Source organism: Synechococcus sp. H55.8 (assembly GCF_047462375.1).
In the GTDB taxonomy this organism is placed as follows: domain Bacteria; phylum Cyanobacteriota; class Cyanobacteriia; order Thermostichales; family Thermostichaceae; genus Thermostichus.
The window spans coordinates 56,435-170,227 of the sequence record NZ_JANSJC010000003.1 but is presented as its reverse complement, the minus strand read 5'-3'; the positions used below and the strand labels follow the sequence as shown (position 1 = coordinate 170,227).

Genomic DNA, 113,793 nt, shown 5'->3' with positions numbered 1-113,793 from the left:
TCCCTACCTGGCCAAGATGCGCAAGCTCTGGGAGAGCGCCCTCAAACAAGCCTTCGACCAAATGCCCCCCATCGAGTGGGACTACTCAGATTCAGCCGATCGAGAAGAAGAGCTGATCGACTGAGCGGGGGAGATTGGTAGGATAGGGTAGCTTTGCCCAGCCCTTGTCATGTCAGCCCACACCTTTCAGGACTTGATCTTTCGCCTGCAGCAGTTTTGGGGGGAACAAGGCTGCCTCATCCTGCAGCCCTACGACCTGGAAAAAGGCGCCGGCACCATGAGCCCCCACACGTTTTTGCGCGCCCTGGGGCCAGATCCCTGGCGGGTGGCCTATGTCGAACCTTGTCGCCGCCCCACCGATGGGCGCTACGGCCAAAACCCCAACCGCCTGCAGCATTATTTTCAATACCAAGTGCTGATCAAACCCTCCCCCGACAACATCCAAGATGTGTACCTAGATAGCCTACAAGCTCTGGGCATCAACCCGGCAGAGCACGACATTCGCTTTGTGGAAGATGATTGGGAATCTCCCACCTTGGGGGCTTGGGGTGTGGGCTGGGAAGTGTGGCTGGACGGCATGGAAGTTACCCAGTTCACCTACTTTCAACAGGTGGGCGGGCAGGATTGTCGCCCGGTTTCTGTAGAAATTACCTATGGGCTAGAGCGCCTGGCCATGTACCTGCAGGGGGTAGATTCGGTTTTCGATCTCTGCTGGAATGAGCACCCTTCCCTGGGCCGGATTACCTATGGACAAATCTATTTCCAAAACGAGGTGGAGCAGTCCTACTACAACTTCGAGTATTCCGACCCTGAAATGCTGCTGGAATTGTTCCGCCTCTACGAAGCCGAGGCTAAGCGCTTGATCGAAACCACACACCAGAAGCTGCAGAAACAACTGTTGCCGGATCGGTTGGCTGTGTCTCTGCTCCTGCCCGCCTACGACTATGTGCTCAAGTGCTCCCACACCTTTAACCTGCTCGATGCCCGCGGCGTCATTGCCGTAGCCGAGCGCACCCTCTACATTGGGCGCATCCGCAACCTGGCCCGACAATTGGCGGAGCTATATGTCAGCCAAGCGGATCGACCCGGCTCCAGCTATGCCCTAGGGCAGACGGAACCCACCCTGATCTCCAAAGGCGCCTGGGCTAATAGCTAGGGAAAAAGATCCCTGTTTTCGCTATGATGAGAGATTGGTATCAGCAGGCGCTGGCCTGCCATAGCCACCCCTTACCTTAGGATAATCGACACTCTCGTTTTCGCCCTCTTTTCCTGACCAGTCCACCTTATATTCCCGGAAAAATCTTTATGTTTCGCCATCCCGTCACGCGGGTTTCCATCTTTATCGATGGGAACAATATGTTTTATGCCCAACAAAAAAATGGCTGGTTTTTCGACCCGCGCCGAGTCTTGGATTATTTTGTTAGGTCACAGCCCAATGTCGAGCTAGTCAACGCATTTTGGTACACCGGCATCAAGGATCCCAACGATCAAAGGGCTTTTCGAGATGCTCTGATCAGCTTGGGCTTCACCGTACGCACCAAGATCCTCAAAGAGTATCGAGACGAAGACTCCGGCCGCTACTCCCAGAAGGCCAACCTGGATATCGAGATCGTTATCGATATGTTCAACACGGTTGGGCAATACGACAGGATCATCTTGTTTAGCGGCGATGGCGATTTTGAGCGGGCCGTCGAGCTGTTGCGCTCCAAAAACACCCTGATTACGGTCGTCTCCACCGAAGGGATGATCGCTCGCGAGCTGCGCAACGCCACCGACCGCTACATCGACCTCAACGACATTCGCCCCTACATCGAGAAGCTAGACAAGTAAGGCCGAGATTTTGGGCCGATCCCTCTGCTGTCGAGCCGGCCCCACAGCTCCCTGGCGGAGTTGCCACAACTCATCTGAGTTCCTTCTGGTTTCTCCACCTTGAGGGGAAGTCTGCTGAGTAAGATTGCTGCCACGCGAGCGACCCATCCGTTACGCCGACCATAGTCGGCGTTGCCGGGAAAAGCTGTCCCAGCCACTTTAAGTTGCTCTGGCAACCGTCAGAAGGGTTGTTATAGTCATTATCAAATAGCAATGAAACACTTCTCCACCTCGTTATTACTACGCAATGCTGTCGCTCTAACTCCCCTCTCCCTCTGGGAGAGGGGCCGGGGGTGAGGGCCGGGAGAGGGGCCGGGGGTGAGGGCGGGTCGGCGGCAAAGTGTCTTCGTCTTGTTTGAAACGACTCTATCTTCCTCCTTGCCGGTTAACTTCTGGACAACCTTGGCCTGGGCAGAGGGCCAAAGAGGCTAGCATTGTAAAAAATCTTTGCCCTGACAGGTTCTTATGACCGACGTTCCCGTCTCCCGCATTCGCAACTTTTCCATCATCGCCCACATCGACCACGGCAAATCCACCCTGGCCGACCGGCTCTTGCAAGAAACCGGCACCGTTTCAGCTCGCGAGATGAAGCCGCAACTGTTGGACAACATGGAACTGGAGCGGGAACGGGGCATCACCATCAAGCTGCAGGCGGCCCGCATGAACTACCGCGCCCAAGACGGCCAGAACTATGTGCTCAACCTCATCGACACGCCGGGGCATGTGGACTTTACCTACGAAGTCTCCCGCTCCCTGGCAGCCTGCGAAGGGGCGCTGCTGGTGGTGGATGCCTCTCAAGGTGTGGAAGCGCAGACCCTGGCCAACGTCTATCTGGCCCTAGAGAACAACCTAGAGATCATCCCGGTGATCAACAAAATTGACCTGCCGGGGGCGGAGCCGGAGCGGGTGATCGCTGAGATCGAGCAGGTAATCGGCCTCGATTGCAGCGGAGCGATCTTGGCTTCTGCCAAAATGGGCATCGGCATCCAAGAGATCCTAGAGGCTATTGTGCAGCGGGTGCCCCCGCCACGGGATACGGTGGCGGATCCCTTGCGGGCTTTGATTTTCGATAGCTACTACGACTCCTACCGCGGTGTGATCGTCTATGTGCGCATCATGGATGGGGAGGTGAAGACGGGAGACAAGATTTGCTTCATGGCCTCTGGCCGAGAATACGAGATTACCGAGCTGGGGGTGATGCGCCCCCATCAAGAGCCGGTCGAGGCCCTGCATGCGGGCGAGGTGGGCTACGTGGCCGCTGCCATCAAGAGCGTGGAACACGCCCGTGTTGGGGATACCATTACGCTTGTCCATCGCAAGGCCTCTGAACCTCTGCCCGGCTACAAAGAAGCCAAGCCGATGGTGTTTTGTGGCCTCTTCCCCAGCAGCTCCGATCAATACGCCGAACTCAAAGAAGCTCTGGAAAAACTCAAGCTCAACGATGCTGCTCTCTACTTTGAGCCGGAAGTTTCCCCTGCCATGGGCTTTGGCTTCCGCTGTGGTTTTCTGGGCCTGCTGCACATGGAGGTGGTTCAGGAGCGCCTAGAACGGGAGTACAACCTCGATTTGGTGATTACAGCTCCGACGGTGGTGTACCAAGTTACCCTCAACAACGGCTCTGTGATTCGGGTAGACAATCCCAGCAAGCTGCCTTCCCCCAACGAGCGCACCAGCATTGAGGAGCCGATTGTGAGGGTAGAGGTGATTCTTCCTGAGGAATTTGTCGGTACCGTGATGGAGCTGTGCGAGACCAAACGCGGCACCTTTAAGGACATGAAATATCTGGCGCAGGGTCGAACTACGCTTGTATATGAGCTACCGCTGGCAGAAGTGGTCACCGACTTTTTCGATCAATTGAAATCGCGCACCCGTGGCTACGCCAGCATGGACTACCAAATGGTGGGTTATCGTGCGGATGATCTGGTGCGCTTGGACATTTTGATTAACGGCGAGGTGGTGGATTCTTTATCCACTATTGTGCATCGGGACAAAGCTTTTTATGTAGGCCGTTCCCTGGTTGCCAAGTTGCGGGAGCTGATCCCCCGCCATCAATTTGAAGTGCCCATTCAGGCGGCGATCGGCTCCAAAGTGATTGCTCGTGAAACCATACCGGCCCTGCGCAAAAATGTCTTGGCCAAGTGCTACGGAGGAGATGTGACCCGCAAACGCAAGCTTTTGGAAAAGCAAAAAGAGGGGAAAAAACGCATGAAGGCAGTGGGAACGGTGGATGTGCCCCAAGAAGCATTTATGGCGGTGCTGAAGTTGCAAAATGACTAGGGTGAGCGGCGCTCAACTGCAGCGGGAGGAGGTGTTGGCCTGGCTACAGCGTCAGGTGCCGCCCCCTCGCCTTCGCCATATCTTGGGGGTAGAGGCAATGGCCCGGCAACTGGCGGCCCACTATGGGCTGGATGAGCAAAAAGCTGCTTGGGCAGGGTTGATGCACGACCTGGCCAAGTCCTTCCCGCCGGAGCAACTGTTGCAAAGGGTGGCTCAGGAACGGGAGCTGGACGAGATCGAGCGGGCCGAACCCCACATTCTCCACGCCGAGGTGGGATCCCTGCTGGCACGGGAGCAGTTTCAGGTACAGGATGCAGAGATTTTGGCGGCCATTGCCAACCACACCCTGGGGCGGCCCGGCATGGATCCGCTGAGTTGTGTGGTTTTTGTAGCCGATGCTCTGGAGCCGAATCGGGGCAGCAGCCCAGAATTGGAGCGGTTGCGGCAGATGGCTTTTGTAGATTTGTCTAAAACCGTGGTGGGAGTCTGTGACTTGAGCCTAAAATTTTTGCTAGATCGGAATCAGGTGATTCATCCGCGCACCCTCATGACTCGGAATCATTTTCTGTTGCATCCTTTAGATAGAAAGGATTTAGAGAAGGTTATGTTCCAAGGCAACTCAGTCGTTTCGGGAGGGTTTTAGTTGCTACAGCTTATGCCTGCCCCTGCCGGGGATCCCATCTATCGCATGGCGTTGAGCGCAGCTCGCGCGGCGGAAGAAAAAAAAGGTGGCGACATTGTTCTGCTGGATGTGTCCCAGATTTCCACACTGGCAGACTACTTCCTTTTGATCAGCGGCTATTCGCTTACACAGGTTCGCGCCATTGCCCGGGCAATTGAGGAAAATCTTTGGGAGAAGTGGCAACAAGCTCCGCGCCGCATCGAAGGCCAAGACTCAGGCTCCTGGATTCTGATCGACTATGCGGATCTCATCGTCCATGTGCTCTTGCAAGAGGAAAGAAACTACTATGACCTAGAATCTTTCTGGATCCAGGCCCAGCGAGTTGATTTACCATTGGCGGGCTAGCCTCATTGTTTCTGAGTTCAGATCCCTAAGCTGCAACGGCTTTGCGGAGCCCGTAGCTGGGGCCAGCAGTCACCTGTCTGGCCTCTCAGCACTTGTCTCAGCAGTATTCCAAGCCGGCTTTGGCGCGCTAAGTTAGCCAATTGTCAAAAAATATGTAAGTTCCTTGATATTCCCATAATTTTTCACATAGTCGTATGCTAGCGTGGTGGGCGAGGAGTGGTTGAGTGAGATCTTCTTTCTCACTGTGGCTGAGCTTCTATAGTCTTTGTTAAATACTGTACCCTGCTCTCCTCGGAAGCTCGATAATTTTTCGTTGGTGCCGGATGCCAGCGAAGCGATCTTCAAGGTTTCTGATGGTTCCTGTTGGCTGCTTTTAGCGGCAAGCGGGAAGACGAACGAGGTAAATAGAGATGGAAAGGCTTAGCCGCAGAAGAGATCTTACACACGCTTTGTTTAATACCTGTTTTAAGAGTGACAGGGATTTTTAGGAGGGACGTTGATCATGATGGAAAAGATGTTGGTTAATATCGTTGAGTATCTGGCCCTAGGAGAGCTGGAAAATTACCTCTGTACCGAGCATCCCCATCAGCAGGTGTTTCATGACGCCAAGGAGCGGGAAGCGATGATGCAGCAGATCCTAAACCGCGTTCCTGCTGTCTACATGTGGCTGGCTGCCGATGAGTGTCCCAGCCGCGATCAGCTCAACCCCTCTGAGCTGGAATTGCTCCGCTCAGTGGTGCGGGATGTGGTCAAGCAGAAGCTGCAACAAGCTTCTTTTGGCGTTGACCCCTATGCGGGATCCATGTCGGAAGCTTTTTACGGGTAGAGAAGCACGGGCTTAGGCTAAACTGCGAGAACATTGCCTCGCCCTGGTATGTTGCCCGTCTACTATTCGGAGACCTTTCTCCGCCACGACACTGGTCCCTTCCATCCTGAGCGCCCGGCTCGCCTGCAGGCCATTGTCAAGGCGCTGCGCAGCGCCTCTTTCGCCGAGCATCTGGAATGGCGGGATCCCCCCTTGGCCGATCTGGCCGAGTTGGAGCGGGTTCACCCGCGCTGGCACATTCAACGGGTGGCCGAGTTGGCCGCGAGGGGCGGGGGACGCATCGACGCAGATACTTCCGTTTCCGCAGCAAGCTTCGAGGCGGCGCGCTTGGCGGTGGGAGCCTGGCTTGCCGCTTCCGCTTCGGCTTTGGCCGCAGCTCAGCCGGCTTTGGTGCTGTGTCGCCCGCCGGGGCATCACGCGGAGCCAGAACGGGCGATGGGGTTTTGCCTCTTCAGCAACGCCGCCATTGCTGCCCTCTGGGCCCTGGAGCAGCCAGGGGTAAGGCGGGTGGCGATTTTCGATTGGGATGTCCATCACGGCAACGGCACGCAGGCGGTGGTGGAGCGCCACCCCCAACTGGCCTATGCCTCTATCCATCAGTTTCCCCTCTACCCCGGCACGGGCTTGGCCCAGGAAACCGGGATCCACGGCAACCTCTGCAATGTGCCTCTGCCTGCTGGGTCAGACTGGTCGGCCTATAAAAAGGCTCTCGATGAGAAGATTTTGCCCTTCTTGCGGGCCTTCCAGCCGGATTTGCTGCTGGTGAGCGCCGGCTTTGACTGTGCCAAAGGGGATCCCTTGGCCAGCATGCTGCTGGAGCAGGAAGACTTTGGCCGCCTGGCTCACCTCTGCCTGGAGCAGGTGACCCGCAAGACCGTCTTCGGCCTAGAAGGGGGCTATGACCTGGAGAATCTGGCCCGCGGCTGGCTGAGCCTGGCCCAAGCTTGCCTAGAGAGCTAGCCCTTCCACTTCACCTTGGGCAGGATCTGCCGCACATCCACCCGGTCTTTGTACTTGAGGGCGAAGTTGAGCAGCGAATCCAAAAGGGAGTCAGACAGATAGTGGGGCTGCAGGCCCAGATCTAGGAGCTTGGTATTTTTGGCGTTGTAGTAGTGCTCCTCTAGCTCGACGCGGGGGTTCTCCAGGTAGTTGATCTCCACCTTCAGACCCAGGGTGGCCCCCGCCTTTTGCACCAACAGCGCCAGTTGCTCCACGCTAAATTGCTCCGTGAACTGGTTCATCACCCGGAACTGACCCGGCTCGGCGGGATGGGCGATGGCCAGCTCCACACAGCGCACCGTGTCGCGGATATCCAGGAAGCCACGGGTTTGGCCCCCCTTGCCGTACACCGTCAGTGGGTGCCCCACCGCCGCCTGAATGCAAAAGCGGTTTAGAGCCGTGCCGAACACGCCGTCGTAGTCGAGGCGGTTGATCAGCACTTCGTCCATGCCGGTTTCTTCTGTTAACACGCCGTACACCACTCCTTGATTGAGGTCGGTGGCCCGCAGGCCCCAGACGCGGCAGGCGAAGTGGATGTTGTGGCTGTCGTGCACTTTGGAGAGGTGATACATGGATCCCGGCTGCTTGGGATAGGGCAGGGTATCCTTGCGGCCGTTGTGCTCGATGGTGATGTACCCCTCCTCGATGTCGATGTTGGGGGTGCCATACTCGCCCATGGTGCCCAACTTCACCAGGTGGCAATCGGGAAATTCCTCCTTGATGGCGTAGAGGATGTTCAGGGTGCCCACCACGTTGTTCACCTGGGTCATCACCGCATGTTCGCGGCTGATCATCGAGTAGGGGGCAGAGCGCTGCTCGCCAAAGTGGACGATGGCATCCGGCGGGAAGCGGCGCATGCAGGAGATCAAGGCTTCGTAGTTGGTGACGTCGCAAACGAAAATGGGAATATCTTTGCCGGTCAAGCCCTTCCAACGATCCACCCGCTGCTCGAGCTGGGCAATGGGCGTCAGGGTAGAAACCCCCAGTTGCAGATCCCAGAGGCGGCGCACGTAGGAATCGAGAATGGCCACCTCATAGCCCCTGTTAGACAGGTGCAGGGCTGTCGCCCAGCCGCAGTATCCGTCACCACCAATAACCAGGACTTTCATCAGGGAAGCAAAATTCGGCTGCTCACGAATCTACCAAGTTATGGCATCGAAGACAAATACCCTGGGATCCCATTTTTAATCGCGGATTGGGGCCGACAGGTTACTCGACCTGAGGAGGGTTATCCAGGGTGTAAACCGTGGTCTCGGCGGCAATGGCGCGGCGCAGGTGAGCCGGGACTTGGTAAAGCCCCAGCAGGGTGATGCCATCGAGAAAGCGCAGCGTCCCTCGAGCGGGATCCAACTGCTGGCTCAGAATCTGGTCGATCTGTTCCGGCTCCGGCCTGGAAGAGATGGGATCCTGGGCTGCCAGGGCAAACCCCAGTGGGCCGCCGTAGGTGGGAGCATAAATGGCGTAGGGCTGCACGGCAGCAAACACCGTTTTCAGGGTGTGAACGATGCGGGTGTGCTGCCACAAGTCCACCGGCCCCGTCGGCCCCGCCTGGAGGACAAAAGCCCCAGCGGGCTGCAACTTGGAGCGGATCTGGCGGAAAAACTCCTGGGTAAAGAGGCGGTAGGCAGGGCCAGCTTCAACAGGATCCGATAGGTCGGAGAGGATGACATCCCAAACCGGCTCTGTCCGGTGGAGAAAGTCGAAAGCATCGGCAATCACGACCTGCACACGCGGATCTTCAAAGGATCCCTGGTGCATTTCCGGCAGGTGCTCTCGACAGGCGGCCACTACCTCCCCATCGATGTCCACCATCACCACCTGCTCCACCGAGCGCCAACGCAGCACCTCCCGCAGCGTCGCCCCTTCGGCCCCTCCCAACACCAATACCCGCCGGGGGATCCCGCCTGCTTGGACGACCTGCACCAGGGCCGGGTGAACCAGAGCCTCGTGGTACAGAAACTCATCCACCGTGGTGGATTGCCAATGCCCATCCAGCATTAGACCCTTGCCGTAGGCCCCCGTCTCGGCGATGAGCATCTCCTGGAAAGGGGTTTTGCGGTAGGCCAGGATGCGCGTGACTGCACGGGCGGCGTAGTCCCAAGGGGTCAAGTACTCCTGAACCCAAAAGAAACTCCTCGGGCTGTCCATCGGCACACCTCGCCGTACCGTTGATAGGAACCGACCTCTGGGATACCCAGATCCCATGCCGGGATTTTCAGTGGTTGAATCTCGAGATCCCGTGAAGTCGGAAAAAGCTGCCACCGGCCATCTCAGCGCCTTCGTCCGGTCGCTTCGCAGGTAAGCACCTCAGCCGAGTCGGGGTCTTCTTCCAGGAGTGTCGGTTGCGTGGTGCGGCGGGGCACCTTGCGCAGGGAATATCGCCGCGCTTGAAACACGTCGATCAAATATTCGCAGGCCGCTTCCGGTCGGGTGTGGCGACCACAGGTAAAGACATCCACCGCCGCATAGCCCGTCTCAGGCCAGGTGTGGATGGAGATATGGGATTCTCCCAAAAGGGCCAGCGCCGTAATCCCCTGCGGCTCAAATGGATGGCACAGTTGTCCCAAAAAGGTGGAGTTGGAACGTCTGGCTGCCTCCCGCAAAGCCTGTTGCACGAGAGAGGCATCATCCAGAAGATTGGCCGGGCAGTCGTAAAGCTCCAGGATACAGTGGATCCCGATCAGAGCTGGAGACCTATCCCCTAATTGGCCAGATAGTGTGTGCAGCATACTATCCCCTAATTGGCCAGATAGAACTGATTAGAACCAGAGGCTGCGCAAAAAGCACAGCTTTACTATCATCTCACAAGCAAAGCCAAATCACACCCCCCAGCGGCTTTTTTCTTAACCGCCAGTTAACTCTAGAGGCGGTTTCGAGGCGCTGCAACCCAGACACCGGCTTTTGAGGGAAGGGTTGGAGAAGCTAAGACTGCTGCTCTCTCGAAGGGGGGGCGGGAGGATAGAGCAGGGCTTCCAGCTCTTGCAGAGCTCGCTCCAGGTTGTCGTTGACAATCACGTAGTCAAATTCGTCTTGGGCATCCAATTCCTTGCGGGCCTGTTCTAGGCGCCGCTCGATGCTTGCCTCTGAGTCTTGTCCGCGCTCACGAATGCGACGTTCTAGCTCTTCCAGAGAAGGGGGACAGAGAAAGATGCGAATGGCGTCTGGATACTGCTGCCTCACCTGGCGGGCCCCGGCCAGCTCAATTTCCAGCAGCACATCCTGACCCTGTCTGAGTTTTTGGCAGACGATCTCGCGGGGAGTGCCGTAAAAGTTGCCGGCATACTGTGCCCATTCCAACAGCTCATTGGCTTCGATCAAACTGAGAAATTCCTCGCGACTGCGAAAGTAGTAGTTGACGCCTTCCTGTTCGCCGGGGCGGGGCGGGCGGGTGGTGACCGAGACCGAAAAATACAGTTCGGGGTGGCGCTGGCGCAATTGGCTGACCAGCGTACCTTTGCCTACCCCGCTGGGCCCTGTCAACACCAGCAGGCGACCGCAAGTGGCAGGAGGTGGAAGGGATCCCTGCGGCTGCGTACACTCAGAGGAAACTGGGGCAGGAGAGGCTGGCATAGGCAGAGAGCGACGAGCTGGTTTGGGTTTGTTTTAGAATATCTCACTCTTGGTTCTTGCAGATGGCTTGCGGCGATGGGCTTTCACTCGGTTTCCTCTGACAAACCGGGCTTGGCCGTTAGGAAGCGGTTGGCAACGGTTTCGGGCTGGATAGCAGAGAGAATCACGTGCCCGGAATCGGTGATGATGACAGCGCGGGTGCGGCGACCGTAGGTAGCATCCACCAACTGGCCCCGCTCGCGGGCATCACTGATGATGCGTTTGATGGGCGCTGACTCGGGACTCACAATGGCGATCACACGTCCGGCGGCGACGATGTTGCCAAAGCCAATGTTGATTAGGCGGGTATCCATAGGGTGATTAGCAAACCTGACGATTGTCCGGCCAGCAACCTTCATTAAGGTAGCAAATAGGTCTCTTTCACAGGTTTGCTAGAACGACACCTGAGTTCGCGGTCAATTGGGCAGAGGGTTCTGACCGGCAAAAAGGCTGCGACTGTAGCAGGTTTAGTCGAAAAAAAGCTGCACAACCCGAACGGCTTACCCTACTTATTGAGGAGGGCAAATGCCCCAACGCCGACCAACTTCCATAGAACTTTAATTTTTCCTGGCCTATGCTTGACTTGACTTGGCTGGATCCCCTTGTCCAGCACTTTCAACTGGGGGATCCGGATCCACCCGAAGCCATCCGAGTGGGCCTCATTCACCAGACCTGGAAACTCAATACCTCTGAGGGATCCTTCATTGCCCAGCGTCTTCATCCCCGTTTGGATCCTGCTGCCACCGAAGACGGTCAAGCCGTCGGCCAATGGCTAAGGCAACAAGGCTTCCCCGTGCCCCAATTTCGCCGCGCTCGGGATGGATCCCTGCATTTGAGCTGGGCAGAAGGGCTGTGGCGGGTTATGGAGTGTCTGCCGGGATCCTCGCATTCAACCCCGCCCGATGGGAGTTACCTGGAAGAGGCAGGGGCAGCCGTTGGACGCTTGCACCGGCTCTTGGCCCAGTGGCAATATCGCTTTCGCTTCCAGATCCCGCATTTTCACGACACGGCCCACCTTTGGCAACAGCTCCGCCAGCGCGACCCGGCGCCAGAAGTGCGAGCAGAATGGCAATTTTTAATCGAAACTGTGCCGCACCTTTTGCTGCCCTCAGGGATCCCAACGCAGATCATCCATGGCGATCTCAAGTTCAACAACTTTTTGTTCGACGAGCAGGGGCGATTTGTGGGTCTGGTGGATCTGGACACCTTTATGTATCACAACCTCTACGTTGAACTGGGAGATGCTTTGCGCTCCTGGGGTAAACGAGGCAATACCTTTCAGCCCAAGGCGATCCTGGCGGGGTTGCGGGGCTATGCCCAAACCGGCAACCTGCACACCCTACAACCAGAACTCATCATCCAAGGGATCCAACTGATTACCCTGGAATTGGGGATCCGCTTTCTGCAGGATTGGTTCGAGGACTGCTACTGGAATTGGGATCCGCAGCGGTACCCAAGTCGCAAAGCCCATAACCTAGCCCGCTGCCAACAGCAAATTTGCCTGTATCAAGACCTCACCCAGATGGCGCCCCAACTGCTGGAGCCCATGCGCGCCCTCGTTGCAGCAGCAAGGGAATTGGCTTTCGGTTAATTTAAATTTATGTTAATTTAGAAGCAGCTTCCTCTTCGTTGCGCGATCCCTATGAGCAGCCTTCAACTTCCCCGCTGGTTGGAATTGGCACTGCCTTTTTTTCACCCTGTGCTGATGATTTTGGCCTTTGCCCTGGCTCTGTATGCCCTCTACCTGGGGCTACAGGCGCGGCGGGTGCGCACCGCCTCGGCAGAAGAACGCAAGGAGCTGATCAAAGGGAAGTTTGCTCAGCGGCACTTCCTGGCCGGATCCCTGTTTCTGGTGTTCATGGTGTTCGGAGCCCTGGGCGGCATGGGGGTCACCTACCTCAACAACGGCAAGCTGTTTGTCGGGCCTCACCTGCTGGCCGGCTTGGGCATTGTCGCCTTGGTGGCCAGCTCGGCGGCTTTGGCGCCGCTGATGAAGGATGGCCAGAAGGTTTGGGCCCGCAATGTTCACCTGATGCTTAACGCGGTGATTTTGGCGATCTTGGGTTGGCAGGCGGTGACCGGCTTTCAGATTGTGCAGCGCATCGTCAACCAGATGCTGACCGCCCCTCAGGTAGCCTGACCCGCTTTGGGCAGAGGCAGTTGCCAGAGAAGGCGTCCATGTCAAAATAGACGCTGTCTCCCTCTCCTTGGGTTGGAGAGGGACGCTTTCTCCAGGTACTTAGCCCCAGCCAACGGTTTTCTCATGTCTGTCAGCCCTCTTCCCAGTTGGGTCAAGCGTTCCATCGGCAAGGCCAGCGATATCTCGGCGGTGCAGCAGGTGGTCAAGCAGCGGGGCCTGCACACCATCTGCGAAGAGGGGCGCTGTCCCAATCGGGCGGAGTGCTACAGCCAAAAGACCGCCACCTTTCTGCTCATGGGCGGGATCTGCACCCGCGCCTGTTCGTTTTGTCAGGTGGCCGGTGGGCGGCCTGCACCGTTGGATCCCGCAGAGCCGGAAAAGGTGGCCGAGGCGGTTGAGCTGCTGGGTCTCCGCTATGTGGTGCTCACCTCGGTAGCCCGCGACGACCTGCCCGACCAGGGATCCGGTCGCTTCGTGGAGGTGATGCAGGCGATCCGGCGGCGCTGCCCTGGGATCCAGATCGAGGTGCTCACCCCCGACTTTCGCGGCGATCGCGACTGCATTGCCCGTGTGGTGGCCGCTCAGCCCGTCTGCTACAACCACAACATCGAAACCGTGCGGCGGCTGTCGCAGGCGGTGCGGCGCAGCTCCGGCTACGACCTATCCTTGCGGGTTTTGCGAACGGTGAAGGAGCTGGATCCCGGCCTGCCCACCAAGTCCGGCCTGATGCTGGGGCATGGGGAAACCCGCGCAGAAGTGCTGGAAACCTTCCGGGATCTGCTGGCGGTGGGGTGCGACCGGCTCACCCTGGGGCAATATTTGCAGCCTTCCTTGGCCCACCGCCCTGTGGAGCGCTACTGGACGCCGGAGGAGTTTGCCGAGCTGGGCCAGATCGCCCGTGAGATGGGGTTTCGCCAGGTGCGCTCCGGGCCATTGGTGCGCAGCTCCTACCACGCTGCTGAAATGGTGCAGAACTAGGCGAGAGAACTGGGCAAAGGCGGTGCGCCGTCTGTCGTAGCCGGCTTTTCCCGTCCGAGCAGGGCATGAAGACCTGCCCCTAGACCGAAGGCTTGGGCCGCAAACCGGCTGAGCGCCTGCGGCGCCAGGGATCCCAGGCGGTATAAACTTGCCCCCGCCACCAAACCCGGCAAAAGGCCGTTGCCCCAGTCTCCCCACAGCCAGGAGCTCATCCCTTCGGCGCACAGCAGCAGCGCCCCATTGAGCAGCAGCGGTCGCCCCAGCCCTTCGCGAAAAGAGACCAGCGCCTTCCATAGGGCTTCCCAGGGCAGATGCAAGCGTACCCCCAAGCCCAACAGCCACAGGCCATCCAGCAGCGGGGCCAGCAGCAAATCCCACCCCAGCGGCGCCAGGCCCACCGCGATCCCCTTGCCGAGGGCAACAACCTTGCCCCATTGCTCTACAAAGCGGGCGTGATGCTGCCATTGTTTTTCCAGAATCTGGGCCTGAACCCAATCCAGCCGCCTCAAGACGTTCAAGGCCAGGAGGGAGCCCGCCTCCGTTTGCAAAATCTCCACAATGCGCCCCCGCAGAGTCTCAATTTGGGGTGCGGGCCGTTCCCACTCCAGGGTGATGCGGCCATCCGGCCAGTGGGTGCGCACTTTCAGAGGTTTTGGGCAAGCGGCGACGGTCAGGATCTCCTGCGGCGACACCCAGCCCAGGTGGCGGCTGATCTGGGCGCGAATCGCCTGCAATTCGGCTTCTGAATAGAGATCGCACTTGTTCAACACCAGCAGGATGGGCTTGTGCAGGGTGCGCAGCTCCAACAGGGCTTGGTATTCCAACTGGGTTAGGTCGGTGGCGATGACAAACAAGATCAAATCTGCCGAGCGGGCCACGTCCCAGGCCAACTGTTCGCGGGCTGCGCCTTCTACTTCGTTCAAACCCGGAGTATCCACCAGCCTCACCCGCCAAGGGATCTCCGGATCCGGTTGCCACAGCAGAGATTGGGGCCGTTGGGTGACCCCATTCAGGGGCCCTACCTCCAGCCGCGCCTCGCCGATCAGGGCATTCAGAACGGCTGACTTGCCGCGGTTGACCAGCCCGAACACCGCAATGGCAAACAGGCGGGCGGTGAGGCGCTTGCGCAAAGCTGATAAAGCTCTCAACTCCGGCTGCACATCCTGACGCCTGGCCAGAGATTGCCAGTGATCCCAGCAACTGTGCAAAACCGTTTCGGCTTGGGCGAGAGGAGGGGTCATAGACAGGGGCAAAGGACTAACCCTCACTCTAGAGGGAATTGCACCCCAGGGCCAGCCGTTTCTCCCCCCCAGCGTGGGGAACCGCCTGGCTCACAGAATAGGGCATGATGGCTTTAGGCTTCTGCTGGCTTTCCTATGCTGTATCGCCTTTCCCCCTCTCTGAAATGGCTCCGCATCGGTGGATCCCATCGTTCTAAGCAAGAGCGCCAGATCGTGCGCAGCCTGCTGGCCTTTGCCGGGGCGCTGTTGGTTGCGGATGTTGTGCTCCTGAGCGCCCTTCATTAGTCGGATGGGCAGGTTGGTCGTTGCTAATTCCGAATAAGTCTGAGACACCTCCCTACCCCTCTGCGCTGCCACAAGCAAAGGGGAGGGGATTTAAGGGCTGGCGGGCGGTTACCTGCAGCTTTTTCCGGCGTTATCTGCTGCAGTCATGTGGATCGATCTCTTGCGTAGGTAAGGCTCCCGCTTGGCTACAGAGCTCCCATAAAGTTCGGAAAAAGCTATATCTCAAACCCAATGAAGACACATCAGGACAGCTTGGTAGCCCCGCACTTTAGCGCGGGGACGAGAAGCCCGTAGGCAAGTTTAGTTGCTCTACTACTAATAATGCTCGTCAACTTATCGTTCCCAAGCACCTACTACGGTGAAAAACCCGATCCGTGCATTGGGGAACGAGAAGGAACGAAAAGTAAGCAGAATCTTGAGGTTTTGCCTCAAGTGACTGTCTAGGGGCGTCTTGACAACGCCTTTGCGAGTCCGTTTGTGGACTGCGTAAGAATCCCCCGACTTCAGTCGGAGGGAGTGTCAATCCAAGCCGCTTCCCTCACCCCCAGCCCCTCTCCCTCTGGGAGAGGGGGGTTGGGGAGCGGCATGACGAAAGGCTGCACGGGATCCCTTGTGCTGCGGGGAGGGGGGTTGGATCGGGAATAATGGAAGCGGCCTAAGCCGGGAGGGTCAGGTTTTCCCGGAGCTGAGGCTGGTGTTCTTTTTCCCTTGAGGCCGGCTATGGTTTTGCAGGAGGCGGCGGGCGTGCCCCGCATCAACGCGCGCGAGTCGGATGCTTTCGACATTTTCAACCTGAAGCATTATCTCGGCCCCAACCCCTACCTGGATACAGCCGCTTTCACCTTCGACTTTGCCCTCACCCAGTGCCCCCAGCCGCTGCCTATTGAGGCCTACCTGTCCAAGGTCTGCTCCTATTTTCCCTCCTTGCAGGAGGGATCCTATCCTTCCTATGCCCATTTGTTTGCTCGGCTGGTGGCGGAGGTGAACCGGCTGCAGATGGATCTGCACTTGCAGCGGTGGAGCTGTCACCCGTTTCCAGAGTACGTGCGCATTGCGGTGCAGACCTTGCACGGGCGTACCACTCGTGCTGCGGTCTATTTTGCCTGGGATTGGCTGGAGGCCATCGCCCAGGGGGAGCCCTTCGACGTTGAGGGGGAGATGCGTCGCCTGCAGCAACTGTTTCGCGACTCGGTGTACGGCGGGCCGACGGTCTATGCCCTCTTGCGGGCTGCGCACGAACGCGGGATCCCTGCCTGCTACCTGTGGGATGAAGGGGTCATGCAGTATGGCTATGGGCGCAACCAAGTGCGAGGGGTGGCCACCACCTTTCACTGCGACAGCCATCTCGACTCTGACTTCACCACCCGCAAAGACGATTGCAAGGCCTTTCTGGCGGCGCAAGGGTTCCCCGTGCCCCAGGGGGAGGTGGTTACTTCTTTGGCAGAGGCTTTGCCATTGGCGCAGGAAATCGGCTATCCGGTGGTGCTCAAGCCGGTGGCCGGCCACAAGGGGATCGGGGTGACAGCAGGCATTCAAACCCCAGAAGAATTGGCCTTTGCCTACAGTGCAGCGGTGGCAGCCATTCCCCCTGAGCAGCCGATCCGGCTGATCCTGGAAAAGCATCTGCAGGGCAGCGATTTTCGCCTGTTGTGTGTGGGCGGGCGCTTTGTGGCGGCCACAGAACGACGCCCGGCCTCGGTAACCGGCGATGGCCACAGCAGCATTGGGCAACTGATCGAGCAGGCCAACCGGGATCCCGCCCGCTGGGATACCCCCACTTCTCCGCTGGGGCCGATCCAGTGGGACGAGGCGATGGAGCGCTTTCTGGCGGAGCAGGGCCTGACGGCGGACAGCGTGCTGGAACCGGGGCGGACGGTCTACCTGCGCAAGGTGTCCAATCTTTCGGCGGGGGGGGTGAGCCGCGATGTCACGGCCACCGTCCATCCCGACAACGTGGTTTTGGCCCAAACCATTGCCCAGCAGTTCTCGCTGGTGTGCTTGGGCATCGATGTCATCGCCACCAGCCTAGAGCGCTCCTGGAAAGAGGGATCCCTGGGCATTATCGAGATCAATGCCGCACCGGGTGTGCTCATGCACCAAAAGCCGGCGATGGGCACGGGCGTGGATGTGCCAGGGGCGATCCTCGACCACCTGTTCCCCAAGACGGCCCGCATCCCAATTTTGACCTTCAACCGCCTTACCTTGGCCGAGGCGCACACCCTGGTGGAGCACATTCTGTCCCACCGTCCCGGCAGATGGGTAGGATGCGTCTGTCGGGAGGGCGTGCTGCTGAACCACAGCTTTAGGCCCCTGAACGGCAGCCTCTTTCGCCAGGTGAAAACCCTGCTGCGCCATCCCCACCTGGATCTGCTGTTGGCAGAAGCCGACGAAGAGACCCTGGAGCGGGAGGGCTTGGCCTACGAAGGCAGCGACTTGGTGGTGCTGCGGGATCCCTCCGATAAAGAGCTGCAAACCCTGAAGCGGCAGCTCAACCCCGACGGTGCCCTGTTCTTGCAACGGGAGTCCACCCTAACGTTGACGGTGGCCGGCCAGGTGGAGCGGTTTGAGCTGCCAGGAACAGACCTGCAGATGGGGATCCTGCTGCGATCCATGACTCTGCGGATCATCTGCAGAACCCTCAGCCAGATGCTGAAGAACTGGTCTGGCTGAGGCGAGGGATCCCTGTTGGGAAAAAGGCTAACCCTGCACCCCTCGGCAAGAAACGCTATCATAGAAGTCCAATGAGTAGGCTACCTTGGTAAAACCGCAAGAGGCAGGTCGGATGGATTGGGTAGAAAAAGTCCTGGAAAAGCTCCGCGAATGGGTAGAACGGGTGATCGATACCCTGCTAGGCCATCCTCAGCCCCAACCGGCACCCATTCCGGTAGAAAATGGATCCCATCGTCGTCGTTAATCCGACTGCCATTGCCACCGGCGGCGAGACCCTGAGCCTGCTGGTGTTGCACGGCCCCAACCTCAACCTGCTGGGAGTGCGCGAGGTGGGCATTTACGGCTCGGTATCCTTGGAGCAGCTCGATCAGGCTCTGCATCAGCAGGCAGAAAGGCTGGGGGCAAGATTGGAAATTCTGCAGTCCAACCATGAAGGGGTGCTCATCGATGCCATTCACCACGCGCGCCAGCGCCATGCCGGTATTTTGATCAACCCCGGCGCCTACACCCACACCAGCATTGCCCTCCGAGATGCCATTGCCGCCGTGGGACTGCCCACCGTGGAAGTTCACCTGAGCAACATCCACCGCCGCGAGTCCTTCCGGCAGCACTCCTACATTGCCGCCGTAGCGGTTGGGCAAATCAGCGGTTTTGGGGCGCAAAGCTATCTGTTGGGATTACAAGCTCTGGTGCAGCACCTGCGCCTGCAATCGGCGTAGGTGCCCGCAACTGTCCGGCAACGCTTGCACGGCTGTGCCGATCCAGCAGGCCACACTGCTTAGCTCGGCCAGCTCTGGGGTTTGGGATCCCCCAGCTCCAACTCCTTGCCCGACATCTGGGTATAGCGGTGAGGCCATTTGTGATGTAGCCGCTTCAAACAAGATTAAGACACTTTGCCCTCACCCCCAACCCCTCTCCCTGAGGTCACCCTCACCCCCGGCCCCTCTCCCTGAGGGAGAGGGGAGTTAGAGCGGCGCGTTCGCGACAGCGTTGCGTAGGAATAGCGCCGACCGGGAAAACTAGAAACGGAGATCCCAAACGGGGAAAAACCCCACCAGCAGCTCCACGATCAACAGAGCCGGTAGCAGGTTGGCCACCCGCAGGCGGGCCAGGCCGAGCAGGTTCAGGCCAATGCTCAAGATCAGGATCCCACCGGTGGCCTCTAGGGCCGCCATCAGGTCTGGGCGCAACAGCGGCTGCAACTGCCGCGCCAACAAGGCCACTCCCCCCTGCACCAAGAGCACCGGCAGCGCCGAAAATAGGGTGCCCCAGCCCAGGCTGGCGGCGAAGGCGAGGGTGGCGATCCCATCCAACGCCGCTTTCACCAACAACAGCGAGGGATCCCCTAAGCCATCCCGGATGGATCCCAGCAACGTCATGGGGCCGACCACAAACAGAATGCTGGTGGCAACAAAGGCGCGGGTAATGGGGCTGGGACCCAGCCGGCGGCTTACCTGCTTCTCCAGGGCCTGGCCAACCCGCTCGAAGGCGGCCTCGATGTCGATCCACTCCCCCAGCACCGCTCCTGACACCAGGGCCACCAAAACCGTTAGCGTTTGGGCGGCACTGCTGAGGGTCAGAGCCATTTGGATCCCCAAGACCAACACCAGGGCTCCCATCGCTTGCAAGAGGGTTTGGCTCATGCGTTCGGGCAGGCGGCTGCCCATGCCCCAGCCGAGGCCGCTGCCCACCAGGATGGCCAGGGCATTGACGAGGGTGCCAGTGCCGGGAGGAGCCATAGGTTTGCCCAGACTTTCCATTCTCAGTCTCCAACAAAGGCTCGTCCCAAACCTGCGCGGAAGCACCTAGGCAGATCGGCCATTTTCGCTGCCGATCCTGGCTATACTGGGGACACGCTCACCCAAACCCAGCGGTGGGCTTTCACTCCGCAGCGATTCACATGAGCTTTTGGAAGGGCCTGTTCGGGTCAACAGGGGCTGCTACAACCAAAGAGCCGGCGCAAACAGCCAAGGCCGACCGTCGCCAGGAAACAGTAGTGGTCCGAGGGGAGACTATCCTCTTCAGCTTGGATCCCAACTTGGATCTGTACGAGCTGGAGGAACTCTGCGATGCAGTGGGTTGGTCGCGTCGCCCCATGCACAAAGTGAAAAAAGCCCTGCAGCACAGCTTCTTGGTGGTGTCGATGTGGCTGCAGCGGGGCAGCTATCGTCGCCTCATCGGCTTTGCCCGCGCGACATCTGACCATGCCTTCAATGCCACCATCTGGGATGTGGTGGTGCATCCCGATTTCCAGGGCAGGGGTCTGGGCAGGCGGCTGATGGAAAAGGTAATCCACGAGCTGCGCGCCCAAGACATCAGCAACATCACCCTTTTTGCCGATCAGGGGGTGGTCAGCTTTTACGAACGGCTGGGCTTTACCCCCGACCCCGAGGGGATCAAAGGCATGTTTTGGTATCCCCGCTAGCCCATGGCTCCCCTGGTGATCCTGCCCGGTTATCTGGCGGGCGCGGCGGAATACGAGCCTTTGCGCCAAGCGCTGGAGGCCCGCGGCTATGCGGCGCGGGTGGTGCCGTTGCAGGTGCGCAGTTGGTTTCCCACACTGGGGGGAAGGCCCGTCACGCCCATCTTACGGGCTCTGCAGGCCACCATTCGGCGCACCCAGGCCGAGTTTGGGGTTGAGCGGGTTAACCTGGTGGCCCACTCCGCCGGCGGCTGGATTGCCCGCATCTACCTGGGATCCGTGCCCTATGGGGGACAGGTGTGGCAGGGGCGGGAGCACGTCTCGACCTTGATCAGCCTCGGATCCCCTCACACCAGCCGCGAGCGCTGGACAAGGCGCAATTTGGACTTTGTCAACACCCACTATCCGGGGGCCTTTTGGCCGCAGATCAAATACGTGTGTGTGGCGGGCAAGGCCATCCAAGGGCAGAGGTTGAAGCTGGGATCCCTGTGGCGGCAAGAGCATTATCTGGCTTGGCTGGCCTACAACAGCTATTGGCTCACCGCCGGCCAAGGAGAGCTGTGGGGCGACGGCATTACCCCCATCCAGGCTGCCCACTTACAGGGGGCTGTCAACCTAACCCTGCCCAACTGTTACCATTCGGGTCGAGGTGGGCGGCGCTGGTACGGTTCCCCCGAGGTGGTGGAAGCCTGGGCTGGCTACTTGGCTTAGCTGCTGGGTTCTTTGGGATCGGCAACGGAAGTCTCGGGCAAAGAGGCGGTCGATTGGCGACGTTCCTGCTGGCGTCGGGCGGCTTTCACCATTTCTTCGACAATGGCCCGCGCCTGCTTCATGCGATCCAAGCTGCTGCGGTAGAGCTCCAGATCTTTTTTCACCCGCTCTGCCGAGAAGGGCAGCTTGCCCACCACATCCTCCAAAAAGCGACGGGTGCGCTCTTCCGGTTCTTTGAAAAGGGACTTGGCTACAACTTCATAGGCTGTGTAAAGGCCAACCGCCAAAACCCGGCTGTAGGCATAGGGAGGCTGGGTCATGCGCTCCAAAATGGCTTTCAACCCGCCCACATCTTCCGCCCCCGGTTTGAGACAAAGGAGATCCAGTCTTTGGCGTGGATCCCCGCTGCGCATCAACTCGAGCAGATCGCAGGCATTCTTGCGCAACACCTCCGGCTTGAGGTGGAGAGCCTTACAGAGGGCGTTGAAAATGGCCTCTCGCTGTTCAGGGGGGTGGTAAGCTTCCATCAGCCCGTCGTAGAGGGTGACCAGCCCCAAAGCAAAAAACGGGTCGTAGGTGAAGGCACTGTTGACGGTGGTCAGGTGCAGCTCCACCAGCAACTCTTCCACCACCCGCCGATAGACGGCGTTGATCGGGCGAGGGTAGGCGCTGAAAAAGGTCGCTTTGGTGGCGGCGAGGGTGCGAACAGGATTCACAGGCAGACAGAAAGATGAGCTTGAGGATGGCTTTCTCGACTGTTTTTATTCTCGCCTGTGGTGACTCTGAGGGCAAGCGATGGCCCTCCGCTATGGTGAGATAGGGATGGGTTGAGGAGGGGGATGGCAACAACAGACGTGACGGTGGTGGTGAAGATCGGCACCTCCAGCCTGACGGACACGCAAACCGGCCTGTTGCGCCTTTCGGTGCTGGGGCCGCTGGTGGAGGTACTAACCCACTTGCGCAGGCAGGGGTACGCGGTGATCTTGGTCTCCTCCGGAGCGGTGGGGGTAGGTTGTGCTCGCCTGGGCTGGCGGCAACGACCGACGGCCATTGCCGAAAAGCAGGCGGTGGCTGCGGTGGGGCAGGGACGGCTGATCCGCCTTTACGATGACCTCTTCTCGGCTCTCAACCAGCCGATTGCCCAAGTTTTGCTCACCCGCGGCGATCTGGTGGAGCGCAGCCGCTACGTGAACGCCAATCGCACGTTTGCCCAACTGCTGCAGATGGGGGTTATCCCCATCGTCAACGAAAACGACACCGTGGCAGTGGAGGAGCTGAAATTCGGCGACAACGACTCGCTTTCGGCGTTGGTGGCCAGCATGGTGCAGGCCAAGTGGCTCATCTTGCTCACCGATGTGGACAAGCTCTATTCGGCTGACCCCAACCGGGATCCGTCTGCTGAGCCCATCGAGCGGGTGTTGCCCGGGATCCCTCTCCAGGTGAAGGCCGAAGCCCAGGGAAAAAGCGGCTGGGGCACCGGCGGCATGGCCACCAAGCTAACCGCTGCTCAAATTGCTACAGCCGCAGGCGTCACGGTGGTGATCACCAACGGCAAACGGCCTGAGCAGATCCCGGCCATTCTGGCCGGCGAGGCCATCGGCACCCGCTTTGATCCGGCTCCCCAGCCCGCCAGCGCCCGCAAGCGATGGATTGCCTATGGCCTCATCCCCGAGGGATCTTTGACTTTGGATGAGGGGGCGGTACGGGCGGTGTGCCAGCAAGGACGTTCGCTGCTGCCGGCAGGGATCACGGCCGTTTCTGGGGAATTTGAGGCGGGGGCCGCCGTGCGCCTGTGCGATCCCAGCGGTCAGGAGGTGGCACGGGGTCTGGTGAACTACAGCGCCGCAGAACTGCGGCAGATCAAGGGCAAAAAAACTGCCGAGATCCCTCACATTCTGGGCTACGAGGGGGTCGATACCGCTGTGCATCGGGATAACTTGGCTCTGCTCAACTAGGCCACTGCGATGGCCTATTCTTCCAACTGCCAGGGATCCTGAGCCAGCTCCTCATCGAAAACCCGCGGTGGGCGCACGGCCAGCAGCACCTGGCCCAACAGGGGAGAGGAGGGTGAATCCTCAATCCACTCCACTGCCACCAGTCCAGCCCGATCCAGCAGGAAAAATCCCGCCGTTCCTTCCCAAACCCGAACAGCGCGATCCACCACCAGCAAGACCGGATCCCGTTCTTCCTCAGGGGCCACCGGCAAGCCCAACAGGGATCCCAGCAGCCCGTTTTCTACTGGTAGGACGACCGGATCCCCGGCCTTTTGCATCACCGGCCAAGCGGGCAAGGCCATCCAAGTCTGCTCCGCCGGGCTGGTGACCCAGCCAAAAGGCCCTTGGGGCTCGCCGGCAGGGATCTGTTCCCAGATGTCGGTCGCCAGGGGCAGGGATCCGGCCACCGGCAGCAGGCGCGGCAGATCTTCTTCCAGGCGAAACACAGACAGCTTGGGCAAAACGCTGCGTTGGGGTCGGGAGCTGGCAGCAACCGTGGATAGGAGCTGCTCCACCTGCTGGCGGGCTGTATCGCTATGGACATACCGAAACGCTCGACCGATAGCCCGAGTGCGCTCCTGCAGATCGCGGGTTTGCTGGGCCGTTCTCCAGGCTTGATAGGCCACCGCATCGCCGGGGTGATCCGTAAACCCGTCCGGAAGCCGTTGCAGTTGGGCGTAATTTTTCACGGCACGGGCGATCTCATGAGCTTCATCGACATTCAAATGGCGGTTGAGGACGAATTCCGCCACCCGAACCCGATCCTGTGGCGAGAGGATGCGCAGCTCGTAGAGGATATCGCTGCCTCGGTGGGCAAAATGCTCCAGAACCGCCGGGCTGGCGCCGGCTTTGGCCATCCCCTCGTAAACCTGGGCGGCGACGATGATCTGATTTTGCTGGGCGGGCTCAAGCCCAGTCGCCTCAAAGATGGCCTGGGGAGTCATTTTCTGTTGCTGCAAGCTTTGGCAGGCCTTGGCCCAATCCAGCCAACGGCCCTCTTTGCGTCGCAGCCGCTCCACCAACAAGCTGGGATCCTCCCCCAGGGCAGAGGGTTCTGGCAGATGTTGACCCATGGCAAGACGTCCTCCACAACAACATCAACACGATCAGCGCAATACAAAACTCACTACCGTCGGGAGTTGGGCAGGCCGAGGCCAAAATACGATCTAAAAGACGACCTCAAGAATTTTTTTAAGAATTTTCCTTGTGCCGGGTTGGCTGTCCTGTCTTTAGCTTAATCGGCGGGAAGCCCGGCACTGTATTGGTGAATTGTGTTTACTCAACGAAGATGAGTGTCGGGAGTCGTTCACTCCAAGGGGATCACCTCGGCAGTATGGCCATCCACAGGCAACTGGTTGAGATCCAATTGCCAAAGCTGGAAGCGCTGTGACTGCCCGGCTGTCAGCACCTGCAGCCAGACCAGCCCCTTTTGCCCCACCTGCAACACTTCAGATCCGACGGGCACGGCCACCTGGGCCAAGGGATCCCCCCCTTCGCCGTACAGCCAGAGGGACGAGAACTCTTCTCCCTCCCGACACAGCAGCAGCAGACCCCAAGGGGCTTGGACCATCTGGACAGGCCACCCTCTCAAAAACCAGCGGCGCACCCGCAGCGGATTCACCTGTACCGAGTCGAGGTAGGGGCAGCAACCCTGCTGGGCCGCAAAGAGCAGCCGTTCCCCCAGGCTGACCGCCATCCCTTGGGGATCCAGGGGTAGGCGATAGCGCAGCGGCTGGGATCCCGGCTGCAAAGGCAAGCCGGTGGGATAAGGCACAAGGCTCATCTGCACCCACTGCCGCCCCGCACCGGTCAGCAAAACCAGATAATCCGAGAGGGCCAGCAAGCGGGGCAGGGATCCCGTCCCAGCCGGCTGCGGGCCAGGCCAACGAAAGTAGCGATGGGAATCGGGGAAAGGCTGGGGCCCGGTCGGCTGCCACTGCACAGCCCCCAGCTCTTGGGCGGTGGCCCAGACCAACTCCTGCCGCTTTGCCAGCCAGGTGGCCTGCCAATCCTCCGCAAAACTCAGCAGGGTACGGATGCGCGCGGGACTCAGGTGCAAAAGGCTGCTTTTGGAAAAAGCCAAAGCCTCCGGGAAGCTCGGCAAAGGCAGCACTTGCCGCAACGGTTCGGCCAAGGAGAAACAGGCCAGAGGCGGCGCTCCTGAGGCAAGGGTCTGCAGCTCCAGCCACTCCAGCTTCTGGGAGGTCACTCGCAACAGCAGCGGGGAACGGCAGCCACTGGGATCCTCGCAGATGTAGAACTTTTGCTCAGGCGGGGACTCCATCCCGCCACCGCCCACAAAACCCGGATCCGGCAGATCCCAGACCTGCAGGCCGGGGGGGGATCGCCTGGACAGGTGCGGGCCAACCCAACAACTGGCCGGCTCCTGCCACTCCTGAGCAAACACCGCCAGAGCTGAGCGCATCTGCGCCGCCGTGCGAAACCGCCGCAAGGGCAATTTGCGCAACGTGATCTCCAGCAGTTCCTGCAGCGGGGCCGGGATCCCTTCTGGGCAGACAAACGGCTGGTTGAGGTGGGCGTGCATCAACTGGCTGGGGGAGCCGGAAAAGGGCCGCTGACCCGTCAACAGCTCCAGGAGGATGATCCCCACCGCGTAGAGGTCAGAAGCGGGGCCAAACTGGCCGTAGAACCGCTCTGGCGCCATGTAGGCCGGCGAGCCGGTGGCGGCGATCTCGCCGGGGGCAGGTTGGGGGTGGCGGGCGATGCCAAAGTCCGTCAGCTTCAGTTGCCAGCCCTGGGGTGTGGGCTTGAGCAAAATGTTCTCCGGCTTCACATCGCAGTGGATCACCCCCTGGCGATGGGCATGATCCAGCCCGGCCAAGATCTGATCCACAAAGCCCAAAACCTGCTTGACCGGCAGCCACAGCCCCCGCTCCACCTGGTCGATCAGCTCCCGCAGGGTGCCCCCCTCGCAGTACTCCAACACCAAATACCGCCCCTCGCGGGCATGTTCGAGGGCGTAGCAGCGGGTGATATTGGGATGGTTCAACGTCAGCAAGTAGCGCAGCTCCCGCAGCAGGTTGGGGGTGGGGAAACGCTCCGCCGGCAGCTCCTTGAGGGCCACCAGCTCCCCCCCTTGGCGGGGCCGGGCGCAAAACACGCGCCCATACTGACCTTGGCCAGCCAGACCCAAAATTTGGTAGCTCTCGTGAATGGACTTGGTGGTACGGGTGCGTCGGGACACGGCCCCAGGGGAATCCATACCGGCACTTTGTATCGTTATATCCCCTGCCCGCTCTCTTCTTGTCCTAATCTCGGCACCTTTGCCGACAGGGCTGCTCCCCCTGCACCCACCAACGGAGAGACTAGGAGCCGGTCAACTGCTGGAGCAGCTCCGCCGCGTGGGTCTCCACTTTGACCTTGGTGATGACGGCCTCGATCTTCCCCTCCGGATCGATGACAAAGGTGGTGCGGTGGATGCCGTTATAGACTTTGCCCATGAACTTTTTCGGGCCATAGACGCCGTAGGCGGTGGCCACCTTGGCCCCCTCGTCCACCAACAGCGGAAAAGGCAGTTGCAGCTTTTGGGCAAATTTTTGGTGGGAACGGGCATCGTCGGCGCTCACCCCCAAGATGTGGATCCCCTGGGCCTGATACTCGGCGTAGGCATCCCGAAAGCCACAGGCTTCTTGGGTGCAGCCGGGGGTGTTGTCCCGCGGGTAAAAATAGAGCACCACCCGCCGGCCCCGCAACTGGCTCAAGCTGATCAAGTTGCCCTCGGCATCGGGCAAGGTGAACTCCGGCGCGGGATCCCCAACAGCAAGAGGCATGGCGGGATCCCTCCTCAGGTGGATTTTTTCGGGGAGAGGATCATCGTGATGTTGCGCCCTTCCTTTTGGGGAGGCTGCTGCATTTCCGCTACGCCTTCTAGGTCTTTGAACAAGCGCTGCAGCAGTTCTTCCCCCAACTCGGCGTGCTGGGCCTCGCGACCGCGAAACATCACCGTGGCTTTCACCTTGTCTCCATCCCCCAAGAACTGTTGGGCGCTGCGCAGGCGCACGTGGTAGTCGTGCTCGCCGATGTTGTAGCGAAACTTCACTTCCTTGATCTCGGCAGTGTGTTGTTTTTTGCGGGCCTCCCGCTCTTTTTTCTCCTTCTCAAACTTGAACTTGCCGTAGTCCATGATGCGGCAGACGGGGGGATCCGCTTTGTCGCTCACCAAGACCAGGTCTAGGTCTTTTTCTTCGGCCAGGCGCAGGGCTTCGCGCGGGCTCATGATCCCCAACTGGGTGCCGTCGGTATCGATGAGGCGGATTTTGGGGAAGCGGATGCGCTCGTTGATGGCCGGCAGCTCTGCACGCTGCTTGCGGGGAAAGCGGTCAAGTGGACGCTCTACGGACAAGTTTTCCTCTCTGAACGGAACGCAGGACAAAGACAAATGCCAAAAGAAGCAGACGCCTTTTGGGCGGCGCCGACCCACAGACTTGAACTCTCCAAGCGGCTGTCGGCCCGCCGGCCAAGGCATGCTGCACCTATACTAGCTGGCATTTTCTATCTCCTTCTAGAGCTGTCAAGAGTTGTCAAGGCTCGCTCACCTGGGATCCGGTCAGGTTCCGCGGTAGGATAACCAAAGCAGCGATCCGGACGGGATCGAGGGTTGTTTGTCGGCCAGCAGGGAGGGCAAAAGCGGTGCAACTGGGTTTAACGGAACGGGAACTAAAAGACCTGGCCCAGAAGTCGGTTCAGCTCATCTTGAGCCCGCGGGAGGGGGATAGCGAGGCGCTGATCCAGTACAAGTCTTCGGCGGAATTTCGGGCCGGAGTCCATCTGGCCTGCGCGGCCATGGTACTGGTTTTGGCGGAAAACAACGAGCGCATCGGCCAACAGTTGGCCGCCCTCCAGGAAAAGGGATCCCTGCAGGAGCCTTCCCCAAAAGCTGCCGGCTGAAGCGGCGGCCCCCAAACATCATCCGGCCATGGTTCCAGAGACTACTCCGCCGCAAGTGCGCAGCGAACGAGACTCGATGGGGGAGCGACAACTGCCCCAATCGGTTTACTACGGCATCCAAACCGCCCGCGCCCTGGAGAACTTTCCCATCAGCGGCCTCAGGCCTCTGCCAGAGTACGTGGAAGCCTGTGTGCTGATCAAAAAGGCGGCGGCTGAAGTCAACGGCGAGCTGGGCTGCATTCCGGCAGAGGTGGCCAAGGCGATTGTCCAAGCAGCAGACGAGATCCTCCAGGGATCTCTGCGGGATCAATTTGTGGTGGATGTGTACCAGGCGGGGGCGGGCACCTCTCACCACATGAATGTGAACGAGGTGCTGGCCAACCGGGCTTTGGAGATCCTGGGGGAGCCCAAGGGACGCTACGAGCGGGTCAGCCCCAACGACCACGTCAACTACGGCCAGTCCACCAACGACGTGATCCCCACCGCCATCCGCCTGGCCGCCCTGTCGCGGGTGCGGCGGGATCTGTTGGTCACACTGGACAACCTGGTGGCGGCACTGGAGCAGAAGGCCCAAGAGTTTCGCGGCATCCTCAAAGCCGGTCGCACCCATTTACAGGATGCTGTCCCTGTAAGGCTGGGGGACAGCTTTGGGGCCTATGCGGCCATCTTTGCCCAGCACCGCCGCTGGATCGAGGAGGCCAGCCAGGCTCTGTGCAGCTTAGGGTTGGGGGGCAGCGCGGTCGGCACCGGCCTCAACACCCCCCCCCAGTACCGACAACAGGTGGTGCAGCGGCTGGCGGATTACACCCAGTTGCCCCTCACCCCGGCTCCCCATCCCATGGCAGCGATGCAGAGCATGGCCCCCTTTGTGCACCTGTCGGGATCCCTGCGCAACCTGGCCCAGGACGGCATCAAACTGGCCAATGACCTGCGGCTGATGGATTCCGGCCCCAAGACCGGCCTCAAGGAGATTCAACTGCCGCCGGTGCAGCCCGGCTCCTCCATCATGCCCGGCAAGTACAACCCGGTGCTGGCCGAGATGCTGAACATGGTCTGCTTCCAGGTGATCGGGCTGGACACCGCCATCACCCTCTGTGCTCAGGCGGGGCAATTTGAGCTGAACGTGATGATGCCCCTCATCGCCTACGACCTTCTGCACAGCCTGCAGATCTTGAACAACAGCCTGCGGGTCTTCGCCGAGCGCTGCATTCAAGGCATCATCCCCTACCCGGAGCGGTGCCGCAGCTATGCGGAAGGAACTCTCGCTCTGGTGACCGCCCTCAACCCCTACATTGGCTATTTGCAGGCGGCAGAGATAGCCAAGCTCTCCCTGGAAACCGGCAAACCCATCCGCCAAATCCTGTTGGAGCGCAACTTGATGAGCCCGGAACAGGTGGCCAAAGTGTTGGACCTAGAGGCGATGAGCCAAATGCAGTCCTAGCCCATTCACTGCAGAGAGGGAATACTGCTCCCAGAACCGTTACCCCCCGCCCAGCATCATTTGCCCAACACCTCAGGTTTTGTAGTCAATGAAACGTTTCTCTACGTCGTTATTGCTACGCAACGCCGCCGCGAACGCACTGGCGAGGCGGAGCGCTACCCCTAACTCCCCTCTCCCTCCGGGAGAGGGGCCGGGGGTGAGGGCTGACCCCCTCCGGGAGAGGGGCCGGGGGTGAGGGCGCTAGCAGCGCGGAGCACTTAGAAGGTAAAAAAGTAAACACCAATGAACGGCCAGATACCTTCCTACCCTTGTCCGCCCGTTCACGGCCTCAGCCCGAGCAAAGGCGGGGCTTTGCGTTGGGAAGAACGCGGGAGTCCAAACCCCGCCCCGGCAGCACCAGCCGTTCGAGCGCGTCCCTTCCTAAAATGGGCAGGGGGGAAAGGGCAACTGCTCAGCCAATACGAACCCTTTTTCCCGCGCAACTGGAACACCTATCACGAGCCCTTTTTGGGGGGTGGAGCGGTCTTTTTTCATCTGGCCCAAGGGATCCCGCGGCGCTTTGTGTTGTCGGATATCAACCCTGAGCTGGTGAATGTATATTGCTGCCTGCGGGATCGGGTGGAGGAGATCATTGCTCTGCTCAGCCACCACCAAGCCCACCACAGCCGGGAGCACTACTACACGATCCGCGCAACTCGTTTTGCGGATCCGGTGCAACGGGCGGCACGGCTGATTTACCTAAACAAAACCTGTTTCAACGGCCTCTACCGGGAAAACTCGCGGGGAGAGTTTAATGTCCCTCTGGGCCGTTACCGTCATCCCCGCATTTGCGACGCGGAGAACCTGCGGGCCGTGGCACGAGTTTTACAGGGCGTAGAGATCGCGGTGCAGCCGTTTTGGCAGGTGCTGGAACGGGCCGAACCCGGAGATTTTGTCTATCTGGATCCTCCTTACCATCCGCTGTCTGCCAGCAGCAGCTTCACCGCCTACAGCCGGTTTGCGTTTGGCGAAACCGAACAAATCCGCCTGCGAGAGGTATTTGGGACGTTGGCCGACCGAGGGGTGCAGGTGCTGCTCTCCAATTCCGATTGCCCCTTTGTGCGGGAGCTGTACCGGGATTACCCCATCCAAACCATCGTTGCCAGCCGTGCCATCAACTGCCAGGGCCACAAACGCGGTCCCATCACCGAGGTTCTGGTTCTGAGCCATCCCACCTGCAGAGCAGAGGAAGGGATCCCGTTTTACCCCAGAAGCGTCTAGGGTGATGGATGAGCAGGTTGAGATCCGAAACGGGATCTTGAGCTCCGGCACACATTTGAACAGACCATGGGGACAACAGCGCATGGATCCACGAGAAATCGAGGCGTTGCTACAGGCTGCCCTGCCCGGCGCAAGGGTGCAGGTGGAAGACACTGTCGGCGATGGCAGCCACTTTCAGGCCATTGTAGTGGCCGAGCAATTTCAGGGCCTGCCCCTGATCAAGCAGCATCGGCTGGTGAATGAGGCCTTGAAAACCTATTTACAGGATGGCCGCCTCCATGCTTTGGCTCTGCGCACCTTTACCCCCGCTCAGTGGGAGCAGTTCCGCGGGCTAGATTCGGGTTCACCGGCTGATTGAGCCAAGAGACTCATTCTCCGATGCGTTGCCCCTGCGCCTTGGGCTACACAGAGCATGCGACTGGTAGGACGCCCAAGCGCTTCCCTCTCTCTTGGGGAGAGGGGCCGGGGTGAAGCAGGAAGTGAGTGTCTGAATCGGGTTGGAAAGAGCCATCGAGCAGACACCAAACTTAACCGAAATGGTCTGGGATCCGCTTCTAAACTGGCAGATGAGCCACCCCAGGAGGATATATGCCCACTCCATCCCCGCCCGGCATTACCCCCAAGCAAATGAATCTGCTGCGAGCTGTCACCGCGATGGCCTGGTCTGATGGCGCGCTGGAGGTTGCGGAAGTGGAGCTCATCGCCCAGCAACTCTCGCGGCATTTTGCTTCGCATCCCGGCCAGCAGGCCAGCTTAGCGCAGGAGATCCGCCAGTATTTGGTGCAGCAAGTCCCGTTGGCAGAGGTGCTGTCCAAAGTCAACGATGAGGCCGAGAAGCGTCTCATCCTCAAGTTGGGCTACCTGGTGATTGCGGCCAGCGCCCGCAGCCCGGAAGAACCCGTGGTGAATCTGGAAGAGCTGGACGCCTTTCGGCAGTTGGTGGATAGGCTGCAGTTGCCCCCAGAAGTGGTACGACAGGTCTCTCAAGAAGCAGAGGCCGAACTCGGGGATCCCAGCATTGCGCCGATTGAAGCCTTGGTGCAGGGGTTTACCCGCCACTGCCGCTAGAGACCTGGGTGGGCGGCTGGTGGTTGCGAATGGCCCGCCTGACCAAATTGAGAAAAGCAAAGGCTCGTTGATCGGTGGGATCCAAGCGCATCACCGCTTGAAAGGCTGCTTCCGCCTGCTGCAGAACGGATAGCTCGATTTGGCCATCCTCATCTGCTTCCAGTTGGGCCTTTTGCAACAGGAGGGCCCCTCGATTGTAATGGGCTGCCACATGGTTGGGATCTGCCGCCAAAACGGCTTCCAGCTCTGCCAAGGCCGGATCCAGGTAGCCGCTCATACCCAGCACCCAGGCCAGCTTGTACCGAGCTTCGGTGTGGGTTGGGTCGGCAGCAACTGCTTGCCGAAACGCCCGCATGGCCGACTGGAAATCTCCCGCTTGTACCGCCGCGATGCCCTCTTGGTAGCTGTCGTGAGCCATAAGCCGGTTGGGGGTTGACTTGGAATCTGGCGCGAGGAAGGGATCCCTTATTTGCAGCTTAGCCCTTCTCAGCTACGTTCCTCCAGATGCCGAGAAGGGAGCCGTGCCCTCGCCGCTGCAGCGTTTTTTTCCCCTCGGTGATGCCATCTGCAGTAGGAGAAACTGCCGCGGCAGGAGATTGGAGATTGCGCAAAGCCTGAGCCGCTCCACCTGGGCCCGTTCCTAGGATGAACATAACCCTTGATCCGGTGTTGAACAATGAACGCCAAACTGCTTTTCCTACCCTTGGCTCTGGGGTTGTCTGTAGCTCCGGCCACCGCTGTTTTTCCGCAAACCTTGGGCATTTACCCCCCCTTGCAAAGGCTGCAACTGGCCGACACTGCTCAGTTGGAGATTGGCACCCGCTCCATCATCGTCAACCCCGTTCCTTCTGACTTGCAGGTCAATTTGGAGCTGGATCGGCGCGGGTCGAACCCCATCTACCGGCCTGGAGAACCGATTGCCATTACCCTGAGCACCAACCGCGATGCCTACGTCTATCTGTTCAGCATCCAAGCCGATGGCCGCACCCATCTGATTTTGCCCAACCGCTTTTCCGGCGGGAACGAGTTTCTGCGGGCCGGAGAAGTGCGTACCTTTCCACCGCCGGGGGCCAGCTACCGGTTGACCATCGCTCCACCTTTCGGCCAAGCCCAGGTGTTGGCCGTAGCCTCTCCCCGTCCGCTGAACTTCCAGGAGATCGCCTCTTTTGAGCAGAGTGGCTCCTTTGCCGATGTGCGGGTGCGGGGATCCCAATTGGGCAGTGCCATCGCCCGCGCCATTGTCGTCGAAGGGATCCCTTCCGACCAGTGGGTGACGACCACACGATTTTATCGAGTGGCCCCCCGCTAGCCCAAGACAGGATCCATCCGCCAGGACCGAGGTTGTCCAAAAAGCAGCTTCATCTGTCACAATGAAGGCAGGCAAACGTAGCCTCGGCTACGTTTCTCTCTTGCGGTCTTGGGTCAGCCGTTCTATGCTTCCTTCCTCCACGCCCCTGAGCGAGCAGATGCGCAGCCTTGACGACCATCTCTCCCGCCGGCCCTTGGAGCTGGATCCGGCGGGTTACTTTGTCATCTACCTGGATCGGGAGCAGAACCTGATTTGCGCCAAGTACTACCGCACTGTAATTAACGAGCGGGGGCTGGCCACCGATCCGGAAACAGGAGCAGTGATCCCGGCCAGGGGCTCCGTCAATCGCTCCCCTGAACGGGTGTATGTTGGACGCACGGCCAAAGAACTGTGTGTGCAGATCTTCGAAAAAGAGCAGGAGAGGGTTGTCTCTCAGCTCAGCCATGCGGCCTACCTGGGACGGGAGTTTCAGAAGGCCGAAGCTGCCCTGCTCTCCGGCGCGGAGTACATCCAAGACTAAGCCGCCTCTCCCAGGGCCGGAGCGTACGTTTGAGGGGCTACATCATACCCATGCCCCCGGAGCCAGCCGTCGGGGCTGCCGGTTTGGGCTCAGGTTTTTCCACCACAATCGCTTCGGTCGTGAGATACATTCCGGCTATGGAAGCCGCGTTTTGCAACGCCGAGCGCACCACCTTGGCCGGATCCACGATCCCCTGAGCAAACATGTCCACATAGGTTCCGGTCAGGGCATCGAAGCCAAAAGGCATCTCCTTCTCCAGAACTTTTTCCACCACCACCGACCCTTCCAGACCGGCATTGTGGGCAATCTGATAGAGCGGAGCCTGCAAAGCCCGGTAGACAATCTCTGCCCCCACCTGCTCTTCCGACTTCAAGGTTGCCTTGAAAGCCGGGATCCCTTTGGCCAGATGCAAAAGCGTCGCCCCACCGCCGGGAACGATCCCTTCTTCCACCGCCGCTCGAGTGGCATTCAGGGCATCCTCAATGCGCAGCTTGCGGTCTTTGAGCTCTGTTTCGGTGGCAGCCCCCACTTTGATCACCGCCACCCCACCGGCCAACTTGGCAATCCGCTCCTGCAGCTTCTCGCGGTCGTACTCGGAATCGGTGGTTTCCAGTTGCTTGCGAATTTGGGCCACCCGCTTCTCCACCGCCGCTTTGGTGCTGCCATCGGTGACGATTGTCGTTTTATCTTTGGTGACGGTGATCTTGCGGGCCACCCCCATCATGTTCAGGGTGACGTTCTCCAACTTGATGCCCAGATCCTCGGAGATGAGCTGCCCGCCGGTGAGAATGGCAATGTCTTCCAGCATGGCCTTGCGCCGATCCCCAAAAGCCGGAGCCTTGACCGCCACCGCGTTGAGCACCCCCCGCAGCTTGTTGACCACCAGAGTGGCCAGCGCTTCTCCCTCCACATCTTCTGCGATGACCAAAAGAGGCCGACCTTCACGGGCCACCCGCTCCAGGATGGGCAGCAAATCTTGCAGGCTGGAGATCTTGTTGCTGGTGATGAGCAGATAGGCATTTTCGTATTCGGCCACCATCCGCTCGGTGTCGGTAACAAAATAGGGGGAAATGTAGCCGCGGTCGAACTGCATCCCTTCTACAACTTCCAATTCCGTCTCCAAGGACTTGGATTCCTCGACGGTGATCACCCCCTCTCGCCCCACGGCATCCATGGCCTTGGCAATCATCTCCCCCACCTCGCTGTCATTGCCGGCAGAGATGGTGGCTACTTCCGCAATGGTTTTGCGGCCTTCCACAGGCTTGGCATGGGCGGCAATTTGCTCCACTAAGTAGGCGGTGGTCTTTTCAATGCCGCGCCGCAAGGCCACAGGGTTGGCACCCGCTGAAATGTTTTTCAGCCCTTCCCGCACCATGCTCTGGGCCAAGATGGTGGCAGTGGTGGTACCATCCCCGGCCACATCGTTGGTCTTGGAGGCCACTTCCCGCATCAACTGGGCACCGGTGTTCTCCAAGGGATCCGCCAACTCGATTTCTTTGGCAATCGTGACCCCATCGTTGACGATCTGGGGGGCACCAAACTTCTTCTCCAAGACCACGTTGCGCCCTTTGGGGCCAACCGTAACCTTGATCGCATCCGCCAGTTGATTGATGCCCTGCTCCAGCGCCTTGCGGGCCTCTTCTCTAAACAGAATCCGTTTTGCCATAAAATCCGCGATCCTCGTAATTTCGACTGGGCTACCTGTGCCGAGTGCTGCCGGGCGGAGTGGAAGAATCCATCGGCTCAGCCAACAGAAAGTTAGCACTCTAAACTCCTGAGTGCCAATCTAGCCCAAAACTGGGAGACTCAGCAAGGTGGGACAGATCCGGGGTCAGGTTGTGGCCGAGAGGCTTAGGAGTTGCCGCCGATCAGGATGTCGGGAAACTGGGCCTGGGCTTCGCTGATGGGGCGGTTGCGTCCGCCGTTTTGCCAGTAGTTGATGAGTTCGGTGGCTTGGTTGAGCAGAGTGATGCGATCTTCCTCGCTGATCCAAGTTTTGCTCTCCAGCTCAGCTTTAAGCTGCTCCCAAGCGTCATCCCGAGGCCAGAAAAAGTAGTGGGTGAGGGGGCTGCGGTTTTTGGCCACCACCTGATCCACAGCAATAGCCAAGTCGTTTTCTAGCCACAGGGCTTTTAGGGCGAACTTCGGCAAGGCTCTCTTCTCCTTTGCAGGACTCGACAGGTCACACGCTGGCCCGGCCTGAGCCGGGCAGCCTTCTATTCTGACATAAGTCCGCCTCCCTCAGGGGATAGGCCCGCTCAGCCCTGTTTAGGTCTTGGGGCAAAAGCGCTTAGATCGCAGAGGGCTGTTTTCCCTTTCAGCACCAAATCTCTCAGGACGGCGGCGCTAATCGGGGCCAGCAACACTCCATTGCGGTAGTGGCCAGTGGCAACAAAAAGATTGACATAGCCGGGAGCCGGCCCCAGGATGGGGGCGCGCTGCCCCACCGGTCGAGGGCGGTGGCCGGCCCAGTGCTCCAACAAAGTCGCTTCGGCCAAAGCCGGGCAGAGCCGGATGGCGCGGGCCAGCAGATCTTGCAGCGCCAGCAGCGTCGGCTGGGGATGGGGGGCCTGAAACTCCACGGTTGCCCCCACCCACAGGGATCCATCGCCCAGGGGGACCAGATGCAGATCCTCGTCGCTGACCACCGGCCCCAGGGGGATCCCAGCGGCTTTGATCCGCAGGGCCTGGCCCTTGACGGCCTGCAACGGCATCTGCAACCCCAGCTCTTTGGCCAGAGGAGAGCTGCCCAGCCCTGCCGCCAGAATGACGTGCCCCGCCGAGAAGGTGAGGGCGGGCGTATCAATTGCCTGCAGGCGAAAGGGGGGATCCGGGCTGCGCTGGATCTTCTGAACCGGCTGATGGAAGAAAAAGCGGGATCCCTTGCGCTGGGCTGCTTCCAAGAGGGCCTGAGTGAGGAGCTTGGGTTGGACTTGGCGATCCTGGGGCGAGTAGAGGGCCCCCGCCAGGTCGCTGCGCAAACCCGGCTGCAGGGATCCCACTTCGCCGGGGCTAAGCAGCTCCAGGCGGTAACCTGCTTGCCGCCGAGCCGCCAGGGTTGCTTGCCAAGCGTCCACTTCCTCCTCCCGAAGGAGCTTGAGGATGCCGTGCCGATTGACGGGCAAATTCCGACCCAAGTCCGCTTCCAGCCGGGCAATCAAGGGATCAAACTGCTCCAGGCTTTTCAGGCGCAACTGCACCACCTCCCCATCCGGCTGGCGGCTGCAGATCCCCATCAACACCCCCAGTGACGCGCCCGTGGCGCCTGAGGCCGGATCCTTGGCGTCGATCCCAACCACTGATAGCCCTGCGGAAGACAGCTCGTAGGCGATGGCACAGCCCACCACGCCACAGCCAATCACCAAAACGTCACAGTTCAAGGTTCTTCCTCAAAGAGATCCCTTTTGCCGTGATACCCCATTCTCCGGGCGGGATCCCTTCTGGAGAGCGGCCAGCTTTGCCGCCCTTGTCCTCTGCGGCAAAAAGTAGGGGAAACGGCTAAGATGTCGACATCCCCGACTGCCTTCGCCCATGGATACTGAACTGCTGCTGCCCGACATCGCTGATCTGGTCACTGAGGACGATACCCCGGTGGATAACTTTGCCTCTGAAAAGCAGCAGCGTCTCCTGACGGGGGCACTCTACAGCTCTCTGCCCCACAAAACCTTCCTGGCAGCAGCCAATGTGGGCATCTACACCACCCCTAACCGACCTCCCATCGTGCCGGATGTTTTTCTCAGCCTGGATGTCACGGTGCCGGAACAATGGTGGGAGAAGCAGAACCGGTGCTATCTGCTCTGGCAATTTGACAAGCCGCCGGATGTGGTGATTGAGATTGTCTCCAACCGCGAAGGCGACGAGCTAGGGGGCAAGCTCAGTCGCTACGAGCAGATGCGGGTCAGCTACTACGCGGTTTTTGATCCCAACCACGAGCTGGGGCCAGAGGAGCTGCGCATTTTCGAGCTGCGAGGCCGCCACTATGCGGAAATGACCGAGACCTGGCTGGAACAGGTGGAGCTGGGCCTGAGGCTGTGGGACGGAGTTTTCGAGGGGAAACAAGCCCGCTGGCTGCGCTGGTGCGACGCCCAAGGGCAGTTGCTGTTGACGGGAGATGAGCGGGCCGAGCGGGAGCGCCAGCGGGCTGAGCTGGAGCGCCAACGAGCCGAACAGGAGCGCCAACGGGCTGAGCGTCTGGCGGAAAGGTTGCGGGCTTTGGGCGAGGATCCTGATCTGGAGAGGTGACATACTCCTGGCCCTCACCGCATCCCACCCTAAGTGAAGGTCTCAGGAAAACCTATCTCCAAAGTCGCTGGGGATCCCCCGCTTTCCCCTACACTCAAAGAGGGAGCTACCCCTAAGTTGGGAAATCGTCCAGATGGGCTATCGCCGCCAGGATTGGTTGGCCTACTGGCTGCTCAAGTGGCTGGTGGTCAATCCGCTGTTTCGGGGACTGTATTTTGGCCGCACCTATGGCCAGGAAAACGTGCCTCGCCAGGGATCCCTGATCATTGTCAGCAACCATGCCAGCCACTTGGATCCGCCGCTGGTGGCCAATGCAGTGCGCCGCCCTGTAGCCTTCATGGCCAAGGAAGAGCTGTTTCGGGTGCCAGCGCTGAAGCAGGTGATCCGGCTCTACGGGGCCTACCCGGTCAAGAGAGGCGGCTCTGACCGCGCTGCCTTGCGAGCCACGGAAGCAGCCCTGGCGCGGGGATGGGCGGTGGGGATCTTTCTCAACGGCACCCGCACCCCCGATGGCCGCATTCCCCAGCCTCACCTGGGGGCTGCCTTGGTGGCAGCGCGCACCCAGACACCTCTGCTCCCCGTGGCCCTCTGGGGTACCGAGAAGGTGCTGCCCAAGGGATCCCGCTGGCCGCGGCTGTTCTGCCCCATCACGGTGCGCATCGGCAAGGTGATCCCCCCCCCTGCTTCCAGTGATAAGGCTGATTTGCAACAGGCGACGGCAGAGTACGTGCAGGCTATCCACGCTCTTTTGGATCAGGGGCGCTGAGGGTATCTTGGGCTACCAGATACTCGGCCACCGGGATCCCGCCCAGGATATGCTCTTGCAGCACCCGCTCTATCACCGGGGGCGTGGCCGAGTGGTACCAAAACCCACCGGGATACACCAGCAACACCGGGCCGGGAACGCCATAGTCACACCCGCGCAGGCAGTTGGCCTTGGTGCGGTGTACTCTCAGGGAGCTGCCGCCTTGGATTTCCAGGTTCAATTCCCTGATCCGCGATCTCAAATAGTCCCAGGCTTCCAATCCGACGGCTTTTTCACAGCACTTGGGCTTGGTCTGGTCGGCGCAGAGAAAGAGATGCCAATGGTAAGACGGAAGCGGAGCCGGCTGAGGTTCTGAAGATGCGGTTGCCGGCGTGGGAACGGGAGCGGAAAGCTGGGTCATAGAGGATCCCTCTAGCCTACTGCCACTAGATAATCGCTAGATAATTATATGAGAATATGAGTGGCTAAAGAAGATGCCGGGCATCCCGACAAACCCTCTGACCCTTAGGGAATGGGGTAGAGGTCTGGGGCTGGGCTGTCCTAGCCTGGATAATACAGGTCCCTCACCTGTCCAGCAATGGTGAACGACGCTCCCCAACAGCGGCTGTTTCTCGCCCTCCTACCCCCGGCAGACTTGCAGGAGCAAGTGACCGCCATCAAACAACAGTTTGCCGAGCAATTTGCCAGCCGCGCAGCCCTGCGCTCGCCCCCTCACATTACCCTGGTGCCTCCTTTCGAGTGGCCCACTGCTGAGCTGCCAGCCCTGACGGGATCCCTGGGAGAATTTGCCAAGGAGCAGGCTCCGGTTGCTGTTGAGCTCCGCGGCTTCGGTGCCTTCGCGCCACGGGTTATCTATATCCACGTCGAGCCCTCCCCTGAGCTGCAACAGCTCCAGGCCAAGACACAGCGCCACATGAATCTGCTGCTTAAGCCAGAGCCGGCCCCTACCCCAGCTCGTCCCTTTGTCCCCCACATGACTGTGGTCTTTCGGGATCTCAGCCCGGCCCAGTTTCGCACCGCCTGGCCACAGTTCAAAACTCGCCCTTTCCAGGGATCCTTTCTCGCCTCCGCTCTCACCCTCCTCAGCCATGACGGCAAGCGCTGGCAAGTTTTTGCCGAATTCTCCCTCTCCACCTCTGAGGGATTGAGACAGGAAACAACAGCCTACTCAACCCAGTGAGCAGCCATGTATTCAGCCAGATCCAGCACCCGCTGCGAGTAGCCCCACTCGTTGTCGTACCAGGCCATCACCTTCACCAGATCCCCGTCCAGCACACTGGTCATCTCCGCATCCACAATCGCCGAGCAGTCGTGGCCGCGATAGTCGATGGAGACCAAGGGGATATCGGAGTAGGCAATGATCCCTTTCATCGTGGTCTCTGAAGCTTCCTTGAGAGCCGCGTTCACCTCTTCGGCAATCACACGCCGCTCTGTTTGCACCACCAAGTCCACCAGCGACACATTGGGCGTGGGAACCCGTACTGCCACCCCGTTCAGCTTGCCCTTCAGTTCGGGGATCACCAGCGCTACTGCCTTGGCCGCCCCGGTGGTAGTGGGCACCATGCTCAGCGCCGCCGCCCGCGCCCGTCGCAGATCGCGGTGGCCACCATCCAAAATCCGCTGGTCGCCGGTGTAGCTGTGGGTGGTGGTCATCGTAGCCCGCAGGACGCCGAACTTGTCCAGCAGCACTTTGAGGAGGGGGGTAAGGCAGTTGGTGGTGCAACTGGCGTTGCTGACAATGTTGTGCCGCACCGGATCGTAGGTATGTTGGTTGACGCCATACACAAAGGTAGGGATGTCGCCTCCCTTGGCCGGAGCCGTGATCACCACCTTCTTGGCTCCCGCCTCTATGTGTTTAGAGGCACCCTGGTAGTCTACAAAAACACCTGTGGCCTCAATAACAAGATCCACTTTCCACTCTTTCCAGGGCAGGTTGCTGGGGTTGCGATCGGAAACGGCGTGGATGTGCTTGCCGTTAACCAGCAGGCCACCCTCGGCGGCCTCTACTTCCGCCCCTTGCAGCGGCCCGAGGATGGAGTCGTACTTGAGCAGATGGGCAGCCGTGCGAGCGTCTGAGGTGTCGTTGATGGCAACAATATCCAAGTTGGACTGGGAGCGCCCCAGCCAACAACGCAAAAAGTTGCGACCGATGCGACCGAATCCGTTGATGGCTACCCTGACCACTGCTCTTAACCTCGCTGCTTGAAATGCTTCGGGAGCTGCTGCTTAGCACATAATACCGCAAGCCCTGGCTATTCTGAAGATAAAATTTGGGATCCCACCGCTTGATTTTTGGCTTCTTTGTAGGAGCGCCAGAACCTTGATTCTAGGGATCCCAGCCTGCCGGCAGGGGTTCTTTTTCCTCAAGCAGGATAGCGCTGCTGCAGCAGGGCCATAGCCGAGGCGACATTTTCCGCCCCCCGTTGTTCCAGGAGATCTGCGAACATGCTGTCGAGCCAAAAGAGGCGCTCGCCGATGATCTGGGTCCAGGCGCGGTAAAGCTTCACCTGGACTTCCAGGGGCAATAGGAGCAGCCCTTCGCTGGAGAGGCGCAGGGTTTGCACCTCGGTTAGGCTCACTGCGGTAAAGGAGCGCCGCCGCCCCGTCAGCAAGGAAAGTTCTCCAAACACGCGCCCAGCATGCAGTGTTGCCAGCCAGTAATCGCCGGGATAGCGCATGTACTGGCGCCGCAGCTCCACGATCCCGCTGAGAACTACGTACAGGTCGCTGCTGGGATCCCCTTCTTGGAAGATTACCTGGCCGGGAGAAAAGCGACTGGGCAGTAGGGCAGCCGTCAATGCCTTCCACTCAGCATCTGCCAAGGACTGAAAGAGCAAGTGGTCGCGAACACGCTCAAACGGATAACGGGTGCTGCTCATCGGGTCAGCGGCTGGAAGTGCTTGGGGCCAGCTCTGTTTCATCCTACCGCCGCTGACATCGTATCGGGAGAGAGCCACCCCAGAGGTTGGGGGACAACCCAAACGACTCGATTGACGGTTCAAGCCAGGCTATTCTTCCAGAACGTAGGAAATGGCGTTTTTGTTGACGCAGATAAAGTCGGCATGGGCGACGCGGTGTCCGTTGATGAACATTTCCGAGTCGGTTAAGGGGACAAACGTGCGCTCGTCGTTGAGCAGGCTGGAAACCCGTCGCTCGAACTTCGTCCCTTCTAGGAATACCTCGCCGCGAATATCGGTGCCATCCAGGGTGCGAATACGGATGCGCCGTCGCTCCTCTCCTACTGTCTGGGCAGTTTCATAGGCTCCACGTCGGGCCGCTTTTTTGATCGATCGACCAGCAGTGCTCATAGCCTCCTGCAAATCATCCAACTGTTCGTCGCTCATCTGCCCACCCTGGAATTTGGAACCGGCACCGGAAAGGTCGCAACATACTCCCTAGCGAGTTAAGCGTAACACACAGAGGGATAGCTTGGTAGCCCCGTACTTTAGTGCGGGGCGGAAAAGCCCGTAAGCAACTTTAGTTGCTCATCAATGGTATGGTTGTCACCGAGACGTGCCGTTCCCAGGCGAGCCCCTAAAACGGTGAAAAACCCGACCGGTGGCAAGCGTCCGGGAGATACTAACGTCTCAGCCAACCTGCAAGGACTCCGTCCTGCTTATGCGATCAGAATGCGATCAGAAAAGTAAGCAGAACCTTGGGGCTTTGCCTCAAGGTTCTGTCTAGAGGTGTCTTGACAGCGCCTTTACGAGTTCATTTTTGAACTGCGTAAGAATCCCCTGCCTTTAGGCGGTGGGAGTGTCAAACTTGCCCATTCTTAACTTATTGATGAGGGCCAGGGAAAGGGGATGGGATCCCTGGCCTGTAAGAGGCAAATCTAAGGTCAGCGCCCCCGAAAAAGGCGAAGAAGTTCGGCAGTTACCCCAAAGAGCGGCAAAGATGCGGTAAAGGAAGGTGAGTCGCTCATAGGGATCCCAATCGATGCAGCCTGGTTCGATTGTCCGCTGCCGCGAGCGCGAGTGGGTGGTGCTCCCCGCTGATTCCGAAGAAGGGGTAGTGCTGCGGCCCCTTACTGGCACGCCAGAGGACGCGATTTGCCTTCACCGACAACTGATGAACCTCATAGGCGGCACCTTGCCCTTTGAGCGCATCGAGCCGGCCTTCTTCCCGCTGCCCCGCGCCGACCAAGTTGCCGATGCTGCAGCCGCCCATCTCCTCTGGCAGGCAGCGCGCCTTATCTTGCGCGAGGGCGCCACTCCCTTCCGCTCGCTGGGCCGCATCTCCATCCGGCCACGAACCTACCAGTTTGTGCCGTTGCTCATGGCGCTGCGCCTTGATCCGGTGCGGCTATTTATTGCCGATGATGTGGGAGTGGGCAAGACCATTGAAGCGCTGCTGATAGCCAGAGAACTTCTGGATCGCGGCGAGATCCGCCGCTTTTGTGTCCTCTGCCCGCCTTACTTGTGCGAGCAGTGGGCCAGGGAGCTGGCGGAAAAGTTTAACCTCGAGCCGGTAGTTATCCGGTCGGGGACGGTAGGGCAACTGGAGCGGCAAACCCCGCCGGGACAAAATCTCTACGAATACTTCCCGGTGCAGGTGGCCAGCATTGATTTTGTTAAAACGGAGCGCAACCGCCCTCAATTTCTGCAGTTTTGTCCTGAGCTGATCATTGCCGACGAAGTGCACGGGGCGGCAGCGGCCAGTTCCGGCAGAGCTCAGCAGGAGCGGCATGCTCTTTTGAGAGCTATTGCCCAAGCGCCCAACCGCCACCTAATCCTGCTGACGGCTACTCCCCACAGCGGCATCCCAGAGGCCTTCCGGTCGTTGCTGGGGCTGCTGCGGCCGGAGTTCGAGGAGTGGGATCTTCAGGATCTCAAGGAGAACCAGCGCATCGAGCTGGCCCGTCACTTTGTCCAGCGCACACGGCGGGACATCAAGGAGACCTGGCAAGAAACCGCCTGCTTCCCAACCCGGGAAGCTGAAGATGAGACCTATGACCTTTCACGCTGCTACCGCGAGCTGTTTGAGCGCACCTATGCCTTCTGCTCGGAGCTGGTGCGCACCGGCCAGCAGATGGAGCAGCGGCGGCGGCGCGTACGCTACTGGGGGGCGCTGGCTCTTTTGCGCTGTGTCATGTCCAGTCCGGCAGCGGCTCTGGCGGCGCTGGCCAATCGCAGCGCAGGCTCTCGGGAAGAAGAGGCTGAGGAGAGCTTTAGCCGCTGGGTGTTCGAGTCGGCACAAGAGCGTACTGACGACGAATTACCGCTGCCAGCTCTTGAAGCTGCAGAGCAAACTCTGCCCGACAGCGACCGCCGCCGGTTGCGGGAGCTTGCCCGTCTGGCCCACCAACTTCACGGCGTAGACCAAGACACCAAGCTGGCGCGGGCCATCGAGCTGGTGAAGCGGCTCCTCGCCGAGGGCTTTCACCCCATTCTCTGGTGCCGCTATGTGGCCACAGCAGGGTATCTTGCCGACCACCTTCGGCAGCACCTGGGATCCGCAACTCAGGTAGCCTGCGTAACCGGCCGCATGGGCGACGAGGAACGGGAGGCCAAGATTGCGGAAATTGCCGTTGACCAGCCACGGGTGCTGGTGGCCACCGACTGCCTCTCGGAAGGGATCAACCTGCAGGAAAAGTTTACAGCCGTCATCCACTACGACCTGCCCTGGAACCCCAACCGGCTGGAACAGCGGGAGGGGCGGGTGGATCGCTATGGCCAACGGGCCGAACGGGTCAAGGTCGTCCGCTTTTTCGGGCGGGATAACCCTGTGGACGGTGCGGTGCTGCAGGTGCTGCTGGACAAGGCGCGGGAAATCCGCCGCACCCTTGGCACCCACGTGCCTGTGCCCGAAGCGAGTGAAAGCGTTACCCAGGCGGTGCTGGAGGCCCTTTTTCTGCGCCAGGGATCCGGCTCAGGGGAGCGCCAGTTGGCGCTGGATCTGGGGATGGCAGAGGTGAGCCAGTTTCACGCCCAGTGGGATCGCTCTGCTGAGCAGGAGCGGCGCAACCGCACCCGTTTTGCCCAGCGATCCCTCAAGCCGGAAGAAGTGCAGCGGGAACTGGAGGCCACAGACGCTGTGCTGGGGGATCCGCAGGCCGTGCAGCAATTTTTTCTAACTGCTGCCCAGCGCCTAGGCCTGGCTGTGATCCCTGACCGGCAGTCTGGAGTCTTCCGGGTCAACCTCAGCCAGGAGGGCACGGCAACCCTGCCGGAGGCCATTCGTTCAGTCCTGCCCCAGCCCAAGGGTGGACAGTGGCGGATTAGCTTCATCTCCCCCACGCCGGAAGGAGCGGAATACGTTGGCCGCAACCACCGCCTCATCGCTGCCCTGGCCCACTTTTTGTTAGAGAAGGCCTTAGATAAGCCTGAAGAGGCCGTCGTCTCCCGCTGCGGGGTCATTCGGACACGGGCTGTGGCTGCGCTCACCACCCTCTTGTTGCTGCGGGTGCGCTACCTAGTGGAGCAGCCGCTGGCTCAGCCTCTGCTAGCGGAGGAGGTGCTGGTGCTGGGAGGGGTTGGCCTAGAAAGGGGCGAAGCCCGCTGGCTGGAAAGTAGGGCAGCGCTCCAGCTTTTGGCCGCAGCCAAGCCAGATGCCAACCTGCCGCTTGTAGAAAAGCAGGAGTTGGTGCAGCAGGTGCTAGACAGCCTCAGCCCCTGGCCGCCGACTGCAGAAAACTGGGGTCTAGAACACCCCCTTCAGCAAGGGATCCGGGAGGCCATTTTCCAGCGAGCTGGCGAGCTGGCTGAGGCCCACAAGCGCATCCGACAGGCCATCTCCCAGCGCGTGCGCGGGCTGGAGGTTAAGCCGCAGTTTCCCCCCGATCTGCTGGGAATTCTTGTCCTACAACCTCTGCTGTCCAGATGAGCCAATTTCCTGCTGTACGCCTTGAAGGGGGCCTCTTGGGGCCGGACATTCTGGAGCAGCTTTTGGCTGGCGAGCTGCCAGGCCAGAAGCCGAAAGACTTTGGGCTAGAAGACAAGCGCAGCCTGACGGAAGAAATTGCCAGCGTCTTTGCCGAGGCCCGCACCCAGTGGGAAGTTTTCCGCCGCCGGCTGGCCCGTCTGCCGGAAGGGGATCCGGCCACGTCGGTTACCCGCGATGCCTGGGTTATTCCCTTTCTTAGCTTTCTGGGCTACGAGCTGCGCTACAACCCACGGGCCTATGAGCTGGACGGTGCTACCTTTGCCATTTCGCACCGCGCCGGCGAAGCAGAGGATGCTCCGCCGGTACACATTGTGGGGGTACGCCAGGAGCTGGGGCGGCTGACTTCCACCGGCAGGCCGCGTCTAGCCCCTCACTCACTGCTGCAGGAGTATCTCAACCGCAGCGAGCACCTCTGGGGCATCGTCACCAACGGGCTGACCCTCCGTCTATTGCGGGACAGCACCTTTGTGCGCCGGCAGGCCTATGTGGAGTTTGACCTGCAGCAGATTCTAGAGGAGCAGCGCTTTAACGACTTTGCCATCCTGTTTCGCCTGCTGCACCGCAGCCGTTTGCCCCAAAAGGCAGAGCAGGCGCGGGAGTGTTGGCTGGAGAAGTACTACCAGCAGGCTCTGGAACAGGGGGGGCGAGTCCGCGAGCGGCTGCGGGATGGGGTGGAAGAGTGCCTCAAGGGCCTGGCCAAGGGTTTTCTTGCCCATCCCAAAAACTCCCACCTGCGGGAGCGGCTGGCTTCTCCAGGATCGAACTGCCTTACCCCGGAGGAGTTCTACCGGCAACTGCTGCGGCTGGTCTACCGCTTTTTGTTTCTCTTAGTCTCGGAGGAGCGGGGGCTAATTAGCGCCAGCCCCCTCTACCGGGATCACTACGGCGTGAGTCGGCTGCGGCGACTTTTGGAGCGGCGCAGCGCTTTTACGGAGCATGAGGATCTCTGGTGCAGCCTGCGGGTGCTCTGGCGAGTGCTTTCCCAGGAGGAGCTGGCAGAGCATCTAGGGGCTGCACCTCTCAACGGCGAGTTGTTTGCCCCTTTGGAGCTGGATGGGTGCAGCCTGAGCAACCGGGATCTGCTGCAGGCCTTCTGGCACCTGGCCTACTACCAAGAGAACGCGACCTCGCCGCCGCGCCGGGTCAACTACGCCGCTTTGGACGTAGAGGAGCTGGGATCCGTCTACGAAAGCCTGCTCGACTACCGGCCCCAGATTGACACCTCAGGCAGTGTGCCCTGCTTTGACTTAGGCTACGGCTCCGAGCGCAAAAGTACCGGCTCCTACTACACCCCGCCGGAGCTGGTGGCAGAACTTGTCCGCTCGGCCCTGGAGCCAGTGCTGCAGGAGCGGCTGAAGTCTGCAGCCGGCCGTGAGGAAAAGGAACGGGCCATCCTATCGCTGCGGGTTCTGGATCCCGCCTGTGGCTCTGGGCATTTTCTCTTGGCGGCTGCCCGACATCTGGGCAAGGAGCTGGCCAAGGTTCGCACCGGCGAAGAGGAGCCCGCCCCCGAGACTGTGCGCGAGGCCATCCGCGACGTGGTGGCCCACTGCCTCTACGGCGTGGACAAAAACCCCTTGGCGGTGGAACTCTGCCGCGTGGCCCTCTGGCTGGAGGCCCATTGCGCCGGCAAACCGCTTACCTTCCTCGATCACCGCATCAAGTGTGGCGACTCGCTGGTGGGGGTGCTGGATCTAAAGGTTCTGGAAAAGGGCCTTCCTGATGCTGCTTTCGAGCCGGTAAGTGCCGACTCCAGGGAGGCTGCCCGCTCTCTGAAGGGGCGAAATCGCGCCGAGCGCAGGGATTTGGAAACAGGCCAGCTTTCTCTGCCGCTTGAGGCCGACCAGGTGGTGGCCCAGCTCAGCCAGGAGCGGCAGCAGCTCGAAGCTATCCAGGACGACTCGCCAGCCAATGTACGCCGCAAGCAGGAGCTCTACACCCGCTACTGTCAAAACCCAGAACACCAGAAACTGACAGAAGCCTGCAACCTTTGGACGGCGGCCTTTTTCCAGCGCTTGACCTCGGACTTCTCGGCGGCCATTACCACGAAAGCGGTCAGCGAGCGGCTGGAAAATCGAGCCAACTCCCGCGCTCTGGCCACCGCCGTAGCTCTGGCTTGCGAACAGCGCTTCTTCCACTGGCCACTGGAGTTCCCGGAGGTGTTTCACCTTCCCCCCTCGCCCGGAGAAGGGGGCTGGGGAGGTGAGGGCGGCTTCGATGTTATCCTCGGCAACCCACCCTGGGAAATGATCCAGCTAGAGGAGCAGGAATTCTTCGCTAGCCGCGACACTGTGATAGCTGAGGCACCCAACGCTGACGCTCGCAGGCGGCTCATCGCAGCACTCGCCGACACCAACCCCACCCTCTGGCAAGACTATCAGCGCGCCTTGCACGCCGCCGAAAGCACCAGCCGCTTCCTGCGTGGCAGTGGGCTATATCCCCATACCGGTCGTGGGCGCATCAACACCTACTCTGTGTTTGCCGAGCGCGTCCGCGCCCTGCTCAACCCTCGCGGGCGGGCCGGCATCATCGTGCCAACCGGCATCGCCACCGACGCCACCAACCAATTCTTCTTCGCCGACCTGGTGGAAAAGGGGCAACTGGTCAGCCTGTTTGATTTTGAAAACCGCGAAGCTATCTTCTCTGGCGTGCATCGCAGTTACAAGTTCTGCCTGCTCACCATCCGCAGGAGAAGCACGTCAGAGAGCACCCCTACCTTCAGCTTCTTTACAACTCGCACCGAACACCTGCGCGACCCACGCCGTGTATTCACCCTAACCGCCGACGACATTGCCCGTATCAATCCCAACACCCGCACCCTGCCCGTCTTCCGCACCCGTCAGGATGCCGAGCTGACAAAGGCTATCTACCAGCGCGTGCCGGTGCTAGTGAATGAAAACTCTCCCCCCTCTCCCACAAGGGGAGAGGGGCCAGGGGTGAGGGCAACCCCTGGGGCGTTCAGTTTAAGCAAGGACTTTTCAACATGTCTTCCGACTCCCACCTCTTCCGCACCCGCACGGAGCTGGAGGCGAAGGGGTATCGGCTGGTGGGGAATGTGTTTGTGCCCTCACCCCCTAACCCTCTCTCCCACGTGGCGGGCGAGGGGGGATGGCCCTCATCCCCGGATTCCTTCTCCCACCCAGCAGGAGAAGGGGAGTACAAATTGCCTGAAGCCAGCCGGGAACTGATTGCCAGAGCACGGCAGTTACGCCGCGAGGCGACTACCGCCGAAGGCTTGCTATGGGAATTTTTGCGTGACCGTCGGCTGTTAGGCCGGAAGTTCCGTCGTCAACACCCGATTGGACAATTCATCGCCGACTTTTTCTGTGACGACGCCCGTCTAATCATCGAGATAGATGAGGGCGTGCACCGCGAACCCACTCAGCAGGAACGCGACCGTTTGCGGGAGGAAATCCTGCGCAAACATGGCTTTGCCGTTCTGCGCTTTACCAATGACCAGGTATTGGACCAGACGGAACAAGTCCTCCGAGAAATTGCCGACTATGTCGCTACTCATTCCTACGAGCACCCATCCCCTCACCCCCCAACCCCTTTCTCCCAGAGTCTTGGGAGAAGTAGCCCTCACCCCCCAACCCCCTCTCCCGAAGCTTCGGGAGAGGGGGATCAAGGGGGAGAGGGACTCTACCTCCCCCTCTACGAAGCCAAAATGCTCTGGCACTACGACCACCGCTACGGCACGTATGAGGGAGTGGATTCGCGTTCTAGCACCCAACTACCTACCCCTGACGCAGCACAGCACGCCGACCCGCACTTCGTCGTCCAGCCCTGGTACTGGGTGCCGGCAGAAGAAGTTGAAGCTCGGCTGGGCAATTGGCGGCGGGGGTGGTTGCTGGGGTTTCGCAATGTGGCGCGTTCAACTGACGAGCGCACTGCGATCTTTGGTTTGTTGCCAAAAGCGGGGGTAGGCAATAGCCTGCCCGTGCTTCTCCCGACAGAGATATCTACACCTTTTGTTGCCGGTTTAATTGCAAATTTCTCAACATTGCCATTAGACTGGGTCGTTCGCCAAAAACTGGCAGGCGTCAACATGAACTTCTTTTATGTTGAGCAATTCCCCGTCCTCCCGCCGAGTGCCTACACCCCTGCCGACCTCGCCTTCATCGTGCCGCGGGTGTTGGAATTGACTTACACCGCCTGGGACATGAAGCCCTTCGCGGACGATGTCTGGAACGAAGCCGTTTGCCTTGGCGAGACGGAGTGCTTTGAGGCGCTGCGAGCGGTGGTTGGCCCTCACCCCCCAACCCCCTCTCCCAAAGCTTGGGGAGAGGGTATCCCCTGCCCACCTTTCCGCTGGGATGAAGACCGCCGCGCTGTGCTCCGCGCTGAGCTGGACGCCTACTACGCCCGGCTCTACGGCCTCACCCGCAAGCAACTGCGCTACATTCTCGACCCTGCCGACCTGACCGAGCGTGAGCTAGAAAACATCCTCGATCCCTGGGAAGAGGTGGAAGATCCTCTCGATCCGGCGGGGTATGCCAGACGTGTGGCTGCCAGCACCTTCCCCGGCGAGACCTTCCGCGTGCTCAAGGAAAAAGAAATGCGGCAATTTGGCGAATACCGCACCCGCCGCTTGGTGCTGGAGGCATGGGAGCGGCTGGCGCACCGCTAAATCTAGGCACAGGATCCGCATAAGACTGCGTTCTTATACACAAGCGGATCCCCATACGCACCAAGTCGCTCTGGACGATGAACTCATCGAGTGGGCCCGCCAGGTAACCGGCCTCAAGACCAAGCGCGAGGTGATTCACAAAGCGCTGCGCACCCTAGCTCAACTCCACAAGCAGGCTGGGATCCGCAACTTACGCGGCAAGCAAGTTGAAATGGGAGGGAGATTTGCACGAGCAACACTTGTGTGCCAATGACTATCTCTAGATTGCGCTCTGGATCAAGCTCTCATCTTGATGGCGACTTGACTCCAGCAGAAGTCTCTCCCCCAGAGGGAGTGGAGGTGAGGAAAATACTTGCTGCACTTCCAGACTGGGTTTAGGTTGGCTAGGAGGGCCCTGTGGAGTAGCTTTGATGTCCACGATCTTTGATCTCCACGCCGCTGTCCTGGCCGACTATCGCGATTTTGTCCGCTCGTTTTTTCTGGTTGCCGACCCACGGGCGCAAGCCTTTGTAGACCAAGCGCTAGAAGAAGGGATCCACCTCTGGCCAGAGCCGCTTGTCCAGCTCAGCCCCTCTTACAAGGACGGCTCAACCGTTAACGAGTTGGCTGCAGCCGGACGGATTGCCCAAGAAACAGCCCACATCTTCCGCTTTGAGGATGGCAGGCCCTTTCGCCTCTACCGCCACCAGGAGGAGGCCATCACCAAGGCCCTAGCCGGAGAAAGTTTCGTGGTAACCAGTGGCACCGGCTCCGGCAAGAGCCTCTGCTACTTCCTGCCCATCCTCGACAACTGGATCCGCCAGAAGGGATCCGAGCACCAGGTGACGGCCCTGGTGGTCTATCCCATGAATGCCCTGGTGAACTCCCAATACCAGTCCTTGCAAGACCTGCGCGAACGCTACGAGCGCCGCTATGGTCGCCCTTTCCCCCTGCGCTTTGCCAAATACACCGGGGAAACTGCCGAAAGCGATCGGGAAGAGCTGCGGCGGAAGCCGCCCCAGATTCTGCTTACCAACTACATGATGGCGGAGCTGCTGTTGGTTCGCCCTGAGGATCAGCGCTTCTTAAGTCCTGGTGGACTGCGCTTTTTGGTCTTTGACGAGCTACACACCTACCGCGGTCGACAGGGGGCGGATGTGGCCATGCTGGTGCGACGCCTCAAGGAGCGCTGCGCCGCCCAAAACCTTGTCCACATCGGCACCAGCGCCACCATGATCTCCCGGCCAGAAGCCACCGCCCAGGAGCGCCGCCAGATTGTGGCCGACTTTGCCAGCCGCTTCTTTGGCTATCCCTTCAGAGCGGAGCACGTTATCGAGGAAACCCTGGATCCCTTTAGTGAGGGTGACTCTCCTAGTGCAGCGGAGCTAAAAAGCGCCCTCGACTCTCCCCCTCCCGCCGACCTGGCCACCCTGCGCCGCCACCCCCTGACGCGCTGGCTGGAGTACGAACTGGGCCTGGAGCCCACGCCCGATGGCGGCTTCAGGCGCCGCCTGCCCAGGGAGCTTTCTGAGGTCGCCGCCCAACTGGCCAAGCAGGTTGACAGGGATCCCCAGTTCTGCGCTGAGTCTCTGCGCCAGTTCCTCGCCCACGCCAGCAACCTCAAGGACGGCAACAGGGGGGTGGCCTTCAAGTTGCACCAATTTATCTCCCAGGGCCGCACCCTCTACGCCACTCTGGAGAGCCGGGAAAAGCGGCAATTTTCCCTGGAGGGGCAGATGCAGGCCGGTGAGGGCAAGCTCTTTTTCCCTGTCAAGTTCTGCCGCCAGTGCGGGCAGGACTACTACCATGTCCTCAAGTCCGGGGATCGCTTTGTGCCCTATCCCCTCGGGGAAGAGGTGGAGGAAAGCGAAGAGCAGCAAGCTGGCTACCTGAGTCTGGATCCCCTGGAGGGGGAGTGGTCGCAGGAACAGATCCCGGAAGATTGGTACACCCCTGAAGGCCGGCTCAAGCCCCATTGGAGAAGGCGCGTCCCCCAAGCGGTCTGGGTCCGCCCGGACGGCTCCTTTTCCGAGGTGCCCCAGGCAGGAACCCAGAAGCTGTGGTGGCAGCCCCAGCCCTTTTCTCTCTGCCTAGCTTGCGGCGAGTACTACAGTGGACGGGAGCGGGAGTTTGCCAAGCTGGCTTCCCTTTCTAGCGAAGGCCGCTCCAGCGCCACCACCATTCTGGCCACTTCTCTGCTGCGCCATGCTGCTCAAACGGGGGCAGCCCAGGACAAGCTGCTTACCTTTACCGACAACCGTCAGGATGCCTCCCTGCAGGCCGGCCACTTCAACGACTTTGTCCACGTGGCCCTCTTGCGGGCCTCGCTCTACGCTGCCCTTCTTAAAAAGCAAGAGCTGGGCTTTGCAGAAGTGGCCCCAGAGGTGGTGCAGGCTGCCGGCCTCACCCTTGCCGCCATTGCCCAAAACCCCTTGCTGGATCCCCAGTCGCCGGCTGCCCAAGAGGTCTGGCGGACTTTTACGGAGCTAACCGAATACCGCCTCTACGAGGATCTGCGGCGCGGCTGGCGGGTTACCCACCCCAACCTAGAACAGGTGGGCTTGTTGAAAATTGAATACCGCGGCCTCAAGGAGCTTTGCCAGAGCTCGGCCCTGGCCCCCCTCAATCCCTGGTTTGTCCAGGCCAGCGTCGAGGAGCGGGAACGCCTGCTGCGGGCTCTGCTGGATCAGTTTCGGCGCAAACTGGCCATCGATGTGCCTGTGCTCAGAACCGAGTTCCAGAGAAACTTGCGCCGACGCGCCGAGCAACACCTCAACGAGTTTTGGGGCCTAGAAGAGTACGACGAGCTGCGGACGGCTACCTGCTTTGTCCGCCAAAGCCGCAACGGACAAGACGGGACAACTTTCAGCCTAGGCCCCCGCAGCGCCATCGGACGCTTTCTTGCCAAGCGCCTTGAGCTAACCCGGGAAACCTACGACCAGCTTTTGGGATCCCTGCTTTCTCTTCTAGTCAGCTACGACCTGCTGCGGCGGGAGAATGGCCAGGAAGCCTACCAGCTCAACGCTGGCTGTCTGCGCTGGTGCCTGGGCGATGGCTCGCCGCCGCCTGCGGATCCCTTGTACTCCCGCCGCGCTCAGCAGGAGGGCTACGCTTCCGCCCCTCGCCCCGTCAATCTCTTCTTCCAGCGCCTGTATCGGAGCGGGGCAGCAGGGCTGGGATCCCTGGAGGCCAGAGAGCACACGGCCCAGGTGGTTCGAGCGGGAGAGCGGGAGTGGCGAGAAAAGCGCTTTCGCGGGGAAGACCAAGCTCGCCGCCTTCCCTACTTGGTCTGCTCGCCAACCCTGGAGCTGGGGGTCGATATTGCCGATTTGGATCTGGTGCATCTGCGCAACGTGCCGCCCACTCCGGCCAACTACGCCCAGCGCAGCGGTCGGGCAGGTCGCCAGGGGCAGGCGGGGCTAATCCTCAGCTACTGCGGCGCCTTCAACAGCCACGACCAGTACTACTTCCGCCGCCGCGCCGAGATGGTGGCCGGTCGTGTCCGCCCTCCCCGCCTGGACTTAACCAACGAGGCGCTACTGCGGGCTCACATCCACGCCGTTTGGCTGGCCCAGGTACGCCTGCCCCTGGGTAACTCCATGGAAAGAGTTCTCGATTTGGATCGCGAGGGGCTGCCCCTGCGGGAAGAGGTGGCTGCCCAAATCCAGCTAGGGGAAGCGGCCCGGCAAGAGGTGATGGAGCGAGTGGAGGCGCTCTTGGCCGCCGATCGAGAGGTTCTGGATCAGAGCGGCTGGTTTAGCCGCCGCTGGCTCCAGCAGGTCATCGAAGAGGCGCCCCAGGCTTTTGACCGAGCTTTCGACCGCTGGCGAGAACTCTATCGGGCTGCCACCCAGCAGTTGGAAGCCGCTAACCGCCAGCTCCAGACGACTCGCGAAAAGAAAGACCAGCAGGAAGCCGAGCGCCGCCAGCGGGAAGCCCTGCGCCAGCGGAATCTGCTGCTCCAAATCGACACCCAGCGGGAGGAAAGCGACTTCTACCCCTACCGCTACTTGGCCAGCGAAGGCTTCCTGCCCGGCTACAACTTTCCGGCCTTGCCCGTGCGGGCCTGGGTGCCCCGCGGCGGCGAGGGGGAGTTCATCGCCCGGCCCCGCTTTTTGGCCATCCGCGAGTTTGCTCCCCACAACTTCCTCTACCACGAAGGCTGCCAGTGGGAAGCGGTGGCGTTCCAGGCGCCGCCCGGCGGTCTGGAGGAGCGCAAAAGTAGCCACAAGCTCTGTTTTAGCTGTGGGGCCTTTGCGGATCCCTACCTAGATCGCTGTCCGGTCTGCGGCACCCCGTTCGATGGGCAAAATAGCCTCTTGACCCAGCTTCTGGAAATGCCCAATGTGCGCATGCGGCGACGGGATCGCATCACGGCTGACGAAGAGGAGCGGCGGCGACAAGGCTACGAGCTGCAGACCTTCTTCCAGTTTGCTTCCGAAAGCTCTGGCTACCGCGTCCAAGAAGCTGATGTGCTGAGCGGACAAACCCCCCTGCTGCAGTTGCGCTATGCCCCGGCGGCCACCCTGCTGCGCATCAACCACGGCTGGCGGGGAAGTGGAGGGCGGGGGTTCTCGGTCAACTTTGAAAATGGGGAAGTCCCCTCGCGAGCTCAGCTTGAGCGGAGCAGGGCGGGCTTGTCCAACCGAGCCTCCTTGCAGTCCATCCGCCTGGCGGTGCGCAGTACCCACAACCTGCTACTGGTGCGCCTGGCGCAGCCCGGTTTAGGGGATCCCCAACCTTTAGAAACCAGCCTGCGCTACGCCCTCAAGCGGGGGATCGAAGAGGCCTTTGAGCTAGAAGAGACGGAGCTGGCCGCCGAGTCCATTGGCCAGGGATCCCATCGGGCCCTGCTGTTTTACGAGACGGCAGAAGGGGGAGCCGGCGTCCTGCAGCGGTTGGTGGAGGAGCCAGAGGCCATGGCGGAGGTGGCGCGAGCAGCCCTGGAGATCTGCCACTTCCAGCTCTCAGAAGCCGGGATCCAAGACCTGCGGCCTGAGTGCCGCGCCGCCTGCTACGAGTGCCTGCTCAGCTACGCCAACCAACGGGAGGCGCTGGAGCTCGACCGATACAAGATTCGGGATCTTCTGGGAGAGCTGGCCCACAGCCGCACCGAGCTACGTCCCCTGGGCCGCTCCCGCCAAGAGCAGCTGGAGTGGCTGCGCCAGCTCATCGACCCTCGCTCGCACCTGGAGCGCCGCTTTCTGGAGTTGCTGGCCGAAGAAGGCTACCGCCTTCCCGACGACGCCCAGAAGGCCATCCCTGATCCCCGCTGCGTGGTCGACTTCTTCTACGAGCCCAACGTCTGTGTTTTCTGCGATGGCGCAGTGCATGACGAGCCCGACCAGGCTGCCCAGGATCGCCAAGTGCGCTCCCAGCTTTTGGGACAAGGCTACCGGGTAATTGCCCTGCGCTACGACCAAGACCTGCAGGAGCAACTGGCCCGCTACCCAGAGGTGTTTGGCAAGGGCAACTAATCCTGCTGGTGGGAAAACAGGTAGGCACCCACCAGGGCCAGAAGGGTTGCCAACCCCGCCAGCACCGCCACTGTGTACCAGGGGAACTGGGCAGGGGGCTGGTAGGCGGCTGCCCGCATGCCGATGCTGGCGTAGGAAAGGGGCAGGCAATAGACCAGCACCTGTAGGTAGCCTGGCAACTGGCTGGGATCAAAAAAAGTGGCCCCCAGAAAGGACATGGGCGTAATCAAAAAGTTGGTGAGCACGCCCACACTCTCCAAGCTGGGCACCTTTAAGCCGGCGATTACCCCGATGCCGGCAAAGACAGCGCAATCCAAAAGCAGCACCAACAGCGCCAGGGGATGAAGAAGGCCCCAGGCTCCTGTCCCCAGCACCCCCACCGCCAACACTCCCAAGGCCGTGAGCAGGCCGCGGGCAATGCCCGCCAACACCTTACCCAAATGCAGCGCCAGCGGATGCACCGGCAAGAGCAGCAGCTCCTCAAAGCTCTTGGTAAACAGCCGCGATCCACAAATGGAGAAAGTAGTGCCGGCAAAGCTAATCGTCATGGCCGAAAGAGCCACCATCCCCGGCAAAATAAAGCGTAAATAGGAACCTGCCGCCGTCGATCCGCCTACGTCAGCCAGGGCCTCGGCCCGCAGGGATCCGCCCAGCCCCACCCCAAAAGCAACGATGTAGATGAGGGGGGCCACCAGCCCCGAAGCCACCACCTGCCAGACCCGCCCGCGCAGATCCAGCCAGTCGCGCCAGAAGATGGTTAAACTGTCTTCCCAGATTTGCCGATAGGGCATCACCATAGGTTTTCCTCGCTCTTTACGGGTTTGGGGCTTGCCCACTGGGATCCGCAGTGGGAAACGGCTTGCTGTCACTACTAATAGCCGTAGTAGTTGGAGCGCCACCAGGCCACCGGCAGCGCCAGCGCCTTGCTCAGGGTGGACACATAGGCCCGAGTGCGAAACACCTGGTAGTGGTTGCGCTCGATGGCGTTGAGGATCTGCCGGTAGAGCATCAAAGAAGCGGCCACCGGCCAGCGGGAGTCCGGCTGCAGGGTAGGGATCCCTCGTTCCGCTTGGGCATAGAGCTCTCGAGCTCGCCGGATCTCGTAGTCCATCAGGGCCATCCAGCGCTCGTCGATGACATAGTTAAACAAATCCCGCTCTGAGTAGTTGAAGCGGCGCAAGTCCTCCAGAGGCAAATAGATCCGCCCGCGGCGGGCATCTTCCCCCACATCGCGCAAGATGTTGGTCAGTTGCATGGCGATCCCCAGGGCCACCGCCTCCTCGCGGCCATCCCGACCCGGCACAAACCCCATGATCTCCGAGCACATCAGCCCCACCACCCCGGCCACCCGGTAGCAGTAAACCCGCAGGTCTTCCCAGGTGGCGTAGCGCCGGGTGTCCAGATCCATGCTTTGCCCCCGTAACATCTCGCGGAAGGGCTCAATCGAGAGGCGGTAGGTGTGGATGGTGTGGATCAAGGCCAGGTCGGTGGGGGCTTGCGGCTCCCCCCCCTGGAACAAGGACTCCAGATGGGATCCCCACTGCTCCAGCTTGCTGCGGGTGACTTCCACCGCCGTCTGGCTGGCCTCCAGCCCATCCAGCAACTCATCGGTCTGCCGCAGCCAAGCATAGATGGCCCAGATGGCCCGCCGCTTGGGTCGAGGCAAGAGCAGGGATCCCAAATAAAACGTCTTGGCGTGCTTGGCCGTGATCTGGCGGCAGAGGGCAAAAGATTGCTCCAGCGGACTCATCGGGCTCATCTCCAGGGGCGCGGGGCCAGATGGGGACAGCGAGGGCACATCTCAACACTACGGGAAAGCGGACAGGCTGGATAGCCCCGACAGTCAGGTTGCTCCAAATGAGGCGATCAAACCCCTGCGGTTGCCAACCTTGAGAGCGCAGCCGCCGGGGATGGGCTCCCCTTGCTGATGGCCTCGGCTGCCCACTTGCCGGAGAGGATGGCCCCCTCCATGCTGCCCAGGAAGGGTTGCAGGGTGTAGCTGCCCGCCAAGAAAAAGTTGGGGATGGGGGTGACCTGAGTGGGACGGTATTGCTGCCGGCCCGGTGTGGCCTTATAGACCGAGCGCGGCGTTTTCACCACCACCCATTTGCGCACCCGCGCCGGGTTGGGGCCGGTGAGGTGCTGGGGAAAGAGTTTTTGGAGCTCCTCCAGCGTGGCGGCGAAGATCTCCTCGTCGCTGCGGTCGATCCACTCGGCAGCCGGGGCCAGCACCAGCTCCAGCATCGAGCGCTGTGGATCCGCATAGCCGCGGCAGGTATTGCTCATGTCGGCATACACGCTCAAGAGCGGCGAGCGGGAAAACAGCGAGTGGTCGATGTGGGTGAGCTTGCGGTCAAACCAAATCTGCAGGCTGATCACCGGCACCCCTTCCAGCTCGCGCAGTTGCTGAAAATAGGGCAGTTCCCACCACCGGGCCGGCAGCAGCTCTTTGAGTGCATCCACCGAAAGGGCTGAGACGTAGGCGTCGGCGGTGACCTGAAGCGGCCCGGCAGGGGTGAGAAAGCGAAAGCCCGCTACACTGCCGTCGGGGTTGAGGTCGATGGCCTGCAGCACCGCATTCAAATGCACCTGGCCGCCGCGGGCTATGATGGAGTCCGCCATCGGCTGGCAAAGCCGCTCCGGCGGGGCGCCATCCAGGTAGGCGATCTTCGAGCCGTCCTTTTGGCGCAAAAAGCGGTTCAGGGCCGTCAGGGGCACCATGGCCGAGATCTCGTCCGGGTTGATGAACGCCAACGCCTTGGAGACGGCGATAAAAATATCCGTGTTGACCCGCTCATCGATGCCCTGCCGGCGCAGCCATTCTAAGAGGCTGTAGCGATCCATCTGCTCCACGTAGCGCTGGCCCCGCACCATGGCCGGCACTAGGCCCAGGGCAAATTTCACCTTTTCGCTCCAGGTGAGCATGTCGTTGTTGCGCAGGATGCCGACAATGGCGTTGAAGGGAGCGGGAATGTCCGGCAGGTCAAAGCGGGAGTAGGTGCCCGGCTTGTCCGGCTGGTTGAAGATCAAACTGTGTTCCTTCCACTGCAGGCGATCGGAGATACCCAGCTCCCGGAACAGTTGCAAGGTGTTGGGGTAGGCGCCGAAAAAGTTGTGCAAACCCGTCTCAATCCAGTCCCCGTCGGCATCCTTCCAGGCGGCCACCAGCCCCCCCAGCACATCCCGCCGCTCAAACAGCAGCGGCTGATGCCCGGCATCACACAGATACTTGGCACAGGCCAGCCCCGCCAGCCCCCCTCCAGCAATGGCAACACGCATGATGATGACGATCAAGCAACACTTTTATTCTATTTGCAAACCGTTACAATCGCTCCAGCCACCGGCGGTGGGGAGAGAACCCGGAGAGCACTTGTTTCCCGCCGGGATCCGATCCCTGGTAGGATACGGAAGAAAAAAGCGATTCTCTTGGTTCCAGGGGGAGGGACGATGATGGCCAAACAAACACTGGGATCCCTGCTGTCATCCGGCTTTGATCTGACCGGCAAGCGTGTGCTGGTGCGCGCCGATTTCAACGTCCCTCTGGATCCCCAGGGCAACATTACCGACGACACCCGCATCCGCGCCTCGCTGCCCACCATCCAAGCTCTGGCCCAGGCGGGGGCCAAGGTCATCCTCACCAGCCACCTGGGCCGCCCCATCAAAAAAGACAAAGAGACCGGCGCCCTCCAGATCACCCGCGAGGGCAATAGCCTCGCCCCTGTGGCCACCCGTCTTTCCCAGCTCTTGGGCCAGCCGGTGGCCTTTGCCCCCGACTGCATTGGCCCTGAGGCGGAAGCCGTGGTCAGCCGCCTGGAAAACGGACAGGTGGCCCTCTTGGAAAACGTTCGCTTTTACCCGGAAGAGGAAGCCAACGACCCGGAGTTTGCTCGCAAGCTGGCCTCCCTGGCTGATCTATTCGTCAACGATGCCTTTGGCAGCGCCCACCGCGCCCACGCCTCCACCGCCGGCGTCACCGCCTACCTCCAGCCTGCCGTGGCCGGCTACCTGGTGGAAAAGGAGCTGCAGTTTCTCTCCGGCGCCATCGAGAACCCCCAGCGACCTCTGGCGGCCATCATCGGCGGCTCCAAAGTCTCTACTAAGATTGGCGTCATTGAGCGGCTGCTGGAAAAAGTGGACAAGCTCCTGCTGGGCGGCGGCATGATCTTCACCTTCTACCAAGCCCAAGGGATCCCAACCGGCAAGTCTTTGGTGGAAACCGACAAGCTGGAGCTGGCCCGCTCTCTGATGGAGAAGGCCAAAGCGCGGGGCGTAGAGCTGCTGCTGCCGGTGGATGTGGTGGTGGCCGATAAGTTTGACAAAGACGCCAACGCCCAGACGGTTTCCATCCACGCCATTCCCGACGACTGGATGGGCTTGGACATCGGCCCCGAATCGGTCAAAGCCTTCCAGGCTGCCCTGCAGGGGTGCCAAACCGTAGTCTGGAACGGGCCGATGGGCGTATTTGAATTCGACCGCTTTGCCGCGGGCACAGAAGCCATTGCCCGCACCCTGGCCGACCTCACCCAGGCCGGGGCCATCACCATCATTGGCGGCGGCGACTCGGTGGCGGCTGTGGAAAAAGTCGGCCTGGCCGACAAAATGACCCACATTTCCACCGGCGGCGGCGCCAGCCTGGAGCTGCTGGAGGGCAAAGAGCTGCCCGGCATTGCCGTCCTCAGCGAAGCGTAGTGTAAGTTCCTGCTCGGCTCATCCAACCCAAAAGCAGCAAAAAAGTAGGGGCTGAGTTCAGCCCCTCTTTGTGATCTACTCGGCGCAGATGGCCGCAGCAATGGCGAGACTGGATCCGGCTTAGTGCATCACCACTTTAACGTTGGCGTTGTTCAAGCCAGGACGCTTCACCTCGGCCAAGGTCTTGTTGACGGCGTACTTCTGGTTGATGGAGTTGATCAACTCGGTTTGGTTGTGCTTCTTGGCCACGCCCCACAGATCGGCGATCAGGTCGTAGGAACCGTCGGGGTTCTTGGACCAGCCCAGATCGTAGTCGCCTTCCAATTGGGCCACGATGTCGGCACGAACACGCTGGCCGTTGTAGCCACGCACATCGGCGTTCATCTTGACGGTGTAGCCGAGATCGCGCAGGGAGTTAACCAGAATCTGGCCATCGGTGATCTTGGTGCGCAAGGTGCTAAAATGAGACATGGTGTTTCTCTCCTGTGTTTAGGGTTTGGAACATCAACACAAACAATGGGCAACGTTCAAAGTGGGGGTTTTGCCATTTTTGCCTCTGCCAAGGCAACTCTGGCTTCTCACTCCTCCTAGAACTCCAGCCGCTGGTACTCGGCTACAGAGGCTGCTGCAGGCCGAGCCCGCTGCTGGGCCCATTCCCTCAACGCTACCACTTGCTCCGTCATGGTGCGAGATAGCGGTTGAGTTGCTTTCGTTGCTGCCAAAATGTCCAGTTGCGTAAATTCGCGGTTCTGGGCAAACGCTTCGTACATGGCAGCAATCAAAACTTGTTCGATCTCCGCGCCGGAGAAGCCCTCGCAGGCCGCTGCTAGCTGACGCAGATCAAAGCGGCTGATGTCGCGCCGCCGCTTCTTCAGGTGGATCCGGAAGATCTCCATGCGCTCGTTGATGTTGGGCAGATCCACGAAGAAAATCTCGTCAAAACGGCCCTTGCGCAGGAACTCGCCCGGCAGGCGCTCTACGCGGTTGGCCGTGGCCATGACAAACACCGGCGAACGCTTCTCCTGCATCCAGGTGAGGAAGGAGCCAAAGATGCGGCTGGAGGTGCCGCCATCGGAGTCGCTAGAGCCTGCCGAGCCGGCGAAGGCTTTGTCCAGCTCGTCGATAAAGAGGATGGCCGGTGCCAGCGATTCGGCGGTGCGCAGGGCGCTGCGCAGGTTGGCCTCTGACTTGCCGACCATAGAGCCATCATAGACGCGGCCCATATCTAGGCGCAGCAGCGGCAAACCCCAGAGACGGGCGGTGGTCTTGGCGATCAGGGACTTGCCGCAGCCGGGCACCCCCAGAATCAAAAGCCCCTTGGGCTGAGGCAGGCCGTAGGCACGGGCCCGCTCGGTAAAGGCCTCAGAGCGCTGTAGCAGCCAACGCTTCAATTCCTCCAGACCGCCGACCGCGTCGATCGTCTCATCTTCTTCGATGAACTCAAGGATGCCGTTGCGGCGGATCAGTTGCTTTTTCTCAGAGAGAACGATATCGACCTCCGCCTCGCTGAGGCGACCGTGCGTCACCACCGCCTTGCGGTAAACTTTTTCCGCCTCATCCTGCGTCAGGCCCAGGGCCGCTTTGACCAGCTTTTCTCGCGTCTCAGGGCTTACGGATCCGCCGCGGGGAAGCTGCTCCAACTGCCGGTTGAGGGTGCGCTCCAGGGCAGCCATGTCCGGCAGGGGAAAGTCGACTACGCAAATGTCTTTCTCCAGCTCGACGGGGATCACCTGCACCGGCGACATGAGCAAGATGGTTTTGTGGGATCCCTTCAAGCTGGCGATGGCATCGCGCAGCCAACGCTTGACCTCGGTGTTGTCCAAAAAGTCGTGCAGATCCTTGAAGACGCAGATGGCGGGATCCTTTTGCTCCATCACCCACTGGATGGCCGGCTGGGGAGATTGGGTGTTGTGCTGGGTGAGGCTGCGGGGGTTGCCGTATTCGATGATGCCGTGGGTAACTGTCCAGATGAATAGGCGTCGCTGGGGCCTCAGGGTGCGGGCAATCGCTGCCAGAGCCGCTTCCGCCCGTTCCTCCTCTGGGGTAAGCAGGTACAGCAGTGGGTATTGAGCTTGAATGAGGATGCTGAGCTCTTGCATGGGAAACACCAACTGCAGAGGGGAAATCTAAGGAAAGCGACAGAAAGGGAGAAAAACGGAGTTTGGGTTGCTTGGGCTTGGATCGCGCTTGGGAAGATGTCCTTGTTGAGTGAATCTTAGAAACCTTTTGTGCTGGTGTTTGCTCCTGTCTAGCTTCAGTTGCCAAAGGAGCCCACCTAGAAGCGTTTTAGCAGGGCACCAACGCATCTTGCCGTTGCTCTTCCGAGCCGGCAGCCGATCCCCAGTATTCTGGCTCCACCTCTTCGAGAATGGCTTCCTCAGCCGATGGCTGGTGCAGCGAAACCACCTCTCCGTTGCGGATGACAAACCGATGGCCGCACTCAGGGCACCGATGGACGCGGTAGGCGCTGCCTTGTACGCCTTCGATAACTTCTGGGTGCAGCAGATAAAAGGTGAGGGCCTTCTCTGCCACCGCTGACATTGGCTCTTGCTCCACGGCAGCCCGAATCTTCAGATTCCGGTACAGGTCAGGTGAGAGATACAGAGTTACCTTCTGCTTGACCTCTGTGCCTTCCACTACTTCTGGCCGATGATTCATGGCTAACCGCTTTTCTGAGTTGCTTGCCAAACTTGAAGGCCATCATAGCCAGCCTGCCGCTTTGACGGCAAGCTTTTAACAATCTGTAATAATTTTCTCGATATCTTTTGGGCTTGTGGACATCTGCGGGTGGGGGAGTAGGCTAAGTAGGAGACTCAGGAGCGGAGTGGGCAATCCCTATGGAACGCTTAATCAACACCCTCAGCAAAAATTTCTCCAGTTGGGGCCGCCGTGCCCTGGTGCAAACCGGCGATGGTTTGGCCAGCTTAAAGGACATTGCCCTGGACAGTGGCAATCTGTTGCTCTGCAAAGCTCGAGTTGCCCTTGCGGACGCCAGCTTCACCACCCTGCGGGCGCTTGGGTCTCGCTTTGGTGCCGGTCGCTAGCCGCCCAGACCTTGCAGCCGGTAGAGCTTGGCGTAGAGGCCGTTGCGGGCCATGAGCTCGGCGTGGGATCCCTGTTCTTTCAGTTCCCCCCGCTGCAGAACCAAGATGCGATCCACATTGCGGATGGTGGAGAGGCGATGGGCGATGATGAGGGCGGTGCGATCCCGTAGCAGGGTTTCCAGGGCGGATTGGATCAGGGCCTCCGTGCCCACATCCAGGCTGGCGGTGGCCTCATCCAAGACCAAGATTTTCGGATCCCGCCACAGGGCCCGCACAAAGCTAATGAGCTGTTTTTGGCCGCTGGAGAGGTTGCTGCCCCGCTCCCGCACGGGGGTGGCGTAGCCCTGGGGCAGCTCGCGGATGAACTCGTGCAGGTGGAGTTGGCGGGCCACCCGCTCTACTTCTGCCAGCTCGCCCTTCTCTCCCAGGGTGATGTTTTGCTGGATATCTCCAGAGAACAAGAATCCGTCCTGCAGGATCACGCCCAGGTGACGGTGCAGCTCGGCCTGGGGCAGATCGCGAATGTCCACGCCGTCGATGCGGATGCAGCCGCGAGTTACCTCGTAAAGGCGGCAAAGTAGGCGGATGATGGAGCTTTTGCCGGCGCCGGTGGGCCCCACCAGGGCGACCTTTTCGCCGGGGCGGATGGTGAAGCTGAGGTCTTTGAGCACCCACTCGCCGGGGTTGTAGGCAAACCAGACCTGCTCGAACTGCACCTCCCCTTTGGCCGTTGGGGGCAGGTGGCGCGGCTGGACGGGATCCTGGATGGCGACGGGCAGGCTGAGGATGTGGTCGATGCGTTCCACGGCGGTGAACCCCGCCTGCAGGGCGGTGAACTTTTCCGCCAACTGGCGCAGGGGGTTGAAAAAGCGCTGGGAAAAGAGAATGAAGGCGTAGAGGCTGCCGAAGGTGAGGGGGTCTCGGGGCAAAGGCAGGGATCCCCCTCCGGCTGCCAGCACCTGCTGCCCCCCCACCCACAGGAGAGCGGCCACCGCCAGCCAGGCAACCCACTCCAAAACGGCGGAAAGGGCAGAGTCGTAGAGGATGGTCTGATCCACCTCTTGGATGTAGCGCCGGTTGATGGTTTGAAAAATCTCGCTGTTGAGCCGCTCCCGCCGAAACAGTTGCACCACAGCAATGCCCAAGACGTTTTCCTGGATCCAGGCGTTGAGCTTGGAGAGCTCTTCCCGCACGCGGAAGTTGGCATCGCGAAAGCGGCGCTGCAGCTCGATGACCACAGCGCTAACCGGCAGGACAATGAGGATCAGCAGCAGGCCCAGATCCCAGCGCTGGCTGAGCATTACCACCGCGATTACCGCCAGGGTAAAGAGGTCGCTGACGATGCCGACCGCGCCGGTGGAAAACACATCCCCCAGAGCTTCTACATCGCTGGTGATGCGGGTGATCAACTTGCCCACCGGGGTGCGATCGAAAAATTGGGCCGGCAGGGCCAGCACGTGGGCAAAGAGATCATTGCGGATGTCGCGGGTCATCAACTGCCCCAGCTTCTGGCTGGTATACCCTTCCAAGGCTTGAAAAACCCAGCGGGCCAGCAGGGTGAGGATCAACAGGCCCACGTAGGGCCAGAGGCCGGCGAGGATCCCACTGTTGCCTTGGGCGAGCGCTTGGGCGATGGGGCCGTCCAGGGCCCGCTGCAGGATCAAGGGCTGCACCGCATCGGCTAGGGCCAGGGGCGGCAAAAAGGCCAAGGCGGCCAACAACAGCTTCAGGTGCCGCCGGGCATAGGGCCAGAGCAGCCGCAGCAGTCGCCAGTCACTTTCTCGCCGGGGTTGGGGATCCCTACTTAAATCGGCAGCGGGGGGAGAGGTGGCAAGGCTCACTGACTGACACCCAAAAACGTTAAGGAAGCCTAGCAGGCCCGCTGTTCAGTCCCTCCAACTGGGCGGAAAATTGGGAAGGGACAAGCTTAGTGCCCACGCCGGCATCGGTTAGCAGTTCCAAGAGCAGGGAATGCGGGGATCCCCCGTCTAGGATGTGGGCGGCCCGCACCCCTTGAGCCAAGGCGCGAATGCAGCACTGCACCTTGGGGATCATGCCGCCTCTGACCACGCCGCTCTGGATTAACTGGCGGGCCATCTCGATATCCAGAAGCGTAATCAGGGATCCAGAATCTTGGGGATCCCTGAGAATGCCGGGGGTGTCGGTGAGAAGGATCAGCTTTTCTGCCCCTAGAGAGGCCGCCAGCTCCCCGGCTACCGTATCGGCATTGATGTTGTAGGCTTGGCCCGTCTCGTCGGCGGCCACGCTGGAGATCACCGGGATCTGGCCGCCCTCCAACAGAGTTTGCACCAACTGGGGGTTGATGGTGCTGACTTCTCCCACAAAGCCGATTTCCGCCCGGCCCTGGGAGCGCGCCTTGATCAAATTGCCATCCCGACCGCACAGCCCCACCGCCGAGCCGCCCGCTAAGCTGATGAGCTGTACAATCTGCTTGTTGACCTTGCCCACCAGCACCATCTCCACCACCTCCATGGTGGCGGCATCGGTCACCCGCAGGCCGTCCACAAACTTGAAGGGAATGTCCAGCTTTTGCAGCCAACTGTTAATCTCCGGGCCTCCTCCATGCACCAGCACCGGACGGATGCCAACGCAGGCCAGAAAGACGATGTCCCGTAACACCTCGGCCCGCCGTTCCTGATGCACCATGGCGGCGCCGCCATATTTGATGACAATGACGCGGCCCTGGTACTGCTGGATGTAGGGCAGAGCCTCAATGAGGATCTGCGCCCGCGTCAGGGGATCACAGGCCGACCCAGTCGCCTCAGAAAGGGAAAAGTTGGTCTGCACTGCCGTAAGTCGGTAGAAGTCAGAAAGCCTGACCTAGAGTAGCGCATTCTGCCAGATTCTGGGACTCCGTCCCGCTACCGCAATCAGCTATGGAACGGAATCGCCAGCAAAGGCAACAGGGCCAACCCTAACCAAGCCCAACCCTGAACTGGAGCACTGGGTAAGGGATCGACAGGCTCTAACTCTGCCTGCTGCAGCAGAGCATCGATGCGCTCTTGCAGCCGTTGTCCTGGGTCTGAACTCACGGCCATTGCAAAGCCAACCCAAGCTGATGCCAGTTGATCCCCCACCCCATAGCCCACCACCTGCAGCAAGGCTTCTCCCAACAGCAAGGGATCCACCCGTTGGGCCGCCCAGCGATCCGCCCGCAGCTCCCGCAGGGTGAGCAATTCCTGCCAGAGGATCTCGGTGTTGGGCAGCCAGCCGGTGAGGCGTCGCAGCCAGCCCACCCCAAACATCCAGAGGGTGTCGCGGTAGTGGCGGTGGGCCTCTTCGTGGGCGATCACAGCCCGCAAGTGCTCCTCATCCAATTGCTCCAGCAGGCCGCGGCTGACCACCAGCCGCGAATTCCACACCCCCACTTGGGCGGCAAAAGGGATCTCCAAGTCCAGCACATAGGCTGGAGAGCCATGCAAATCCACTTGGGCCAGAGCCTGTAGGTGGGCGCGTCGATAGGAGCACCAGTATTCCCACATCCAGCGCAAGGCCACGCCGCCGGCCACAGCCAGCAGCAGCAGGGCACAGCCGTAGCAGAACCAGCCCCCCGACCCGGCCATTTGTCCCCATGGCCCCATCCAGGCCAAGGCCAAAGCAGTTGTCAGCAAAAGCAGCGGCGGCAGCAAGAAATGGAGCCAAGCTCGCTGCCAACGTCGGCCCCACCCGCCACCTTTATCCAGACGCACTTGCGCCCGCCACAGCCAACTGAGGCCTAAGCCCAGTGCCAACATGCCCAAGTGGCTCATCGCGTCTCCCTCCTAGCTTGACGAGCTGCCCGCAGCCGTTCGGCAATCGCCTGCAACTGGGACACACTGGCCTGATCCAGGCTGTCGGCAAAGGCTGCCACCGTATCCGGATCCCCCACGGCCAAAAATTGTTGCAGGTGGGTGAAGGCCCTGAGGCTGGCCGCTTCCTGACGAGAAAGACGGGGCCGCCACAGCATCGGTAGGTTTCGCCCCTGCGCATCGGTGCGGCGCTCACAGCTCACCCAGCCCTTCTGGCTCAGGCGCTGCAAGACGGTGGTTACCGACGCATAGGCCAGCTCTCGATCCGGATCGGCCAAGATGCGCTCGTGGATTTGCCGGGTGCTGGCACTGCCCAAATCCCAAAGGATATCCAGGATTTCCGATTCCAGAGGGCCCAGCGACAGTTGCTTGGGACGATGCTTTGGCAACATGCACCTTTGCCAGGGTAAGGATCCTTTCCAGATTAGCCGATGCAGTCGCAAACTCCGTAACCGTCAGGGATCCGCTAAGCTCAAAATGATGGCTTTTGGTGCTGTTCTTCCCATGGCTGCTCCCACTTACCACACCATCACCTTCGGCTGCCAAATGAACCGCGCCGACACCGAGCGCATGGCCGGGATCCTGGAGTCGCTGGGGTATGTGGCCACCGAAGATGAGTCGCAGGCGGATTTGGTTCTCTACAACACCTGCACCATCCGCGACAATGCTGAGCAGAAGGTGTATTCCTACCTGGGCATCCAGGCGCAGCGCAAACGGAAAAACCCGGCCATCAAGCTCATCGTGGCCGGCTGTGTGGCCCAGCAAGAGGGAGAAAAGTTGTTGCGCCGCGTCCCCGAGTTGGATCTGGTCATGGGCCCCCAGTACGTGAACCGCCTTGGGGATCTGCTGGCGCAGGTGGAGGCCGGCAACCAGGTGGTGGCCACCGATCCCATCGAGATCCCAGAAGACATCACCAAGCCCCGCCGCGACAGCCAGGTAACCGCTTGGATCAACGTCATCTACGGCTGCAACGAACGCTGCACCTATTGCATCGTGCCGCTGGTGCGGGGACAAGAGCAGTCGCGCCAACCTCAGGCCATTCGCGCCGAGATCGAAGACGTGGCCCGGGCGGGCTACCGCGAGGTGACCTTGCTGGGCCAGAACATCGACGCCTACGGGCGGGATCTGGATCCCAAGACCAACCTGGCCAGCCTGTTGCGCTTCGTCCATTCGGTGGAAGGGATCGAGCGGATCCGCTTTGCCACCAGCCACCCGCGCTACTTCACCGAGGAGCTGATCGCCACCTGCGCCGAGCTGCCCAAAGTCTGCGAGCACTTCCACATCCCCTTCCAGGCAGGCAGCAACGCCGTGCTCAAGCGGATGCGGCGCGGCTACACCCAGGAGCGCTATCGCCAACTCATCCAGCTCATCCGCCAATACATGCCGGAAGCGGCCATCAGCGCCGATGCCATCGTCGGCTTTCCGGGCGAAACAGAAGCCCAGTTCCAAGAAACCCTGCAACTGGTGCGGGATATCGGCTTTGACTTGTTAAATACCGCCGCCTACTCCCCCCGTCCCGGCACCCCTGCGGCGGAGTGGCCTGACCAAGTGCCGGAAGAGGAAAAAAGCGATCGCCTGCAACGGCTGAACCGACTGGTGGCCGAGGTGGCTGCCGCCCGCAGCGCTCGACTCCTGGGCCAAGTGCAGGAGGTGCTGGTGGAAGGCCCCAACCCGAAAAACCCCCGCCAGGCCATGGGGCGCACCCGCGGCAATCGCTTGGTGTTCTTCGCAGGGGATCCGGAACAACTGAAGGGATCCCTGGTGCCGGTGCGCATCACGGCTACACGGGCCTTCTCTCTCAGCGGCGAGGTCTGCAAGCCAGGCGAGACTCTGCCCCAGCCAACAGGGGCCACCCACATCCTGTAAGCCCACGACGAGGATTGAACTCGTGACCTCCCCCTTACCAAGGGGGTGCTCTACCACTGAGCCACGTGGGCAAACCCGATGGTGGGCCGAGTTGGATTCGAACCAACGTAGGCGTAAGCCAGCGGATTTACAGTCCGCCCCCTTTAACCCCTCGGGCATCGACCCCCAGACACTGGCCTTCTATAGTAGCAGAAAGTGCCAGCCAAGATCGAATCCACTTGTGAGGAACGTGCCCTAGCGGGGCCGGGCAGGCAGCCATCCCCCTGGCAAGCGCGGGCTTGAGGGCCTTTCCTCGGCCAAACTGGAGAGAAAACTTGATAGGGTGTAGGACAGTCTTTTTGCTCGTCACTATGGTTTCAACCCTTGGCACCCCCACCCCCGTCGAACAAGTTTCTCCCAACCAGTCTTTGCGCCCCCTGACCAGCCGCATCAACAGCCGGGGGCACCTAGAAATTGGCGGCTGCGACGTGGTGGAGCTGGTGCGCCAGTTTGGATCCCCTCTCTACATCCTGGACGAGTGGACTCTGCGGCAGGCGTGCCGGCTCTACCGCCACACCTGGGCCCGCTGCTACGCGGGGGAATTCCGGGTTTTGTACGCCACGAAAGCCTGGAATTGCTTGGCCATTTGTGCTTTGGCCCTGCAGGAGGGGCTGGGACTGGATGTGGCTTCCGGCGGGGAGCTGTACACGGCTGTGCAGGCAGGAGCCAAAGGCGAAGATCTCTACCTGCACGGCAACGCCAAGTCTGTTGAGGAGCTGAACCTGGCTCTGGAAACGGGCTGTACTTTGGTGGTGGATAGCCTCTACGAGCTGCAGCAGGTGGCTGCCCTGGCCACCTCTGAACGACCAGCCCGCCTGTTGCTGCGGGTTAACCCCGGTATCGATGTCCACACCCACGAGTACATCCGCACCGGCCAAACCGATAGCAAATTCGGCATCGGGCGATGGCAACTGCCGGAAGCGATGGATCGGATAGCTGCCCATCCCCAGTTGGAGTGCGTCGGGCTGCACGCCCACATCGGATCCCAGATTTTTGATCTGCAAGGACACCGGGATCTGGCAGGGGTGCTGGCTCAGATCTGGCGGCAAGGGCTGGAGCGAGGGCTGCCTCTGCAAGAGCTGAATGTGGGTGGGGGCCTGGGGATCCGCTATGTCGAATCCGACGATCCCCCCTCCATTCCGGAGTGGGTGGAAACAGTGGCGACAGCGGTGCAACAGGCTTTTGCAGAAGCCGGGATCTCGCTGCCCAAGGTGCTCTGCGAGCCTGGACGATCCGTGATTGGGCCGGCTGCTGTTACCGCCTATACCCTGGGGGGGCAAAAGCGGATCCCGCCGGGCGATGGCCTGCCCGAAGGACGTCTCTACATCACCATCGACGGCGGCATGTCCGACAACCCCCGCCCCATCACCTACGGAGCCCGCTACACCGCCCTTCTGGCCAACCGCCCTGAGGCCGAGGCCACGCAGCGGGTCACAATTGCCGGCAAACACTGCGAGTCGGGAGATGTGCTGTTGAAGGATGTGCTTCTGCCGGCCCCAATGGCAGGGGAAGTGCTGGTGGTTTTGGCAACGGGGGCCTATAACTACAGCATGGCTTCCAATTACAATCGCTTTCCTCGACCAGCCGCGGTGCTGGTCAATGAGGGAGAGGCCCAGCTGATCCTGCGGCGAGAAACTTATGCCGACCTAATTCGTCAAGATGTTTTACCGGAGCGGCTGCGGCGGTGAGGCGGAGGTTGGTTGACCACAGCCGTCTCAGTTGAGGAAGGGGGTACCGCTTGTCCCGCAAGGGCAACTCACATCGGTCTTGGGCGGGCGAGACTGGAAAACAGATAGGAGGTGGGTGGTAGGCTGGTCTGGGGGCCGCAGTCAACAAGGGTTCTGAGAGCGGCACAGGCAGAAGGTCTGCAATGAGGGGAGCGTGAACGGGGTTTTTTGGCATGCTGGCAGCCTTATGGGCTTGGCTACAGCAATTTACCTTTCTCAGCCTCTTGGACTGGGCTCTGGCTGTCTTGCTATTGGCTTTGGCCCTCTACTACACCCGCGAGAGCCGGGCCGGGGTGCTGGTGCGGGGATTTATGGTGCTCCTGGTGCTCTACCTGGCCACAGCCTCCTTGCCGCTGGTGCACCTGATTTTGGATCGCCTGCTCCTGGCCGCAGCTGTAGCCATGGGCGTGCTCTTTCAGCCGGAGTTTCGGCGGCTGCTGGAGCAACTGGCGAGGGCCATCCGCGTTGAGTGGCCGGGCAACGCAGGCAATGACGAGGACGACCCTGAGGAGGATTTGGTGGAAGAATTGGTGCAGGCGGTGCGAGAGCTTTCCCAAAACCGGACAGGGGCGCTGATTGTAATCGAGCCAGATCAGCCCATTGACTCGCGGGTGTTTACCGACAAAGGGGTCTCTCTCCAGGCGCGGGTGTCGCGGGAGATCCTGCAGACGATTTTCCAGACTTCAACTTTGCTCCATGATGGGGCCGTTGTCATCCACCGGGATCGCATTCGCGCAGCGGGGGTGATCCTGCCGGTTTCGGAGCGGGCCGCCTCCCGACAACTGGGCACACGACACCGCGCCGCCATGGGGATCACCGAACAAGCCAACTGCTTGTGTATTGTGGTCTCAGAAGAAACGGGATCCATTTCGCTGGCAGAAGGCGGACGCCTGGAGCGACCCCTGACCAGTGCCGAGCTACACAAACTGCTGGTGCAGCGGTTGCGCAATCCCCGCGATGCTAAAAAACGAGATGCCCCGCTGCAGGGATTGTGGGCCCACCCGTGGTTGCGCAATGGACTGCTGCGCTGGTGGGGATCCCTGCTCGATCTGGCCAAACGCTTTCGCAAACCCGAGAAAACCCTTCCCAAAGACTGAGCCGCATGACCCTTTCTCCTGTCCATCTTCTGCAGTTGCCTGCCGACCTGGATCCGCAGTTGTTGCCCCGCCATGTGGCAGTGGTCATGGATGGCAACGGGCGGTGGGCGCAAAAACGGGGTTTGCCCCGCAGTGTCGGGCATCAGCGCGGGGTAGCGGCCCTGAAGGAGCTGTTGCGCTGTTGCGATGATTGGGGGATCCCCGCCCTCACCGCCTACGCCTTCTCCACCGAGAACTGGGGCCGCGCCCGCGAAGAAGTCGATTTTCTCATGACTTTGTTTGAGCAGGTGCTGTGGCAGGAGCTGGCGGAAATGGTGCAGCAGGGGGTGCGCATCCAGTTTGCCGGCCAGTTGTCGGCCCTGCCCCAGTCTTTGCAGGACACGATCCTGCATGCGGTGGAACGCACCCAGCACAACGAGGGCATTTGCCTGACGGTGGCCCTCAACTACGGCGGCAGACAGGAGATCCTGCAGGCTTGCCGCTCGATTGCCACCCTGGTGCAACAGGGACTTTTGCAACCGGATCAGATCGACGAAGCCCTCTTTTCCCAATTTCTCTACACCACCGGCCTCTCCGATCCCGACCTGTTGATCCGCACCAGCGGCGAGATGCGCATCAGCAACTTCCTGCTCTGGCAGATGGCCTACACCGAGCAGTACTTCACCCCCATCCTCTGGCCGGATTTCGACCGCGCCGCCTTTCACCAAGCCCTGCTCAGCTATCAGTCGCGGCAGCGGCGCTTCGGCAGATGAGAGGATGCCCGCCTGGTTCAATCAAACCAGACCCTCACCCCCAACCCCTCTCCCTCAGGGAGCTAGCCCAAGCGCTCCGCGCCGCTCACGCGACCACCCCCAACCCCTCTCCCTCAGGGCCCTCACCCCCAACCCCTCTCCCTCAGGGAGAGGGGAGTTAGGGAACGACGTAACGAACCGTTTCGTTGCTGTTTGAAGTGGCTGTATCTCAAGCCGGCTTGGGACGACTTGAATGGACAGGCAGCACACATGTAGGAGTGTGTAGCTGAAGCTCCCCAACTAGCGCAAAAAGCTGGTTATCAGCCACATCACCCCAAACGTGATCCCCACCAACAGGGCGCCGGGGGCATCGCCGCCGGTGAGGGGAAGGGCAATGCCGTAGGCCAACATCAGTCCTAGGCTCAGTCCTGCCAGCGCCAAGAGAAAAGCGCGAAGGAAGCGGCGCTCCTTGCGGTACAGGAAATAGATGCAGGTCATCAGCCCCAGCGCCAGTTGCAGGGAGGGATACTCATCAGGGGCCAAGACAACCCAACCCACCAGCCCTCCCAGCAACACGGCGGGCCAGAGCACATCCGGGGCAGAAGGGCTATCCAGCCAACGGCTGATCCAGGGGGGATTTTGGGCAGCAGGACGGGTCAAACTCGGTTCTGTCTCTGGACGGCTAGCCCGTTGTTCGGCGTAGCGAATGCGGTCGGGGACGGCGATCTTGCCCTCCTTGCGCAGGCGCAGGCGCTGCATCAGGATGGCGTCGTAGGCCTGTTCCACCCGCTCCTGCTGCTGTTCATCCGCACCCAAGCTGGCCAGGAGCCGGGCCCGCGCCGATTGGATCTCCTCAAAGGAGGCTTCTTCGCTGACCCCTAAGACCTGATACGGACTCATCTCAGCCATGACGACCAGCCCTGTAACTCTCTATCACCTTAACCCAGCCGCCAATTCAGCGGCAGGAGCCGACGGCAGGGGTTGGGTTGCCTTCTCCTCAAGGGATCCAGCAGCAGAGCGGAGGAGAGCCTGCAGGGAGCGGGCCACCTGCTCAACCGCGGCTTGGGTGGTGGCCTTGCCCAGGCTGAGGCGGATAGATCCCAGGGCCTCGACCTCGGAATAGCCCATGGCCAAAAGGATACGGCTGGGGATCCGCTGGCCGCTGCTACAGGCAGAGCCGGCGCTGATGGCGATTCCCTGGCGGCTCATCTCCCTCACCAGCACGTGCCCCGGGATCGCGGCAGTGCAGTAGCTGAGGTGGTGGGGCAGGCGTTGCTCCAGATCCGAGGGGCCGATCAGCCGTAAACCCGGCACAGAGGCCAGCAACTGGGCCAGCTGCCGTTGCAACTGCCGCAGGCGGGCCGTCTCCCGCTCCAGCTCTTGGGCTGCCAAAGCCGCCGCCACCCCTAGGCCGACAATGGCAGGGATCCCTTGGGTGCCGGCTCGCAGCCGCCGTTCTTGCCCGCCCCCCCGCAGCAACGGTTGCAGCTCCACCCCTGGGCGCACATAGAGCGCCCCCACCCCCTGCGGCCCGTAAAGCTTATGCCCAGACAGGGAGAGCAGGTCCACAGGCAGTTGCGCCAGATCCAGGGGGATCCGCCCCGCCGTCTGCACCGCGTCGGTGTGGAAGAGCACCCCAGCCTGGCGACAGAGGCGGCCCAGCTCGGCAATCGGCTGCAGGGATCCCACCTCATTCTGGCCGTGGACGATGGAGACCAGAACGGTCTTGGGCTGCAACGCCTGGATCAAGGTTTGGGGATCCACCTGGCCGGCGGAGTTCACCGGCAGACGGGTTACCTCCCAGCCCTGGGCCTGCAACCGACGGGCGGCATTCTCCACCGAGGCGTGCTCGACGCTGGAGATGATGAGATGCTGGGGAGTGGAGTAGCGCTGCGCCACCCCAAACAGGGCCAGGTTGTTGGACTCCGTTCCGCCAGAGGTAAACAGCAGCGTCTCCGGCTCACAGTTGAGCAGCTCGGCCACCTGCTGCCGCGCCCGTTCCATGGCCATGGCCGCCCGTTCTCCCCACCCATGCAAGCTGGAGGGGTTGCCCCAACTCTCCTGCATCGCCAGCCCCATAGCCTCGATCACCTCAGGCCGAGGCGGAGTGGTGGCGCTGTGGTCAAAGTAAAGTGCGGGATCCAGAGGCGACATGCGAGCTTGACAACCCAGGACTCGATGTCCCCATCTTAGTGCCGGCGCGTTGGCAGTTCACACCCCTTGCCGCAGCCGTTCCAGCACCCCCAGGTCTTCCAGAGTAGAAGTATCGCCGCTGATGCCGGAGCCGGCAGCCAGTTGCCGCAGCAGGCGGCGCATGATCTTGCCAGAGCGGGTCTTGGGCAGCGCCTCGGTGAAGCGAATTTCGCTGGGGCGGGCGATGGCTCCGATCTCCTCGACCACATGTTGCATCAGCGCTTGGCGCAGCGCTTCGCCCGGCCCGTAGCCCTCCGCCAAGATGACAAAAGCCACGATCGCCTCTCCCTTGATCTCGTCCGGTCGCCCCACCACCGCTGCCTCCGCCACAGCTGGGTGAGAGACCAGCGCCGATTCCAATTCCATCGTGCCCAGACGGTGGCCGGCAACATTGATGACATCGTCCACCCGGCCCATCACCCAAAAGTAGCCATCTTCATCCCGGCGGGCGCCGTCCCCGGCAAAGTAGAAGTACTGCCCATCCTTGGGCGGGATCCGCTCCCAGTAACTGGAGCGGAACCGCTGCGGATCTTTGTAAAGGGTGCGCATCATGCCCGGCCAGGGACGGCGGATCACCAGATAACCCCCTTCTGGGGCCGGGTTCCCTTCCATGTCGACCACATCTGCCGCAATGCCCGGGAAAGGGCGGGTGGCGGATCCCGGCTTGGTGGGTGTAACTCCCGGCAGGGGCGAGATCATAATGCCGCCGGTTTCGGTCTGCCACCAGGTATCCACAATCGGGCAGCGCCCACTGCCGATGACGGTGTAGTACCACATCCAGGCTTCCGGGTTGATCGGCTCGCCCACGGTGCCCAACAGCCGCAGCGAGGAGAGGTCATGCCGGCGGGGCAGGGCGTCGCCACTTTTCATAAAAGCCCGGATTGCCGTGGGGGCGGTGTAGAAAATCGAGATGCGGTGGCGGGCGATCAGCTCCCAGAAACAATCGGGTTTAGCAGGTCGGGGCGCCCCCTCGTACATAAACACCGTCGCACCATTGGAGAGGGGGCCATAGACGATGTAGCTGTGGCCCGTGATCCAGCCAACATCGGCAGTACACCAGTAGATGTCTTCTTCTTGCAAATCGAAGATCCACTGACAGGTGACGTGAGTGTAGAGGTTGTAGCCGCCGCTGGTGTGGACAACGCCTTTGGGCTTGCCGGTGGTGCCGGAGGTGTAGAGGATAAACAGCATCGCCTCCGCGTCCATAGGCTCGGCGGGGCAGGCTTCTTCTAGGCTGGGGGCCAGCTCATGCCACCAGATATCTCGATCCGGGATCATCGACACAGCTTGTCCTGTCCGCTGCACCACCAGGACTTTTTCGACGCTGGGCACCCCTTCCGCCAGCGCCAAGTCCACTTGGGGCTTGAGGGGGACGATGGCATCTTTGCGCCAGCCCCCATCGGCGGTAATGACGACTTTGGCTTCCGCATCCCGCAGCCGCTCCTTGAGGGCCTCGGCGCTGAACCCGCCGAACACCACCGTATGGGCTGCCCCGATCCGCGCACAGGCCAGCATGGCCATGACGGCCTCCGGGATCATCGGCATGTAGATCCCCACCCGATCCCCTTTTTGAATGCCCAGAGACTTGAGGCCGTTGGCCCAGCGGCAGACCTCGCGGTGGAGCTGCTCGTAGGTCAGGGTGCGAGTGTCCCCCGGCTCCCCCTCCCAGATGAGGGCGGGCTTGTGGCGGCGGCCATTGTCCAAATGGCGATCCAGGCAGTTGTAGCTGAGGTTGAGCTGTCCCCCCACAAACCATTGCGCCTGGGGCGGATCCCAGTGCAACACCTGCTGCCAAGGCTGAAACCAGTGCAATTCCTGCTGTGCCAGCCGCTCCCAAAACCCCAAGGGATCCGCTTCCGCCTCTTGGCAAATCTGTTGGTAGCGCTCAGGGGTGATGCGAGCCCGCTGCACAAACGAGGGAGGCGGCGGGAAAAGGCGTTTTTCCTGCAGAATCGACTCCAGGGCCGGTTGAGACATGGCGACAAGACCGGTACAGACAAGGGATCCCAACCGCGCCGCGGCTCCCTACAAGGGACGACGGGAGGGGGGTGGGAATAGGATACCTACCCCAGCAGGGGTAGAGCAAGGGATCGATCCCCGGCCCTTGTCCCAAAGGGAGAGGGGAACTCTTGAAATTACTTGAAAAAGGTGGTGCGTTGGCGGTGCATCACCACCGATTCCACCAGGCCGATGGCCAGAAAGTTGGTCAACAGAGCCGAGCGGCCATAGCTCAAAAAAGGCAAGGGCAGGCCGGTGATGGGGGCCAAGCCAATCGTCATGCCGATATTGACTACCGCCTGAAAGAGGATCATCGCCAACACCCCGATGGCAATGAGAGACCCGAAATTGTCCTTGGCTCCTTGGGCAATCCAGATCAGCCGCGCACACAGAATCCAAAACAGGATCAGCACCGTCAGGGTGCCGACAAAGCCCATCTCTTCCCCAATGGCCGAGAAAATGAAATCGGTGTGCTGCTCGGGGATAAAGTCCAGTTGGGTTTGGGTGCCCTGCTGGATGCCACGGCCCCAGAGCCCACCGGCGCCGATGGCGATGCGGGATTGAATCAGGTGGTAGCCGGATCCCCAGGGCTCTTGCATGGGATCGATAAAAATCTCCAGCCGCCGCCGCTGGTAGGGCTTGAGGATGTGCCAGGCCACCTGGCCCAGATGCCCGGAGAGCAGGTTGATCACTCCAAAGGTCATCGCTCCTGTCCACCGCCAAGGCAGCCGCCAAGCCGCTAGGCTCGCCATGCCCAGGCACCAGATCAGCCAGACCCAGAGCATCCAGCTCAACTCCGCGCGGGTGTGCAGGCCGTAGAGAATGGCCCCCACCCCCGGCGACAGCAGCAGGAGGATCCAACTGCCCTTGGCCCCGGCCCAGTAGAGCATGACCAGCAAGATCACCACAAACACCAGGGCGGTGCCCAAGTTGGGCTGCAGGAAGATCAAAACCCAAGGAGGAGCGACGACGGCAACAGCCACCCAGATTTGGCTGAAGTATTTGATTGGCCAGTGGTGCAAAATGGCCGCCAGGGTGATGATGACCCCCAACTTGGCAAACTCGGAAGGCTGTACCTGGACGCCGGCAATGGAGATCCACCGCTCTGCCCCTCCTCCCGCCGTGCCGAAAAAGAGCACTGCAATCAAGCCCGCCAAAGTCAGGCCATAGGTGAACCAATGCCAGCGCAGCAGCCGCTCGTAGGGGATCCGCGCCACCATCGCCAAAAACACCAGGCTGATCCCGGCCATGATCAACTGCTGCAGCCAGTAGTGGCTGATGGGACGCTCCCAGACAGCGCTGCGGATGGCGATGATGCCGATGCCCGTCAAGGCCAGCACCGTGGCCAGCAAAATGCCGTCGAACTCCCGCCAAGGCAACAGGATTTGCTGCAGGAGCTGTTTCCACCTTGACTGGGGGGGCACTTTCGGATCAGCGCTGGACAGGAAGAGGGCCATATCTGATGGAGCGACGCCGGCACCAGTTTATCTCTATTCCCAGCCCTGCAGTTGCTCTAGCCAGGCAGAGAGCCGGGATCCCACCTGTTCTCGGCGCTGCTCAAAATTGGCTGCTGCCCAAATCAAGAGCACCCCCAGCAAGATCCCCATCCCCCACAACAGGATTGGGTCAGTGGTTACCCACAGCCACCCCTGCCGCAAGACGCCCAGGCCAAAGCCCAGGGTGCCCGCCCACAGGTAGGCCCGCACCCGCAGCGCCAAACCCAGTACCCCCAAAGCCAAGCCCAGCCCCACCGGCCAAAACCCCGCCCCCAGTTGCCCGTGGGTTTCGATCAAAGTCACCAACACCAATAGACCCGACGAGAAGGCCCGCAGCCGGTGCCGACTCTCTCGAGCACCAGCCTGTTGCAGTCCGGGATCCACCTGGGCCACATAGAGCAGGGATCCCACCAGAGGCAGGGCATAGAGGGTCAGGGAAGCCCAATCCTGCTGCCAGCCGTAATTCCACAGGATCCAGTTGCTCAAAAACAAGCTGATGTAGCCCAGGCGCACCTGGGAGCGCCAGATGGCCAAGAAAGCGTAGTAGGCTGCCCCCAGCAACAAATTGCTGTTGTTGTCGCCGCCCGCCGTCACCACCAGGGCCAGCAACGGCGCCACCAAGGCCGTATTTGACCAGGGATCCGCCGGCCAGCCCCACCGTTGCCAGGGCAGAAAGTAATAGAGGAGTCCCAGCCCACAGAGCAGGGATCCGGCCCATTGCTCCACCCTCAAGCTGGGGAAGCCCAGCCACATACTACCCAGGCAGATGCCGACTCCCTGCCAAGCGCTGAGGTGGCACCAGGCCGTTGGCAGCCAGCCCGGCTCTGTCGGGGATCCCGGCGTCGATCTTCTCCCCTGGGCGGCGGCATAGGCCGCCAGGCCGGATCCCGTCAGCACCCAGAGGAGCCGCCCCCACCGGCTGAGGCGAAGATCGAAAAGCGCAGGCCAAAGGACGAGGTTGGCCAGGGCCCAGTTGGCCGAGGCCATCCAGCGCAGCCAAGCTCTTTTAAGCTGCAGGGTCGCCACCAGCCAAGGGGGGCAAAGGCGGTAGACCACTGCCAGGAGCCATCCCAGCAACGCGGTCAGCACCAGTCCATCTCCCCAGGATCCCCCTGTCTGCTGGCTCAGGAAGTGAATCCAGCTCTCGTAGGCAGCCAGTGACATCCCGCAGGCCCCCAGGATCCCCTTCCAGTTGACGGGAGGGTCTTCTTCCGTTGGCGTAAGTGGGACGGAGTCCCCACCTTGCTCTTGTGCCCCTGGGATCCCCTGCCCCAGGCCCAACAACACGATGGCCAGGCCTAAGCTGCCCACGCCCGTCAGCTCGCTCCACTGGGCATGGGATCCCAGCCAACCCAGCCCGGCATAGATCAGCGGCCCTGTCTTCCAGCAACTCAGGGTCTGGACTCGCTGCAGGAGCTCTCCCCCGCCGGGGAACAGGAGTTTCTCCGGCCCTATCCAGAAGAGGATCCCCAAGCCCAGGTTGAGGACGGCCCACAGAGGCAGGACGGGACGGGATCCCTGCACAACCCAGAGCAGGATGCCGGTCGCCCCCAGCTCCAAAGCCCAGATCAGCCCGTAGGCGATCCCTTCCACCACCGCCCAGGAAACCGAGCCGGTGGCAGAGTCCGTCCCGTCGGCGCCAACGACCGCCGAGCCACCCCTTGAGAGAGCCACCCCCAGCCGCAGGCCGAGCGCCACCAGGGCCACCCCAGCCGCCAAGGGCAGAGCGCCGGGGAACATGGGCTGCTTGCCGACGGAAATGGGGAGCCGAGAAGGATCCGCCAGGGCCGCCGTTGTCGCCACTGTGAGGGCAAAGAGGAGCACCAACCCCAACAGCAGGCCCCAGCCATCCAGGGCCGGTCGGTAAGCGGCTTGTAGGCGAGAAGAGAGGCGCAAAATTCCGTAGCGACAGCCGCTCAAGAGCAACCCCAGCACCGCCAAGGCCAGCAGCCACTCCGCTTCCGTGAGCGTCGGCAATAGCCGGCTGATTCCCACCAGGCCGATCCCTACACCAAAGGCCACCGCCAGCAGTGCTTCTGGAGTAGGAGAACTGGGAGAGGGAGAAGCCCACAGCCACACCTGAGTTGCCAGCAGCAGCACTCCCAGCCCTAGCCCGAGCAGATCCAGGCCCGGCCTGCCGAGGGTGAGCCCCTGGGCCATCACCAGGGAAAGCACCGCCAGAAGGCGCAGGGATCCCCGCGCCGGAATCCCTTGTCGCCAAGAAAAAGATCCCCCTTGCTCCGGGATCTGCAACCAGCGAGGCATAAACGCCAGGGGCGGCCAGGCCCACACCTGCGCCGCCGTCAAAACCGAGGGCACCGCCAGCCACAGCCAGCCAATGGACTCCGTGCCCTGCGCCAAAAACACAAAGTAGCTGGATCCCAGCAGCACCAGCCCCATCCCTTCGGCGCTCTGCTGCCACAGCCGCACCGGCAGTCCCCCAAAATGTCCTGAGGCTGCCAACAACCGCCCGCCCAGCGCCACCCGCCCCGTCCATTCCAGCAAGCCCAGCAGCAGCAAGATGGCCCCCCAACTGGACAGGCTCCAATCAGGCCAAAGCCAGCGGATCCCGGCCAGAAGCGCCCCCAGCCCATAGGCATGGGTCAGAAATACCCACCCAGCGCCAACCCTGGACTTCTGCCGCAGCCACCAGGCCAGGATGCCAGTACTCAACAGCAAATGCCAAAAGCAAATCGCCGGCTGGGGAAAGCTCAAAAGCAAGAGGGATCCGCCCAGCCCCAACACCAAGCGCTCCGTCGGTTCTGCCAGCGCCGCAAAACCCGCCTCCTCGCCTTCCCGAGGTCTCTGCTGCCAGCGGGCCGCCAGCCCCAGCCACAGCACCTCATAGGGCAACAGCACCAGCCCCAGCAGCCCCCAAACAGAGTCGAGGGGCTGCAACCCACCCGTTAACAGCGCCAGCACGCTCTCCCGCCAGCTTGCCGGCCACACCTGCCAAAAGGCCCAGGCAGTTTCCAGACCCAGCAAAAACAGCAGCGCCAACTCCACCCTCTGCTGACGTTGGCTCAGTCGCCTCGCTAAGAAGCGGATTCCCAGCAGGCTGATGGCCAACACCTGCCAGGCGTTCTCCCCCCAGTCGCTGGCCGCCAGCAGCCAGCCCAAAATCAACAGCACCCCGCTCCACCAGGGCCGCCCCACCTGAGCCGGCTCGTAGTCCTCAGCCGGGCTTTGGGGCAGCCAACCCAAGAGGGCCACCGCCAACCCCAACTGCGACACCTGCACCTGCCCTGAGAGCAGCCCCCGCAAGATCAACAAGGAGCCAGCCGCCCCGATGAGCCACAGCCGGGCCAGCGAGCGGCGGCTCCAGGTGTAAATCACGGTGCTGAGGATCCCCAAGTAGAGGATCCCAAGGACAAGGGTGGGACGAGACTCCGGCGGCCCTAGGCTCCAGAAGAGGTGTAAACCAGAAAGAGATAAGAAGTTCACCAACGTTCCGTAGAAAGCAGAACCCGCCCCCAGCAAGTCGGCCCGTCGCCAGGCTCCCCACGGGATCCCTATGAGTAACCCCAAAGCAACAGCTCGGATCCCCCACGGGATCCCCAGCCCGTCCAGCGCCCACATGTTGATCGGCAGCAGCAGCAAAGCAACAGCCTCTAAAGTTTGGCTTGTCAGACGCAGCCCGTCCTGCCGCTGCGCCCACCTCGCTCCCACCCCAAACGCCGCCGTATAAGCCAAGAGCACCCCGTACTGAGCTGCCGGGGAAAACTCTTGCCAGCGGCTGGCCGCCAGCACCCCCGAAGAGACCACCACCAAAAACAGGCCCAGGAGCAGCAGCCAAGCTACGCTCAGCTCAGACAGCAAGTTGTGCAACAACACAGCTATCCCCGGGGGAGAGGAGAGCTCCCTGGTTTCGGCTGGCGGCTCTTCCCCCGCCACGACAACCCCAGAGCCGGCCAAGCCAGCATTTCTTTCCCGCACCATCTGCGGGATCCAGATCAAATCGAGGAGCTGGCCGATCCCCAGCAGCCCAAAAGTCAGCAGCCAGAGCAGCCCTGTGCGCCAGCGACCCAGATAGAAGCGGTGCAGACCGCAAAGGCCGAACAAACCTAAAATCCAGAGCACGTAGGCCGAGCCCAGACTGGCTGGGATCCCCCCGCCGACAGAAGTGGCTCCTGGCGCCGATTCCGCCTCCAGCCGATACTGCTCCACCAGATGGCGAAAGTGCTCCGGCGTCAGCAAACCCAGCTCCAGCAAGGCTTGCAACCCCCGCAAAACCTGCTGCCGGGATCCCGAAACGGTGAAGTTGAACGAGTAAGAGCGGGACTGCTCGGCTCCCTCAGGTGGAATGTTATCCTGGGATCCCATGGCCGGATTCGTTGAGCAAAAAGGCTTGGGGCCACTGCTACTCTAAGCCTTGCTCTGTTGGATTGCTATGCTCTTCACAAATGCTCCAGCAAAGCGTGGGTGCTGGGCAGGACGGGGAGAGTCATCAACTGCCCCAGCCGCGAAACGGTGAGCTCCGCCGCCGGCATGGGTTCCGAGACCTGTCCGCTGCTGAACACCAGGACTCGGTTGCTGTACGGCAAGATCTCGTCCAAATCCGCCGAGGCAAAAACAATAGCCGTCCCTGCTTGGGCGCGTTCCAGCAGTTGACTCCAGACCCACAGCGCCGACTCAATGTCCAACCCGCAGATCGCAGCGCAGAAAGCCGCTCAGGATCTTGACCAAGGTGCTTTTGCCGGCCCCATTTTCCCCCAGCAGACCGTGGATCGTGCCCGCCTCCACCCGCAAGGACACATCGCGGTTCGCCTGTACCGCCCCAAAGCGCTTGTGGATGTGCAGCAGCTCCACCTTCATCCCGTCTATGCTAACCTGCCCCCCCAGACCCAAAATCCCGAAGAATACAGTTGCTGAGGTTGCAAGCGTCGGTGCTACGATAGCGGCAGCTCGCCGTCAGGCGTTGGCTACGGACGAGTTCAGCATCGATCTGTGGTTCGCCCTGCCCCTCTGCTTCGCCCTTCTCCCCTGCCGCCCATCTCAGATAGTAACCGCCTCAAAATCTTCTCAGGCAGCGCCAATCCGGATTTGGCCCAGGAGGTGGCGCGCTACCTGGGCATGGATCTGGGGCCTATGTTGCGCAAGCGCTTTGCCGATGGCGAGCTGTACATCCAAATCCAGGAGTCGATCCGGGGTGCCGATGTCTACTTGGTGCAGCCCACCTGCCGCCCGGTCAACGATCACCTGATGGAGCTGCTGGTGATCATCGACGCCTGCCGCCGCGCCTCGGCCCGCCAGATCACTGCCGTCTTGCCCTACTACGGCTACGCCCGCGCCGACCGCAAAACCGCCGGACGGGAAGCCATCACCGCCAAGCTGGTGGCCAACATGATCACCCAGGCGGGGGCACACCGGGTGCTGGCCATGGATCTGCACTCGGCCCAGATCCAGGGCTACTTCGACATTCCCCTCGACCACGTCTACGCCCAGCCGGTACTGCAGGCTTACCTCAAAGAAAAAGGCCTGCTCGACGAAGATATTGTGGTCGTCTCTCCCGATGTGGGCGGGGTAGCGCGGGCGCGTGCCTTTGCCAAAAAACTCAAGGAAGCTCCGCTGGCAATCATCGACAAGCGCCGCCAGGCCCACAACGACGTGGAAGTCATGAACCTCATTGGCGATGTGCGCGGTAAAATCGCCATCCTCGTAGACGACATGATCGACACGGCAGGCACCATCTCGGAAGGGGCGAAGCTGCTGCGCAAGTCGGGGGCCAAGGCGGTCTATGCCTGCGCCATCCACCCTGTCTTTTCCGATCCGGCCATCGAACGCCTGCAGGGCGGTCTGTTTGAAGAGGTGATCGTCACCAACACCATCCCCATTCCTCCAGAGCGGCATTTTCCAGGCTTGACCGTCCTCTCGGTGGCGAACGTGCTGGGAGAGGCGATCTGGCGCATCCACGAAGACAGCTCCGTCAGCAGCATGTTTCACTAAAGTTTCTCCAGAGCATCGCTAAAGTATAGATAGTGGGTGCAGAACGGGCGTACCTGCCGGGGATCCTTTGCTTTTTGCCCTGTGAAGACCAACTCAGCAGGTGCCCCCCATCTATCGCGATGGACTGGGTAGAGCTAGCTTCCCAGCCGAGTTTTTCCCATGTCGCCTCCCATTTCTAGGTCACCGAGATCCGTTGTGAACGGTTTTGTTCCCGGGCAGGCCGCCGCCAGGGAAGAGCCGTCCCTTCAAACTGAACTGAATACAGAATTGAATACGGAGTCCGCTGCAGCGCTGTACCCGCTGTTGCAATTGCTGGGGCAACTGCTGAACGTCCCCTTGGTCTATCTAGAACTGGTCCAGCCGGGATCCGATCCCGACTCGCCTGCAAAAGGGATCCTCTACCGCGACCCCCAGCGGATCCCCGGCAACGAGCCGCCCAACCCCATCGGCGGATCTTGGCCTTTTCAGGAAGCCTTTCCCCTGCTGGATGAGGGCGGGAGGCCGCTGGCGACACTTCACCTGCGGGGGGAGCGCCCCCGCCCACTGAGCCTCCCCGAACGGGGACAGATCGACCTCATCGCCCTCAGCCTGCGACACATCCTGCTCCAGGCCCAGGAGCAGCGACAAGCCCTCGCGCAACTTCGGGCGCAACTGCAGCACAGCCGCAGCACCGCTGCCCGCTACCAACAGATCTTCGAGAACGCCGTCGAAGGCATTTTTCAAACCACCCCTGAGGGAAAATATCTGGCTGCCAACCCAGCTCTGGCCCATATTTTCGGCTACGAATCCCCGGAAGATTTGATGCGCAATGTCTCCGATATCGGCACCCAAATCTATAGCGACCCAGAGCAGCGATCTGAGTTCCTGCAGCACATGCTGAGAGAAGGTCAAGTCGTGGATGCAGAGCGCCAGGTCTGCCGCAAAGACGGCAAAGTCATCTGGATTTCTTTAAATGCCCGCACCCTGTACGACGAGCAGGGGGATCCCCTCTATTTTGAAGGATTTGTTACTGATATCACAGCATCCCGCCAGCTTAAAGAACGACAACAACAGTTAGAAGAAGCCCGCAGAGAAAGCGAACATCGTTTTCTACAACTGGCGGAGAATACGCAACAACTGTTCTGGATTTCAACGCTCTGCGGCAAAGAGCTGATTTACGTCAGCCCCGCCTGTGAAACCATTTGGGGCCTTTCCCCTGCAGAGGCCTACGCCAATCCCCAGGCCTGGATGCGCCACATTCACCCTGACGATCGCTGGCTGTTCCCCACCATTTTTCAAGCCCAACTTCAGGGCCAACCCACCGATGTGGTTTTTCGCCTCTGCCGCCCCGATGGCTGCATCCTCTGGCTGCGGGAACGTACCTTTCCTATTGCCGACAAAGAGGGCAAAATCTATCGAGTGGCAGGGATCGTCGAAGACATCACCGAGTCCAAGCAACTGGAAGCCGAACGTCGTCGTATAGAGCAAGCCTGGCAACAGAGCGCCAACCATTTCCGGCAGATTTTTGAGCTGGCCCCCAATGGAATTGCCCTGGTGGATTTGCAGGGGCGATTTATCCAGGTCAACGAGGCTTTTGCCCAGATTGTCGGCCATACTCCCGAAGAATTGAAACATCGGCAACAACTGGACATTCTCCACCCGGAAGATGTCAATCAACTGCTGGGGGCCAATGAGGCTTTGTTGGTGGGGAAAGTCTCTGTCAGCCAGCGCCAGATTCGCTACATCAATCGTTCCGGTCAGGTCGTCCATGTCCTGTTTCAGGCTACGCTTCTCAGCGATGAGGAAGGGCAGCCCACCCAGTTTCTCAACCAGGTGATCGACATCAGCGCCCGCGTCGAGGCAGAAATCGCCCTCAAAGAAAGTGAAGAACGCTTCCGCCAATCTTTTGAGTGGTCCCCGATTGCCAAGGCCATGACCCAGGTGGACGGCACTTATTTGCAGATCAACGCCGCCTTTACCGAAACCCTGGGCTACACCCTAGAGGATCTCAAGGGAAAAACCGTCCTCGACATCACCCATCCCGACGACATCGCCGTCACCTTGGAAAACAGTAACCGCCTGCTGGCCGGCGAGGTGCACCACTGCGAACAGGAACAGCGCTACATCCACAAGAACGGGCAAATCGTCTACGCCCTTCTCCGCATCACCCTGGTGCGCACCGCCCAAGGGGATCCCAGCTACTTTCTCAGCCAAATTTTGGACATTACCGAGCGCAAACAAGCGGAGGCGGCCCTGCGCCAAAGCGAGCTGAGCCTGCGGGGCATCTTCGAGCAGTCGGCCCTGGGCATTTCCATCGTCGATAGACAGGGCCGTTACCTCAAGGTAAACCCCGCCCTGGAAGAGATCTTGGGCTACAGCGCCGCCGAACTGACCCACATGAGTTTTTGCGACCTCACCCATCCGGAAGATATCGGCAAAGATTGGCAACTTTTCCAGGAGGTTTTGAACGGCCAACAAGATCACTACCACCTAGAAAAACGCTACATCCACCGCAGCGGCAAGGTGGTTTGGTGCCGCCTGGCGGTCTCGGCAGTGCGGGATCCCGAAGGCAAAAACCTCTTCGTTATTGGCATTTGCGAAGATATTACCGAAGAAAGACAGGCGAAGCTGCAGATCCAGGCTGCCCTTCAGGAAAAAGAGATTCTGCTGCGGGAGATTCACCACCGCGTCAAAAACAACCTACAAATCATCTCCAGCCTGCTGCGGCTCCAGGCGGATCAAATCAAAAGCCGCAAGTACGCCCGCGTTTTTAAGGATGCCGGCAGCCGCATTCAAGCGATGTCTTTGATCCACGAGGGCCTGTACCAATCCAACAATCTGGCCGCTGTGGATCTCAAGCAATACTTACACAATTTGATCTCCAACCTCTTTCACTCCTACGGAGTGAACCCCGAGAGCATTCGCGCCAGCATCCGCGCCGAAGGGATCCGCCTCAACCTCGACGATGCAGTTTTGTGTGGCCTGATCATCAACGAGCTGGTCACCAACAGCCTCAAGTATGCCTTCCCCAAAGGTCGCAGCGGGGAGATAGAGGTTTGTTTTAGCCAAACCCGCAAATATACTCAGTTGCGCGTCTCTGACAATGGCATCGGCTTGCCCCGCGATTTCGACTTCAAGGAAACTCAATCTCTGGGTTTACAACTGGTTGCAACCCTCACCGATCAGCTCCAGGGCAAGATAGAATTGAGAAACAAATCGGGTACCACTTTCATCATCACCTTTCCGAGGAGCCAGCCTTGAAGAAAGTTCCCATGCTTGCCAAAGGCAGCATTCTGGTTGTCGAAGACGAGAAGATCATCGCCAAGGATATCGCCAACGTCCTGAAAAAATTTGGCTATGCGGTGCCGGCCATCGCCTCCTCCGGCGAAGAAGCGATCCGACGGCTGGAAGAGATGTCGGTGGACTTAGTCTTGATGGATATCGTCTTGAAGGGGGATATCGACGGCATCGAAGCCGCCAAGCGGATCACCGAGCGCTTCAACATTCCGGTGGTGCATCTGACGGCCTACGCCGATGACGATACGCTCTCCCGCGTCAAAGAGACCCGGCCTTTCGGTTACATCATCAAGCCTTTCAAAGAGCGGGAACTTTACACCACCATTGAAATTGCCCTGCACAACCACCGGCAGAGCCTGGAGAGCCGCAAGCTGGAAGAGAAAAGAATCGAGGAACTGCGGCAAAAACTGCAGCAGTTGCAGCAGTTCACGGATGTGAAGGGCACTCTGTTCAAGAAGTTCTTGCAAGATCTGAGTGAGCCCCTCTCGAACCTCAGCTTTGCCCTGGGTCTGCTCAAGGATGCCGAGTCGGAGCAAAAGCGGGAACACTATCTGCGAGTGCTGGAGGATGAGTTGCGCCGTGAGCTGGAGCTAATCCATCAGACCTCTAACCTAGAAAATCTTCTGAACCTGGAAAACGTCGGCCTATTGAGCCAGTTCAGCCTGCTGCGGCCCAGTCCCAGTCGTCCGTTGGAACGGGAGGCACTGGCAACTGCAGCCACAGCCTCATTGCCCGTGCCCTCCCAAGAGTCGCCTGCACAGGAGGCGATTACAGTGCCGCGGGCGACGCTGCGCCCCCTCAATCAAACCCAGTTGGCGGAGCGGCTGGGGGTAGTGGTCTCCGCCATCACCTACTGGAAATTCAAAACCGGTTTTCCGGAGTGGAGCCGCAGCCGGGATCCCGACGGCATTTCTTGGCGCTATTCCCCCGATTCCAAGCGCTTTTCGCCTGTACCCTAGCCTAGGGCTGCACCACTTCCACCCGCACCGGCGCCAGCCCAGAGCGCACCATCCCCAGGGCCTCTGCCGCCCGCAGGGAAAGGTCGATAATCCGACCGGGGATGAAGGGGCCGCGATCGTTGATGCGCACGACGGCCTGGCGCCCGTTACTCAGGTTGGTGACCCGCACCTCGGTACCGAAGGGCAGAGTGGGGTGGGCAGCCGTCATCTCATGGCGGGTGGGGTGCAGGTCATACCAAGAGGCGATCCCTTCCTGCACAGGCCCAACGGTACGGACAGGGGCAGGTTTTGGTTGAGCGGCTGTTTCTGGCTTAGGGCCTACAACGGTGGCCTTGGCGGTGAGAGCAGCCGGTTGAGGTAGGGCCGGAGCCGAAATGGGGGGCGCATCCAGCAGCAGACGGCGCAGACGATTGGCAGCCAAAACCGCCGTATCCACCGGGCGTTGGTGATTTGGCAGCAGCACTCCCCCGTCGATGCGCAGCAATTCCTCGCCGTTGACCTGAACTGCGTAGAGGGGATCCCCGGATTGGGGCTCTGCCCAAGCCAGGGCGATGGTCGTGTCCTTCAGGGATCCCTGGGCCATTTGGTTGAGCCGGGCCACCAGGGTGCTGGCCCGCAGCAGCGGTGGTTCCAGCCCAGGCTGCTCGACAAAGCTGACAATAGGCAAATCCTTCACATAGACAGTGACCACCTGCCGACCGTCCATCTGGTAGTCGTAGAGGGTGGAGACAGGCTGGCTGGACGACTGCTGTTGTTCGCCGATCTTGAGGGTAGGTTCTTCTGTCGGCCGCGAAGGGATCGCCTGTCGAGATAGGAGGAGAGACTCCGAGTCCTGCGAGTGCAAGGTGCCGAGTTTGGCCGGCAGGGGGGCGTTGGGTTGGGAAGGGGAGATAAGGTCAGTTGCCGGGGAGAGCGAGTGGGCTTTGGGGGATGGCTGGGTTGCTCTGGCACTGGGAGATCCGCTGCGAGTTGAGGCTTGTGCCTGCGAGTTCGGGCTGCCCAACATGCCTGCCGGCAAGCTGAGAGCCGTAACACAGAGACAGCCGACTAAGCCCACTTGGCGGGCGGGAGCCAGTCCCTGTCCTAGCCGCTTCCAATTTCGCATGAGGCCGCGCTCCTCTCGAAACTCCTGTACAACATCCACTGCGACAGTAAAACAGAAGTTAATGTACCATAGGTTTCTAAGTTGACAAGCTTGCCCGGTCGAGGGCAAAAGCCTAAGTCCCGTCAGCACAAGGATTTTCGGCATCTTGGACTACCGCTCAGCAGGGGTTGACATCGATCTGGGCCGCGCCTTTGTCAAGGGGGTTCGGGAGCGCGTTGAACGAACTAAAGTCCCGTTTTCAGGTTCTTCAGGAACCTTGGGGGGCATTGGCGGCTTTGCCGGCCTGTTCGAGCTGCCGGCGGGCTACCGGGCACCGGTTTTGGTTGCCGGTACCGATGGGGTGGGCACCAAGCTGGAGATTGCCCAGCAGTGGGGGCAGCACCGCGGAGTGGGCATCGACCTGGTGGCCATGTGTGTCAACGATGTGCTGACGGTGGGAGCCAAGCCGCTGTTTTTCCTGGACTACGTGGCTACCGGCAAGCTGGAGCCGGAAGCTCTCTGGCAGGTGATCGACGGCATTCTGGAGGGCTGCCAAGAGGCCGGCTGCCAACTGCTGGGGGGAGAGACGGCGGAGATGCCGGGGTTTTATCCGCCCGGCAAGTACGACCTGGCGGGATTTTGTGTCGGGATTGTCGAGAGGGCGGACATTCTCGACGGCTCGCGGGTGCAGGCTGGGGATCGGCTGTGGGCCTTGCCCAGCAGCGGCCTGCACAGCAACGGCTTCAGCCTGGTGCGACGCATTGTGGCCGAGCGGGGCTGGCGCTGGGATCACCAGCCCTCTGGTTGGGATCGGCCTTTGGCGGAGGTGTTTCTCACCCCCACCCGCATCTACGTGCAGGCGGTGCAGAGGCTGCAAGCAGCAGGGATCCCCATCCACGGCATGGCCCACATCACCGGCGGCGGCATCCCGGAAAACTTGCCCCGCTGTTTGGCTCCTGACCAGGCGGCGCGGCTGCAGCCCCACAGTTGGCCCATCCCACAGGAATTTCTCTGGCTGCAGGAGCAGGGCCAGGTGGAGACTTTGGAGATGTTCAACACCTTTAACCTGGGGGTGGGCTATGTGCTGGTGGTGCCCCCTGAGGCGGAAGATTTGCTGAGATCGCTGCTGCCGGAAGCCTTCCCTATTGGCGAGGTGGTGGCGCCCTGTCCTGGGGAGAGCCGAGTCTTGGGGTTGGAAGCGTGGGGATCCCTGGCCCCCTGAGCACCCCACCAAAAGGGGGGAGGGGATCCCGGTGCCGTTTGCTTATCCCCGCCGCCGCTGTGCTAAGTTTGCTGATGGCCTCAGCGCTGCCGCCTCTGTCGCTCCCCACCTCTGTTTGTTTCAAGACAGGGGCTGCTCGCTTTACACACCTACAGACTTAGGCTGTTGGCCAACTCACGCTGACCCTCTAGGTTAGGAGCCGCCGATGATAGGTTTATCCACTGCTCCTGCAACCACGGCTGCCATCGAAGTGGAGCATCTGAGCAAAACCTACGGCAGCTTTACGGCCATTCGCGATATCTCTTTCCAGGTCAACGCCGGCGAGATCATGGGATTTTTGGGCCCCAACGGCGCCGGCAAGACCACCTCCATGCGCATTTTGGCAGGGTATCTGCCCGCCAGCGAGGGGACGGCGCGGGTGGCCGGGTTTGATGTCCACGAAAACTCGATGGCGGTGCGGCAGCGCATCGGCTATTTGCCGGAAAACCCGCCCCTCTACCCCGATATGACCGTGGAGGCCTACCTGCACTTTGTCGCCCAGATCAAGCGGGTCAGCCCCGGCGACCGGCCTAGGCGGGTGGACGAGGTGATCCGCCGCTGCAGCCTGGAAGACAAGCGCCACACCTTGATCCGCAAGCTCTCCAAGGGGTACAAGCAGCGGGTGGGACTGGCCCAGGCTCTGGTGCACGACCCGCCGGTGATCATTCTGGACGAGCCCACGATTGGGCTGGATCCCAAGCAGATCATCGAGGTGCGCAACCTGATCAAGAGCTTGGCGGGAGAGCACACCATCATCCTCTCCACCCACATCTTGCCGGAGGTGAGCATGACCTGCGACCGGGTGGTGATCATCAACCGCGGCCAGGTGGCGGCCATCGGCACGCCCGCCGAGCTGACAGCCCAGCTTCAGGATCGGCAGCAGGCGAAGCTGGTGGTGGGCGCTCCTGAAGCAGCAGCCATTCGGTCGGCCCTGCAGCATTTGCCCCAGGTCGAAGTGGTGAGTTTGCAGCCCCTGGGATCCGATCCCCCTCGCTGGCAGGTGCAGCTTAAAAGCAACGCTGCTGCTGTTCGCGACGGCGGGACAGAGTCCTTAGGCTGGATCCCGGAGGTGGCCAGGGCCCTGGTGCAGGCGGGGATCGCCCTCTACGAGATCGGCCGTCCCCAGGCTTCTTTGGAAGAGATTTTCCTGCAGCTCACCACCCAAGAGGGATCTGAGGGCGCATTGGAGGAAGCAGCATGAACGGAGCAGTGGCCATTTTTCGTAAAGAACTGCGCGGCTACTTCACCTCCCCCATTGCCTATGTGGTGGCGGCGGTGTTCTGGGGGCTGGCGGGGTTTTTCTTCTTTAATATCTTGGTGCGGGTGATCAGCTTTTCCCAGCAGGTGGATCTCTTTGCCCAGTTTGGCCAAGAGAACCCCTTTGATGCCGCCACCATCCTGTCGCAGCAGTTTCTCAACCTCTTGGGCACGCTTTCCTTATTTTTATTGCCCATCTTTACCATGAGCTCCTACGCCGAGGAGCGGCGGCGGGGCACCATGGAGCTGCTGGCCACCTCCCCTATTACCAACTTGGAGGTGGCCCTGGGCAAGTGGCTGGCGGTCTGGGTGTTTTTTATGACGCTGCTGTTGCCGCCGCTGGTCTACCACGTGCTGGTGCTGAGCAGCGCCAACCCAGCAGTGGACTACCGCCTGACCTTGGTGGGCTATGTGGGACTTGCTCTGCTGGCGGGCAGTGTCATGGCCTTGGGGTTGTTCATCTCTTCCCTGACGGACAGCACCCTCATTGCCGCGGTGGCCACCTTTGGGCTAATCCTGCTGCTCTGGGTGATCGACGCGGCGGCTGGCCAAGAGAACAACTGGATTGCCGCTACCCTGAGGCATATTTCTTTGCTGCAGCAATATAGCAACTGGGTGCAAGGGATCCTCAGCAGCAGTAGCGTCGTCCTTTTCCTCAGCATCATCCTGCTGGGGCTGTTTGCCACGGTGCAATCGGTAGAAAGCCTGCGCTGGCAGCAGAGCTAAGGTTGTCTTGGGAGGTGTGCGGTGATAAAAGATTGGCGGGCGTTGGCAGATTGGGCGGGGATCCTCGGCCTTGGTGTGATTGCCATCGGCCTGCTGGTGGGATCCGCTCTTACCGGCTGGACGGCGGTGCCCCTCAGCTTGCTGGCAGTAGGCCTGGCCCTGGTGGTGGTGTGGGGTCTCACCCACCGGCAGGAAGTGAGCCTGTTCTTGGGGCTGCGCTCCACCCAGACCAACGCCAACATCCTGGTGGCGGTGGCGGCGATGGCCGTCATCCTGGTGCTGGTGAATGTGGTGGCGGTGCGCTACGACCTGCGCCTGGATCTCACCGAGGAGGGCCTGTTTACCCTGTCGCCTCAAACCCGGCAACTGGTGCAGGGATTGGCGCAACCCGTCAAAGTCTGGGTGGTTACCACGGCGCCGGATCCCAACCTGCGGGAACAACTGGAGCGCTACCGCCGCCTCAACCCCGAGCGCTTCCAGTTTGCGTTTGTCGATCCCAATCGGGATCCCCTCACCATTCAGCGGCTGCAGGTGACGCAAAACAACACCCTGGTGGTGGAGGCCGGAGAAAGCCGGCAGCAACTGCCGCAGCCCCCTGCCCCTGACCTGGAGAGCAAGCTGACCCCCGTCTTGTCTAAAGTGGTCAACCGCGGGGAGTTGCTGGCCTATTTCGTGCAAGGGCATGGGGAAGTGGGCCTAGAAGCGCGGGAAGGCACCCCAACGCTGGCTCAGGCGGTGGCAGCCCTCGGCCAGGAGGGCTATCGGGTGGAGCCTTTGAACCTGGTGCAGGCCGAGATCCCGGACAAGGCAGAGGTTTTGGTGTTGGCGGGGCCACAGCGGGCTCTCTTCCCCGGCGAGGTGGAGAAGCTGCAGGACTACCTGGCCAAAGGGGGGCGGCTGCTGCTGCTCATTGGGCCGCGGGTGGATGCCGGCTTGGATCCCTTGCTGGAGGAGTGGGGCGTGGTTTTGGGAGATGACATCCTTATCGAGGTGAGTAGCGTCAGCCAACTCCTGGGCACGGGGCCGGCAGTTGCCCTAGTTACCACCTACGGGGATCACCCCATCACCGCCCCCTTGGCCGAGCAGCGGCTGATGACCCTCTTTCCTCTGGCCCGTTCGGTGGAAACCCAAGCCCGCGAAGGGATCCAGGCCACACCCCTGCTGCGCACCGGCCCGCAGAGCTGGGGGGAGACCAGCCCCAACCTGGAAGCTGGCCCCGTGCAATTTGACCCAAATCAAGACAAGCCCGGCCCCCTGACCTTGGGCGTAGCCCTGACCCGGCAGGTGAAAGGCGATCAGAACAACTCAGAAGCCCAGGAGTCGCCGACCGAGGCCCGCCTGGTGGTGATCGGCAACGTCAACTTTGCCCTCGACGGCAACCTGAGGCAGCAGGGCAACCGCGATCTTTTCCTCAACACGGTTAACTGGCTCACCGAGCGAACTGAACAAATCTCCATTCGCCCCAAATCCATTACCGATCGCCGTCTCACCCTGACCGGCCAAAACTTCCGCTGGCTGGTGCTGGGATCGACGGTGCTCCTGCCGGTTGTGGCGTTGGGATCGGGAGCTGTGCTCTGGTGGCAAAGACGGTAGAGCCGAAGGAGGACAAGCATGTTCAAGCGCAGCACCTGGATTCTTTTGGGTTTGGCGGTGGCTGCTCTGCTGGGGTATTTCCTCTTCGATAACTTCCAGCAACTGCGGCAGCAGCAGCAGGCGGAGCGGGCGCGGCTCTTTCACTTTGCCCCCGACACCATTGCCCGCATTGAGCTCCGCCAAGAGGGGGAACCGGAGGAGATCCTTTTGGAGCGCGCCCCTCAAGAGGGATCCCGTTGGCGCATTATCCGTCCCATCCAGTCGGCGGCGCTGGACTTCCCGGTGGAGCAACTCCTCAACACCTTCTCCCGCCTCACGCCTCAAATCACGCTGGAAGGGGCCACCGACCTGGCCGCTTTTGGTCTTGATCAGCCGCGCCACCAGATCGCCCTCTTCCCCCAAGAAGGGGATCCCTACCGCCTGGACATCGGCAACGACAACTTCGACAGTTCCGGCTTCTACGCCCGGCCAGCAGGGGGAGAGGTGGTGCTCTTGGCCAGCGCCCAGAAGGGATCCCTGCTGCCTTCCCTTTTGGCTTTGCGGGACAAAACTCTGCTGCGCTTCGAGACGGCGGCAGTGAAGTCTCTGCAGGTGCAGTTGGCTGAGGCCGATCCAGAGGTTGTTCGTTTGCAGCGGCAAGAAGATACTTGGCAGATCGTCGAGCCCAGGGCGCTGCCTGCTGATGACCTCAACGTCGACCGTCTGCTCAATACGTTGTCTCGCCTGCAGGCGGTGGAGTTCCCGGCTGAAACCAAGGCGGAGCTGGCTCCTTATGGTCTGGAGAAGCCTTCTGCTCAGCTAACCGTTGAGCTCAAGGACGGCAAAACCCTGAGGGTGGCCTTGGGATCGGAAAAAGATGGTCAAGTCTATGTCATCACCTCGGAGCACCCGGCGGTGGCCGCCCTGCTCACCAGCACCGCCGACATTCTCCGCTCCGACTTCGAGGAGCTGCGGGATCACCGCCTTGCCCGCCTCAACCCCAACCAGGTGGGCCAAGTCATCCTGGAGTCTCAAGGGGAGCAGCTCACCCTCAACCCTCTGCCGCAGGAGAAGGGATCCCTGGAGCTGCGCTGGGACAATCCAGAGCGACCGGGCCAGCCTGTAAACCTCAGCTCTCTCTTCTCCAGCCTCAACGCCGCCCGCGCCAAGGAGTTCGTGCCGGAGACGGATCCCGACGCCCAAAAAGCCCTGGCCGAGCCGGATCTGAAGCTGACCTTTGAGCCCAAAACCGAGGACGGTCGGGATCCCTTGACGTTGAGCTTGACGTCTGCCGGTCTGCGCGCCTACGTACGAAGCAGCTATCAGCCGGACATTGCCGTCATCGACCTCAGCACCTTCAACAGCGTGGAAACCGAAGTGAATCGCTTGCTGGAGAGTGGGGCAGAATCCTCTGCGGGCTCCTAGGAAGGCGGTGGCCGGCGGGCCTTATCTCAGCCGGCAGAGGCGGTGGTTGTCTCTTCTTTGGCTGGCGCTGCTTTTTTGAGAGACTCGCCCTGGATCGTCAACACCGAGCAGGGGGCGCGGTGGAGCACGTAGTTGCTGACGCTGCCCAAAAACAGCTCGCTCAGGCCAGAATGGCCGCGGCGGCCTACCACAATCAAGTCCGCCGGCCAAGAGCGGGCCAGATCGCAGATGACCCGACCGGGGTTGCCGTAGTTGAGGCTGTACTCGGCGCGAACTCCCTGCTCAGCGGCTTTCTCCACCAGCGAGCGCAGATAGTCGATCTGGTTTTGCTCGAAGATGGCGCACTGCTCTCGATAAGACTGCCACAGCTCGGCGCTGATGGTGGAGCTGTAATCTACACCTAGGATCATCGGCGGCTCCGGCGCACCGGGCTCTTCCTGAGACAAAACATGGAGGAGCATCATCTCGGCCTGCATGGCCTTGGCCAGTTGGACGGCCTTTTGAAACACTCCCTGGCTCAGCTCCGACCGATCCACCGCCACCAAAATCCTGCTGAACATACCGACTTCCTCCAAATGGCCAACAGATGGGCAAAAGACAAGGCTTGACTTCGGTTTCGACTCCAAGTTCCTCTTTTCTTTACCTCCATCTATCTGTGTTGTAGAAGATCTGGGCGAGAAAACCGCGGGCATCTCGGATGACTTGTCGGATTGGCAATGAAAGTTCAGAGATCTTGACACAGGTCAGAACGCATCGTCCTGAACCGCCCACTCCAGCACCGCCTGCAGCGCCTCGGCTTGCTCCTGCCAGACTTGGTCGAGGGGAGTGCCCCGCAGGAGTTCCAGCGTCAGGGTGGGGATCCGCCGTTCCTGCCCTGCCCAGGTGCCCAAAGAGCCGGGGGTGGGATAGCCAATGTCGTCGGTTACCGGCAGGCCATTGTGAGCAGCCATCACCTGGGCCAGCTCAAGGGCAGGGCCGTTGTAGTTCACGCAGGGATTGCTTTGGCAGGAGTGGGCAGAGAGGATAAACTGAGGCCGAATCTGGGCCAAACTCGCCAACAACGCCTGTGTCTCGGGCTCGGAGCCTGGGGCTGGCCCCGGCGGATAGCGAGCTTCCAAAGAGGCCGGGATCCAATCTTGCGTGGGCAGATTGCGGTTGAGATCCACGCCGTTGGCGTTGAGCCGTTGCCCCAGGGCACAGCCATCCGGGTTCAGGCGTGGGATCGCCCAAAGCGCTGCCCTGCCCTCCAAGGATCTCCATTTCCCAGAGGCCACATAGCGCTCGATCAGGGCATAGCCTTCTACCTCATCCCCGTGTACTCCCCCGACCAGCAGCAAGGAGCGGATCCCCTGGGTGAGCCGGCAAAGGTAAATGGGGCGCCCCTGCAGCGAGTAGCCGATAACTTGCGGGGATCCGGCGCCAAGTTCCGCAAACATGGGGGATCCCAGCAAAGCTGGCACTGCTAGAACGGGATATCGTCCGGCTCCGGTGGGGAAGCCCCCTCTCCTTCCGAGGAGTCCACCGTTGCAAACTCACCCATCCCCGTCAGAGAGAGAACCTGGGCGGATCCCAGTTGGTGGACGCGACGCGCGGTGATCTCGGCCAGCTTTTCCTTACGCCCATCCCGCTCCACCACATTCATATGCAGTTGGCCCTCCACCGTGACCTGATCCCCCACGTGGCAAGTGTCCACCACCCTTTTGGCCAGTTCCCCAAAAGAAGAAACGCGCACCCGATAGGGTGGCTCATCCGGGCGCAGGCTGGGAAAGCCGATCACCAAGGACGTAACAGCCAAGTTATCGGGAGTGTAGCGTAGCTCCGGCTCGGACAGAACCTCGCCCATCAATACAATCGAGTTCATGACAGGGCCATTCAGGGGTCGAAGGGCAGATCCCAGCATTTCCATCATGCCCGCAGATGGGGATCCCGTCAAACCTAGCCGACGCGGAGGGTCATGTAGCGCAGCACGCTCTCGTTGATGCGCAGATTTTTCTCCCAGGCGGCCACCGCGCTCGGTTCAGCCGCATAGTTGAATTGGATGTACAGGCCCTCCTTGAACTTTTTCATCTCAAAGCCGGCAAAGCGGCGCTTGCCCCTATTGGTAATCTCCACCTGGGTCACCCCGTTCTCTCGCAGGAGCGCCTCCTGGCTGCTGAGCAGTTGTTCGAGGGGTTCATCCGACACATCGGGACGCACAATCAGCATCGTTTCGTAAGCGCGGGGCATGGAAGCGAGGTCTCCTTGACAATCCAGTTGTAGAGATGCAGTAAACTATCCTAACCTCTCCTTCTCACCGCCGAAAAGGCCGTGGCCCAACCCCCACATCCCCTGGTTGCAGCAGCAAGGGGATCCGTTGTTCGATACAATGAGGGTTGCTTCATTGGCCGCCGGTTGGCCTGGCCAAGACACGCTGAATCGAGAGTTGGGATTCCAAGCATGAGCGCAGACGAAGTTTACAGCCGTGTTCGCAAGATCGTGTCCGATCAACTGGGCGTAGAGGACGACAAAGTGACTCCGGAAGCCAATTTCCAGAACGACCTGGGAGCCGACAGCCTCGACACGGTGGAGCTGGTCATGGCTTTTGAAGAGGAGTTCGACCTAGAGATCCCCGATGAAGATGCGGAAGGGATTGCTACGGTGCAAGATGCTGTTAACTACATTCTCTCGAAGAAAGCTGCCTAACCTGCCCCCATACCTCTGGGCTGATACCGGACGATGGCTACCCTGGATCCCGCCACTGCTCTCAGGCCGACCCGCCGCGTTGTGATTACGGGGCTGGGCGCCGTTACCCCCATCGGCAACTCCCCTGCCGAATTTTGGCAGAGCTTGCTGGCAGGGCGCTCCGGCATTGGGCCGATCACCCATTTCGATGCCTCCCGCCACGAGTGCCGTATTGCCGGGGAGGTGAAGGGATTTGATCCCCTCGACTATTTGGAGCGCAAGGATGCCAAGCGTACCGACCGCTTTGTCCATCTGGCCTTGGCCGCCACCCAACAGGCGCTGGAGGACGCCCAGTTTCGCATCACCGATCTCAACGCCGAGCAGGTGGGAGTGATTTTGGGTACCGGCATCGGCGGCATCCGGGTTTTGGAGGAGCAGCAGACTATCTACTTGCACAAGGGGCCGGATCGCTGCAGCCCGTTCATGGTACCGATGATGATTGCCAACATGGCCGCGGGACACGTGGCCATTCACTTTGGCGCCAAAGGCCCCAATTCCTGTACGGTTACGGCCTGTGCTTCCGGCTCCAATGCCATTGGCGATGCCTTTCGGCTTATCCAAAGGGGAGAAGTGCAGGTGGCGATTACGGGCGGCACGGAAGCAGCGGTCACCCCTTTGTCGATGGCGGGATTTAGCGCCATGAAGGCCCTTTCCACCCGCAACGACGCCCCCGAACAAGCCTGCCGGCCCTTTGACCGGGATCGGGATGGTTTTGTCATGGGAGAGGGGGCCGGGATCCTGTTGCTGGAAGAATTGGAGCACGCCCGCGCCCGCGGTGCCAAGATCTATGCCGAGATAGTGGGCTACGGTCTCACGTGCGATGCCCATCACATGACCAACCCCGCCCCCGGCGGCGAGGGGGCAGCCCGGGCGATGCGGTTGGCCCTCAAGGACGCCGGGATCCAACCTCAACAAGTTCAATACATCAACGCCCACGCCACCAGCACCCCTGTGGGGGATATCGCTGAAGTCCAGGCCATCCAGTCGGTCTTCGGGGAGCATGCCCCCCGCTTGGCCATCAGCGCCACCAAATCCATGACCGGCCACCTGTTGGGGGGAGCAGGTGGCATTGCCACAGTAGCCACAGCTCTGGCCATCCACCACGGCTGGGTTCCCCCCACCCTCAACTTGGACAACCCCGATCCAGAGTGCGCGGGGCTGGATTTTGTGCCCCACAAGGGGCGGCCGATGGCCATCGAGTCTGCTTTGGTCAATGCCTTCGGATTTGGCGGGCACAACGTCACTCTAGCCTTGCGCCGCTACTCTCCCGATTGAAGAGCTCGGTCTATGTCTTCTCCCGAAAGTGTGTCGCCGTCGGTTCGTCAGCAGGCCTTGGCCGCTTTGACGGCAGAGCTGGCGCAGCAAGGCCACCCGCCCGAATATGCTCAGCACATGGCGGCGGCGGTTATTTTTCAAGCCGATTTGGATCTCTGTGCAGCCCAACTGGCGCGGGTGCTCAGTTGGCTGAAGCAAAGCCATCCTGAGCTTTATCCAGAGGCGGTGCAATTGGTGGACACTACCCGCGAGGAGTTTGAGCGTCGCGTTCAAAACGGATAGACAAGCCGCAAACGCTGCAGCGCCGCCATGGGGGAGTAGGTCAACGAGTTTTGATGGAGTGGAGATCCGGCAGCCGAGCTGCGGTTGTGGGCAGAAGGTGATGGGGCCTGTATGGCGCTGCAAGGGGTGATCCTGAACTGGAGTGGGGTGGTGGCCGATGACGAGGGTCTGCACCTGCAGGCCATCAACCAACTGCTGGTGGAAGAGAACCTGCGCCCCTGGACTGTTGTTGCTACGCAACGCTGGCCCCAGTCGGGATCCCAGCGGGAGCTTTACCGGCTGCACTACCTGGGCCGACCGGATCGCGAGCGACTGCCGGCTTTGTGGGGAGAGCAGGGGCGGGTGCTCAACCCCAAACAACTGGAAGAGCTGCTAAAACGCAAGGCCCTGTACTACCAACAAGCTTTAGAGGGGCACACGGAATGGTCTCTCATTCCCGGCTTGGCGGAAACCCTGGAGACACTGGAGCGGCTGCAACTGAAGGTCGGCCTGCTGTGTGGCCAATCGACAGCCGAGCTCAGTGCTTTTCTGGAGCGTTTCCAGTCGCGTTGCCCGGCCCTGACTCGGCTGGCCGGCTCCTACCGCGTGACAGGGGATGAGGCCCCAGGGCAGCGCCACCGTTTGCTTTTGCAGCGGATGGAGCTGTCTGCTCAGGCGTGTTTGAGCATTGAGGCCACCTATCCCGGCATCCAGTCAGCCCGTTCGGCAGGGATCCCGGTGCTGGCTTTGGCCACCTTCTTTCCTCTGCACCTGTTGCAGCGGCGGGCCAATTGGGCGGCAGATGGCTATCACCAGGTGGAGTGGGATCGCATCCGGAACTGGTTTGCCGGCAGGCAAGACCGTCCTTCAACCCCGGCTGGCGGGGCCAGTTCCTGCAAAAGCTCTCAGGGATCCCCCGCAGGCAAGATCAGCATGCCATCCCCAAAGGAATAAAAGCGATATCCCTGGTCGATGGCCTCTTGGTAGAGATCCAGCAGCCTTTGCCGCCCGATCAGCGCAGCCACCAGCATCATCAGGCTGGAGCGGGGCAGATGAAAATTGGTGATCAGGCCCTGAACCACCCGCCAGGAGTAGCCGGGGTAGATGAACAGATCGCTCTTCCCCTGCCAGGGCTGCAGAGCGCCAGAGGCTGCTGCCGTTTCCAAAGAGCGCACCACGGTGGTTCCCACCGCGATGATCCGCCCCCCTCGGGCCTGGGTTTCTTGGATGGCGGCCACCGTCTCTGCCGACACCTTGAGCCACTCGCTGTGCAAGCGATGCTCGGTCACCCGCTCCGCTTCTACCGGGCGGAAGGTACCCAGGCCGATGTTCAGGGTGATGTAGGCGATTTGGATCCCTTTCTGGGCCAACCTCTGCAGCAGCTCCTGGGTAAAATGTAGACCTGCTGTGGGGGCGGCCACCGAGCCGGGATGTTTGGCCCAGAGGGTTTGGTAATCTCCTGGGCGAACCTGGGCTGAGCCCGCAGCTCTGATGTAAGGAGGAAGCGGGATCCGGCCCACCTGCTCCAGGATTGCCTCAAAAGGCCGCGCCCCCTCCCACTCAAACTGCACAACTCGCCCGCCGGTCTCAGGATCCAAAGCCAAAACGGTGGCCCTCAGCCCAGCGGGGGATCCTTCCTTGCTCCAAAAACGAATCCGATCCCCCACCTTGACCCGTTTGCCCGGCCTGACCAAAACCCGCCACCCCACCCGGTCAGGCAGAGGCTGCGCAACGGTCGGGATCCCTTCCAACTGAGGCTCCAGCAGCAACACTTCGACCCGCGCCCCGGAGGGCTCCTTAGCCCCGAACAGGCGGGCCGGGATCACCTTGGTATCGTTGAGAACCAGCAGATCCCCCTGCCGCAGGTAATCGGGCAGGTCGCAGAAGCGGCGATGCTCGTGCCGATCCGGGTACACCACCAGCATTCGCGCCTGATCCCTGGGCTCCGCCGGCGTTTGCGCGATCCGGTCGGGAGGAAGGGTGTAATCGTAGGCAGCGGTGAGCAGATCCAGATTAGGCTCCCCGTCACTGGCGCCAAGCGGCAGCTCGACCTTGTTGGGGGAAGCGGACGCAGAAAAGTCGGGCATGGAGATGGATCGAAAACGAGATCCAACAGGATTGGGGATCACCAACCGGAAGCCTCCACCCTTTAGGAGAAGGGAGGCGTGTGAACGACTCCCGACACTCATCTTCGTTGAGTAAACGCAACTTAGATAGAGTATGGGCTTCACGCTTCACAGACTTGTTTGTACAGAGGTCTCAGCGTGCGACCCACGGCGGGAACCTCTCCAGAGATTTAACTTGTTCTCCTCAATTGTAGGACGAACGGCTTTCATCCCGACACTGATTGGCTCTTGAGTCAACACAATTCACCAATACAGTGCGGGGCTTCCCGCCGATTAAGCTAAACCTTGGCCACCACCACCTGCTGGGGCTGATCCTGATACTTGCCGGCGCGGTCGGCGTAGGTCACCTGGCAGGGATCCCCCTCCAGAAACAGAAGCTGTACCACCCCTTCATTGGCGTACACACGGCAGTCGGCGCTGGAGGCGTTGGAAAACTCCAGGGTGAGATAGCCCCGCCACCCTGCTTCAGCCGGCGTCAGGTTGGCAATTAGGCCCACCCTAGCATAGGAAGATTTGCCAATGCAGATCACGGTGATGTTATCCGGGACTTGCAGCCGCTCCAAAGACACGCCCAACCCGTAGGAATGGGCCGGGATGATAAAGTAATCCCCCATCTCGTCGTGGTGCAGCTCCACCGCTTCCAGGTTCTTGGGGTTAAACCGCTTGGGATCCACCACCGTACCGGGCACATGGCGAAAGATCTTGAACTCCACCGGCGACAGGCGGATGTCGTAGCCATAAGAGGACAGGCCATAACTCAAAACAGGTCGAGACTCAACGGCCCTCACCAGCTCAGGACAGAACGGCTCGATCATCCCTTGCCGCGCTTGCTCGCAGATCCAGCGGTCGTTTTTCAGCATGGCTGCAGCAGGCTCCCTGGAAAGCTAGGGGACTTGAGGAGGATCGGGAGGACAAGCAACGTTCGCATCAGCGGCACGGATCCCTGCACGTAGGCGCAATTGCGTGATCAAGTCGGCCCGCTCCAGAAGGGAGTCCGGCATCTCCGGCCCGGTGATCACCATGTCCATCCAGGCCGGACGCTGATCGATCAAATCCAGCACCTGCGCCTCCGGGATCAGGCCCAACTTCACGGCCAAGCTCAGCTCATCCAACACCACCAAGTCGTAGCGGCCACTCCTGACGGCCTCCTGAGTAAATTGCCACAGCTCATCCAGAGCCACCCGCTCCTCGGGCTCCAGATGAGGCGTATCGATGCAGCGGTGCAGACGACAACGAACCCACTCTAAGGATCGCCCCAGGGAGAGGCGATTTTCCGGCCCCTGGTTGATCCCGCCCTTGAGAAATTGCACGATCAACACCCGCGTCCCCTGGCCGGCCAGCCGCAGCGCCTGAGCCATGACGGGTGTAAACATGCCCCGGCTGGGGTGGGTGTAGAGCTGCAGGGATCCCTGGGGGATCAACTGGGTGGAGCAGGCTCCATCCCGCTGCAGGAAACGGTCGTGAGCGGCAGGCTGCTTGACCCGGGCCGCAGGAACAGCATCCTTGGGGGAGGGCATAGGATTCGGAGAGGCAGTGCAAACCACGGCTTGATCTCGTAAGTGGGTTAAGGAACTAGACCCTAGGTTCACAGGGCCTACAAGTGGTGGAGAGCGTCGGCTATGGATTCCATGAAACACCACCTGTGCGTATCCGTCAACGAGTTGGTTCTGCTTCTGGCCGGCATACAAATCCTCTCAAATAGAGTGACAGAAAACACAATCCTTGCCCATCTTAGCTTTTTGGCACAAGAGGCAGGAGCCCAAAAGAAAAGCTTTTGAACAAAATCTTAATTAACGTTCAAGTCCAAACAAAAATCTGAGTGTAGAGGTATTTTACTTAAGCACAAAAGTATCTTATAAAAATGCAAGCAAGGAATCAATGTTTTCCGAATGAGATGAGCTCTTGCAAACAGGAATACCGATATCGGCGGCCTGGCCACCAGATGGCGGCGAAGCTCTGCTCATCTCAAAAGCCTTGCCCAGCGGGGGATCTATTCGGCTAGGAGCCGGAGAGCCCCCCATGTTGTCTCGACTTCACTTTGGAAAAAGTGTGACTGCAAGTCCAAAAACTTAAACTTAATTTCTAACTTCGAAAGCGACGAAATGCAAATCCATTAATTGCCTTCATCAAAAACAACTTATCAACGATATTTTTTGAGAAGGGACGCAAAGAATTATGTAACCTCTATATCCTGGAACTATTTTTCGCCAAGTTATCTCTTCAATTATTTTTCTGGTCGATCTCAAGGCTAATTTTTGTTCTCAGTTTAATCTCTATTTCTATCACGAGAAATAAGCATTGGACATTCAGTTTGGATCCCACGTAAGGCTAACCTATACAAGCTCTAGAGCCTTGGGTTCTGAGATTGGCGGGATCCCGTTGTGCAACTGGAGCCAAGTCTTTTCTCTGGCGTGAATAGCCCGAACGACCGTGGAGATGGGCACCGCTGTTTTCGGTAACAAGAACCCTTACCCTCTATGTCAGAAAGTATGTCAACGACTTGAACTGGGGAAAAACCCTAGGCCGTTGTGAACTCGGGGTGTGCGTTGTTCTGGGTGTCGGTGTTGCAAATTGACGGTTTCTCCCCCCAGCACCAAGGTGGAAGCATTGCCCCCATCCAAGTTCAGGGCATGGCGACAGCCCAATTGCTGCATCAACTGCGCCATCTCCAGCAGGGTGAGCCCTTGGTTTTCCTGGGCATTGCCGGCGGTCACCCACAGCAAATGTCCGTTGTCCAGTTGACCGACGGCACTGCGGGCAGCCCGTTGGCGGCGGAAAAGGGGTTGAAATCCCTCTAATTGGGCATCCAGAACCACTTGGCCGTCCAAGAGCAAGAGCGGCCCTGCCCCTAGCATGTGGGGGTAGGCGGCCAGCTCTGGCGGATCCACAGTCCAGCTCAACTTGAGGCGATCCCCCGCGATCAGTTTGCCGGCTTCCAGGGCACCTTCCAGACCCCGCGCTGCCAATACGTAGCCGTTGGGCGGGATCGGCACCGTCAAACTACCGGCCAGGCCTGCCGGCAGAATGTCTTGCACCTGATCCTGCCGCACCATCAGGAGCATTTCACCATCCGTTTGGGTGGTGTAGGTGGATCCCCAATCAGGGGTGTACTGGGCAACTCCGGGCAGGATGTAGCCACTGTTGATGCCCACCAGCGGGATCCGATCCCCAAGGTCGTTGCGCAACTCTGCCTGCATCTGCAAACGGGCAAAGCGCACGGATTGCCCTGCCGTCCCATCCGACCAAGCGATGACCCCACGGCCTAAGATGGGGCTGGAGATCCAGCGGCCATCCCGACGAATGGCTCCCAGCGGCTGGCGGGTGTTGCGATTGAAAAAACCGCCGTTGATGGCCGCCACGGCTCCCTGTTCAGGGCCAAAGGAAGACAGCTCCCCCAGACCCACCAAACTGGCAGGATTGGCCCAGATGGGGCGCAGTTGGCCCGCTGTAAGGGAAATGACCACGATGGCAACCGGGATCCGATCGTCCCCAATCCAGATTTCCTCTTGGTACAAAGGGATCCCTTGCACCACCCGCACAGGCTGCCGGTCGAGGAGCGTCTGGGCAGGGGCAACCGGGCTGTTGAGCAGGAGGAGAGTCGCTCCCACAGCGGCCAAGGTTTTAGGCAAAGCAACCCTCTTCACCAGCCCCTCTCGTTGCTGCTCTAGCCTCTTGGAGCTAAGTCGCTTCAAACAAGATTAAGACACTTTGCCACTCAACTTTGCCACTCACCTGAGCGCTCCAGGCTGCTATAGGCGACCACCCCCGGCTCCTCTCTCTGAGGCACCCAAGCGCTCCACGCCGCTCACGCGACCACCCCCGGCCCCTCTTTCTGAGGCCCAAGCGCTCCGCGCCGCTAGCGCGACCACCCCCAACCCCTCTCCCTGAGGCCCTCACCCCCAACCCCTCTCCCTGAGGGAGAGGGGAGTTAGGGTGGTGCGTTCGCGACAGCGTTGCGTAGCAATAACAACGTAGAGAAACGTTTTTTTGCTATTTGATTTTGCTATTTGATAATGACTACTCCTCCAGCCGACGACACTTGTGGTAGCCCCTATCCGCCGGCGGCAAAGGTGGCCATCAAAATTAAAGAGAGCAAAATGCCCGGAAAGAGCAGCAGCACCAAGGTTAAAAACTCAGAAAGGCTCATGACAGCACAAAGAACAACAACCGAGGGCACCAGTCCCCAACCTAGCGATTCCGGCAGCCCTTCCCATCCTCCCTTTGGGATCCCTTAACAGTTGCCGTCGATGGCCGACCCCTGAGGCTTTTCCCCTTCTGCCGGCGATATCCTGGCAAAGGGAAAGTCTTCTTCAAGCGCTCCGATGGGCATCCAAGGCAGGCGTATTGCCGTCGAACCTGGGGATCTGCGTCCTTGGCTGCAAGAGGCCGTTTTGGCAGGGGGTGGTGAGCTGGTGCCGTTGGCCGAAGCGGAGGCGCTGGTGTGGGCAGATGCCTTTGACGTGCCCAAGCTCAAGCAGTGTCTTGCCGAAGGAAAGGGGATCCGCTGGGTGCAGTTGCCCTGGGCAGGGGTGGAACCTTTTGCCCAGGCAGGGGTTTTGGATCCCGCCTATGTGTGGACCTGCGGTAAGGGGGTGTACGCTCAGGCGGTGGCCGAACATGCCCTGGCCCTCACCTTGGCCGGCCTGCGGGATCTGAAGATCCGCGCTTTGGCCCAGACTTGGCAGGCGGGATCCGGCACCAGCCTCTGGGGCAGCCGCGTGGTCATCTTTGGGGCGGGGGGCATTGCCCAGGCGCTGATCCAGTTGTTACAGCCCTTCCGCTGTTCCATTGACGTGGTGCGGCGCAGGGCGGATCCCTTGCCAGGAGCCAGCCGGGTGGTGACGCTGGCAGAACGGCAGGCGGTGCTGGCAGGGGCGGATGTGGTGATCCTGGCCTTGGCCCTCACCCCGGAAACAGAGGGGATCATCGCCCGGCGGGAGCTGGAGCAGATGGGATCCCAGTGTTGGCTGGTGAATGTGGCAAGAGGCAAACACATCGTGACCCCCGACTTGGTGGCCGCTCTGCAACAGGGGGTGATTCGCGGGGCCGCCTTGGATGTCACGGATCCTGAGCCCTTGCCGGCTGGGCATCCCCTCTGGAGCTTGCCCAATTGCCTCATTACCCCCCACACAGCCATTACCGACGCCATGATTGTTCCTGCCCTCTCCGAGCGGGTGCGGGAAAATGTGCGCCGCTTTCGGCTGGGGGATCCCTTGCTGGGAGTGGTGGATCCGGTTTTGGGCTATTGAGCCCTCACCCCTTGGGAGAGGGGAGCTAGGACTCGCGGGGGGCCATCTCTTGCACGCGAGCGGCAATGGCCTCGGCCATCTCTTGCGTGCCGACGGGCTCCCCTTGCGCCAGGTCATAGGTGACGTATTTGCCTTCGGCAATGACCGACTGTACTGCCGCTTCTACCCTCGCGGCGGCTTCCCGCTCGCCCAGATAGCGCAACATCATGGCCCCGGAGAGGATAAGGGCAGAGGGGTTGACCTTGTTTTGGCCGGCATACTTGGGCGCCGAGCCGTGGATGGCCTCAAAAACCGCAATGCCATCCCCGATGTTGGCCCCTGGCGCCACCCCCAGCCCGCCGATCATGCCGGCGCACAGATCCGAGATGATGTCCCCGTAGAGGTTGGTGAGCACCAGCACATCGTAGAGCTGCGGCTTCTGCATCAGTTGCATGCACATGTTGTCCACGATGCGATCTTCAAACTCGATGTCGGGGTACTCCTGGGCCACCTCCCGCGCCACCTGTAAAAACAGGCCGTCGGTGAACTTCATGATGTTGGCTTTGTGGACGGCAGTTACCTTTTTGCGGCCGTTTTGGCGGGCGTATTCGAAGGCAAACTTGACAATGCGGCGGCTGCCGAAGTCTGAGATGGGCTTGATGCCGATGGCGGATCCCTCGCGGATGGGTTTGCCGGAAAGGCGCATCATGGCTTCCCGCGCTTGGATGGCTGCCGGTGTGCCCTGCTCAAACTCGATCCCGGCGTAGAGATCTTCGGTGTTTTCCCGCACCACCACCAGGTCAATGTCTTGAAAGGGGCTTTTGATCCCCGGGATGGACTTGGCCGGGCGCAGGTTGGCGTAGAGATCCAGCTCTTTGCGGATGGCCACATTCACCGAGCGAAAGCCGGTGCCTACGGGAGTGCCGATGGGCCCTTTGATGGCCAGCTTGGTCTCTCGGATCGACTCCAATACGTGGGGCGGTAAGGGGGTGCCGTATTTCTCGATCACCTCCACCCCTGCCTCTACCGGGATCCATTCCAACCCAACCCCGGTAGCCTCCAAAACCGTGGTCATCGCCTTGGTCACTTCCGGGCCGATGCCATCCCCAGGAATCAAAGTCACACGATAGGCCACCGATGCTTCTCCTCGCAGCGTGAAAACTCCGTCTTGCCGGCGGATCCCCCCATAGATAGGTCAGATAACCGGGGATCCCCTAGGCTTCAATGACTATAGAACAGGTTGAGAGCGAAAATGCTGCATCCGCTACCTTGTCAATGGGCGGGGCCGGGGACGAAATTAGGGAGTCGGGGGCAAGGGAATCCGCAGCTCCACGACCGTGCCACTGCCGAAGCGGCGGTTACGCCAGGCAATGGCGGCCCCGATCAACTCGGCTCGGTAGCGCATGTTGAGCAGCCCATGTCCATGGCCAGGCATGGGATCCGCCCCACCCTTGGACTCCGGCATACCGCAGCCATCGTCGATGATCTTCAGCTCCAAGTGGGTGCAGAGAGCCTGAGTATCCTGCCGGGGCTGAATGATGAGATCGATGCGCCGTGCCCCTGCATGTTTGACGATGTTGTTGAGGGCCTCCTGCACGATGCGGAAAATGTTGCTCTGGCAGGCGGGGCTGAGGCGGGAGAGCAGGCCATCGGCTTGGTTGTCGAAACGGGTGAGGAGGGGATGCGGGGATCGCTGGGCGGCCCGTTCCAGGAGGCTGCGCAGGGCCGGGCCCAGGTTAAAGGCCCGCATGGCCGTCGGCTGTAAATCTTCCACGATCCCCCGCAACTCGGCCATGGTTTCCCTCAGTTGGGCGCTCATGGCCTGCAACTGGGTCTGGACAGCGGGGCCAACGGCTGGATCCCCAGAGAGCTCCTGAATCTGGCGAGATAAAGCTCCCAGATCCGCCAAGGTTTGGTCGTGGAGATCGGCGGCCAAGCGACGACTTTCCGCCTCTCGCCCCTCGGTTAGACCCCGCAAAGCTGCTGCTGTCGCCTCCTGACGGCGAACTTGCTCGTAGAAGGAGGCCCGCTGCAAGGCCACTGCCGTAATGTCCGCCAGCGCGTTCACCAAGTCCGCGTCTCCGGGAGCAAGTCCGACGGCATCGGCGGTTTTGCCGGGCTCAACCGACGGCATGAACGCACAGAGCACCCCGGCCACCTGGCGAGCATCGGTGACTATCGGCACAGCCAGCAGGGAGCGGATGCCGTTCTGGAGCAGACTTTGGCGTGTGTGGGCAGGCAGCGGGAAGGTGTGGACATCGGCAATCAGCAATGTGTCTAGCTGGCGGTAGCAATTGGCCCAGATGAGCTGGCCCAGCTCAGGGGGCAGAGTCTGTCCCACCTGGGAAGGGATCCCCGGCTGACGACGATACTCCTGGTGAATGGCCAGGGGCTCTGGGGGAGAAGCAGATGAAGGCTGCGGAGTTGCAGGGGGCGCGATAAAATCGCAGCGATCCACCTGCAAAGCCTCTGCCATACCCTCGAGGGCAATCTGCACCACCTGCTGGGGATCATAGGTGCCGCTGAGGCGCTGGGCGAGCTGGCGCAACAGGCTTTCTCGCTGAGCCGAGATGCGGGTCTGCTCGTACAGTTGCGCCTGCTTGAGGGCGATCCCTGCCTGCTCGGCCACGGCTTCCGCCAACTCCAGATCCTCCGGCTGCCAAGGAGAAGGGATCCGGGAGCCGCGCAGCAGGGCAATCCCCCCCAACAGCTCCTGCTGCCGCTGCGGATGGTCATACAAAGGTACCCACAACAGCCCACTTCCCTGCCGCTGCGGCTGCAAGTCATCCGGCACCACCACCGGCTCCTTCAAGGTGGCCAACAGACCGGCTGCCCAGCGCAACCTGGCCTGAATTGTCTCCGAGAGTTCTGGGGATCCCATCAGCAGGGCATCCAACGAGGACTCCGTGCCGCTCACGAGAACGGACGGATTAAGCTGCGGCGCATAGAGGCCCACGGGGCACAGCAGCTCCTGCTCCGGCTGCCAAAGGGCCAAGATACACACATCCGCCTGAAAAGCCGCCCCGATCTGCTGGGTGATCGCGTGGAAGAGGGTGGTGGGATCCAGGCTGGAGCGAATCGCCGCTGTGATCGAGTGCAACAGCGCCAGCCGTTCCGTCTGCTGATGGGCATGCTCGAACAAGCTGGAACGGGTCAGGGCAATCGCCAGTTGATAGGCCACCGAGCGCAACAGGTCGATCTCCTCCGGCTGCCAAGGATGGGGTGTAGTGATGTATACCCCCAGTAACCCGATCATCCCCCCCTGCACACCGGGCCGTCCTCTATAGGGATCCCTCCCGCCGATCTCCGCTCCCACCGACTGCACCGGGATCAGCACCGCCGAGCGAGCTTGTAGCGCCTGGAAGGCAGCCAGCCCCGCCGGCGGCAGGAGATCTCCATCCGGCGGCAGAGGCAGGGCGATTTGCACCACCTGCCCCGCCCGCAAGCGCTCGCAAAGCGAGCCAAAGTCTTGGATCCGGTACACCTCTCGTAGGCAAGGGGCTAGTCCAGGGCTCAGGGCTTCGTGGGTGACCTGAACCGTCTGCTGGTCCGGGTTGAGACTGTAAAAACAGCAGCGGCTCAGCCCCTGCACGCCTTTCGGGAGAAAGGCCTGTTGTAGCTCCCTCAGGGCAGTGCTGACGATTTGATCCCACTGCAAAAAGCGGTGAACAGTGCTGGTGATGCGGTTGAGCAACGCCTCCCGCACCGCCTGCCGACGGCTGCGCTCCAGCAGTTTGGCATTGATGATGGCGCTGGCCGTATAGGAGCAGAGGAACTTTACCACCTCCACAAAGCTGGCCTGCAGAGGGATCCGGCTCAGCAGGGCCAAAGCGCCCAGCCGCTCCTCCCCGCGGTTAATGGGGTGGGCGACAAAGCCCCGCAGGCCATTAGCCCTCACCCACTCCGGGGCAGGCATCCAGGCTTCTTGATCCGGGTTGTTGCTCAAGAGGGGCAACCCTTGCTGGGCCACACGCCCCATAGGGCTGTCATCGGGGTAGATCCGCTCAATTTGATCGTGGGCAGGGCTGACCAGGCCGGCATGGGCCACCGACTGAAAGCAGCCCTCCTGCGGGTCGAAAAACCAAAGGCGGGCGGAGGCCACGCCCAAGCGGCTCACCATCTGCTGCACCAGGGTCTGGGCCAACCTGCGCAAGCCCTGCTCCAGCACCTCCGGCTCTGCCGCTTCTGAGGATCCCTGGGAAGAGAGAAGCACCAGTTCCTGGACGATTTGGTTGGCAGCTTGGAGCTGGATCAACAACGAGGAATCTGGATCGACACAAGCCTGCAAAGGCATAGCAGCAAGCAATCAAAAACTTGAGCAAACTCAAAACTTCAGTCAGGCAACCAACTTCTGCACCGCCTCCAGCCGCCCCAAAGCCCAGCCCCGCCGCTGCAGCAGCGCAAAAGAGGCCATCAAATCCGGCCCCTGCAGATCCCCTGTCAGGGCGGCCCGCAAGCTTTTCATCAGCAAGCCCTTTTTCATGCCCTGACTTTTGGTTACTTGCTCCACCAGCGGCTTCAGGCTGTCTGCGGCAACGGGCTGGGGCAACTCGGCAGCGGCCAACGTGGCCGCCGTGGCCGCCATGGCTTCCGCCACCCCCGGCAGGCGCAACTGTTCCAAAGCTGGCAAGGTATAGCTAAGGGGCTCTTGAAACAAAAAGCGGCTGAGGGGAGGGGCCTCGGTCAGGCGGTCGATGCCCTCGGCAACGAGGCGAGCCACATCCTCCAGCCAACCGGGATCCGGCACGGATCCCAGGTCAAACCCCGCCGCCTGCCAAAAGGGCGTCAGCCGCTCCACCAATTCTGCCGGCGAGAGCTGCTTGATGTACTGGCTGTTGATCCAGTTGAGCTTGTCCCAATCGAAGCGAGCAGCGGCCCGGTTGACCCGGTCGAAGTCAAACTGTGTAGCTGCCTTTTCCAACAAGAAAAGCTCTTCCCCATCTGGGGGCGACCAACTGAGCAAAGCCAAGTAGTTTTTGAGGGCCTCCGGCAAAAAGCCCATTTGCTGAAACTCGGTTACCGAGGTCGCCCCATCCCGCTTGGAGAGCTTCTTCCCTTCTGGGTTGAGGATGAGGGGGGAATGGGCAAATTGCGGCGGTTCATGCCCCAGAGCGCGGTAGAGCAAGATCTGTTTGGGTGTGTTGCCGATGTGGTCTTCGCCGCGGATGACGTGGGTAATGCCCATGTCGATGTCGTCCACCACCACCGCCAAGTTGTAGAGAGGATAGCCATCCGCCCGCGCGATCACCATATCCCCCCCCAAGTCCTGGGTGTTCCAGGTGATGGGGCCGCGGATGAGATCCACCCAGGACACCTCCAGGGGCTCCTCGATCTTGAAGCGGATCACCGGCTGCCGGCCCTCGGCTTCGTAGTCGCGGCGCTGTTCCTCGGTGAGAAAGCGGTGGCGGTTGTCGTAGCGAGGGGCTTTGCCGGCGGCCTTTTGGGCGGCGCGCATTGCTTCCAGCTCCGCCTCGCTGACGTAGCAGCGGTAGGCCAGCCCCCGTTCCAAAAGCTGCTGCACCACCGCTTGGTAGCGGGCGATGCGGTTGGATTGGTAGATGGGCCCTTCGTCCCAGTCCAGCCCCAGCCAGGCCAGCCCCGCCAAAATGTTGCGGGTGTAGCGGGGGGAAGAGCGCTCGCGGTCGGTGTCTTCAATGCGCAGGATGAACTGGCCGCCGTGGCGGCGGGCATACAGCCAGTTAAACACTGCCGTCCGGGCGGTGCCGATGTGCAAATTTCCAGTTGGACTGGGGGCAAGGCGAACGCGAACACTCACAGGCTTATGGATCCCAAGCAGAGCATCTTGATCCTAGTCGGCGGCGGGATCCCTTGTCATGTTGGGGGCTGCAAGTGGTTGCCAATTGAGGCATGTCGAGTAGAATCCGCCTTAGCTGCCGGTCAACAGGTAGGCTCCCCGGGGGTAAAAGTTGGTGGGCAACGCCCAAATCTCGCTTTTTTTCCGGTGTTGAGGAACAAGCTGTAGCGTAGGAGGAATCACGGCACATGCGTCTGGCCTTAGCCATTGTTCTGGGTTGTCTAGCTGCTGGGATCCCGGTTGGATCCGCTTTTGCCCAAATCGCCTATCCTTCCTACCCAGTGGGGGATGCCCTGGATGAGATCCTGCTAGATAGGGGCAAAGATGTGGATCCAGTGATTTTCCCTGAAGAGGTGGTGCGCTCCCAGGCCCGGCGAACCACCGCCTTCTTCACCACTTTGCTCAACCAGCGCGCCAACATCCCACCCCTGCGCTCGCTGGATCTGCCCAGCCCCTACCAGGCCTCGGTTCGTACCCAGGCCGGCTACTATCGCGTCACCCAGACAGAGCCTGTTTTGGATTCTGAAATCTTGCGCTAGAGATATCCAGGGTTCGCTCCAGCAGCAGTTCGCTCTTGTGGCCGAAAAGTTGGGTCTGGAGCCCCGTTCTGCCCCTACGCGGAGGCAAGCCGGTGGGGCG

The 113,793-nt window shown here is 60.8% G+C and carries 102 protein-coding genes and 2 tRNA genes (1 of these 104 running past the window's edge); 53 read left to right on the top strand and 51 right to left on the bottom strand.

The window, feature by feature from the left end; all coding sequences use genetic code 11:
- The 8 genes from NW862_RS02660 to NW862_RS02625 form a co-directional block, all read left to right on the top strand.
- On the top strand, positions 1-124 hold the 3' end of the coding sequence (locus tag NW862_RS02660; RefSeq protein WP_414335035.1) for a peptidase. It extends 644 nt beyond the left edge of the window; the window shows 124 of its 768 coding nt (coding positions 645-768); its start codon lies off the left edge, out of view; it ends in the stop codon at positions 122-124.
- A 45-nt stretch (positions 125-169) separates the two neighbouring features.
- A complete protein-coding gene (gene glyQ / locus NW862_RS02655) occupies positions 170-1,156 on the top strand; it encodes a glycine--tRNA ligase subunit alpha (protein WP_414335036.1) in 987 nt (328 codons plus the stop codon).
- A 149-nt stretch (positions 1,157-1,305) separates the two neighbouring features.
- A complete protein-coding gene (locus NW862_RS02650) occupies positions 1,306-1,830 on the top strand; it encodes an NYN domain-containing protein (protein ID WP_011429486.1) in 525 nt (174 codons plus the stop codon).
- Positions 1,831-2,334: 504 nt separating this feature from the next.
- Positions 2,335-4,146: a translation elongation factor 4 gene (gene lepA / locus NW862_RS02645; protein ID WP_414335038.1), complete on the top strand. Its 1,812-nt coding sequence runs from the start codon at positions 2,335-2,337 to the stop codon at positions 4,144-4,146.
- Position 4,147: 1 nt separating this feature from the next.
- The gene (gene yqeK, locus NW862_RS02640) at positions 4,148-4,789 is read left to right on the top strand and encodes a bis(5'-nucleosyl)-tetraphosphatase (symmetrical) YqeK (protein WP_414426886.1); all 642 of its coding nucleotides are present in this window, start codon (positions 4,148-4,150) and stop codon (positions 4,787-4,789) included.
- A 12-nt stretch (positions 4,790-4,801) separates the two neighbouring features.
- Complete coding sequence (gene rsfS / locus NW862_RS02635) at positions 4,802-5,173, top strand: ribosome silencing factor (RefSeq protein ID WP_414335040.1); 372 nt, start codon at positions 4,802-4,804, stop codon at positions 5,171-5,173.
- Between the two features lie 502 nt (positions 5,174-5,675).
- Complete coding sequence (locus NW862_RS02630; protein ID WP_414347671.1) at positions 5,676-5,999, top strand: hypothetical protein; 324 nt, start codon at positions 5,676-5,678, stop codon at positions 5,997-5,999.
- Between the two features lie 48 nt (positions 6,000-6,047).
- Positions 6,048-6,959, top strand: coding sequence for a histone deacetylase (locus NW862_RS02625; protein ID WP_414426885.1), 912 nt, complete (start codon positions 6,048-6,050; stop codon positions 6,957-6,959).
- On the opposite strand, the gene NW862_RS02620 is transcribed toward NW862_RS02625, so the two are convergent.
- The 5 genes from NW862_RS02620 to remA form a co-directional block, all read right to left on the bottom strand.
- The gene (locus NW862_RS02620) at positions 6,956-8,107 is read right to left on the bottom strand and encodes an NAD-dependent epimerase/dehydratase family protein (RefSeq protein ID WP_414335043.1); all 1,152 of its coding nucleotides are present in this window, start codon (positions 8,105-8,107) and stop codon (positions 6,956-6,958) included. The genes NW862_RS02625 and NW862_RS02620 overlap by 4 nt on opposite strands.
- Before the next feature lie 100 nt (positions 8,108-8,207).
- Positions 8,208-9,146, bottom strand: coding sequence for a spermidine synthase (locus tag NW862_RS02615; RefSeq protein WP_414347673.1), 939 nt, complete (start codon positions 9,144-9,146; stop codon positions 8,208-8,210).
- 122 nt (positions 9,147-9,268) lie between these two features.
- Entirely contained in the window at positions 9,269-9,727 is a 459-nt protein-coding gene (gene speD, locus NW862_RS02610) for an adenosylmethionine decarboxylase (protein WP_414335045.1), read from the bottom strand.
- A 193-nt stretch (positions 9,728-9,920) separates the two neighbouring features.
- Complete coding sequence (gmk, locus tag NW862_RS02605; RefSeq protein WP_414335046.1) at positions 9,921-10,568, bottom strand: guanylate kinase; 648 nt, start codon at positions 10,566-10,568, stop codon at positions 9,921-9,923.
- Between the two features lie 83 nt (positions 10,569-10,651).
- A complete protein-coding gene (gene remA, locus NW862_RS02600; protein ID WP_414335047.1) occupies positions 10,652-10,921 on the bottom strand; it encodes an extracellular matrix/biofilm regulator RemA in 270 nt (89 codons plus the stop codon).
- A 260-nt stretch (positions 10,922-11,181) separates the two neighbouring features.
- On the opposite strand from remA, the gene NW862_RS02595 reads away from it, so the two are divergent.
- The 3 genes from NW862_RS02595 (at position 11,182) to lipA (ending at position 13,725) form a co-directional block, all read left to right on the top strand.
- Positions 11,182-12,198, top strand: coding sequence for a phosphotransferase enzyme family protein (locus NW862_RS02595; protein ID WP_414335710.1), 1,017 nt, complete (start codon positions 11,182-11,184; stop codon positions 12,196-12,198).
- Between the two features lie 51 nt (positions 12,199-12,249).
- Positions 12,250-12,747: a DUF4079 domain-containing protein gene (locus NW862_RS02590; protein WP_414335709.1), complete on the top strand. Its 498-nt coding sequence runs from the start codon at positions 12,250-12,252 to the stop codon at positions 12,745-12,747.
- Between the two features lie 123 nt (positions 12,748-12,870).
- On the top strand, positions 12,871-13,725 hold the full coding sequence (lipA, locus tag NW862_RS02585) for a lipoyl synthase (protein ID WP_414335707.1): 855 nt from the start codon (positions 12,871-12,873) through the stop codon (positions 13,723-13,725).
- Here the strand turns inward: lipA and NW862_RS02580 are convergent.
- Positions 13,722-14,966: an Era-like GTP-binding protein gene (locus NW862_RS02580; protein WP_414335705.1), complete on the bottom strand. Its 1,245-nt coding sequence runs from the start codon at positions 14,964-14,966 to the stop codon at positions 13,722-13,724. The two genes, lipA and NW862_RS02580, sit on opposite strands and share 4 nt — an antisense overlap.
- A 135-nt stretch (positions 14,967-15,101) precedes the next feature.
- On the opposite strand from NW862_RS02580, the gene NW862_RS02575 reads away from it, so the two are divergent.
- From NW862_RS02575 to aroQ, 4 genes are all read left to right on the top strand, one after another.
- Entirely contained in the window at positions 15,102-15,251 is a 150-nt protein-coding gene (locus NW862_RS02575) for a hypothetical protein (protein ID WP_414335704.1), read from the top strand.
- A 720-nt stretch (positions 15,252-15,971) separates the two neighbouring features.
- Positions 15,972-17,921: an acetate--CoA ligase family protein gene (locus NW862_RS02570; protein WP_414335703.1), complete on the top strand. Its 1,950-nt coding sequence runs from the start codon at positions 15,972-15,974 to the stop codon at positions 17,919-17,921.
- 112 nt (positions 17,922-18,033) lie between these two features.
- The gene (locus NW862_RS02565; RefSeq protein ID WP_414335702.1) at positions 18,034-18,165 is read left to right on the top strand and encodes a hypothetical protein; all 132 of its coding nucleotides are present in this window, start codon (positions 18,034-18,036) and stop codon (positions 18,163-18,165) included.
- The gene (gene aroQ, locus NW862_RS02560; RefSeq protein ID WP_414335700.1) at positions 18,143-18,640 is read left to right on the top strand and encodes a type II 3-dehydroquinate dehydratase; all 498 of its coding nucleotides are present in this window, start codon (positions 18,143-18,145) and stop codon (positions 18,638-18,640) included. The genes NW862_RS02565 and aroQ overlap by 23 nt, the downstream gene beginning before the upstream one ends.
- Before the next feature lie 300 nt (positions 18,641-18,940).
- On the opposite strand, the gene NW862_RS02555 is transcribed toward aroQ, so the two are convergent.
- Positions 18,941-19,660, bottom strand: coding sequence for a DUF554 domain-containing protein (locus NW862_RS02555; RefSeq protein WP_414334281.1), 720 nt, complete (start codon positions 19,658-19,660; stop codon positions 18,941-18,943).
- 161 nt (positions 19,661-19,821) lie between these two features.
- On the opposite strand from NW862_RS02555, the gene NW862_RS02550 reads away from it, so the two are divergent.
- Together NW862_RS02550 and NW862_RS02545 are read left to right on the top strand one after the other, a co-directional pair.
- Entirely contained in the window at positions 19,822-20,346 is a 525-nt protein-coding gene (locus NW862_RS02550; RefSeq protein ID WP_414334279.1) for a GNAT family N-acetyltransferase, read from the top strand.
- A gap of 3 nt (positions 20,347-20,349) precedes the next feature.
- A complete protein-coding gene (locus NW862_RS02545) occupies positions 20,350-21,054 on the top strand; it encodes an esterase/lipase family protein (RefSeq protein ID WP_414334277.1) in 705 nt (234 codons plus the stop codon).
- Here NW862_RS02545 and psb29 read toward each other — a convergent pair.
- A complete protein-coding gene (gene psb29 / locus NW862_RS02540; RefSeq protein ID WP_414334276.1) occupies positions 21,051-21,770 on the bottom strand; it encodes a photosystem II biogenesis protein Psp29 in 720 nt (239 codons plus the stop codon). The two genes, NW862_RS02545 and psb29, sit on opposite strands and share 4 nt — an antisense overlap.
- 123 nt (positions 21,771-21,893) lie before the next feature.
- Here psb29 and proB point away from each other — a divergent pair, with 123 nt between their 5' ends.
- Positions 21,894-23,009, top strand: coding sequence for a glutamate 5-kinase (gene proB, locus NW862_RS02535; RefSeq protein WP_414334274.1), 1,116 nt, complete (start codon positions 21,894-21,896; stop codon positions 23,007-23,009).
- Between the two features lie 14 nt (positions 23,010-23,023).
- On the opposite strand, the gene raf1 is transcribed toward proB, so the two are convergent.
- The 4 genes from raf1 to infC form a co-directional block, all read right to left on the bottom strand.
- Positions 23,024-24,121, bottom strand: coding sequence for a RuBisCO accumulation factor 1 (raf1, locus tag NW862_RS02530; protein WP_414334273.1), 1,098 nt, complete (start codon positions 24,119-24,121; stop codon positions 23,024-23,026).
- 233 nt (positions 24,122-24,354) lie between these two features.
- Positions 24,355-26,253 (bottom strand): serine/threonine-protein kinase, encoded by a 1,899-nt coding sequence (locus NW862_RS02525; protein WP_414336729.1) that lies wholly within the window; start codon positions 26,251-26,253, stop codon positions 24,355-24,357.
- A gap of 121 nt (positions 26,254-26,374) precedes the next feature.
- Positions 26,375-26,839 carry a thioredoxin-dependent thiol peroxidase gene (gene bcp / locus NW862_RS02520; protein ID WP_414334270.1) on the bottom strand — a complete coding sequence of 155 codons (465 nt, stop codon included), beginning with the start codon at positions 26,837-26,839 and terminating at the stop codon, positions 26,375-26,377.
- A gap of 14 nt (positions 26,840-26,853) precedes the next feature.
- Complete coding sequence (gene infC, locus NW862_RS02515) at positions 26,854-27,411, bottom strand: translation initiation factor IF-3 (protein ID WP_414334268.1); 558 nt, start codon at positions 27,409-27,411, stop codon at positions 26,854-26,856.
- Between the two features lie 287 nt (positions 27,412-27,698).
- On the opposite strand from infC, the gene NW862_RS02510 reads away from it, so the two are divergent.
- The 5 genes from NW862_RS02510 (at position 27,699) to NW862_RS02490 (ending at position 31,725) form a co-directional block, all read left to right on the top strand.
- Positions 27,699-27,956, top strand: coding sequence for a hypothetical protein (locus NW862_RS02510; RefSeq protein WP_414347145.1), 258 nt, complete (start codon positions 27,699-27,701; stop codon positions 27,954-27,956).
- Between the two features lie 28 nt (positions 27,957-27,984).
- Positions 27,985-29,397 (top strand): aspartate ammonia-lyase, encoded by a 1,413-nt coding sequence (locus NW862_RS02505; RefSeq protein WP_414368911.1) that lies wholly within the window; start codon positions 27,985-27,987, stop codon positions 29,395-29,397.
- A 282-nt stretch (positions 29,398-29,679) separates the two neighbouring features.
- Positions 29,680-30,657, top strand: coding sequence for a DNA adenine methylase (locus NW862_RS02500; protein WP_414349178.1), 978 nt, complete (start codon positions 29,680-29,682; stop codon positions 30,655-30,657).
- 82 nt (positions 30,658-30,739) lie between these two features.
- A complete protein-coding gene (locus NW862_RS02495) occupies positions 30,740-31,015 on the top strand; it encodes a BolA family protein (RefSeq protein ID WP_414426884.1) in 276 nt (91 codons plus the stop codon).
- A gap of 230 nt (positions 31,016-31,245) precedes the next feature.
- Positions 31,246-31,725, top strand: coding sequence for a TerB family tellurite resistance protein (locus tag NW862_RS02490; protein ID WP_414336722.1), 480 nt, complete (start codon positions 31,246-31,248; stop codon positions 31,723-31,725).
- Here NW862_RS02490 and NW862_RS02485 read toward each other — a convergent pair.
- Entirely contained in the window at positions 31,706-32,143 is a 438-nt protein-coding gene (locus NW862_RS02485; RefSeq protein ID WP_414334259.1) for a tetratricopeptide repeat protein, read from the bottom strand. The two genes, NW862_RS02490 and NW862_RS02485, sit on opposite strands and share 20 nt — an antisense overlap.
- Before the next feature lie 258 nt (positions 32,144-32,401).
- Between NW862_RS02485 and NW862_RS02480 the strand changes: the two genes are divergently transcribed.
- Positions 32,402-33,034, top strand: a complete 633-nt coding sequence (locus NW862_RS02480; protein WP_414334257.1) for a DUF4384 domain-containing protein — start codon at positions 32,402-32,404, stop codon at positions 33,032-33,034.
- A gap of 124 nt (positions 33,035-33,158) precedes the next feature.
- On the top strand, positions 33,159-33,554 hold the full coding sequence (locus NW862_RS02475; protein ID WP_414334255.1) for a DUF4346 domain-containing protein: 396 nt from the start codon (positions 33,159-33,161) through the stop codon (positions 33,552-33,554).
- 37 nt (positions 33,555-33,591) lie between these two features.
- Here NW862_RS02475 and groL read toward each other — a convergent pair whose 3' ends face one another.
- From groL to NW862_RS02460, 3 genes are all read right to left on the bottom strand, one after another.
- Positions 33,592-35,220 carry a chaperonin GroEL gene (gene groL, locus NW862_RS02470; protein ID WP_414334253.1) on the bottom strand — a complete coding sequence of 543 codons (1,629 nt, stop codon included), beginning with the start codon at positions 35,218-35,220 and terminating at the stop codon, positions 33,592-33,594.
- Positions 35,221-35,405: 185 nt separating this feature from the next.
- Positions 35,406-35,735 (bottom strand): 30S ribosomal protein PSRP-3, encoded by a 330-nt coding sequence (locus NW862_RS02465; protein ID WP_414334283.1) that lies wholly within the window; start codon positions 35,733-35,735, stop codon positions 35,406-35,408.
- A gap of 77 nt (positions 35,736-35,812) precedes the next feature.
- The gene (locus tag NW862_RS02460) at positions 35,813-36,934 is read right to left on the bottom strand and encodes an NAD(P)/FAD-dependent oxidoreductase (RefSeq protein ID WP_414426883.1); all 1,122 of its coding nucleotides are present in this window, start codon (positions 36,932-36,934) and stop codon (positions 35,813-35,815) included.
- A gap of 151 nt (positions 36,935-37,085) precedes the next feature.
- On the opposite strand from NW862_RS02460, the gene NW862_RS02455 reads away from it, so the two are divergent.
- Together NW862_RS02455 and NW862_RS02450 are read left to right on the top strand one after the other, a co-directional pair.
- Positions 37,086-37,796, top strand: a complete 711-nt coding sequence (locus NW862_RS02455) for a Uma2 family endonuclease (RefSeq protein WP_414334250.1) — start codon at positions 37,086-37,088, stop codon at positions 37,794-37,796.
- A gap of 133 nt (positions 37,797-37,929) precedes the next feature.
- Positions 37,930-38,562 (top strand): lysophospholipid acyltransferase family protein, encoded by a 633-nt coding sequence (locus tag NW862_RS02450; protein WP_414334248.1) that lies wholly within the window; start codon positions 37,930-37,932, stop codon positions 38,560-38,562.
- Here NW862_RS02450 and NW862_RS02445 read toward each other — a convergent pair.
- Positions 38,531-38,962 (bottom strand): (2Fe-2S) ferredoxin domain-containing protein, encoded by a 432-nt coding sequence (locus NW862_RS02445; protein WP_414349182.1) that lies wholly within the window; start codon positions 38,960-38,962, stop codon positions 38,531-38,533. The two genes, NW862_RS02450 and NW862_RS02445, sit on opposite strands and share 32 nt — an antisense overlap.
- 177 nt (positions 38,963-39,139) lie before the next feature.
- Here NW862_RS02445 and NW862_RS02440 point away from each other — a divergent pair, with 177 nt between their 5' ends.
- Complete coding sequence (locus NW862_RS02440; protein ID WP_414426882.1) at positions 39,140-39,742, top strand: 2'-5' RNA ligase family protein; 603 nt, start codon at positions 39,140-39,142, stop codon at positions 39,740-39,742.
- Here NW862_RS02440 and gap read toward each other — a convergent pair.
- From gap to NW862_RS02425, 3 genes are all read right to left on the bottom strand, one after another.
- A complete protein-coding gene (gene gap / locus NW862_RS02435; protein ID WP_414336712.1) occupies positions 39,727-40,746 on the bottom strand; it encodes a type I glyceraldehyde-3-phosphate dehydrogenase in 1,020 nt (339 codons plus the stop codon). The two genes, NW862_RS02440 and gap, sit on opposite strands and share 16 nt — an antisense overlap.
- Positions 40,747-40,925: 179 nt before the next feature.
- A complete protein-coding gene (locus NW862_RS02430) occupies positions 40,926-41,441 on the bottom strand; it encodes a Crp/Fnr family transcriptional regulator (RefSeq protein WP_414334241.1) in 516 nt (171 codons plus the stop codon).
- Between the two features lie 129 nt (positions 41,442-41,570).
- The gene (locus NW862_RS02425; RefSeq protein ID WP_414336710.1) at positions 41,571-41,906 is read right to left on the bottom strand and encodes a hypothetical protein; all 336 of its coding nucleotides are present in this window, start codon (positions 41,904-41,906) and stop codon (positions 41,571-41,573) included.
- Between the two features lie 595 nt (positions 41,907-42,501).
- Between NW862_RS02425 and NW862_RS02420 the strand changes: the two genes are divergently transcribed.
- The 5 genes from NW862_RS02420 (at position 42,502) to NW862_RS02400 (ending at position 55,533) form a co-directional block, all read left to right on the top strand.
- The gene (locus tag NW862_RS02420) at positions 42,502-45,387 is read left to right on the top strand and encodes a helicase-related protein (protein WP_414426881.1); all 2,886 of its coding nucleotides are present in this window, start codon (positions 42,502-42,504) and stop codon (positions 45,385-45,387) included.
- On the top strand, positions 45,384-48,635 hold the full coding sequence (locus tag NW862_RS02415; RefSeq protein ID WP_414426880.1) for an Eco57I restriction-modification methylase domain-containing protein: 3,252 nt from the start codon (positions 45,384-45,386) through the stop codon (positions 48,633-48,635). The genes NW862_RS02420 and NW862_RS02415 overlap by 4 nt, the downstream gene beginning before the upstream one ends.
- Positions 48,611-50,077, top strand: a complete 1,467-nt coding sequence (locus NW862_RS02410; protein WP_414426879.1) for an endonuclease domain-containing protein — start codon at positions 48,611-48,613, stop codon at positions 50,075-50,077. Before NW862_RS02415 ends, NW862_RS02410 begins: the two co-directional genes overlap by 25 nt.
- Positions 50,016-50,330, top strand: a complete 315-nt coding sequence (locus NW862_RS02405) for a type II toxin-antitoxin system VapB family antitoxin (RefSeq protein ID WP_414336703.1) — start codon at positions 50,016-50,018, stop codon at positions 50,328-50,330. The genes NW862_RS02410 and NW862_RS02405 overlap by 62 nt, the downstream gene beginning before the upstream one ends.
- Positions 50,331-50,487: 157 nt before the next feature.
- Positions 50,488-55,533, top strand: coding sequence for a DEAD/DEAH box helicase (locus tag NW862_RS02400; protein ID WP_414426878.1), 5,046 nt, complete (start codon positions 50,488-50,490; stop codon positions 55,531-55,533).
- Here NW862_RS02400 and NW862_RS02395 read toward each other — a convergent pair.
- The 3 genes from NW862_RS02395 to pds all read right to left on the bottom strand — a co-directional run bounded on the left by NW862_RS02395 (position 55,530) and on the right by pds (position 58,812).
- Entirely contained in the window at positions 55,530-56,330 is an 801-nt protein-coding gene (locus NW862_RS02395; RefSeq protein ID WP_414334894.1) for an ABC transporter permease, read from the bottom strand. The two genes, NW862_RS02400 and NW862_RS02395, sit on opposite strands and share 4 nt — an antisense overlap.
- A 74-nt stretch (positions 56,331-56,404) precedes the next feature.
- Positions 56,405-57,283, bottom strand: a complete 879-nt coding sequence (locus NW862_RS02390) for a phytoene synthase (protein WP_414334895.1) — start codon at positions 57,281-57,283, stop codon at positions 56,405-56,407.
- A gap of 116 nt (positions 57,284-57,399) precedes the next feature.
- Positions 57,400-58,812: a 15-cis-phytoene desaturase gene (gene pds / locus NW862_RS02385; RefSeq protein ID WP_414348940.1), complete on the bottom strand. Its 1,413-nt coding sequence runs from the start codon at positions 58,810-58,812 to the stop codon at positions 57,400-57,402.
- A gap of 171 nt (positions 58,813-58,983) precedes the next feature.
- Between pds and NW862_RS02380 the strand changes: the two genes are divergently transcribed.
- Complete coding sequence (locus NW862_RS02380; protein ID WP_414348941.1) at positions 58,984-60,222, top strand: phosphoglycerate kinase; 1,239 nt, start codon at positions 58,984-58,986, stop codon at positions 60,220-60,222.
- A gap of 120 nt (positions 60,223-60,342) precedes the next feature.
- Here the strand turns inward: NW862_RS02380 and NW862_RS02375 are convergent, their stop codons facing one another.
- The 3 genes from NW862_RS02375 to NW862_RS02365 form a co-directional block, all read right to left on the bottom strand.
- Positions 60,343-60,693, bottom strand: a complete 351-nt coding sequence (locus tag NW862_RS02375) for a DUF1257 domain-containing protein (protein WP_414334896.1) — start codon at positions 60,691-60,693, stop codon at positions 60,343-60,345.
- Positions 60,694-60,809: 116 nt separating this feature from the next.
- Positions 60,810-62,321: an AAA family ATPase gene (locus NW862_RS02370; protein ID WP_414334897.1), complete on the bottom strand. Its 1,512-nt coding sequence runs from the start codon at positions 62,319-62,321 to the stop codon at positions 60,810-60,812.
- Positions 62,322-62,508: 187 nt separating this feature from the next.
- Positions 62,509-62,880, bottom strand: coding sequence for a hypothetical protein (locus NW862_RS02365; protein ID WP_414334898.1), 372 nt, complete (start codon positions 62,878-62,880; stop codon positions 62,509-62,511).
- Positions 62,881-63,059: 179 nt separating this feature from the next.
- Between NW862_RS02365 and NW862_RS02360 the strand changes: the two genes are divergently transcribed.
- Entirely contained in the window at positions 63,060-63,266 is a 207-nt protein-coding gene (locus NW862_RS02360; RefSeq protein WP_414334899.1) for a hypothetical protein, read from the top strand.
- Here the strand turns inward: NW862_RS02360 and NW862_RS02355 are convergent.
- The 4 genes from NW862_RS02355 to NW862_RS02340 all read right to left on the bottom strand — a co-directional run bounded on the left by NW862_RS02355 (position 63,263) and on the right by NW862_RS02340 (position 67,467).
- Positions 63,263-65,107 carry an ABC transporter ATP-binding protein gene (locus NW862_RS02355; protein WP_414426877.1) on the bottom strand — a complete coding sequence of 615 codons (1,845 nt, stop codon included), beginning with the start codon at positions 65,105-65,107 and terminating at the stop codon, positions 63,263-63,265. The genes NW862_RS02360 and NW862_RS02355 overlap by 4 nt on opposite strands.
- A gap of 19 nt (positions 65,108-65,126) precedes the next feature.
- The gene (gene argB / locus NW862_RS02350; protein ID WP_414334902.1) at positions 65,127-66,074 is read right to left on the bottom strand and encodes an acetylglutamate kinase; all 948 of its coding nucleotides are present in this window, start codon (positions 66,072-66,074) and stop codon (positions 65,127-65,129) included.
- Positions 66,075-66,157: 83 nt separating this feature from the next.
- A complete protein-coding gene (locus NW862_RS02345) occupies positions 66,158-67,036 on the bottom strand; it encodes a M56 family metallopeptidase (RefSeq protein ID WP_414336691.1) in 879 nt (292 codons plus the stop codon).
- The gene (locus NW862_RS02340; RefSeq protein ID WP_414334904.1) at positions 67,033-67,467 is read right to left on the bottom strand and encodes a BlaI/MecI/CopY family transcriptional regulator; all 435 of its coding nucleotides are present in this window, start codon (positions 67,465-67,467) and stop codon (positions 67,033-67,035) included. The genes NW862_RS02345 and NW862_RS02340 overlap by 4 nt, the downstream gene beginning before the upstream one ends.
- Positions 67,468-67,579: 112 nt before the next feature.
- On the opposite strand from NW862_RS02340, the gene miaB reads away from it, so the two are divergent.
- A complete protein-coding gene (gene miaB / locus NW862_RS02335) occupies positions 67,580-68,941 on the top strand; it encodes a tRNA (N6-isopentenyl adenosine(37)-C2)-methylthiotransferase MiaB (protein ID WP_414348938.1) in 1,362 nt (453 codons plus the stop codon).
- On the opposite strand, the gene NW862_RS02330 is transcribed toward miaB, so the two are convergent.
- Both NW862_RS02330 and NW862_RS02325 read right to left on the bottom strand, forming a co-directional pair.
- Positions 68,941-69,012 (bottom strand) — tRNA-Thr (locus tag NW862_RS02330). The two genes, miaB and NW862_RS02330, sit on opposite strands and share 1 nt — an antisense overlap.
- Positions 69,013-69,020: 8 nt before the next feature.
- Positions 69,021-69,106, bottom strand: a tRNA-Tyr gene (locus NW862_RS02325).
- Positions 69,107-69,291: 185 nt separating this feature from the next.
- On the opposite strand from NW862_RS02325, the gene lysA reads away from it, so the two are divergent.
- The 3 genes from lysA (at position 69,292) to NW862_RS02310 (ending at position 72,556) form a co-directional block, all read left to right on the top strand.
- Positions 69,292-70,668 (top strand): diaminopimelate decarboxylase, encoded by a 1,377-nt coding sequence (lysA, locus tag NW862_RS02320; protein ID WP_414334906.1) that lies wholly within the window; start codon positions 69,292-69,294, stop codon positions 70,666-70,668.
- A 212-nt stretch (positions 70,669-70,880) separates the two neighbouring features.
- Complete coding sequence (gene cdaA / locus NW862_RS02315; protein ID WP_414334907.1) at positions 70,881-71,804, top strand: diadenylate cyclase CdaA; 924 nt, start codon at positions 70,881-70,883, stop codon at positions 71,802-71,804.
- 5 nt (positions 71,805-71,809) lie between these two features.
- Entirely contained in the window at positions 71,810-72,556 is a 747-nt protein-coding gene (locus NW862_RS02310) for an isoprenyl transferase (protein WP_414348939.1), read from the top strand.
- Positions 72,557-72,835: 279 nt separating this feature from the next.
- Here the strand turns inward: NW862_RS02310 and NW862_RS02305 are convergent, their stop codons facing one another.
- The 7 genes from NW862_RS02305 to NW862_RS02275 form a co-directional block, all read right to left on the bottom strand.
- Complete coding sequence (locus NW862_RS02305) at positions 72,836-73,435, bottom strand: CPP1-like family protein (RefSeq protein WP_414336036.1); 600 nt, start codon at positions 73,433-73,435, stop codon at positions 72,836-72,838.
- A gap of 33 nt (positions 73,436-73,468) precedes the next feature.
- The gene (locus NW862_RS02300) at positions 73,469-74,689 is read right to left on the bottom strand and encodes a cysteine desulfurase family protein (protein WP_414336038.1); all 1,221 of its coding nucleotides are present in this window, start codon (positions 74,687-74,689) and stop codon (positions 73,469-73,471) included.
- A gap of 57 nt (positions 74,690-74,746) precedes the next feature.
- The gene (gene acs, locus NW862_RS02295; RefSeq protein ID WP_414336040.1) at positions 74,747-76,705 is read right to left on the bottom strand and encodes an acetate--CoA ligase; all 1,959 of its coding nucleotides are present in this window, start codon (positions 76,703-76,705) and stop codon (positions 74,747-74,749) included.
- A gap of 158 nt (positions 76,706-76,863) precedes the next feature.
- Entirely contained in the window at positions 76,864-78,183 is a 1,320-nt protein-coding gene (rodA, locus tag NW862_RS02290; protein WP_414333893.1) for a rod shape-determining protein RodA, read from the bottom strand.
- Between the two features lie 33 nt (positions 78,184-78,216).
- Positions 78,217-82,545, bottom strand: coding sequence for an NINE protein (locus NW862_RS02285; protein WP_414426876.1), 4,329 nt, complete (start codon positions 82,543-82,545; stop codon positions 78,217-78,219).
- 74 nt (positions 82,546-82,619) lie between these two features.
- A complete protein-coding gene (locus tag NW862_RS02280) occupies positions 82,620-82,865 on the bottom strand; it encodes a hypothetical protein (protein ID WP_414336680.1) in 246 nt (81 codons plus the stop codon).
- Complete coding sequence (locus NW862_RS02275; RefSeq protein ID WP_414333887.1) at positions 82,855-83,037, bottom strand: ATP-binding cassette domain-containing protein; 183 nt, start codon at positions 83,035-83,037, stop codon at positions 82,855-82,857. Before NW862_RS02275 ends, NW862_RS02280 begins: the two co-directional genes overlap by 11 nt.
- A 132-nt stretch (positions 83,038-83,169) precedes the next feature.
- On the opposite strand from NW862_RS02275, the gene NW862_RS02270 reads away from it, so the two are divergent.
- The 3 genes from NW862_RS02270 (at position 83,170) to NW862_RS02260 (ending at position 88,403) form a co-directional block, all read left to right on the top strand.
- Positions 83,170-84,168 carry a ribose-phosphate pyrophosphokinase gene (locus NW862_RS02270; protein WP_414333885.1) on the top strand — a complete coding sequence of 333 codons (999 nt, stop codon included), beginning with the start codon at positions 83,170-83,172 and terminating at the stop codon, positions 84,166-84,168.
- A 195-nt stretch (positions 84,169-84,363) separates the two neighbouring features.
- Positions 84,364-87,408 (top strand): PAS domain S-box protein, encoded by a 3,045-nt coding sequence (locus NW862_RS02265; RefSeq protein WP_414426875.1) that lies wholly within the window; start codon positions 84,364-84,366, stop codon positions 87,406-87,408.
- Positions 87,405-88,403, top strand: coding sequence for a response regulator (locus tag NW862_RS02260; protein WP_414347620.1), 999 nt, complete (start codon positions 87,405-87,407; stop codon positions 88,401-88,403). Before NW862_RS02265 ends, NW862_RS02260 begins: the two co-directional genes overlap by 4 nt.
- Position 88,404: 1 nt before the next feature.
- On the opposite strand, the gene NW862_RS02255 is transcribed toward NW862_RS02260, so the two are convergent.
- On the bottom strand, positions 88,405-89,508 hold the full coding sequence (locus NW862_RS02255; protein ID WP_414333880.1) for a septal ring lytic transglycosylase RlpA family protein: 1,104 nt from the start codon (positions 89,506-89,508) through the stop codon (positions 88,405-88,407).
- A gap of 145 nt (positions 89,509-89,653) precedes the next feature.
- On the opposite strand from NW862_RS02255, the gene purM reads away from it, so the two are divergent.
- The 5 genes from purM (at position 89,654) to NW862_RS02230 (ending at position 95,728) form a co-directional block, all read left to right on the top strand.
- Positions 89,654-90,709 (top strand): phosphoribosylformylglycinamidine cyclo-ligase, encoded by a 1,056-nt coding sequence (gene purM / locus NW862_RS02250; RefSeq protein WP_414333879.1) that lies wholly within the window; start codon positions 89,654-89,656, stop codon positions 90,707-90,709.
- A gap of 205 nt (positions 90,710-90,914) precedes the next feature.
- Positions 90,915-91,949: an ABC transporter ATP-binding protein gene (locus NW862_RS02245; protein ID WP_414333877.1), complete on the top strand. Its 1,035-nt coding sequence runs from the start codon at positions 90,915-90,917 to the stop codon at positions 91,947-91,949.
- On the top strand, positions 91,946-92,731 hold the full coding sequence (locus NW862_RS02240; protein ID WP_414333876.1) for an ABC transporter permease: 786 nt from the start codon (positions 91,946-91,948) through the stop codon (positions 92,729-92,731). The genes NW862_RS02245 and NW862_RS02240 overlap by 4 nt, the downstream gene beginning before the upstream one ends.
- A gap of 21 nt (positions 92,732-92,752) precedes the next feature.
- Positions 92,753-94,324 (top strand): GldG family protein, encoded by a 1,572-nt coding sequence (locus tag NW862_RS02235; protein WP_414333874.1) that lies wholly within the window; start codon positions 92,753-92,755, stop codon positions 94,322-94,324.
- Positions 94,325-94,342: 18 nt separating this feature from the next.
- Positions 94,343-95,728: a DUF4340 domain-containing protein gene (locus NW862_RS02230; RefSeq protein ID WP_414333872.1), complete on the top strand. Its 1,386-nt coding sequence runs from the start codon at positions 94,343-94,345 to the stop codon at positions 95,726-95,728.
- Between the two features lie 26 nt (positions 95,729-95,754).
- Here the strand turns inward: NW862_RS02230 and NW862_RS02225 are convergent, their stop codons facing one another.
- The 4 genes from NW862_RS02225 to rpsF form a co-directional block, all read right to left on the bottom strand.
- Positions 95,755-96,288, bottom strand: a complete 534-nt coding sequence (locus NW862_RS02225; RefSeq protein ID WP_414333870.1) for a universal stress protein — start codon at positions 96,286-96,288, stop codon at positions 95,755-95,757.
- Positions 96,289-96,471: 183 nt separating this feature from the next.
- Entirely contained in the window at positions 96,472-97,164 is a 693-nt protein-coding gene (locus NW862_RS02220) for a M14 family zinc carboxypeptidase (protein WP_414333868.1), read from the bottom strand.
- 26 nt (positions 97,165-97,190) lie between these two features.
- Positions 97,191-97,637, bottom strand: coding sequence for a single-stranded DNA-binding protein (locus tag NW862_RS02215; protein ID WP_414333866.1), 447 nt, complete (start codon positions 97,635-97,637; stop codon positions 97,191-97,193).
- A gap of 26 nt (positions 97,638-97,663) precedes the next feature.
- Positions 97,664-97,954 carry a 30S ribosomal protein S6 gene (rpsF, locus tag NW862_RS02210; RefSeq protein ID WP_414333865.1) on the bottom strand — a complete coding sequence of 97 codons (291 nt, stop codon included), beginning with the start codon at positions 97,952-97,954 and terminating at the stop codon, positions 97,664-97,666.
- A gap of 210 nt (positions 97,955-98,164) precedes the next feature.
- Here rpsF and NW862_RS02205 point away from each other — a divergent pair, with 210 nt between their 5' ends.
- The 4 genes from NW862_RS02205 (at position 98,165) to NW862_RS02190 (ending at position 100,939) form a co-directional block, all read left to right on the top strand.
- Positions 98,165-98,410, top strand: coding sequence for an acyl carrier protein (locus NW862_RS02205; RefSeq protein ID WP_041436540.1), 246 nt, complete (start codon positions 98,165-98,167; stop codon positions 98,408-98,410).
- A gap of 33 nt (positions 98,411-98,443) precedes the next feature.
- A complete protein-coding gene (gene fabF / locus NW862_RS02200) occupies positions 98,444-99,724 on the top strand; it encodes a beta-ketoacyl-ACP synthase II (protein WP_414336660.1) in 1,281 nt (426 codons plus the stop codon).
- A gap of 12 nt (positions 99,725-99,736) precedes the next feature.
- Positions 99,737-100,006: a hypothetical protein gene (locus NW862_RS02195; RefSeq protein WP_414333861.1), complete on the top strand. Its 270-nt coding sequence runs from the start codon at positions 99,737-99,739 to the stop codon at positions 100,004-100,006.
- 111 nt (positions 100,007-100,117) lie between these two features.
- The gene (locus NW862_RS02190; RefSeq protein ID WP_414333860.1) at positions 100,118-100,939 is read left to right on the top strand and encodes an HAD family hydrolase; all 822 of its coding nucleotides are present in this window, start codon (positions 100,118-100,120) and stop codon (positions 100,937-100,939) included.
- On the opposite strand, the gene queA is transcribed toward NW862_RS02190, so the two are convergent.
- The 4 genes from queA to NW862_RS02170 all read right to left on the bottom strand — a co-directional run bounded on the left by queA (position 100,891) and on the right by NW862_RS02170 (position 105,740).
- Positions 100,891-102,072, bottom strand: coding sequence for a tRNA preQ1(34) S-adenosylmethionine ribosyltransferase-isomerase QueA (gene queA / locus NW862_RS02185; RefSeq protein WP_414347612.1), 1,182 nt, complete (start codon positions 102,070-102,072; stop codon positions 100,891-100,893). The genes NW862_RS02190 and queA overlap by 49 nt on opposite strands.
- Before the next feature lie 317 nt (positions 102,073-102,389).
- On the bottom strand, positions 102,390-102,971 hold the full coding sequence (gene dcd, locus NW862_RS02180) for a dCTP deaminase (protein ID WP_414333857.1): 582 nt from the start codon (positions 102,969-102,971) through the stop codon (positions 102,390-102,392).
- A gap of 24 nt (positions 102,972-102,995) precedes the next feature.
- Positions 102,996-103,628 (bottom strand): cob(I)yrinic acid a,c-diamide adenosyltransferase, encoded by a 633-nt coding sequence (locus NW862_RS02175; RefSeq protein WP_414347610.1) that lies wholly within the window; start codon positions 103,626-103,628, stop codon positions 102,996-102,998.
- A 975-nt stretch (positions 103,629-104,603) separates the two neighbouring features.
- Positions 104,604-105,740 carry a phosphodiester glycosidase family protein gene (locus tag NW862_RS02170; RefSeq protein ID WP_414426874.1) on the bottom strand — a complete coding sequence of 379 codons (1,137 nt, stop codon included), beginning with the start codon at positions 105,738-105,740 and terminating at the stop codon, positions 104,604-104,606.
- Positions 105,741-106,433: 693 nt separating this feature from the next.
- On the opposite strand from NW862_RS02170, the gene NW862_RS02165 reads away from it, so the two are divergent.
- The gene (locus NW862_RS02165) at positions 106,434-107,360 is read left to right on the top strand and encodes a D-isomer specific 2-hydroxyacid dehydrogenase family protein (RefSeq protein WP_414426873.1); all 927 of its coding nucleotides are present in this window, start codon (positions 106,434-106,436) and stop codon (positions 107,358-107,360) included.
- Between the two features lie 25 nt (positions 107,361-107,385).
- Here NW862_RS02165 and NW862_RS02160 read toward each other — a convergent pair whose 3' ends face one another.
- The 3 genes from NW862_RS02160 to gltX all read right to left on the bottom strand — a co-directional run bounded on the left by NW862_RS02160 (position 107,386) and on the right by gltX (position 113,115).
- Positions 107,386-108,474, bottom strand: coding sequence for an isocitrate/isopropylmalate dehydrogenase family protein (locus tag NW862_RS02160; RefSeq protein WP_414333428.1), 1,089 nt, complete (start codon positions 108,472-108,474; stop codon positions 107,386-107,388).
- A 162-nt stretch (positions 108,475-108,636) separates the two neighbouring features.
- Complete coding sequence (locus tag NW862_RS02155) at positions 108,637-111,633, bottom strand: GAF domain-containing protein (RefSeq protein WP_414347100.1); 2,997 nt, start codon at positions 111,631-111,633, stop codon at positions 108,637-108,639.
- Between the two features lie 42 nt (positions 111,634-111,675).
- A complete protein-coding gene (gene gltX / locus NW862_RS02150; RefSeq protein WP_414333424.1) occupies positions 111,676-113,115 on the bottom strand; it encodes a glutamate--tRNA ligase in 1,440 nt (479 codons plus the stop codon).
- Between the two features lie 227 nt (positions 113,116-113,342).
- Here gltX and NW862_RS02145 point away from each other — a divergent pair, with 227 nt between their 5' ends.
- On the top strand, positions 113,343-113,693 hold the full coding sequence (locus NW862_RS02145) for a hypothetical protein (RefSeq protein ID WP_414333422.1): 351 nt from the start codon (positions 113,343-113,345) through the stop codon (positions 113,691-113,693).
- Positions 113,694-113,793: the final 100 nt, after the last annotated feature.

Excerpts from the sequence above, each read along its gene's own strand:
- lysA (WP_414334906.1), top strand. The coding sequence starts at position 69,292 with ATGGTTTCAACCCTTGGCACCCCCACCCCCGTCGAACAAGTTTCTCCC.
- cdaA (WP_414334907.1), top strand. The coding sequence starts at position 70,881 with ATGCTGGCAGCCTTATGGGCTTGGCTACAGCAATTTACCTTTCTCAGC.
- miaB (WP_414348938.1), top strand. The coding sequence starts at position 67,580 with ATGGCTGCTCCCACTTACCACACCATCACCTTCGGCTGCCAAATGAAC.
- NW862_RS02615 (WP_414347673.1), bottom strand. The coding sequence starts at position 9,146 with ATGGACAGCCCGAGGAGTTTCTTTTGGGTTCAGGAGTACTTGACCCCT.
- NW862_RS02650 (WP_011429486.1), top strand. The coding sequence starts at position 1,306 with ATGTTTCGCCATCCCGTCACGCGGGTTTCCATCTTTATCGATGGGAAC.
- NW862_RS02360 (WP_414334899.1), top strand. The coding sequence starts at position 63,060 with ATGGAACGCTTAATCAACACCCTCAGCAAAAATTTCTCCAGTTGGGGC.
- queA (WP_414347612.1), bottom strand. The coding sequence starts at position 102,072 with ATGCCCGACTTTTCTGCGTCCGCTTCCCCCAACAAGGTCGAGCTGCCG.
- NW862_RS02630 (WP_414347671.1), top strand. The coding sequence starts at position 5,676 with ATGATGGAAAAGATGTTGGTTAATATCGTTGAGTATCTGGCCCTAGGA.
- fabF (WP_414336660.1), top strand. The coding sequence starts at position 98,444 with ATGGCTACCCTGGATCCCGCCACTGCTCTCAGGCCGACCCGCCGCGTT.
- NW862_RS02310 (WP_414348939.1), top strand. The coding sequence starts at position 71,810 with ATGACCCTTTCTCCTGTCCATCTTCTGCAGTTGCCTGCCGACCTGGAT.
- NW862_RS02255 (WP_414333880.1), bottom strand. The coding sequence starts at position 89,508 with ATGCGAAATTGGAAGCGGCTAGGACAGGGACTGGCTCCCGCCCGCCAA.
- NW862_RS02500 (WP_414349178.1), top strand. The coding sequence starts at position 29,680 with ATGAACGGCCAGATACCTTCCTACCCTTGTCCGCCCGTTCACGGCCTC.
- NW862_RS02240 (WP_414333876.1), top strand. The coding sequence starts at position 91,946 with ATGAACGGAGCAGTGGCCATTTTTCGTAAAGAACTGCGCGGCTACTTC.
- remA (WP_414335047.1), bottom strand. The coding sequence starts at position 10,921 with ATGGATACCCGCCTAATCAACATTGGCTTTGGCAACATCGTCGCCGCC.
- NW862_RS02565 (WP_414335702.1), top strand. The coding sequence starts at position 18,034 with ATGGATTGGGTAGAAAAAGTCCTGGAAAAGCTCCGCGAATGGGTAGAA.
- groL (WP_414334253.1), bottom strand. The coding sequence starts at position 35,220 with ATGGCAAAACGGATTCTGTTTAGAGAAGAGGCCCGCAAGGCGCTGGAG.
- NW862_RS02440 (WP_414426882.1), top strand. The coding sequence starts at position 39,140 with ATGGTGAACGACGCTCCCCAACAGCGGCTGTTTCTCGCCCTCCTACCC.
- NW862_RS02300 (WP_414336038.1), bottom strand. The coding sequence starts at position 74,689 with ATGTCGCCTCTGGATCCCGCACTTTACTTTGACCACAGCGCCACCACT.
- NW862_RS02445 (WP_414349182.1), bottom strand. The coding sequence starts at position 38,962 with ATGACCCAGCTTTCCGCTCCCGTTCCCACGCCGGCAACCGCATCTTCA.
- NW862_RS02575 (WP_414335704.1), top strand. The coding sequence starts at position 15,102 with ATGCTGTATCGCCTTTCCCCCTCTCTGAAATGGCTCCGCATCGGTGGA.
- NW862_RS02490 (WP_414336722.1), top strand. The coding sequence starts at position 31,246 with ATGCCCACTCCATCCCCGCCCGGCATTACCCCCAAGCAAATGAATCTG.
- NW862_RS02365 (WP_414334898.1), bottom strand. The coding sequence starts at position 62,880 with ATGAATCATCGGCCAGAAGTAGTGGAAGGCACAGAGGTCAAGCAGAAG.
- NW862_RS02345 (WP_414336691.1), bottom strand. The coding sequence starts at position 67,036 with ATGAGCCACTTGGGCATGTTGGCACTGGGCTTAGGCCTCAGTTGGCTG.
- NW862_RS02425 (WP_414336710.1), bottom strand. The coding sequence starts at position 41,906 with ATGAGCGACGAACAGTTGGATGATTTGCAGGAGGCTATGAGCACTGCT.
- NW862_RS02155 (WP_414347100.1), bottom strand. The coding sequence starts at position 111,633 with ATGCCTTTGCAGGCTTGTGTCGATCCAGATTCCTCGTTGTTGATCCAG.
- NW862_RS02580 (WP_414335705.1), bottom strand. The coding sequence starts at position 14,966 with ATGACCCCTCCTCTCGCCCAAGCCGAAACGGTTTTGCACAGTTGCTGG.
- NW862_RS02545 (WP_414334277.1), top strand. The coding sequence starts at position 20,350 with ATGGCTCCCCTGGTGATCCTGCCCGGTTATCTGGCGGGCGCGGCGGAA.
- lipA (WP_414335707.1), top strand. The coding sequence starts at position 12,871 with ATGTCTGTCAGCCCTCTTCCCAGTTGGGTCAAGCGTTCCATCGGCAAG.
- NW862_RS02285 (WP_414426876.1), bottom strand. The coding sequence starts at position 82,545 with ATGGGATCCCAGGATAACATTCCACCTGAGGGAGCCGAGCAGTCCCGC.
- NW862_RS02165 (WP_414426873.1), top strand. The coding sequence starts at position 106,434 with ATGGGCATCCAAGGCAGGCGTATTGCCGTCGAACCTGGGGATCTGCGT.
- acs (WP_414336040.1), bottom strand. The coding sequence starts at position 76,705 with ATGTCTCAACCGGCCCTGGAGTCGATTCTGCAGGAAAAACGCCTTTTC.
- NW862_RS02230 (WP_414333872.1), top strand. The coding sequence starts at position 94,343 with ATGTTCAAGCGCAGCACCTGGATTCTTTTGGGTTTGGCGGTGGCTGCT.
- rpsF (WP_414333865.1), bottom strand. The coding sequence starts at position 97,954 with ATGCCCCGCGCTTACGAAACGATGCTGATTGTGCGTCCCGATGTGTCG.
- NW862_RS02400 (WP_414426878.1), top strand. The coding sequence starts at position 50,488 with ATGTCCACGATCTTTGATCTCCACGCCGCTGTCCTGGCCGACTATCGC.
- NW862_RS02145 (WP_414333422.1), top strand. The coding sequence starts at position 113,343 with ATGCGTCTGGCCTTAGCCATTGTTCTGGGTTGTCTAGCTGCTGGGATC.
- NW862_RS02390 (WP_414334895.1), bottom strand. The coding sequence starts at position 57,283 with ATGAGTCCGCTGGAGCAATCTTTTGCCCTCTGCCGCCAGATCACGGCC.
- NW862_RS02475 (WP_414334255.1), top strand. The coding sequence starts at position 33,159 with ATGCTTCCTTCCTCCACGCCCCTGAGCGAGCAGATGCGCAGCCTTGAC.
- pds (WP_414348940.1), bottom strand. The coding sequence starts at position 58,812 with ATGCGTGTTGCCATTGCTGGAGGGGGGCTGGCGGGGCTGGCCTGTGCC.
- NW862_RS02430 (WP_414334241.1), bottom strand. The coding sequence starts at position 41,441 with ATGAGCAGCACCCGTTATCCGTTTGAGCGTGTTCGCGACCACTTGCTC.
- rsfS (WP_414335040.1), top strand. The coding sequence starts at position 4,802 with ATGCCTGCCCCTGCCGGGGATCCCATCTATCGCATGGCGTTGAGCGCA.
- glyQ (WP_414335036.1), top strand. The coding sequence starts at position 170 with ATGTCAGCCCACACCTTTCAGGACTTGATCTTTCGCCTGCAGCAGTTT.
- NW862_RS02450 (WP_414334248.1), top strand. The coding sequence starts at position 37,930 with ATGGGCTATCGCCGCCAGGATTGGTTGGCCTACTGGCTGCTCAAGTGG.
- NW862_RS02415 (WP_414426880.1), top strand. The coding sequence starts at position 45,384 with ATGAGCCAATTTCCTGCTGTACGCCTTGAAGGGGGCCTCTTGGGGCCG.
- NW862_RS02220 (WP_414333868.1), bottom strand. The coding sequence starts at position 97,164 with ATGTTTGCGGAACTTGGCGCCGGATCCCCGCAAGTTATCGGCTACTCG.
- NW862_RS02215 (WP_414333866.1), bottom strand. The coding sequence starts at position 97,637 with ATGATGGAAATGCTGGGATCTGCCCTTCGACCCCTGAATGGCCCTGTC.
- NW862_RS02225 (WP_414333870.1), bottom strand. The coding sequence starts at position 96,288 with ATGTTCAGCAGGATTTTGGTGGCGGTGGATCGGTCGGAGCTGAGCCAG.
- proB (WP_414334274.1), top strand. The coding sequence starts at position 21,894 with ATGGCAACAACAGACGTGACGGTGGTGGTGAAGATCGGCACCTCCAGC.
- NW862_RS02380 (WP_414348941.1), top strand. The coding sequence starts at position 58,984 with ATGGCCAAACAAACACTGGGATCCCTGCTGTCATCCGGCTTTGATCTG.
- NW862_RS02555 (WP_414334281.1), bottom strand. The coding sequence starts at position 19,660 with ATGGCTCCTCCCGGCACTGGCACCCTCGTCAATGCCCTGGCCATCCTG.
- NW862_RS02175 (WP_414347610.1), bottom strand. The coding sequence starts at position 103,628 with ATGCCCTCCCCCAAGGATGCTGTTCCTGCGGCCCGGGTCAAGCAGCCT.
- NW862_RS02275 (WP_414333887.1), bottom strand. The coding sequence starts at position 83,037 with ATGAAGGTGGAGCTGCTGCACATCCACAAGCGCTTTGGGGCGGTACAG.
- NW862_RS02420 (WP_414426881.1), top strand. The coding sequence starts at position 42,502 with ATGCAGCCTGGTTCGATTGTCCGCTGCCGCGAGCGCGAGTGGGTGGTG.
- NW862_RS02245 (WP_414333877.1), top strand. The coding sequence starts at position 90,915 with ATGATAGGTTTATCCACTGCTCCTGCAACCACGGCTGCCATCGAAGTG.
- bcp (WP_414334270.1), bottom strand. The coding sequence starts at position 26,839 with ATGCCTCTTGCTGTTGGGGATCCCGCGCCGGAGTTCACCTTGCCCGAT.
- NW862_RS02455 (WP_414334250.1), top strand. The coding sequence starts at position 37,086 with ATGGATACTGAACTGCTGCTGCCCGACATCGCTGATCTGGTCACTGAG.
- lepA (WP_414335038.1), top strand. The coding sequence starts at position 2,335 with ATGACCGACGTTCCCGTCTCCCGCATTCGCAACTTTTCCATCATCGCC.
- NW862_RS02205 (WP_041436540.1), top strand. The coding sequence starts at position 98,165 with ATGAGCGCAGACGAAGTTTACAGCCGTGTTCGCAAGATCGTGTCCGAT.
- NW862_RS02590 (WP_414335709.1), top strand. The coding sequence starts at position 12,250 with ATGAGCAGCCTTCAACTTCCCCGCTGGTTGGAATTGGCACTGCCTTTT.
- NW862_RS02305 (WP_414336036.1), bottom strand. The coding sequence starts at position 73,435 with ATGAGTCCGTATCAGGTCTTAGGGGTCAGCGAAGAAGCCTCCTTTGAG.
- raf1 (WP_414334273.1), bottom strand. The coding sequence starts at position 24,121 with ATGGGTCAACATCTGCCAGAACCCTCTGCCCTGGGGGAGGATCCCAGC.
- NW862_RS02375 (WP_414334896.1), bottom strand. The coding sequence starts at position 60,693 with ATGTCTCATTTTAGCACCTTGCGCACCAAGATCACCGATGGCCAGATT.
- rodA (WP_414333893.1), bottom strand. The coding sequence starts at position 78,183 with ATGGCCCTCTTCCTGTCCAGCGCTGATCCGAAAGTGCCCCCCCAGTCA.
- NW862_RS02480 (WP_414334257.1), top strand. The coding sequence starts at position 32,402 with ATGAACGCCAAACTGCTTTTCCTACCCTTGGCTCTGGGGTTGTCTGTA.
- speD (WP_414335045.1), bottom strand. The coding sequence starts at position 9,727 with ATGCTGCACACACTATCTGGCCAATTAGGGGATAGGTCTCCAGCTCTG.
- NW862_RS02190 (WP_414333860.1), top strand. The coding sequence starts at position 100,118 with ATGGCGCTGCAAGGGGTGATCCTGAACTGGAGTGGGGTGGTGGCCGAT.
- NW862_RS02620 (WP_414335043.1), bottom strand. The coding sequence starts at position 8,107 with ATGAAAGTCCTGGTTATTGGTGGTGACGGATACTGCGGCTGGGCGACA.
- NW862_RS02595 (WP_414335710.1), top strand. The coding sequence starts at position 11,182 with ATGCTTGACTTGACTTGGCTGGATCCCCTTGTCCAGCACTTTCAACTG.
- NW862_RS02570 (WP_414335703.1), top strand. The coding sequence starts at position 15,972 with ATGGTTTTGCAGGAGGCGGCGGGCGTGCCCCGCATCAACGCGCGCGAG.
- NW862_RS02625 (WP_414426885.1), top strand. The coding sequence starts at position 6,048 with ATGTTGCCCGTCTACTATTCGGAGACCTTTCTCCGCCACGACACTGGT.
- dcd (WP_414333857.1), bottom strand. The coding sequence starts at position 102,971 with ATGCTGAAAAACGACCGCTGGATCTGCGAGCAAGCGCGGCAAGGGATG.
- NW862_RS02495 (WP_414426884.1), top strand. The coding sequence starts at position 30,740 with ATGGATCCACGAGAAATCGAGGCGTTGCTACAGGCTGCCCTGCCCGGC.
- NW862_RS02340 (WP_414334904.1), bottom strand. The coding sequence starts at position 67,467 with ATGTTGCCAAAGCATCGTCCCAAGCAACTGTCGCTGGGCCCTCTGGAA.
- NW862_RS02195 (WP_414333861.1), top strand. The coding sequence starts at position 99,737 with ATGTCTTCTCCCGAAAGTGTGTCGCCGTCGGTTCGTCAGCAGGCCTTG.
- aroQ (WP_414335700.1), top strand. The coding sequence starts at position 18,143 with ATGGATCCCATCGTCGTCGTTAATCCGACTGCCATTGCCACCGGCGGC.
- NW862_RS02505 (WP_414368911.1), top strand. The coding sequence starts at position 27,985 with ATGGTTCCAGAGACTACTCCGCCGCAAGTGCGCAGCGAACGAGACTCG.
- gmk (WP_414335046.1), bottom strand. The coding sequence starts at position 10,568 with ATGCCAGCCTCTCCTGCCCCAGTTTCCTCTGAGTGTACGCAGCCGCAG.
- NW862_RS02395 (WP_414334894.1), bottom strand. The coding sequence starts at position 56,330 with ATGGTGATGCCCTATCGGCAAATCTGGGAAGACAGTTTAACCATCTTC.
- NW862_RS02485 (WP_414334259.1), bottom strand. The coding sequence starts at position 32,143 with ATGGCTCACGACAGCTACCAAGAGGGCATCGCGGCGGTACAAGCGGGA.
- NW862_RS02370 (WP_414334897.1), bottom strand. The coding sequence starts at position 62,321 with ATGCAAGAGCTCAGCATCCTCATTCAAGCTCAATACCCACTGCTGTAC.
- NW862_RS02550 (WP_414334279.1), top strand. The coding sequence starts at position 19,822 with ATGAGCTTTTGGAAGGGCCTGTTCGGGTCAACAGGGGCTGCTACAACC.